The sequence below is a fragment of the Gordonia sp. NPDC003424 genome (assembly GCF_053588655.1).
The window spans coordinates 1-115343 of the sequence record NZ_JBSFQJ010000012.1 but is presented as its reverse complement, the minus strand read 5'-3'; the positions used below and the strand labels follow the sequence as shown (position 1 = coordinate 115343).

Sequence of the window (115343 nt, the reverse complement as noted above, 5' to 3'; positions counted from 1 at the left end):
GCGATCGGTTCACGGTCGCCGTCATCGGCCCGCCCGACCCGTCGCGGGTGCGTCGGCCCTCACCCGGGCATCGATCAGCGGGCCGATAGTGTCCATGGCGGTGTACGAGCACATCTCCCAGTGCGTGCACCCCACGCTGTGTTCGGCGATGTGCCCACGGACGTGTCGGCGCCAGCTGTCGGCGGCCGCCGTGCTCCGGGTCGTGTTCGGATCGGCGGCGATCATCACCACATCCCCGCCGAAGGTCGGTGGGCGGTGGCGGCGCAGGAGCTCGGCGGTGTGTTCGGCCGCGTCGAGGAGATAGTGGACGGTCGCGGTGTCCAGGCCCGGTGGCATGTCCTCGACCTCGGCGAGCACGTCGTCGATCGACGATCGGGTCACCGGTCGGTCGCCCGCGCCCGGGTTCGCCATCGGATGGTGTTCGAGTCCGAGCGCGCTCACGAGGTCGGTGAACCGGAGCGAGTCGGCGGGGGCCGGTGTCTCGGTCGACGACGGCGCGAAGCTGTCGAGCAGGGTCAGTGAGCCCACCTGCCCGCCCGTCTGTTCGAGTCGTGCGGCAACGGCGTGCGCGATCACGCCGCCGAGCGACCATCCGACGAGGTGGATCGGTCCGGTGGGCGCCACGTCGCGGATCTCGCGCAGATATCGGTCGGCCAGATCGTCGAGGGTCGCAATCGACAAGACCGAATCGTCGGGGTCCGTGATGCCGGGGATCTGCAGACCGTGGACGGGGTGATCGGGAGCGAGATGTCGCAGCAGGCCGGCATACCCCCAGGACAGCCCGATTGCCGGGTGGATACAGAACACCGGCTCGGCGCTGCCATGGGCGCGGATCGGCAGCAGGACACCGAGTGCCGCACTGTCCGCGACCGGATCGGGGTCGTCGAGGAGCCGGGCCACGGTGCGTGGTGTCGCGTACCCCAACAGCGCGGTCATCGGTACGTCGGCTCCGATGTGGTCACGTAGCCGCCTCGCGACGGCGTACGCCGTCAGCGAGGTGCCGCCGAGCGCGAAAAAGTCGTCGTGGGCACCGACCCGGTCGATGCCGAGGTGTTGCGCGAACGCGTCGGCGACCAGCTGCTCGGTCGGTGTCGACGGTGCCTCGTACTCGGCGCCGGATGTGAAATCTGGTGTGGGGAGAGCACGTTCGTCGACCTTGCCGGACGGTGTGATCGGCATCGAGTCGAGCACCACGACCGTCGACGGGACCATGTGCCGGGGGAGGGCGCGTGCGACCTGGGCGACGACGGCGCGTGCCTCGGGCACGGGCCGCGACCGGTCGGCCACGATGTAGCCGACCAGCAGCGTCTGGCCGCGCGGGCCGGTGCGGCCGACGGTCACCGCCTCGCGTATCCCGGGGGCCGTCAGGAGCGCGGCCTCGATCTCACCCAGCTCGATCCGATGGCCGCGCACCTTCACCTGTCGATCGGACCGGCCGAGGTAGCGCAGCGAATCGTCGTCCGAGAGCGTCACGAGATCACCGGTGCGGTACATGCGGTCGCCGGGTTCACCGAACGGGTTGGCGACGAACCCGGCCGCGGTGAGGCCGTGGCGACCGTGATAGCCGCGCGCGAGTGCCGGACCGGCCAGATAGAGCTCGCCCGGCACGCCACGGGCGACCGGGCGTAAAGCGTTGTCCAGCACCAGTAGTTCGAAACCGCGGACCGGGCGGCCGATCGGGACGGGCCCACCGGCGTCGACGGTCCCCGCGCGCAGGTCGGCCACGGTCGCGATGTCCGTCGCCTCCGTCGGGCCATAACCGTTGCGCATGACCCGGCCGGGCGACCATCGGCGGACGAGGTCGCGTCCGACCGCCTCGCCGCCGACGCCCAGAACCCTCAGCCCGGGCACGGATTCGGGGGTGAACCCGGCCAGCGCCGTCGGGGTGAGCAGTGCATGGGTGACACCCTCGCGCACGATCAGCTCCGGAATCGAGGCCGGATCGTCGTCGGGATCGCTGATCACCAGCGTGGCCGATGCGGACAGAGCGGCGAGTTGCTCACCCACCGACATGTCGAAACTGGGTGAGGTGTTGTGCAGGAAGCGTGATTCGGTGTGCACCAGATACGTTTCGCGACGCTCCCGCACGAGGTTGGCGAGTCCCCGATGCGTGACGACCACGCCTTTCGGTGTGCCGGTGGATCCCGACGTGTAGATCACGTACGCGGGATGCGCCCCGCGGTCCGACGCCTGGTCGAGAGAGGGCCCGGCCGCCGAGTCGGCGGGGTCGGCCGGGGCGTCGGGGTCGTCGGCGGACTCGTCGTGCACCAGCCAGTCGACCGAATCCGGCAGCGAGGGACGGCAACGACGGTCGGTCACCCCGAGCCGCGCACCGGAATCGTTCAGCATGAACGCGATTCGGTCAGGCGGGTACGTCGGGTCCACCGGCACGAACGCCGCGCCGGTCTTGGCTACCGCCCACACCGCACGCACCGAGTCCAGGGACCGTCGCACCGCGACGGCCACGAACGCCTCCGGGCGGGCACCGGACCGGGCCAGGCGGACGGCCAGACGATCCGACGACCGGTCGAGCTCCCGATAGGTGATGGCCCGGCTACGCCAGCGAACCGCGATCCCGTCCGGCCGTGCGTCGACCGCGTCCCGGATGATCTGTCGCAGAGACAGTTCGGCGGCCGGGTCATTCCCGCGCACCGGCACGATCTGTTGCTGTTCGGATCGCGTGAGCGCCGGCAGCGCGCCGATCGCGATACCGGGTTCGGCGAGAACGGCTTTCAGCATCGTGGCGAAACGGTCGGCGAGCGCCGCGACGGTGGCCGCCGACAGTGACTGCGGCCGGTACCCGAAGGTCACCCGCGGGTGGGGTCGGGTCTCGATCGTGAGTGTCAGGGGGTAGTGCGTTGCCTCGGTGGTGCGTATGTCGGTGACCCGCATGCCGTCGATGTCGCCGGCCGCGGCGATGACATCGGAGTCCACCGGGTAGGACTCGAAGACGACGAGCGTGTCGAACTCGGCGCCGGGTCCTGCGGCCCCGACGATGTCGGCGAGACCGAGGTGCTGATGGTCGAGCAGTGCCGCCTGCTCGCCTTGTACGCGCAGCATCAGTTCGGTGAAGGTGTCCGAGGCGTCGGCGCGAACCCGTACCGGGACGGTGTTGATGAACAGGCCGACGGTCTCGTCGACGCGATCGATGTCGGCGGGCCGGCCCGAAACCGTTGTCCCGAACGTGACGTCGACCCCGCCCCGGGCCACCGCATCGGGGGTCATGCGGGCGAGCAGTGCGCCCCACAGGGTTTGCACCACCGTGTTCACGGTCACCCCGCGCGCGGCCGCGGCTGCCGTGCACGCCTGCCACACGTCGGGTTCGAGGTCCAGGATGAGTCGATCGGTGGTGGCCTCGCCGCCGTCGGTCCCGGTGGCCGCGGCGATGAGCGTCGGCTCGGTGCGGCCCGTGAAGGCGTCGGCCCAGGCCTGCCGCGCCGCGTCGATGTCGCGGCCGGCCAGCCAGCCGAGGAAGTCGCGGTAGCTGGGTGCCGGCGGCAGCGCGGTGGCCGCCCCGTGGGCGGCGTACACCATGATCAAGTCGCGCAACAGGATCGGCATCGACCATCCGTCGACGATGATGTGATGCATCGTGACGATGAGTTCGAATCGCTCCGGGGCCAGCTGGATCAGGGCGAATCGCATGAGGGGAGCGGTGTCCAGTGCGAACGGCCGAGCGCGCTCCGTGCGTGTGATCTCCGCGAGACGGGCGTTCCGGTCGCTCTCGGGTAACCGGTAGATGGACTCGAAAAGCCAGTCGGGGCAGCAATTCTCGGCCACGATCGCGACGAGTTCGCCGTCGCCGCCGGTGGTGAACGCGGACCGTAGGGCGGGGTGTCGCGCGATCAGGGCGTGCGTGGCGGTGTGCAGCCGCTCGACATCGACCCGCCCCTGGAGGGAGACTCCGACCTGCGAGACATAGGCATCCGGGTGGGCGATGCGGTCATCCCTCGACAGCGCGGCGTGGTAGGCGAAACCGCGCTGCAACGGTGCGGTGGGCCAGATGTCGGTGATGGACGGGTACTGCGAGACCCAGGTGTCGAGGTCGGCCTGCGACACGCGTGCCGGGGACACGTCCGACGGGGTCCACCCGTGTGCGCCGTCGCCGACGGCGGTCGCGAGCGTCTGCAGGATGCGCCGCCAGTTGTCGACGAGCATGCCGGCGGTGTCGCCGTCGACGAGCCTGGCCACGTGATCCACGGTCGCCGTCAGGCGCAGACCCTCGCCGGCGCCGGTGACGATGGCGTTGATGTCGATCGGTGCGACCGCCGGGAAGTCGGTGTCGGGCGAAGCGGTCAGTTCGCCGAGTTCGGCGGTGGGTAACCAGCCGAGCGCGGCCATCGCCGGCGGCACCGATTCCGCGGAGATCTGACCGAGATAGTTGAAGCTCGCGGTCGGTGCGGCCGCGGCCGGGTCGAGTGAGGCAGGGTCGAGCGTGGTCGGCGCCGCGCCGGGGGAATGGCGGAGCCCGAAGCCCGCACCGCGGTGGGGGATGGCCCGGATACGCTCCTTGACCAGTTTGACCGCATGGATAACCGATTGTGCGGCAACGGTTTCCGACCCGGCGGCGCACAGCGACGACCGGTCGAGCGGCAGTGGGAAGGTCGTGGTGAACCAGCCGAGGGTCCGGGTCAGGTCGGCGCCCGGCACGAGTGACTCCTCGCGTCCGTGCCCCTCGAGTTGCAGCACGATCCACTCGGGTGAGGCCCCCGGGGTGGCGGCCAGCGCGACAGCCAGGGTGGCCACCAGGACGTCTTCCGCCGCCGCGCGAAACGCCTTGGGGACCATGTCGACGACGGCTCGGGTGTCCTCGGCGCCGAGTTCGAGATGGCAACGGCCCACGCGGGCGGCCGTGTCCCGGGTGGGGTCGATCAGCCATCGTGGATCGGGTTCGACCGCGTCGAGGGCGGTCGTCCAGAATTCGGATTCCGCGGCCACGATGTCCGCGGATCGCTCGAGAAGCCCGTGTGCCCAGCGTCGCAACGACGTACCGACCGGGGCAAGGGCCGGCGGGTGACCGGCGGCGACCGCGGCCCAGGCGGTCATCAGATCGGGAACCAGAATCCGCCACGACACACCGTCGATCGCGAGGTGATGGATCGCGACGACGAGCAGGTCCTCACGGCCGCGGCGGTGCAACCACACGAACTGCGCCATGACACCCGCACGCGGGGCCAGACGGCCGACGGCACCGTCGAGGGCGTCCTGGGCGACGGCCGTGATCTGCGCGTCGCCGTCGAGGTCGATCCGAGTGAGCAGGGCATCGACATCGAAGCGAGGCTCGTCGTCGACCCACAGCGTGTCGTCGCCCACGAGGCGCGCGCGCAGGGCGTCGTGATGGGCGATCACCGCGGTCAGGGTGTCGACGATGCCGCGATGCCCGATGCCGTCGGGCAGGGCGAGTACGAGATGTTGGGCGTAGCGGTCGACATGGTCGGTCCTGGTGACGAGCCACCGCATGATCGGGGTGAGCGGCAGGGAGCCGGTGCCGCCCCCGGGCAGTTCGGGCAGGTGCACGGCCTGCGCCGCACCGGTGGCGGCGCGGGCCAAGGCGGACACGGTCTTCCGCTCGAACACGTCACGCGGGGTGAAGTGCAGCCCGGCCGCCCGCGCCCGGGTGACGAGGGTGATCGCGGCGATGCTGTCGCCGCCGAGCGTGAAGAACGAGTCGTCGGCGCCCACCGAGTCGTGGCCGAGGACCTCGCCGAATACGGCGGCCAAGGTCTCCTCGTCGGGGGTGGACGGGGCGCGGAAGGGTTCGTCGGCCGCGAACGTGGGCTCCGGGAGCTGCGCGAGGTCGAGTTTTCCGTTGGGGGTCACCGGGATTCGAGGGAGGACGACAACCGCGTCGGGAACCAGACCGGTCGGCAGGTGCCGCTCGCACCACGCCCGCAGATCGGCGGGGATGATCCGGGTGCCCGGATCGGCGGCGACGACGTATCCGACGAGCCGCTGCCCGACGCGGGTGTCGCGGACCACGACGACCGCGTGCGCGACGCCGTCGGCCCTCGCGAGGGTCGTCTCGATCTCGCCGAGTTCGATGCGCCGTCCGCGGATCTTGACCTGCGCATCGGACCGGCCGTGGTAGCGCAGGCGAGGCCGGTCGAGGTCGCCGGGGAGCCACGAGACGACGTCGCCGGTGCGGTACATGCGGGTGCCCGGGCGAAGCGGATTGGCGACGAATCGGGTGGAGGTCAGTGGTGGCAGGCCGTGGTAGCCGCGGGCCAGACCTGGCCCGGCGACGTACAGCTCGCCGCGCATCCCGGGTGCGACCGGCCTCAGCCGGGAGTCGAGTACGACGATCTCGAACCCGTGGACCGGGCCACCGATGGTCACCGGTTCCGCAGTCTCGAGGGCCGCGACGGTGGCGATGTCGGTGGCCTCGGTGGGACCGTAGCCATTGCGCATCGCACGTCCGGGTGCCCAGCGGCGCACGAGGTCCGGGGTGACCGCTTCACCGCCCACCCCGAGGACCGTGACGCTCGTCAGCGTTTCCGGCGAGAGCGTGGCGAGCACCGTCGGGGTCAGCAACGCATGGGTGACACCGGCTTCGGTGATGAGGTCCGACAGTTCGTCCGGCGTACGCCCGGCGGGTGCCACGACCAGGGTGGCCGACGACGACAACGCCGAGATCTGTTCTCCCACAGCCATGTCGAAGCTGGGAGAGGTGTTGTGCAGGAAGCGTGAATCGGCCGTGACCCGGTAGTTCAACCGGCGCTCGGCGGCCAGCGCCGACAGACCGCGGTGGGTGACCACGACGCCCTTGGGCACCCCCGTCGAGCCGGAGGTGTAGATCATGTACGCGGCGTCGTCCAGGACGGCCCGCCGCATCGGTCGACGATCACCGGGATCGGTGCCGTGAACCGTCGTGTCCTCGGTCAGATCGTCGAGCAGCAGCCAGTCGACGTCGTCGGGCAGCCGGCCTCGAAGCGCGCGGGACGTGATGCCGATTCGGCTCCCGCTGTCGGTCAGGATGTGCCGGATCCGCTCGGCCGGATAGTCGGGGTCGACCGGCACGAACGCGGCGCCGGAGAGCGCCGTCGCCCAGACCGATCGCACCGAGTCGAGGGAGCGGGGCAGCGCGATGGCGACGTATTCGCCGGGTGCCGCGCCGCGGTCGGCCAGCTCGCCGGCCACCCCGACGGCCCACCGGAGGACCTCTCGATAGGTGACGCACGCGTGCCCGCCCTCGGCGTCGTACGCCAGGATGGCGAGTCGCTCCGGATCCCGCGCGGTCGCGTCCTCGACGATGTCGGCGAGGGTGCCGGGTTCATCGGTGCCGGGGCCGCGCGCGGGTACCAGGGCTTGTTTCTCGGCGTCGGTCAGCACGTCGATGGAGAGCACCGGGCGCTCGGCGCGGCCGTCGGCGAACGCATCGAGCACCCGGATCAATCGCCGGTGGTGCTCTGCGATCCAATCATATTGGTAGACATGGTGATTTGCGTGCAGTTCGATGGTCGTGCCGTCGGCGCCCGGATAAAGGCTGATGGACAGGTCCGACACCGGGCCGGAGGTGAGGATGTGGAACCGCCCGTCCACCGGCCCGAGACGCAGAGCGGTCGGGAAGTTCATCACGTTGATCGTCGGGCCGTAGAGTCCGCCGAGTTCGACCGTCTCGCCGGCGAGGTCCTCGGCGGCGAGATCGGCCCGCAGGTCCTCGCTGCGGTACCGCTGGTGGCGTAGCGCCCCGGTCAGTTCGAGACCGGTCGCGGTGACGAGATCGCCGATGGTCGTGGTGTGGTCGACGTTCACCCGGATCGGCACGACATTGGACACCATGCCCGCCGCGCGCCGGAGCACGGCGTTGGTCCGGGCGGTGACCGGCAGACTCAGCACCACATCCGAGGTGTCGGTGACGATCGCGAAGTACGCCGCCACCGCGGCAACGGTGACGGCGGCGTCGATGCTCCCGTACGCGGCCGCCGCGTCGGTCAACCGCGCCTCGAGGTCGGGCGACAGCGAGCCGGCGCACCGGACCGGGGTGATGTCGGGGGCCGCCGGCGTGCCCGACAGCGACACCGGCGACGGCAGCCCGCGGGCCTTCTCGATCCAGTGCGCGCGATCGAGCTGAAATCGGCGTGATCCCCGATAGTCCGCGTCCGCGGCGACGACGTCGGCGAGGCTCGACGCGGAGTAGGCGTCGGTGGGCGCGTCGGCGCCGGACAATTCGGCGCTGTAGAGCTCGGCGGCGCGGTTCATGAATCGGATCGCGCCATAGCCGTCGACGACGATGTGGTGGATGCACGAGTACCAGTAGTGGTGCCTGTCGCCGAGGCGGATGACCGCGCCCCGGATCAACCGGTCGCCGGTGAGGTCGAATCCGGCCGTGTAGTCGTCGGTCATCCACGCTGCGGCCGCGGCCTCGGGATCCGCGGTGTCACTGACGTCGATGACCGGAAAATCGTCGTCGGCCGAGCGGTCGACGAGTTGATGCGGCACGCCCTCGACGTCGATGATGCGGACGAGGCACTCGACCTCCGCGAGTCCTCGTCGGCAGACCCGGTCGAGCAGGTCGATGTCGAGGTCGCCGTGCAGCTCTACGTAGTTGGCCGTGACGATCGGGATGTCGGGGATGAGTTGCTGGGCGAACCAGATCCCGCGTTGCGCGGCGGTCAGCGGCAGCGCGGCCGTGTGTGTGGTCTGACTGCTCACGGCTGTACCCCATCGAGATCTAGTGCTGACGAGCGAGCAACTCCGCCGAGGGTGCCCTCACATCATTCAGGTTATGCTTACCTCACTTATTAGAATGAAGCAGGCGCACGCTGTCAAAACTTCACCGTCGACGCGGGGGTGGGCGAACAGCGTGCGACGCCGAAGAGGAAAGGAGTGCGGCGTGCGCGTCGTGACGTTCGGATACCAGACCTGGGGGCACAAGACGCTCGAGTCCCTCATCGACTCGCGCCACGAGGTCGTGCTCTCGGTGACCCACCCTCCGAGTGAGCACGCCTACGAGATGATCTGGTCGGATTCCGTCGAAGAGTTGGCACGCGCCAATGGAATTCCCGTCCATCTCGCCCAGCGTCCCGACGGTGACCTCATCGAGCGGGTGAAACTCGCCGAGCCCGACATCATCGTCGCGAACAACTGGCGGACCTGGCTCCCGCGGGAACTGTTCGATCTGCCCGTCCACGGCACCCTGAACCTGCACGATTCGCTGCTGCCCAAGTTCACCGGGTTCTCCCCGGTCATCTGGGCGTTGATCAGCGGTGAAAGTGAGGTTGGCCTAACTGCGCACCGGATGGACGACGATCTCGACACGGGAGACATCGTGCTGCAGCGCTCGGTGCCCATCACCGCGACGTCGACGGCCACCGAACTCGTCGCGGCCACGATCGACCTGATCCCGGGCGTCCTGATCGAGGCGCTCGACCAGATCGAGTCCGGTACCGCGGTCTGGACGCCGCAGCAACTTTCCGAACGCACCTTCTTCCACAAGCGCTCGGAAATCGACTCCCGGATCGACTGGCGGTGGCCGGCCGGCCAGATCGAGCGACTGATCCGCGCGCAATCCGATCCCTATCCGAACGCCTACACGCACTTCCGTGGTCAACGTCTCCGCATCACCAAGGCCTCGGTCTCGCAGTGTGTCTATGGCGGAACGCCGGGCCGCGTGTTCATCCACGAGGGCGACGGCATGGTGATCGTCGCGGGGGCGGATGCGCACCTCGGCGCGAACCGTGGACTGGTGATCGAACGGCTGCGCACCGACGACGGCGTCGAGCACGCCGGGCGCGACTTCTTCCCGCGTGGTGGTGGCTACCTCGAGTGAGCACGTCGTCGACCGCGCGCGCCGGGCGTCGCCCGCCGGCGGGCATACGGCCGTTCGGGTGGTGCGTGGGTCCCGCATCGACATCCGCTCGACGATCGCGACCGTAGGCGGTGCTCATGTCCTCCGACGGTGCCCGGCGTGCGACAGTCGCAGATGGTTGTCGCCGGCCCCACACCTCGCCGCCCTGCATCTCCGTCGTGATCCCGGTCTACCGCAGTGAGCGATTCATCGGCGCGTGCATGAATTCGATTCTGGCGCAACGTCGGCCGGTTGACCAGGTGGTGCTCGTCGACGACGGTGGCGACGACGCGTCCATCGACATCGCGCTGCATGCGCTGCGAGGGGCGGACGTCGAATGCGTCGTCGTCCGTCAACCACGCAACGGCGGCGTCGGCCGTGCCCGTAACGCGGGGGTCGCCGCGGTCCGGGGTGACCTCGTGTGGTTCCTGGACAGCGACGATCTGGCCCACCCGCTGTTCACCACGGTCATGAGCGCAGCGTTCGCGGATCCCAGTATCGATCTGGCCGCCTGTCGCACGGAATACGTCGACCTCCACGGGCAGCGACTGCGGGCACCGGCGCCGCGTTCTACCGATTCCCGTGTCTCGGGCGAGGATTTCGTCCGAATGCTCGCCGCAGGAGACATCAAGGCCTATCCCGGCAAACACATGTTCCGCCGCGAGGTACTCGGAGACCATCCCTTCGACGACCGACGGGCGTATGAAGACATGGTCGCGACCGCACGAATTGCCCTGCGGTCGCGGCGTGTGGCGATGATCGACACCCCGCTGTACCGCTATCGACTGCGTGCGGGTTCGTTGTCGCACAGCGTGAACACCAACACCGCGGCCCTGTTCGAGATGGGCGACGAGATGACGACGGTGATCTCCGAGGTCGCCGACGGGCCCCGGCGACAGCGCCTCATTCGCCGATTCGTCTACCGCGAGGTGCTGATTCCCGCTGCCCATCTGGCGATGCGCGCCACCCATGCCGGCGACACCGGCAACCCCGTGGTCGACGGACTGCTGGTCGATGCGCGGCGCCGCACGTCGCTACGAGATTGTGTCCCGTTGCTGATGGATCGCCAGATCCGATCCGCGGTATTCGCTTTTGCGATGAGTGCTGCTCCCGCAGTGTATTCGGGTATTCTGCGTCGACGCCCCGAGCAGGTCGGATTGGGCTGAGCCGACCGCTGCGCGGGAAATCCGTTGTGGTCAAACCTGATTCAACACCGACACGAGATCGTCGACAAGCCGGCCGACGTGCGGCGCGCGCAGAATCGAGTTGTGGTCACAGTCGAGCCGTGTGACGGCGAGCTCTCCCGGTGTCAGCCACTCGCTCCACAGCCGCGGATCGTCGTCGTTCGCGGTGATCGTGAACCGCATGACCGCGCCGGGATACGGCTTCGGACGGTGGAACATCGCGACTCGCCGGCCCACTTCCTCCAGCGTGGCCGCCCGTTCGCCATGCGACACCGGGGCGAGCCCGGCCAGCGGAAGATGCACGCGACGACGCCACAGCTCTGCCCGTGGCAACGGCGGCTGTTCGGTGGCCATCGACAGGCCGGGAACCGCTGCCCGTACCGTCCGCGCCGTCGCGCGCGGGACGACGGTGTCGAGGACGACCACCATCTCGACGTCCTCGCCGTCGGCGCGCAGCCGATGCGCGGCCTCGAGAGCGAGGAGTCCGCCGAGCGAATGCCCCACGAGAATGTATGGGCCCGTCGGCTGAATGCGGCGGAGGTCGCGGAGATGGCGCCGGACGGCGGCCCCCACGGTCCAATCGGGAACACCGACGTTGTCCAAACCGTTGGGCGCGAAGGCGTACACCGATCCCATCCCGTCGACCCGGGACAGGCAATCGGCGAACGGAACGAATCCCAGGGCTGAACCGCCGGCTCCGGTGAAGCAGAAGACGGTGCGTCCCTGGCCCTTCCGTAGCTCGACCGTCGTCGGCGCCAGATCATCGGACGCTCTGCGGTGGGGCAACCACGCCCGGCGGCGTGCACCCGACCGTCGTGCGGCGACCCGTTCGGCCATCAGGGCGACCGTCGGCGCCGCTGCCGCATCTCCCAGCGTGAGGGTGACTCCGGCCTGTTCGGCGAGGACCACGAGGATCTTCTGCACGGTCAGCGAATCGGCGCCCAGCGAATAGATGTTCTCGTGGCGGCCGACCGTGTCGAGCCGTAGCTCGCGTGCCCAGATGTGGGCGATCGCGGCCTCCACGTGCCCGACGGGCGGTTCGATCGATCGTCGCGGCGCGGGCAGCGCCGTGCGATCGATCTTGCCCCGTGCGGTGCGGGGAAGCGTGCTGAGCACGACGATGTGCGCCGGGACCATCCAGCCGGGCAATCGCCCGGTCAGCCTGTCCCGCAACAGCGCAACCGGCGGAGTGCGCCGTCGACCGTTGGGCACGACGTAGGCGACCAGCGTGGTACCGGACGGATCGGCCGGTGTGGTGGATTCCTCCGGTGCGACCGCGACGACCACCGCCTCCGTGATGTCGTCGTCGACCAGCAACGCCTGTTCGATCTCCGACGGGTCCACCAGGTAGCCGCGGATCTTGACGGCGGCATCTGATCGGCCCCGCAGGTATAACACGTCGCCGATCCACTCACCACGGTCCGCCATTCGAAAAGTCCTCTGCCCCAGAGGGGTTGTGGTGAACCGGCCGGCGTCGAGCGTCCGATCCAGGTAGCCGAGCGCAAGGTAGGGGGACGCCACGACGACCCGACCGTCGCCGTCGACGGTGATGGATTTGCCCGGGGCCGGGTGGCCGGCCGGGAGGTTCCCCGGTCCGAGGACGTCTCCCCGGCGGACGTCGAAATACGCCAGCGCGGAGGTCTCCGACGATCCCACCCAGTTGGTCACCGTGGCGTGTGGGGCCCGAGCGAGGGCCCAGCGGGCCACCTCACCGGTGAGGGGCTCACCAGTGGTGATGATGCGCCGCACCGTCCTCCAGGCATGATCGGGTGCGCCGTCTGCACCTGGGTGCGCGACGAGTGAACGCAGCAACGAGGGTGTCATGAAGGCCACGTCGGCGCCGGTGCGTGCGATCGTGGCGAGCAGGCGATCGGGTGTGTCGGCCCGCGGGTCGACGGCGAGTACCTCGGCACCGTTGAGCAGCGAGCCGATCAGCACGTTGAGGCCGGCGCCGAAGCTGATCGGCATGCCGAGGGCGACGCGGCTCGAGCTCCGGATGCCGAAACCGTCGCGCATCAGCTCTGCATCGCACAACCACATCGCGTTCGGATGCAGCACCCCTTTGGGTGTGCCGGTCGAGCCCGACGTGAACTGAATACTGGTGAGGGCGGTGGCGGGGTCGTCGGCGACCGCAACGGTGTCCGCGGTCGTGTCCGGCGCGGACGACCCGTCGATCTCCGCCAAGGCGATGACGGGGAGTCTCGGGGCGGCAATCGATCTGGCTGCGACAAGGTGCTCGGCGTCGGCGACGTACAGCGCGGGGGACCGACCGTGCCGATCCAGTTCGTCGAGAATCGCGGTGACCCGGGCAGCGGGCAGTGCCGGATCGAGTGCGACGAGCGGGCGCCGCGACAGGAAGACGCCGAGCACGAGTGCGATCGCCGCAACGGATACATTGACCTGAACCACCACGGGTAGGCCCGGATCGACGGCGTGGTGCGCGATGGCCTGTCGCATCAGGTGGGCACGATCGACCAGCTCGCGGAATGTTGTGCTTCCGGCATCGGTACGAAGTGCCACCGCGTCGCCGAACTCGTCACGGCTGCGGAGTACCCGATCGGCGACGCTCGCCGACGACGTGGTCGACCCGGCACGGTTCGGTCCGGAGATTTGGGTGGTCATCATTGCCTCGGCGGAGTCGACGCGGGACTGTGTCGCAGCGCTCGCCGGATCATCCGGATACCGGGAACCAATACGACCGATACGACGGCGACGTCGGCGGTGAGGTACACGTACGCGACTCCGTCGATGCCCCAGCGACCAGCGGCAAACGCGATGCCCGTGACCACCACCGTGCCGAATACGATCTGGACGACGACGGCGAGCCGTAACCGCCGCTCGACCCGCGCGAGGGCGGTGTAGATGGTGACGAAGGAGACCGTCGGGAGCGTCAATGCCATCAACCGGATGAGATCGGTGCCTTCGGCCGCGTACTGCGGCCCCATGATGGCGAGAATCCATGGTGCGGTGATGATCAACAAGATGCATCCGATGAGGCCGGCTCCGCCGCACAGTGCGATGAACCGCGACGTGGCCTGCCGCAGATCGGATCCGGGCTCGGATGCGGTGGCGACGAAGGGTGCGCTGGTGGCGTTCAACAGGATTGCCGCCGTGTTGATCACCAGCCAGCACATGGTGAAGTAGGCGTTCATCTCCGTGCCCAGTGTCGCCACGATGACGAGCGGAACGACCAGGGGAACCACCACGCCGACTGCGGTCATGGCGAAGGAGCCGGCGTAGAAGTGCGCAATCTCGGTGCGCCGCGGCAGGATCGGAGGTCCGGTCATCGCGCGCGCGGAGGGCCTGATCGCCGCCCAGCCGATCCACAGTGCGATCACGAGAGCGGGCACGACCCAGGCCCAGACGACCGCCGAAGCGGTCCCGAGGGGGATCAGTGCGGCAACCAGTACGAGTTTCACGGTCGACTGGGTGACGTTCTTCGTGGCCACCGTGCGAGATCGGCCGAGTCCGATCAGCACGGAATCCTGGATTGCGAAGACGCCGAGGATCGCAACCGCGATCGGGTACAGCCACATTTCGCCCGGCTGCGTGAACAGGGCCCGCGGTCCCAGGGCAACAAATCCCACACCGAGCAGGACGGCCATCACGATCACCACCCAACGCCCGAGCACGACCATGCGCTGTGCTTGTGCCCCGGCAACGGGGAGGAACCGCTCATAGAGGCTGTTGATGCTGAGATTGGACAGCGTGGCCATCAGCGTCGCGGACGAAATGATCGCCGACGCGCGGCCGACTTCGGCCGCGGTGTAACCACGGGCGGCGATCGTCCAGAACACGAAACCGAGCGCGCCGGTGGCCAGGCTCGACGTCATGATGGCGACGATGTCGACGCCGAGGCCACCGGTCCGGCCGCGCAGCAGCGACCGCCCGCGGTGTCGGAGACCGCCCGCGATGATGGTCGTCTTGTCGGTGGTGGTCACGTGCCGGCGACGCCGCGCTTCGTGTGCTGCTGACCCAACAGTGGCAACAGCAGTTCGGCGGCGATTTCCGCCTCCGCGGCCAGCGGCCAGCCGGACAGGATCCAGACATCGATGCCCGCTTGCTCGGCAACCCGCGACATCGCGGCCGCCACGTTCACCGCACTGCCCACGAAATAGGTGCCCGTACCCTTGCCGGCGATGTCGAAAGGCGGTTCGGCCGCCGTCCACGTGGTCAGCCCGGCCGCCATGTTCGGTGCGAACTCGAGGGCGGCACGATCCGGGAGCCGGCCGGCGCGCAGAGCGTCGATCCGGTTCTGGACCAGGGGATTCCCGCTGCGTATGTCGTCGAGGCCCGGGAAGCCGAAGCTCCGGAGATTGCGGTCGGCGGTGGCCAGCACGGTTTCCGGACGTGTCCGGGAGAGCTGCCATTCGAAACGTTCCCAGGCCTGCTCGTCGGTTTCGCGCACGATCACGCTGGCGAGGACACCGAACCGCAAGGATCGGCCGCGCGCGGCGGCAGCACCTCGCACCCGGTGGAAAAGCCTTGCGAGTGAGGCGGGTTCGGACATGAACGACAAATAGACGTCGAGTACCTCGGCGGCATGGGCGATTCCCTCGGGGGACGCCCCGGTGCCCCACACCTCGATGCCGCCCGGCTGTCGCGGACCGGGGATGGCCGGCTTGTATCGCGGACCGTACGAGAAGAACTCGCCGTCGAACGGTTCGGTGTCGTCGAGGTACAGCTTCTTGACCTGTTTCCAGTACTCGGCGGAGAGGCGGTAGCGCTCGGCTTTCGTACCGAACCGTCCGTAGCGGTGCAGCACCGGGTCCGCACCGTTGACCTGGTTGTAGATCAGCCGGCCACCGGAATACTGGTCGAAGACCTGAGCCTCTTCGGCCAGCAGGACAGGCGGTTTCACGCCGGGGTACTCGGGGACGAGGAACCGTAGGCGTTCGGTGTCGCCGACCAGCGAGATAGCCTCACGCGCCGTCGTGAGCGCTCCGTAGAAGCCCAGGCGGTCCAGTGTGCGTGCCTGGTGGCGGATGACGTCGAAGGTGGGCGTGACCCGCCCGGCGGGTTCCCACGGGACCTCGCCGTCGGTCGGATTGATGTACCAGAGAACCTGCGGCGTGCAGCGGTCGAAATGCTCGTCGCATCGCGGTGCGAGTGCGGTGATGCTCACGTCGGTTATCGCTCGTCGCAGAACTCGGTGATCGGCAGTCCGACGTGGCGGGATTCGACGGGCGCGTAGCCGAGCAGTGTGTCGCCGGGCCGCAGGTCGGTCACATTGTTCACCGAGCCGCCGGGCCCGAGAAGGCGCACGTGCCAGTCGTCTTGGGCGATGACGTTGACCTTGCGGCCGTCGGGTGCGGTGGCACTGATCGAGATCAGGGGTCGGCGCTCGATCTTGACGCGACCGATCCGGACCTCGCGGACCTCTCCGGTGGATCGAATCGCAAGGATGGGCTGCCCGACCTGCAGTTCGCTGACATAGCGGGTTCGGTTGTCCGGCACCAGAACGTAGGAGTGCACGGCGCCGGCGTTCCAGCGGAACGGCCGCGTCGGCATGTAAGGCAGGGGATGGGTTTCGCTGCACGACAGGAACATTCCGGTCGAGAACGAACCGATCAGGCACCCCTCGTCCTTCTCCAGGAGAGAGCACGTGTCGATGCAGGCGCGTTCGCCCATGCCGATGTGCTCGACGCCGGTGACGGTGAGTTCGGTGAGCTCGATGCGATCTGCGCTGGGGCGGATCACGTCGGCGAGCGTCGCGACGTCGTCGGCGTGTCGTGGTGTCAGCAACAAGCCGTCGGACCCGTGCTCCAGAACGAGTTTCACGATCTCGGCGTCTTCGATGTCGTTCACCACGGTCACCGTGCGGCCACCGGAGTTCTCGGCCGCGGCGATGACGATCTCGAGCGGGATCTTGGTCGGATCGGTGAAGGTGAGTACCGTCCATGGGGCACGGCGGACGAATTCGCATGCGTGCCGAAGGGTCTCGGCGTCCGACACGATCACGTGGGCGCCGGCCTCGGCGGCCGGACCCGCGTCGACGATCGTGTGATCGTCGCCGGAGTGCTCGGTGAGGACGATGTCGACAGATGCCGATCTCGGATCGTCCGCCTGGTCATCGGTCACGAGCACGCGCCGGATGGTGGGTGGCAGCTGGGCCAGAAGGTCTGCGTCGTCACTTAAGATGCCGTCGATGCGATGGTGAATCGCCGCCTGCAGCACGGCATCCCGAGTACCGGGGGCCACCGCGCGGATGTCGATCCAGGCGAAATGATGGGCACGGTGCTCGGCGCCCGGGGCCTGGCTGTCGACCGCCGACAAAGGGGTGATGTCGTCGGTGACGATGTCGGTCGTGGTGCTCACGGTGATGCTTCCTTGCTGTCGTCGAGTGGTTCGGTCGTGCTGCGAGTCAGGCCAGTTCGAGCGCGGGGCTGCGGGACTGACCGGCCTGCTCGGTCAGATGCAAGGTGTCGGCAAGAGACTTGGCGACACGATGCGGATTCTCGGCGCCGAAGATGAGGCGCCCGAAACTCAGTCCGGCGACCCGTGATTGCGCCACCTGCTGCCCGAAGGAGATCGCCCCGTCGTCGGTCGCGGTGGACGGGCCGCCGGCCACCAGGATGGGAAGCGGACACGTCTCGACGACTTCGTCCATGCGTTCCGGGGCTCCAGCGTAGTCGAGCTTGACGATGTCGGCTCCGAGATCGGTGGCGATGGCTCCGAGATGGGCGAGTGTCGCGACCGAGGTGTTGCCCGCGTCGGCGACACCGCCCCGCGCGTACATCATCGCCAGCAGCGGAACCCCGAGCCGGTCGCATTCGGCCGCGACCACTCCGAGGTCGGTCAGCTGCTCGGATTCGGTTGGGGCGCCCACATTCACGTGCACGCTCACCGCGTCGGCACCCAGCGCGAGGCACTCCTCGACCGAGCCGACGAGTACTTTCCGGGTCTGGTCGACCGCGAGGTTGGTGCCCGCCGAGAGATGCACGATCAACCCCATCGACGTGAAGCGCGACGGTGAGATCGTGCGGGCACGCCCCTTGTGCACGATGAGCGCGTCGGCGCCGGCGCGTCCGAGGATCCCCGCTGTGTGATCCGCATGTCCCGATGCGCCGAGCGGGCCGATCGTCACCGAATGATCCATCGGTACGACGAGCGCGCGGCGCGACGGTGTCGCGAAGATGCGGGACAGCCTGATCTGCTTCCCGGACGAGAGCGGCCGGATGTCGGTGGCGGCGGTGATCAAGCGAGTCTCCGATCATGGGTAGGGGTGTCGGCTGCGCAACCCGCTTGCCGCGGGTATCCCGAAACTGATGTCGGCAGCTGGACGTCGGAGGCAGGCCGGGCGGGTGGGCGGAACGGACTCACGGCGGTGGCGGACGTCATGCCGGGACCAATCCGGGATGCCAGGGGGCCGGGAACGGGAGGCCGAGGTAGACCTCGCCCAGCGCCTTCTGTTCGTCGACGGACTGTGTCCACCGCGCCAACCGTGCACGGCGCAGCTGCCAGTCGAAGGCGCCGTCGTCGAGTCGGTGCAGGGTGGTCGTGAGGTTCCACGAAAATGCCTGCGCCTGCCAGATTCTGGGCAGCGCGGCGCGCGAGTAGGCGTCCAGTCCCGACCGGCCGGCACCGGTGTAGTAGGTGCCGATGGCGTTGGAGAACACACATGCGTCGGAGATCGCGAGGTTGAGTCCCTTCGCCCCGGTCGGCGGCACGATATGCGCCGCGTCGCCGAGCAGGAACAGCGAACCCTGTTGCATGGGATCGGTCACGACGCTGCGCAAGGGCGCGAGTGAGCGCTCGATGATCTCCCCGGTCTCGAGTTCGGGGCTGTCGTCGGCCGCACTGCGGTGTCGCAGTTCCGCCCAGATCTGCTCATCGGTCCAGTCGGACAGATCCGTCTGCGCGGGCACCTGCAGGTACTGCCGGGTGAGGTGCGGCCCGCGCATGCTGTGCACCGAGAGGCCATCGGGGTGGGCACAGTACATCCCCTCGTCGGTGGCCGGGGTCGTCCGGGCCATGATGCCCAGCCACGCAAAGGGATACGAACGATCCATGACCGCGATCCGGGAGGCGTCGACGGTCTGCCGACAAACCCCGTGAAAGCCGTCGCAACCGGCGACGAAGTCCGCGTGAATGCGTCGCCGTCGCCCGTCGTGGGTGAACTCGACGACCGGACGGTCGGTGTCGATGTCCTCGACGGTCACGTCGGTCGCGTCGAAGTACAGCGGGCGGGCGGTGTCACGCCGTGCGTCGATGAGGTCTGCCACGATCTCCGCCTGGCCGTAGACGAATGCGTGACGGCCGGTGTGCCGATGGAAATCGAGGTGATGGGTCTGCCGGTCGAAGCGGAGGTAGAAACCGTCGTGCACAAGGGCTTCGGCGTGTAGCCGGTCGGCTATACCGAGCTGGGTGAGCACGTCCACGGTCGACTGCTCGATGACGCCGGCACGGATTCGGGCGCGAACATGAGCTTCGGATTGCCGCTCGAGCACGACGGTCTCGATGCCCTGCAGGTGGAGCATGTGTGCCAGGGCGAGACCGGCGGGTCCGGCGCCGATGATGGCCACCTGACAGCGGATATCGGTGCAGATCATGACTTCTCGATCCTCTGTGCGCGGTCAGTTCGCGGTGCGAACCGGATCGGCCGATGTACGGCCGGCAGATGACGAGTACACGGCGCCTGCTCGGCGTGATCGCCGTTCGAAGTTGATGGTGCGCAACACGCGCATCCCGTCGGTGAAGGCGTTGAGGTTGCTGCGCCCGTGAATCCGCATGCTTTCGTGGCTGCCGACCTCTCGGATGGTGACCCCGGCGCGCGCCATCCGGACATTGATGATCGTCTCGACCTCGAAGCCGTCGCCCCACTGTGAATCGGTCGCGTGGATGTCGGGCAGGTCGATGATCTCGAGATGGCGCCGCCAGAAGGCGTTGTAGCCGTAGCACAAATCGGCGAACTCGGTCGCGAAGATGCGATTCACCAGCCAGTTCAGCCCCTTGTTGCCGAACCGTCGGAGCGTGGTGATGTCGTCGCTGCCTCCACCGAGGGAGAAACGGCTGCCCTTCGCGAGGTCGGCGCCGTCGACCAGGGTTTGGACGAAATCCGGGATCTCGGCCGGGTCGGTGGACCCGTCCGCATCGATCATGACGATGATGTCACTCGTCGCCGCCGCGAACCCGCACGCAAGGGCGTTCCCCTTGCCGTCACGCGTCTGGTGGACGACGATCGCCTGCGGCCAGAGTCGTTGTGCGACAGCGACAGTGTCATCGACTGAAGCCCCGTCGACGACGACGATCTCGTCGACCTCGGGCATCCGCTCGGCGACGTGGGGTAGGTTCAGTGCCTCGTTGCGAGCCGGGATCACGACGGTGACAGTCGGGGCCTGCGACCCCGGGTCGTGGTTGCTGCCGACCGGTTCGGACGGGTTGTCGTTGAAATCCTCCTCGAACTCGTGCATGTCACCGATAGGAGCGGGCGAGGCCTGTGCGGCACCCAGGTCATCAGCGGTGTTGGTCAAGGAGTCCTCCAGATCGGGCGCATACATCCGATGGCATAACCGCTGTGCAGCAACGACTCTGGCGGTGCACAGCATGGTGGGGTGTTGTTTCGATCCTAATCTCTTAGGTAATGCTTACCTAATTCTTACTGCGCTTTGTGACCTATCTCACGGGGCTCTTCTGCCCAATGGATCGCCGAGTGTCAGTGGCCTCGATGCGCGGCCACGCAGGCTCGGTCGCTCACTCGACCAGCGAGGGGTTGCGACTGTTCCTGGCAGCCTTACGTCGGCGACTGAGGCGGCCCGGGTTTCGTGCTCATCTTGATTCGCATCGTCGCCCCGCTGATCGAGCAAGTAACCCTTGCTGCCCTGCGGCACAGACGGTCACCCCTGGCCGGGGTCGTGGCGGAAGATGACCGTGTCGCCCCGGTGATAGATCCTTGTCCATCCGGGCGAGGACTGCAGCGCCTCCTTGAAGAGATCGGCTGCGCCCGGCCGGTATTCACCGTAGTAGGTCATCGCGCGTTGCGACTGCTTGCTGAACGCGACGATCGTCGGCTGCTTCTGTTGGTCGGCCTTCCAGTCGAGAAACCCGAGTTGCTCGGCCGTCGGGAAGTCGGCGCGGGTGTCGGAGAGGTCGAAGCCCAAGGGGTAGTCGAAATAGGGATTGGCCAACGTCAGGGCGACGTAATCGGAGGTCGCACGGCTTGGCATCCCGCCCAGGGTCATCATGATCACGCGGGTGCCGGGTTCGGCCTGCGCGATCACCGCGTTCATGGTCTCTACCTGCGATCGCGTCTCGACGACCAAAGGCCACAGTGCCACATAGGAATACAGCCCGGCGAGCGATGCGGCACAGACGGCGGTACCGGCGACGAGCGCGCCGGTGGTGCGCCGCGGTCCGTGTCGCCATCCGTCGAGGAGTGCCACCAGTGCCGGAGCGATCAACAGCGCACACCCGAGGATGCTGTACAGGTAGACGCGGAAGATCGCCTCGCCGCCGTAGCTCTGTCCGAGGAGGAGACACAGCGCGGAGAATGCGAGAATCGTCCGGGTGAGCACATGTCGACGCTTGGTCCGCCACGCCCAGAGCACCGACAGACCCGCCGCGAGGAACACCCCGACCGACAGGCCTCGGCAGACCAGCGACGTGAACTCTTTGGCCGGAACGCCGACCGCGGTGATGTTACTGGTCGCGTTCTGCACCGGGTTACCGCCGGACAGGATGCCGTAGGGCGCCACGGCATCGTAGTTGAGCAGGAGATAGGCGCCGGCGATGCCGATCATCGCCGCGACCGCCCACCAGGGGCGGGCCCGGCGGAAGAGCACCAGCAGGGTGGCCGCGCCGAGGACCCAGAATGGTGTCAGCTGGTGCGTGGGAACGGTTGCGGTGAAAGGAATGATCGCGAGAACCCCGGCGTGCGGCGAACTGGTGGACGCGACCAGGAGTGTGAGGACGCCGAACGCCAGGACCAGGGTCCAAGCCTGCGGCGAGAAGTAGTCCTGGCCCACCCAGTTCGTCACCTCCGCGATGAAGGCGGCCACAATGGCGGTTCGCGGCGGCTGCCTCAGCACCCGTGCCGCGGAGTAGACGGTCACGGCGATCAGGCCGTGGACGAGGGGCGCGAACAGATGTGCAACTGCGATGGGACTGAGCCCGGTGACGGCCGAGAACCACGCCGATGTCACGAAGAAGGCGGGCCACTGAGCGTAGATGTCCGTGCCGTCCGGCTGGATGAGATCGTGGACGAGGATGTAATCCACAACGCCGACATGCTTGTATGTCCAGTCATACAAAGGCATCTCGGTGCCGACCCAGGTGGTCACCCGCGCGATGACGATGGCCGCGGCGACGCTGCACACCGCGGCGGCGAACCGGCGGGTGACGACCGCGCACACCAGCGCGAGGGCGGTCAGCACGATCGCGGGACCCAGCAGGCGCCCGGTTCCCGAAGCCAACAGTCCGTAGAAGCTCGCATCCCCGGCGGGCAGGTTCGGCAACGCGCACAGCCAGAGGACGAGGCCGGCCATGATCATGATCGTCGGTGGATTGACGCCGGGTGCGGTGACCGCCGCGCGTGCGGTCCGTGCCACGGTGCGTGGCCATCGCCTGACGTCGGGCCACGACCGTTCGCGGAGGTAGAAGCAGATGCTGCTCCCGCCGGTCGCAAGACAGAGCGCAACCAGGAGTCCTGTCGTGTTCCATCGGTAGGACCACATCGCCGTGATCGACGCGATGGTCACCACGGACATCCCGAGGGTGGATACCGCCGAAAGGCGTACGGCGCGAGGCACTTTGACCCACGTCAACAGCGCCGAACCCGGGCCCGAGAAGATGAACGCCCCGATGAGGAGGGCCTTGACCGGTGCCCCGATCGGCAGCAGTCCCGCCAGTCCCACGACGGCGGCCACGATCGCGACGTCTGCCGGCCGCGCCGTCGAGCGGATCGATGTCGGTGTGCGGTCGGCGATCTGCGGCGCCGAGATGTCGTCGTCGACGAGGGTGGCGGTCATGCTCATTGCTGCTCTCCGGAAGGTGTCCGATGCGGTGCCGGGGAAGGGGACCTACGCGTTCGCCGTGCGAGGCCGCGTCCTTCACGCCACAGCGCATAGGGGCCGGCCAGGACGGAGAACACCTCGACCCGGCCGACGGATTTCGGGACGTTGCGAAGGAACGCGGGGGGCGGTGCCGCGATCGCGCCATAGGCGGCCCCGGCGCGCGCGACCGCTCGCGACCGACGGCGTAACACCGACAGCGCCAGTCTGCGATGGTCGCGGGTGACGGCGACCTTGGCCAGCCATGCACCAAGGCCGACGCCGTAGCCGCGGGCCTGGGACATGAGGGCGGCGTTGTCGGCGCGATGGCGATGCCAGACGATCGATGACGGTTCGGTCGCGAGGCTGTGGCCGGCGGCCAGCACGCGGAAGAACATGTCGAGGTCTTCTCCACCGCGAGTCCGGGTTCCGGCTCCGAGACGTTCGTCGAACGCGCCGAGGGCGATGATCGCGTCGCGACGGACAGCGAAGTTCGCGCCGGTACCGTAGACGCCCACCTGAAACGGGAACAGCGGCACGTCCGCGGGTGGCCGGGCCATCGAATAGACCCGTGACTCGACGTTGTCGGCCCAGGACACGCGCCAATCGAAGTAGGCCTGCGGCATGGTCCGCAGTTCCCCGCTGGGCACCAGGCCACAGACGCAGGCGACGTCATCGGAACGTGAAAAGCCAAGCGCCAGACCACGCAACCACGCGGGATCGGCCACCACGTCGTCATCGGTGAACGCCACGAGGTGGTGACGTGCCACGCGCAGGCCCGCGTTACGGGCGCCGGCCAATCCGGCGACGGGCTCGACGATCCGCCGGACGCGTCCGTCGCCGATCTCGGTGATCACCCGCGCCGTGGCGTCGGTGGTGGGCGCATTGTCGACGACGATGATCTCGAAGTCGGGATAGTCGATCGCCAACAATGACGACAGCGACCCGCGCAGGTCCTCCGGACGGTCCCGTGTGCACAACACCACCGACATCGGCGGCAGCGGGACATCGGCCGACGCGCATCTGGCCGACCGGGGAAGTGGCACTCGGACCAACCCGTTGTCGACGGCGGCGTCCACGAAATGCATCGGGGTGAGGCCGTCGCGGATCAACACCCGCGCGTTACGGTAGCCATCGGACGACGGTGCGACGCAGAGCGCCTCGTCGGGCAGGGCCGCACCGTCGAGGCGCGTCAGGTCGAGGACACCGACCCAGGTGGCCCCCGGCCACTCGGGTTCGCCATCGCTGGTCATCGGCGGCTGCAAGGTGATGTCGGTGCTCACAGTCCGGTCACCCGAATCCAGTCGACGAGCATCGTGGCGGGATTGGGTGTCGAGTCATCCGGTGCGCCCGGCCAGTCACCGCCCACGGCGAGCGTGAGCAGCAGGTGGAACGGGGCGTCGAACACCCACTGTGCGTCTGAGGCGAGATCCCTGGGGGTGACGACGAACAACGACCGTCCGTCGATTCCGGTCTCGATCCGGCCGGGTGTCTTGTTCATCCAGTAGGTGTGGAAGGTATCGGCGAGCCGGAAAGGTGCCGGGCCGCCGGCCGACACCGTCTGTCCCCGAGCCGAGGACCGCTGCGGCGCATGGATGCTGCTGTGGTACTCGGACGCGTCGTTGACGGTCTCGATCACGTCGATCTCACCGGCGCGCGGCCACCCCACCCGCTGCAGGTTGTCGCCGAGCAACCAGAACGCCGGATGGAGACCTCGTCCGGCAGGCAACGCGATGCGTGCCTCGACCCGCCCGTAGGTGACCGACGCCCGTCCGCGTGTCGTCAGGCGAGCGCTGGTGATCGTCGTGCCGTCGTAGCGCGCGGAGATGGCCAGATGTCCGCTGCCGTCGATACGCACATTCGACCGATCGGCGGTATAGACCTGGGCTTCGTTGTTGCCCCATCCACCGCCTCCGGTCTCGGCCTGCCACCGGCCACCGACCGAGCCTGCGGCACCGTCGAATTCGTCGGCGAAGATCGTCCGCGACACAGCATGATCGGGTGCGGCATTCCCGAAGGGCACCGTGCACGCGCACAGTCCGATGGCCGCGACGAGCGTTGCGCCGGCGATGACCGGGCGGTGGGGGCGAAGGCTCACGACACCGTCCTGTCCGTGCGGGACTCGGTGTGGTCGATCGCCGGCCCGGTGGGTTCCGAGGCGATGTGGGTGTCGTCCGGGTTCCTCCGGTGCTCGGGTGACGCCGGATTCGGATCCGTCACGCCGGCAACGAACAACGCGACGAGGATGCCGTAGATGATCGCGCGTTCGGTTCCGCCGCTGCCCAGCCACCCGGTCAGTCCACCGGCGAAGCAGAAGAAGGCGACCGTCGAGATGGCGCCGCCGATGACCAGTGCGCCGCGTGCGCGGGCGGCGAGCCGACCGGCGGTCGAGACCCCGGCGAGCAGCGTGCCGAGCGCTCCGAAGACGTAGAACACCGTCATCGCGGTGGTATGCACGGGGTAGTCGGTCTGTTCGGTGATGACGCCGGCGACCGCCAGTGCCGCTCCGCCGATGATCAGCGCCACGCATGCCGGGGTTTCCACCACTCGACGGGCCAGCCAGGTGGCACCGATGACCGCGATGGAGAGGCCGGTGAGTACGAAGGACACGTTCATGGCCGGATACAGTGCGTTGCACGGCCAGCCGCCTTGCGGACCACAGAACGGAATGCCCAGCGTGCCGGTGATATCGGTGCGATACGTGTATTGGCCGCGCCATGACGCGGAGACCACCCACTCGACGGCGAAGTATTGCAGTAGGCCGATCGCGGCGATGCGCGCGATCCTCGGGTCACGGAGAAACGGAGCTCTCGTCATGGTGGTCATTCCTCCCTGTGCCGGATACGCCGGAGCGTGACCCCGGAAACGAAACCTGCTGTGGTGAAAACGAATCCGAACATCAGTGCAAGCGCGCGAGTTGGCCGTCGCCGATGGTGCCAGATGGCCGATGTCAATATCGTTGCTGCGTAGTACTTTTCGGTGGACAATGCCAGTCCGGTTGAGGTCAGGGTGGCGAGCACGGCCTTGGATCGGCCCTCTTGGAAACATCGATGCAGGAAATAGCGCACGGTGGCGCGCTCTGCGCCGACTCGGTGCCGGACGCGGAAGGTTGTGTCGCGGACGATTGTCGCGTCCGGAAAGCTTTGGTGCAGAGCGATTCCCATCAGGGTTTCCTCGCATCCCGCCGGGAAGGTGCCACGTCGGCCGAGGCGTGGTGAGAATCCGCCGATGCTCACCAGTGCCTGGCGGCGGACCGCCATCGCGGCGCCGATCGGATTGCGGATCGCGGCGCCGTCGCCGGGCAGACCCCGATAGTCGCAGCCGATCACCCAGCCGAACTCCGGTGGGAACCAACGCGGCCCACGCCCCCCGTGCCAGTCCGGCGAAACCGCACCGCCGACGGCGATGATCCCCGGGTCGACGAATCGTGTGCGCACTCCCCGAAGAGACCCGGGATCCGGGATCGCGTCGTCGTCGAGGAACACGACGACGTCTCCGATCGAGGTACGCAACCCGCTGTTCCGGGCGCCGGACAGACCCCGATCGTCGGTGTTGCGAACGAGGCGCATGGTGCCGATGGCCGGTTCGAGGGCTTCGAACAACGCGTCGTTGTGGTCGACGACGACGACGAGTTCGTCGCCTGCCTCGAGTTGGGTTGTCGTGCCGGCGATCGCGGCCTGCACCTGCTCGATGCGGTCAGTGGTGTAGCAACAGATGATCACCGACAGACGGAGCGATTGCGCCGCCGGCGATGTGGTCAGCGATGGTATCGACACGGGAGGGGACCTTCGGCACGCGGAAACGGGGGCCGGGCCAGCGTAACCTCTGTTGTAAGGAAAGCCTAACCTTGGATAGGTTTGCCTGACCAAATGTGCTCTGCATCACCCTGTGCGAGCTCTCGCGCCACCTCGGGCACGGATTCGAGCGCGTGCTGGACGAGCCCGGCGTCGAAGACGGAGTCGTAGAACGCAGCCGTCATACAGATCGCGTTCGCACCGACCACCGCGGTCGTGACGGTGATACCGGCCGGCGACACCGGATCGCTCGCGGTGAAGTTGACTGCCCGACTTGGCTCGCTGAAGGACGTGTGCGCGGTGCGCGGCAGTCGCCCGACAAAGGAATGCAGGAGTTCGGCACTGACATCCGGGGTGTCGGGGACCGCAAGATGCTCTGCCCTCGGCATGGAACGGCGAGCGAATCGGGACTTCCACGTGCTCACCAGCAGATTCGCGACCGGCCGTCCCATGGCCGCCGACTCGGTGACCATGGACTGGAGGTCGACGGGTGAGGTATGCGCGTCGAGGTCGAAGGCCAACCCCGCAGAGAAGGACGCAAGGGTGGCGAACCGCTTCGGGAGGTAGGGGCGTGCGTCGAACGGGAGGGTGACATCGGGGTTCACCGGAATGCCGGCACGATCGAGCGATCGCAATAGGGCACATGTGTAGATGACGAACATGCTGACGCCGGGCAGGTTCCGGTCGCGGAGTGCGCGGAGTGCGTTGATGTCGGCGTCGGGAATCCGGATCGCCCGCGCGCTCGGGGCGGCATGGTCGATGGTGCGCAGCGCGACGGGCGTAACGGACGCACCAGGGGTGGCGGCGACGCGTCGACGGTGGAACCGCAGCAGGCCCACCAGTCGCCTCGGGTCGCTGCCGAACGTTCGGACGGACGCCGCGGCGAGCGGGGACACCCGGCGGCGATGCGGCCTCCACTGCGTGCCGGTGACCGGGAGGTCTGCGGTGACCACGTCGACGATCGCCTGGGAGAGCGCCACGTCGCCGAGTCCGTGGCTGAAATCGATTGCCATGTGGTCGTCGGCCAGGACGACGCGAAGACCGGTTTCCGGCAGCCCGCGGAGGAACTCGAGCAGGACAAGCGGATCGTCACCCGGGCCGTCAACCACGGCCACCGAGTCGGCGATGTCGGATGATGCTCTTCGCCAGCGGACCTCAGACGTCGAGGGTTCGAGGCCGACGCGGAGTTCCGGGCCTGCCGAGGCCATGGCGCGCAGTCGGCGGACAACCACATCGCGCTCGGGCAGAGCAATCGGCCCGAAGACGGACGCCGATCGTCGTCGACTGTGCTGCAGATCCAATCTGGCCACACGAACCGAATTGGGGAGCGACTGTCTCGTCTGGTGCGGCCACATGCTGATCGCGTCGAATATAACAAAGGCTCACCTAACAAGTCGTGACGCCCCAGGTGACGCCGATCATGTCGGCGACAAGCCCCTGTTCATTCTCCGTTCACCTTGCTATCGCGGACCGTCCATCAGCGGTGTCTAGTGTCGTTTCGACCGGATACGCCGCTGGCGCGACGTGTCGTTATCTGAACGTGGAGGGAAACACCTGTGAAGCTGAGCCGTTCCGGAGTTGTGGTTGCGTCGATGGCGGCCGCATCCACGCTTGTCCTCGGGGCCTGTAGCAGCAACGCCGACAAGGGGACGCAGAGTGCGGCTCCGGCATCCGCGGTGGCCAACGTGCAGTGCGAGGGCAAGCAATCGCTGAAGTCCAGCGGTTCGACCGCCCAGGCCAACGCGATGACGATCTTCTCCACCTCGTTCGCCAAGACCTGCCCGGGCTTCGAGCTCGCCTACGGCGGCGGTGGCTCCGGCCAGGGCATCTCCGACTTCACCCAAGGGCTCACCGACTTCGGCGGGTCCGACTCCCCGCTGAAGGACAACGAGATCCCCGCCGCGGCCCAGCGATGCGGCTCCGAAGCGTGGCAGTTGCCCCTGGTGTTCGGTCCGATCGCCGTGGCCTACAACGTCCCGGGTGTTTCCGACGTCGCGCTCTCCGGCCCGACCATCGCGAAGATCTTCAGCGGCCAGATCACGAACTGGAATGCCCCGGAGATCGCCGCGGAGAACCCCGGCAAGACCTTCCCCGATCTGGCCATCTCGGTCATCTACCGTGCCGATCAGTCGGGCACCACCGACAACTTCCAGAAGTATCTGACCGCTGCGGGCGGTTGGACCAAGGGCACCGGCAAGGCCTTCAACGGCGGTATCGGCGAGGGCAAGCAGGGCAACCCGGGCGTCGGCGGAGCGGTGAAGCCGACCAACGGTTCGATCGCCTACGTCGAGTGGGCCTACGCCCAGTCCAACAGTCTGACCATGGCCAAGATCATCACCGACCAGGACAAGCAAGGCGTGGCGCTGACCGCCGAATCCGGCGGCAAGACCATCGAGTCGGCCACCCTGAAGAACGGCCCCGACAACCACAACATGGTCATCGACACCGAGTCGTTCTACAAGCCCACGCAGCCGGGCGCATACCCGATCATCCTGGCAACATATTCCATCGTGTGCTCCAAGTACGCGGACACCCCGACCGCGCAGGGTGTGAAGTCGTTCCTGAATGTCGCGACGAGCCCGCAGAACCAGGGACAGGAACTGCAGAACGCCGGATACATCCCGGTTCCCGCGGACTTCCTGACCAAGCTGCAAGCGTCCATCTCTGCGATGCAGTGATCGGCAACGCCGTGAGCAGCAATTCCGTCTAGTGAGTGAGTGAGAAATGTCAGTGGATGACACCACGGGCGTCAATCGGAAACCGGCGGCACCCCCGCCGGGCTCCGGTGGCGACGACGAACCGCCACAGCTGAGTCCCGAGGACGAGCGCGAGATCGAGGAACAGATCCATCCGGGACTGCGCAGTCACAAGGGCGCAGGCGCCGACCGGATCTTCTCCTACCTCGCGCAGGGCACGGGCGTCTTCGTCATCGTCCTGATCGCGGCGATCGGCGTCTCGCTGGTGATCGACGCGATCCCGTCGATCACCGCCAACCACGCCAGCTTCTTCTTCTCGTCACAGTGGAATGTCGGCGCGCAGAACTTCGCCGACGACACGGTGGCGTTCGGTGTCTGGGAACTCTTCCGCGCGACGATGCTCACGTCGTTCTTTGCGCTGTTCCTCGCGACGCCGATCGCCATCGGCATCGCGGTCTTCCTGGTGGAATACGCGCCGCCCGCCGTCTCGCGTCCGCTGGCCGCGGTCGTCGACCTGCTTGCGGCGGTGCCGTCGATCATCTTCGGCCTGTGGGGTATCTACGTCCTGGCGCCGGTCATCGCACCGTTCGCCGAGTGGCTGAACCGGACGTTCGGCTGGTTCTTCCTCTTCGCCACCGGCAAGGCGTCGATCAGCGGCGGTGGCACCATCTTCACCGCCGGCATCGTGCTCGCCATCATGATGTTGCCGATCATCACCTCGATCACGCGAGAGGTGCTGCGGCAGACCCCGAGCGGCCAGAAAGAGGCGGCGCTCGCGCTCGGTGCCACCAAATGGGAGGTCATCCGCATGACCTCCTTCCCGTACAGCCGGTCGGGCATCATCGCCGCGTCGATGCTGGCGCTCGGGCGCGCGCTCGGCGAGACGATCGCGGTGATGATCATCTTGAGCGCCGCGGTGGGCCGCCTCAAATGGTCGTTGTTCGAGGGTGGCGACACCTTTGCGTCGAAGATCGCCCGGGACGTCGGCGAGTTCGTCGGCAGTCAAGACGTGCAGAGCGCCTACATCGCGGCCGGCCTGGTGCTGTTCGTCCTGACATTCGTCGTGAATGCGATCGCCCGATCGGTCGCCGGTGGAAAGGTGAACGGATGACGGTCACAGTCGAGGAGGCTGCCGGCGGCGGACCCGTCAAAGAAAGCCCGACGACCTTCCGTGAGGCGTCGATCGGACGCAAGTTCCGTAACAAGGCGGCGCTTGTCGTCTTCGTCGGGTGCTTCGTGCTCGGTGTCATCCCGCTGGTGTGGCTGCTGTGGACGGTGATCTCGCAGGGGTTCCAGGCGATCACCGACCCCAATTGGTGGTTCGGCAACGCCTACGGCATCGACACGACGACGCAATACGGGGCGGGCATATCGCAGGCGATCATCGGTTCGATCATCCAGGTGGCGATCGCGACGGTGATCTCCGTGCCGATCGCGGTGATGACCGCGATCATGCTGGTGGAGTACCCGACCAGCAAGCTGGTCAAGCCGGTGAGCTTCATGGTCGACATCCTCGCGGGTGTGCCGTCGATCGTCGCCACACTGTTCATCTTCACCGTGTTCGTCATCGGGCTCTCGATGGGGCAGAGCGCGTTCATGGTGAGTCTGGCGTTGATCCTGCTGATGGTGCCGATCGTCACGAGATCGACCGAGGAGATGCTCAAGCTCGTCCCGGACGAGCTCCGCGAGGCCTCCTACGCGCTGGGCATCCCCAAGTGGAAGACCATCGTCCGCATCGTCGTGCCGACGGCGATGTCGGGCATGCTCTCCGGCATCTTCCTGGCCATCGCACGTGTGATGGGTGAGACCGCCCCGGTCCTGATTCTCGCCGGGCCGGCGAGCTCGCAGGTCCAGGTGGACCCGTTCGAGGGCGGGATGAGCTCGCTGCCGCTGTTCATCAAGGACATGTGGGCGGCCAGCCAGCCGGCGTCCTCCTTCTACTACTGGGGTGCCGCCCTCACGCTCATCATCATCATCGCGGTGCTCAACATCATCGCCGCACTTCTGTCGAAGTACTTGGCGCCCAAGACCAAGTAAGAACCGCCCCACCCAAGCCAGCAAAGGTACTTCCCATGGCCAAACGCCTCGACGTCAAAGACCTGAACATCTATTACGGCAAGTTCCATGCCGTCAAGGACGTCACCCTGTCGGTGCCGCCGCACAGCATCACCGCCTTCATCGGCCCGTCGGGCTGCGGCAAGTCCACCGTGCTGCGCACGCTCAACCGGATGCACGAGGAGGTGCCCGGCGCCTATGCGGTCGGCAGCGTCCTCCTCGACGGCGAGGACATCTACGCGAAGGGCATCAGCCCGACGGCGGTGCGCTCCACCATCGGCATGGTGTTCCAGCGTCCCAACCCGTTCCCGACGATGTCGATCCGCGACAACGTCGTCGCGGGTCTCAAGCTCGCCGGGGTGCGCAACAAGACCCAGCTCAACGAGGTGTGTGAACGTAGCCTGCGGGGTGCGAACCTGTGGAACGAGGTCAAGGACCGCCTGGACAAGCCCGGTGGCGGGCTTTCGGGCGGCCAGCAGCAGCGTCTGTGCATCGCCCGCGCCATCGCCGTGTCCCCGGACGTGTTGCTCATGGACGAACCGTGCTCGGCGCTCGATCCGATCTCGACGCTCGCGATCGAGGATCTGATGGGCGAGCTCAAGCAGGAGTACACCATCGTGATCGTCACGCACAACATGCAACAGGCCGCGCGTGTGAGCGACCAGACCGCGTTCTTCAACCTTCCCGGTGTGGGCAAACCCGGTGAACTCGTCGAGATCAGCGATACCGAGACGATGTTCACCAACCCGACCAAGCAGCAGACCGAGGACTACATCTCGGGCCGCTTCGGCTGAGCCGGCCCCGAAGGGTCCGTCACCGGACTGTCAACAACCAAACGCCGTGAGTCCCACCAGGACTCGCGGCGTTTTCACATCTCCAGGACGAGGATCAAGAGCATCGCGATCAATGACACGGTGATCACGGCATAGGTCATTATCTGGCGGCGGTGCGCCGCTTCCGCGGCCGGATCCGACACGACGTCGACGCCCGGTTCCGTGGAGTGATGACCCATTCGGTCACCCTAACCCGACTGCGGCCGGGTGAGAAAATCGTCACCCGGCCAGGTGAGCACTATCTCATCGGTTCGACGAACCGATGAGGATCGCACTGCGACACAGATGTGTCAGGAGACCTCGAGGTACTGCTCCGGGGTCTGTCCGGTCGCCTGAAATACCACGCGTCGGCCGATCAGCACTGCGTGATCGGCGAACCGCTCGTAGTAGCGACCGAGCAGCGTGACGTCGACCGCCGCGGCCACACCGTGGCTCCAGTCGCGATCCATCAGCACGGTGAACAGATGCCGGTGCAGATCGTCCATGGCGTCGTCGTCTTCCTGCAGACGAATGGCGTCATCCGGACTCTGGGACTCGAGGACCTCGCGAGCGGTGTGTGCGAGCTTGACGGCCAGCCGGCCCATCTCCGCGAAGTAGCCGTTGACCTCTTCCGGCAGGGCCTTGGCGGGATGCCGTCGTCGAGCGACCTTTGCGACGTGCAGGGCCAGTGCGCCCATGCGGTCGACGTCGGCGACGATCTGGAATCCGCTCACGATGCCGCGCAGGTCGCCGGCGACGGGGGCCTGCAACGCCAGCAGCGCGAAAGCCTGCTCCTCGGCGCGCGCGGACAGTTCGTTCATCCGGTCGTTACTGGTGATGACTGCTTCGGCCACGGCGAGGTCGGCCTGCAACAACGACTGTGTTGCCTGTTCCATCGCATCGCCCGCAAGTTCGCACATCTCACCGAGCGTCGTGTTCAACGCCTCAAGCTGCTCGTGGTACGCGTTACGCATACGCTCAAGGGTACTTTGTGTCGCCCCTGTTCCCCCTCCGGCGGGGGTGAACTCCCCATGAACGGCGCGTGCCCAGTGGGTCACCCGACCCAGATGTCCGGGTCAGGAGCAATCTGTGTTGGCGGCGTTGGTGACGGCCAGGTCGTTCGGCAGGCCGGACGTGTTGGTGGCCGGCGGCAGCTGCTCCACCGAAATGGTCGTGCCCGCGGCGGGCACCGAACCCACCGACCCGGTGAAGCTGGATCCGAGGATCACCTCGACACCCGACTTGACGGTCCGGTCGAGCTGAATGGACGCGCCCGGGAACACCTCGGCGAGGGTGGCTGCGGCGTCCTGCTCACCGGTGCCATACCGGATGACGGTGTCGGTGCGGTTCTCCGACGCGTCGGCGACGCCACGCACGTCGAAGCCCAGCGGTGCCAGCTGATCGGAGACATCCGTGGCGGCTCCGGAGCGGCCGGTGCCGTTGAGCACCCGCACGCCGACGTTGCCGGGGCTCTGGGCGGTCGCCGAGATTCGGGTGGGTGCGCTCGAGGTCGTCGGCGACGATGCGCCCGCTGCCTTCGCACTGGTCGAACTCGACGTCGACGTGTCCTTCTTGGCCTGCTCACCGGGCAGCGGATCGTCGTCGATGATCGCGTTGAAGATCGCGTTGATGTCGTCGGTTCGCGGGATCTCGTTGTTCTGGCCGTCGGTGGACGTGCCCGAGGTGGGGATGGTGAGGAATGTGACGCGACCGGCCTCGATGCCCTGCATCGAGTCGGCGAGGTCGAGCAGCGACTGTGTGTCGACACCGTCGACGTAGCTGTACTGGATGAAGGTGTTGACGATGCTGTTGAGCTTGCTCGGGTTGCTCAACACATTGCCCGAGAGTGTCGACCGCAGGAGCGACGACATGAACAGTTGCTGGCGCTTGATACGGCCGTAGTCGCCGTTGCCCTCGGATGCGATGCTGCGGGCACGAACGTAGTTGAGGGCCCGTTTGCCGGTGAGTTTCTGCCTGCCCGGCTTGCGCAGGATCTGCCCGAGTTCGTAGTCGTAGAGAGGGGTCGGAGAACACACCTCGACTCCGCCCACCGACCGCACGACCTTCTCGAAGCCGTAGAAGTCCATTGCGATGAAGTGGTTGATGTTGAGGCCACTCATCGCGGTGATGACACTGACCAGGCACTTCGGGCCGCCGTCGGCGTAGACGCTGTTGATCTTGACCGAGGACTCGGCGGGCAGGTCCTCCCCATAGGTGCCGCTGTCGTTGTCCCACTGCTGGCAGTCGGGGCGATCGACCTGCAGGTCACGCGGGAAGGACACCGCGACGACCCGTTCCCGGTTGGCCGGGATGTTGACGAGGATGATCGTGTCCGACCGGGCGCCCTCGGCGTCGGCGGTGGTTCCGGCGCCGACGTTGGAGTTCTGTCCGCTTCGGGTGTCGGTGCCGACGATCAGGTAGTTCTCGTCACCGTACTGCGCGTCCTTCTTGCGGATGTTCGAGTCCTCGGGGTTGACCGCGTTGATGGTCTTCCAGTTGCCGTTCCAGGACTTCAGGTAGCCCCAGACGAAGCCGGTGCCGACGAGCGCCATCACGCAGGCGATCGCCACGATGATGCGGCCGGTGACGGTGACGCTGCGGGTCAGGTTTCGGCGCGGTCGGTCGCCCGCGGACGAGGGGTGGCGCCGTGGCCGCGACCGAGGCGGAATGGTGTCCGACAGGTCAGGGGTCGGTTGCAGCGGCCGTCGCGGTACTCGGCTACTCCGCGAGGGGGCGCTCGGCGGCGGGGTGCTCGACGACCCAGCGCTCGGCGACCCCGTGCTCGGCGACGGGGTGCTCGATGCGGTACCTGAGGGCGAGATGTCGGGCGATGGGGTGCCCGAATACGCCCGGACGGGCTCCTGCCCCGTGGATGGCGTGCCGGTGGTCGGCGCGCTCGCCGACGGCGTGCCTGCGGACGGCGTGCCTGCGGACGGCGTGCCTGCGGACGGCGTGCCCGCGGACGGCGTGCCTGCGGACGGTGCGGGCGCGGAGGGCGTGTCCGTGGACGGCGTGCTCGAAGACGCGGCGACTGCGGCTGCAGCAGCGGCCGCGCCACCGGCCGCGTTGCCCGCGGCGGGCCCACCCTGACCGCGCGACTCCTCCGTGACCCGTTTGCGGGTCGCGTCGTCGGAGAGGTCGACGTCGTCGAACGTGGCCTGCGCCTTGATCGGCGCGATCTTCTGCGTGACGTCGTTTTCTTGGGAGGACCCCGGGGCCGCGGCCAGCTCATCGAGGCGATGGACCTCGGTCGGATCGTCGGCCCGAGGCTGCGGTCGGGCGGTGCGTGGCGGCGTGCCGCCGGGTCGAGTGGTGTCGCCTGGTGTGGCGGTGGGCGGCGTCGGGTCGCCGGGGGTGCCCTCCGCATTCATCTGCTCCATCAGCTCACGCACGGTGAGCCGGGTGCGGCCGCGCACATACCGGTCGGCGGAGGTCGGCTCGTGCAGCGAACCGTGGGCCGGGACATCGTTGGTCGGTGCGTTTCCGAACATCTCGGTGAAGTCGTTGGCACCGCCGGAGCGTCCGGCGCGCCGACTCCGACGGGGCTTCGGCCCCTCGTTGTCCGGCCCCGGCTGATCCGGTCCCGATGTCCTACGACTCACTCACGTTCCCCTTGACCCAACATCCGGTGCGCTCGCGAATCTCGCGGGAAATCGCGCACCCTTACGTCGCCTCGCGCTCACGAGACTTCGGGTCATAGTACTGAGTGCACCTGAGAACACATCTCAGCCAAGTCGGAGCGCCGTGCCATTTGATGGCGTGAACTGGAGATATCGGGCGCTCAGCCGCCCGAGTGCATGATCTCGGCGCCCTCGGGGACGATGTCCTCGTCGGGATCGTCGAGCCAGCCGTCGGGCAGCGCCACCTTCGCCGGTGACCCCTGGCGACCGCGCGGTCCGTGCCCGTCGTCGGGGAACACGGCGTCGGCGGGCAGTGTCCCGACCAGTTCGGTGAGCTCGTCGAGCGTGCTGACCAGGGCCAACCGGTTGCGCAGGTCGGAGCCGGCCGGGAATCCGCGCAGGTACCAGGCGACGTGCTTGCGGATCTCCCGCATGCCCTTGTTCTCGCCGTGGTGATCGGCGAGGAGCTGTCCGTGCCGGATGATGATCTTCGCCACATCGCCCAGGTTCGGCGGCGGGGGAGCGTCGAGGCCGTTGAGGTGGGCGGACAGCTCGGCGAACAGCCACGGTCGTCCGAGGCAGCCGCGTCCGATGACCACTCCGTCGCAGCCGGTTCGCTGCATCATCGTAACCGCGTCCGCGGGTTCGAAGATGTCGCCGTTGCCGAGGACCGGGACGTCGGTGACGTGCTCCTTGAGTCGCGCGATCTCGTCCCAGTCCGCCGTGCCCGAGTACCGCTGCGAAGCCGTACGGGCATGCAGCGCAACCGCTTTGGCGCCTTCCTCGGCGGCTATCCGGCCGGCGTCGAGGTGGGTGTGGTGCGCGTCGTCGATGCCGATACGGAACTTGACGGTCACCGGGATGTCGGTGCCTTCGGTCGCTTTCACCGCTGCCGCGACGATCCGGCGAAACAGCTTGCGCTTGAACGGAATTGCCGAGCCGCCACCCTTGCGGGTCACCTTGGGCACCGGGCAGCCGAAGTTCATGTCGATGTGGTCGGCGAGATTCTCGTCGACGATCATCTTCGCCGCCGCGTAGGTGTTCTCCGGATCGACGGTGTAGAGCTGCATCGACCGTGGGTTCTCGTCGGGCCCGAAGGTGGTCATGTGCATGGTCACCGGGTGACGTTCGACGAGCGCGCGGGCGGTCACCATCTCGCAGACATAGAGGCCTGAGACGGTGCCGGTGCGTTCGAGCTCGAGTTCACGGCACAGCGTCCGGAATGCGACATTGGTCACGCCGGCCATCGGGGCCAGGACGACCGGGCTGGCGAGTTCGATCGAGCCGATGCGCAACGCCGAACCGGCGCCGTCGGTCAGAACCGAGGGCGCCGGTGACGGAAGCATGGTGGTGCTCAGGATGCCTGCTGCTCCCGCTTCTTGGCCTCACGGGCGAGCGACCGGTCGCGCATCTCCTCGAAGCGAACCGTGTCCTTCTCGAGCTGTTCGAGGAACGCGGCAAGCTCCTCGCGGGTCTGCTCGCCCGCGCTGGAGAAGTCGTCGCGTTCGAAGACATTCCACTTGCGCAGCACCGGCATGATGACCTCTTCGAGGTGCTGGCGCAGGTCGTAGATGCCGTGCTTGGCCATCAGGACACCGTTGCGGCGGAAGTTCGGCATGCCGGCGCCGGGCATCTGGAAGTTGGTGACGATGTCGGTGACCGCGCGCAGCGTCTGGTCGGGCGAGATGTCCATGCCCGCACCACAGATGTTGCGGTAGAAGATCATGTGCAGGTTCTCGTCCGCGGCGATGCGCTGCAGCATCTTGTCGGCGATCGGATCGTTGCAGGCCTTGCCGGTGTTGCGGTGGCTCACGCGAGTGGCCAGCTCCTGGAAGGTGACGTAGGCGACCGAGTGCAGGATGCCGAGCTCGTCGGCGTGCTCCTCGAGTTCCTCGGTGCGTCCGGCGGCGGCCAGCATGGGGTCGTAGCCGTTGGTCATGTGGATCATCCGGGCCTCTTCGAGGGCGACCGGATCGACACCGCGGGTGACCACGAGATAATCGCGCATCACGATGCCGTGGCGGTTTTCCTCGGCGGTCCACCGGCCGACCCAGTGGCCCCACGCCGAGTCCATGGAGAAGTTGTCGGCGATGACCCGGTGATACGACGGGAGATTGTCCTCGGTCAGCAGGTTGGTGACCATGGCCGCCTTGGCGACCTCGTCGAGCTGCGACTGCTCCGGGTCGTAGTCGACGCCGCCGAGGGCGGCATAGTTCTTGCCCTCGTCCCACGGGATGTAGTCGTGGGGATTCCAGTCGCGAGCGGTCTTGAGGTGTCGGTTGACGTTGTCCTCGGCGACCGTTTCCAGCTCCTGCAGAAGTTCCAGTTGAGTCAGGTCGCGTGCCATTGATGTCCTCCGAACGCCGGTCCGTGTTGTATCGATGTCGTCGTGAATGTCGTGGTGAGCGCCGTCACGGGCGCTGCCTCATGGTTCCGGGTTCCCGGCCGCCGGCACCACTGGTCAAACGCCTAGCGTACGGCACGGGGCCAGGTCGGCCCAAGTTCCTGGCTACGGTGTCGTAACCCACTTTGGCGACGTTACGTCACTTCGGGGTGTCTCGCGGTGGCATCGGTCACGATCTCGGTGACTCACAGGAGACCGACAGGATCTCCGGCAATTCAGGCACGTCGCGCGAACATCGCGCCCGAGGTCTCCATCCAGCGTGCCGCCGCGTCGTCGAGGGTTCCGAGCTGGGCAGATCGTTCGCACCATCGCATGGCGGCCTGGCCGAACTCGAGGGGGTTGTAGACGTCCTCTTCGCGACACCACAATCCGTCACCCGCATAGGTGAGGATGGTGAGATTGGTCGCGGAGATCACCGAGCCGTCACCTGGGTCACGCATCGGGTTGTCGACCTCGCAGATCACCCGTCCCGTCGGGGCGTCGACGACATGCCACAGCGACGGATACCCGGTCATGTGGCTGCCGGGGAAGGCGGACATCGTCTTCCAGATCCAGGCGCGGATCTCCTCGCGGCCCGTCATGGTGCCGAAGGCGTGCTCGACATACACCGCGTCGACGGTGAACATGTCGGCGAACCGGTCCCAATCGCGGCTGACCGCGATCTCGGCGACGGTGCGTTGGAAGGCGCCGAAGGCCGCATCGAGTTCGGCGTGGGTGAAGGTGCTCATCGAGACCTGAGCTTACTAGAACGTGTTCTAGTAAGCTCAGGTCTGCTCGGGTCAGTGGCTGAAGCCCTGCTTGACTCGTGGCGCCGGCATGGGGGCGTCGAGGCTGTCGAGGTAGTCGACCGACTCGTGGAGATCGCGCATCAGGGTGTCGGCCAGATCGTGCGAGAGACCGTTACGCACGACGATGCGCACCACGGTCTGATCCCCGAGGTTGTCGGGCATCGGATACGCGGGCACCAGCCAGCCGCGTTCCCGCAACTGCGCCGACAGGTGATGCAGATCCCAGTTCTTCGTGTAGCCGTCGGCCAGCTGCCAGGCGAACACCGGGATGTCGGTCCCATCGCTGCGCAGCGTGAACGCGTCCATCGCGCCGATCTGTGACGACAGGAACGTAGCCACGTCCTGACAGTTCTGCTGCACTTCGCGGTAGCCCTCGAAGCCGAGGCGCAGGAATTGGTAGTACTGCAACAGCACCTGGGCGCCGGGACGGGAGAAGTTGAGAGCGAAGGTCGGCATGTTGCCGCCGAGGTAACTGACGCGGAACACCAGGCTCTCCGGCAGTAGCGACTCGTCGCGCCACACCACCCAGCCGATGCCGGGGTAGACGAGGCCGTACTTGTGGCCGGACATGTTGATCGACGCGACGCGCGGTACCCGGAAGTCCCACTCGAGGTCGGGTTGCAGGAATGGGGCGATGGAGGCGCCGGAGGCCCCGTCGATGTGGATCGGGATGTCGAGGCCGGTCTGCTTCTGGATCTCGTCGAGCGCCGCGGCGATCTTCGTGACCGGCTCGTAGGCGCCGGTGTAGGTCTGGCCCATGATCGCCACCACACCGATGGTGTTCTCGTCCACGTAGGACGCGAGGTCGTGGCCGTCGAGCACCAGATGTTCCTCGGAGACAGGCACATACCGCACCTCGACCTCGAAATAGTTGCAGAACTTCTCCCAGCACACCTGAACCGCCGAGGACATGATCAGATTCGGCACGCCGACGGGCTTGCCCTCGGCCTTACGCCTCTCCGACCAACGTCGTTTGAGGGCGAGGCCGCCGAGCATCGCCGCCTCCGACGACCCGATCGTCGAGGTGCCGATCGCCTTTGTCGGCTCGGGTGCATTCCACAGATCGGCAAGCATTGTCCAGCAACGGGTTTCGATCGCCGCGGTCTGCGGGTACTCGTCCTTGTCGATCATGTTCTTGTCGGCGGCCTGCAGATAGAGGCGGTTGGCGTAGTCGTCCATCCACGTGCCGACGAAGGTCGCCAGATTCTGCCGTGCGTTGCCGTCGAGCATCATCTCGTCGTGCACCACCTGATAGGCGGTGGCGGGATCGGACGGCTCGTCGGGGAGGGAGAACCGGGGGAAGTCGGTGGCCTCGCCGGGCCGGGTGAACAGGGGGTTGGCATTGACCGGAATGTCGGATACTTCTTTGCGATCCACGTTCAGGTGATGGTGCATGAGGGTGAGCGTACGGCGAAATGCGGGGCACGACCTCATACTTCCGGCATGATGGTGGAGCAACAGTGCCGACGGGGGAGCGGTGCTGATAGGGCGACGTCGGGAAGACGTCGATAGAGCGAGGTGGTGGCGCCATGCAGCGGCTCAGTGGACTCGACGCATCCTTCCTGTACCTGGAGACCAGGTCGCAGTTGATGCATGTCATCGGGTTGATCGAGATCGACCCCAGCACCATGCCCGGCGGGTACAGCTTCACCAAGTTGCGCACCGAACTCGAACGCCGGATCGAGGCGCTGCCGACCTTCCGTCGCAAGCTCGACAATTCGATCCTCAACATCGACCACCCGGTGTGGATCGAGGACGAGGATTTCGACATCGAACGGCACGTGCACCGGATCGCGGTGCCCGCGCCCGGCGGCGAACGTGAGGTCGCCGACTTGTGCGGACATCTCGCGGGCCAGACGCTGGACCGCGGTAAACCGTTGTGGGAGTTGTGGGTCATCGAGGGGATGGCCGGTGGCAAGGTGGCGGCGATGCTGCGGATGCACCATGCCGGCGTCGACGGCGTCACCAGCGCCGATCTGCTTTCCCAGTTGTGCACCATCACCCCGGACGCGCCCGAACTCGACGTGGAGAAGCTGAAGGAGACCGCCGGACCGGCGTCGCGGACCACCATGGCGGTGACCGGCGCGGTGAATTACTTTGTGCAGCGGCCGATCTCGATGGCCAAGCTCATCCCGAACACCGTCTCGGTGCCGTTCGGCTGGCTGCGGCGGTCGCGGTCGGACAGCGCCATGCCGGCACCGTTCCAGGCACCGCGGACCCGGTTCAACGCGCCGATCACCCCGCACCGCACGATCGCACTCAGCCAACTCTCGCTTGACGACATCAAGCGGGTGAAGAACCGGTTCGGTGTGAAGATCAACGACGTGGTGCTGGCGATGACCGGCGGTGCCCTGCGCAGTTATCTCGACGAGCACGGCGAGCTCCCCGAGCAGCCGCTGGTCGGGATGGTGCCGGTGTCCGTTCACGGTGCCGACGAGAGTGACCTCGTCGAGGAGGGCACCAACAAGGTGACGGGCATGTTCACGTTGCTGCCGTCGGACACGGCCGATCCGGTCGAACGGCTCGAGCGCGCCGCAGAGCAGTCCCGCAAGTCGAAGGAACACCACGCCGACATCGACGCCAACATCCTGCGCGCCTGGGCGCAGTTCGTGCCCGGCACCACGATGTCGACCGCGATGAAGGTGTACGGCGAGCGCAAGCTGTCGCTGCGGCACCCACCGGTCTTCAATGTGCTCGTGTCGAATGTCGCCGGACCGGACTTCCCGCTGTACTTCCTCGGTTCCCGGGTCAGCGCCATCTATCCGTTGGGCCCGATCTTCCACGGTCTGGGACTCAACATCACCGTGTTCTCCGCCGACGGTCGGCTCAACATCGGCATCGTCGCGTGCACCGATCACGCACCCGACGTCTGGGAGATCGCGCACGCCTTCGACGAGGAGCTCAAGCAGTTGCTCGAGCAGTGTGACTAGCGGCGTCTCCCGTGAGCCGCTCAGAGCGCGTCGAGCCACACCCGACTCGACGCGTCGCTGGGGGAGCGCCAGTCGCCGCGCGGGGAAAGTGAACCGCCCGAACCGATCTTGGGGCCGTTGGGCATCGCGGTGCGCTTGAACTGATTGCTCATGAACCGCTTCAGGAACACGCTCAGCCACCGTTCGATGGTGGCCGCGTCGTACTGATTGCGGCTCTCGTCGGCGATCATGTCCGACCAGGGGCCGCGGCTGCGGTCACCCCACGCCTGCGACGCCAGATACGCGATCTTGGCGGGCCGATAGCCGAATCGGGTGTGGTAGTAGAGGAAGAAGTCGTGCAGCTCGTACGGTCCGACGGTGTCCTCGGTGCTCTGGATCGCGCCGTCGGCGCCGGGCGGCACCAGTTCCGGCGTGATCACGTCGCCGAGTATCTCGGTCAGCGCGCCGGTGGTCTCCGCGGAATAGGCGCCGGTGGTGATCATCCATCGGATCAGGTGCTGGATAAGGGTTTTGGGCACCGACGAGTTCACGTTGTAGTGCGACATCTGGTCCCCGACACCGTAGGTGCACCAGCCGAGCGCCAGTTCGGAGAGGTCCCCGGTGCCGAGCACGATGCCGCCGTGGTGGTTGGCGAGGCGGAAGAGATGCGAGGTGCGTTCGCCGGCCTGCACGTTCTCGAAAGTGACGTCGTAGACCTCGACGCCGTCGGCGTAGGGGTGTCCGATGTCGGCCATCATCTGGATGCACGACGGCCGGATGTCGAGTTCGGTGCCGGACACGCCGAGGGAGTCCATCAGCACGTGCGCGCGCGCCAATGTGGCTGAGCCGGTGGCGAATCCGGGCATGGTGTAGGCCAGGATGTTCTTCCGGTCCAGGCCCAGTCGGTCGAAGGTGTCGACGGCGACGAGGAGCGCGAGCGTCGAGTCGAGGCCACCGGAGACGCCGATGACGATCTTGTCGATGCCGGTCGACCGTAGCCGCGCAGCCAAGCCCTGCACCTGGATGTTGCCGACCTCGCGACACCGCTCGTCGCGATCGGCGGTGCCGGCGGGGACGAACGGGAACCGCGGGACGACGCGTCGCAGCGTGTCGTCGACGTCGTCGGTGGACCCGAGTCGGAAACGGATGCGGCGCAACGGTTTCAAATCCGAGGCGAAATCGCCCACCTGGTCGCGCAGGCTGATCATGCGCATCCGCTCCTGCCGGAGGCGGTCGAGATCGATGTCGGCTGTGATCATCTGATGGTCCATCGCGAACTGTTCGCTGCGTGCGAGCAGCGTGCCGTTCTCCGAGATCAGGGCGTCACCATCCCAGGCGAGATCGGTGGTGGATTCCCCGAACCCTGCCGCGACATAGATGTGTGCGGCGACGCATCGTGCAGAGTGGCTGGTGCACAACGACTTCCGATAGGCCTCTTTGCCGACGGTGACCGGGCTGCCGGACAGATTGGCCAGCACGGTCGCACCGGCGAGGGCGGCCCATGTGCTCGGCGGGATCGGCACCCAACCGTCTTCGCAGATCTCGACGTGCACGGCGAGGCCTTCCACGTCGGTGGCCTCGAAGATGAGGTCCGGACCGAACGGCACCTCGGTGCCGAGCACCGTCGCGGTGGTGACCGCGGCATCGCGGGCGGCCGAGAAGTACCGCTGTTCGTAGAACTCGCGGTAGTTCGGCAGATACGACTTGGGCACCACGCCGAGGATCGCGCCGCCGTGCACCACCGCCGCGCAGTTGTAGAGACCGTCACCGACCACGAGCGGCAGTCCGACGGCGATCAACGGACGCAGTTCGCGGCTGGCCTCGACGATGGTCGCGAGCCCGGTCAGGCAGGCGTCGAGGACGGCATCCTGCTGGACGAGGTCGTCGATCGAGTAGCCACACAGCCCGAGCTCCGGGAACACCACGAGCGCCGCCCCCTCGGCCGCGGCGGCGCGCAGCAGTTCGAGAGTGCGGTCGGTGTTGGTGGCCGGGTCGGCGATGGACACCACCGGCACCGCGCCGGTGACCCGTGCGAAACCATGCTGGTAGACAGACACCTCCCAACCCTAGCCGGGCGGGCTCCGGCGTCGGTTGTGGCCGCAGTATCGTGTTCCGGCTTTGGGTGATTGCAGCGGCCTGGACACGCACGTGCGGCCAGAACGGATTTGCTGGGGCTACAGGCCGAGGTCTTTGGCGATGATGGTCTTCATCACCTCATTGGTGCCGCCGTAGATCCGGGACACGCGAGTGTCGGCGTAGAGACGCGCGATCGGGTACTCGAGGATGTAGCCGTAGCCGCCGTGCAACTGCAGGCACTTGTCGATGACCTTGCCGGCGGTCTCGGTCGCGAACAGCTTCACGCGGGCGGCGTCGGGCACACTCAATTCGCCGGCATTGTGCAGATCCAACGCGCGGTCGACCAGATGGCGGATCGCCTCGACATCGGCCGAGCATTCGGCCAGAACGAACTTCGTGTTCTGGAACGACGCGACCGGTTTGCCGAACACGTCGCGTTCCTTGGTGTAGGCCAAGGCATGTTGCACGGCTGCGGCGGCGGTCGCCGACGCGCCGATCGCGATGGTCAGGCGCTCCTGCGCCAGGTTGTGGGTGAGGTAGGAGAAGCCGGCGCCCTCGTCGCCGAGTCGATCCTCCACGGGGACCTTCACCGAGCTGAACGATAGCTCGGCGGTGTCGGAGGCCTTCAGGCCGATCTTCTCCAGCTTGCGGCCGACGGCGAATCCCTCCGACGTCGTGTCGACGACGAGGATGGACAGCCCGGCGCGGCGGTTCGCCGTGTCGAACGGGGAGGTGCGGCACACGACGAGCACCCGGTCGGCCAGGGCCCCACCGGTGATGAATGTCTTCGACCCGTCGAGAACGTAGTGGCTGCCGTCCTCCGAGAGTTTCGCGGTGGTGGCGATGTTCGCGAGGTCCGAGCCGGTGCCGGGTTCGGTCATCGCGATCGCGAACATGATGTCGCCGGAACAGAATCCGGGCAGCCACCGCTGCTTCTGCTCCTCGGTCGCATACTCCATCAGGTACGGCAGGATCAGGTTGGAGTGCACCGAATAGCTGCCGAAGGTGACACCGGCCGCCGACGTCTCCTCGGCGATCACCATCGAGTACGTGAAATCCGTTGCGCCGCCACCGCCGTACTCTTCGGGCGCCTCGATGCCCAGGACGCCGAGTTCGCCCAGTCGACGGTAGGAATCGCGATGCGGGTGTCCCTGCTTCTCCCATTCGGGATACTGCGGCACGACCTCTTTGGCGATGAAGTCGCGGATGGTCTTGCGGAAGGCCTCGTGGTCGTCGGTGAACACGGTGCGCTGCATGGATTTTTCCCCCTCGATCAGTGGTGCAGGTCAGTTCTCGCGATACTCGCGCAGGATGCCTTTGCTGATGATCTGTTTCTGGATTTCGCTGGTGCCTTCGCCGATGAGGAGGAAGGGCGCTTCGCGCATGAGGCGTTCTATCTCGAACTCCTTGGAGTATCCGTAGCCGCCGTGGATGCGGAAGGCGGCCTGGGTGACCTCGGAGCAGTATTCGCTGCACAGGTATTTGCTCATGCCGGCGGCGACGTCGTTACGTTCGCCGGTGTCCTTGAGGCGGGCGGCGTTGACCATCATCAGATGTGCGGCTTCGACTTTGGTGGCCATCTCGGCGAGGCTGAACGCCACGGCCTGGTGCTCGGCGATCGGCTTGCCGAAGGTGGTGCGCTGCTGGGCATACTTGATCGCGAGTTCGAAGGCGCGTTGCGCGACGCCGCAGGCGCGGGCCGAGACGTTGACGCGGCCGACCTCGACGCCGTCCATCATGTGCCCGAACCCCTTACCGGGTGTGCCGCCGAGGATGTCGGTGGCCGGGGCGCGGTAGTTGTCGAAGATGAGCTCGGTGGTGTCGATGCCCTTGTAGCCCATCTTGTCGATCTTGCCGGGGATGGTGAGCCCGGGCAGTACCTTGCCGAACCCGGCAGGCTTCTCGATCAGGAACGTCGTCAGGTTCTGGTGCGGTTTCGCCGCGCCTTCCTCGGTGCGGACGAGTGCCGCGACGAGGGTGGAGGTGCCGCCGTTGGTCAGCCACATCTTCGCGCCGTTGATGAGGTAGCCGGCGTCGCCGTCTTTCTTGGCGGTGGTCTTGATGGCGGCGACATCCGAGCCGAGTTCGGGTTCGGACATCGAGAAGGCGCCGCGGACCTCACCGGTGGCCATCCGCGGCAGGAACCGTTGCTTCTGCTCGACGGTGCCGTGCTGGCGGATCATGTAGGCGACGATGAAGTGGGTGTTGATGACGCCGGACACGCTCATCCAGCCGCGGGCCAACTCTTCGACGCACAGCGCGTAGGTGAGCAGCGATTCGCCCAGACCGCCGTATTCCTCGGGGATCATCAGACCGAAGAGCCCCATCTCGCGCATACCGTCGACGATCTCGGTGGGGTACTCGTCGGCATGCTCGAGTTCCTGGGCGTACGGGATGATCTGCTTGTCGACGAATCGCCGGACGTTGTCGACGATCTCGGTCTGGATGTCGGTCAGACCCAAGGTCTGGGCGAGGCGCGTCATCCGTTCAGCATGCACCGCGCGCGATCCGATCGGAACGATCCGATCGACTATCGGTGCGATAGCGCGAGCCAATGACACCTTTTGCGGGAGTACTGAGCTCTCTGTTGCTTCGTATAGGCGTCGCCTCATCGATCGTGAGCGTGAATCTCATTGCGGCGATGTCCCGCCGCGTGGTCAAGTCGAATACATCGTCATCGAGAGGAAGGTCAGCCATGCGTGATGCAGTGATCGTCGACGCCGTCCGCACACCGATCGGGCGGCGTCGTGGAGCATTGTCGGGCATCCATCCGGCCGAGTTGTCGGCCCACATACTGGAATCGCTCGCCGAGCGGACCGGAATCGCCCCGGAGCAGATCGACGACGTCGTCTGGGGCTGCGTGAGTCAGAGTGGAGAGCAGGCAGGCAACGTCGCGCGGACGGCAGTGCTCGCCGCCGGCTGGCCCGAGTCCGTTCCAGGAACCACGGTCACCCGAGCCTGCGGGTCGAGCCAGCAGGCACTCAGCATGGCGGCCGCCGCGGTGATCGCCGGTCAACAGGACATCGTGGTGGCCGGTGGAGTCGAGTCGATGAGCCGGGTGCCGATGGGCAGCGCCGCACCGGACGGCGAGAATCAGCCTGCCGCGGTGCTCGACCGGTACGGCATCGACCGGTTCAGTCAGGGAGTCGGTGCCGAGATGATGGCCGAGAAGTGGGGGCTGAGTCGCCGCGCACTCGACGAATTCTCGCTGCGCTCACATGAACTCGCTGCTGCCGCCACCGATGCCGGCGCCTTCGACGGCCAACTCGCACCTCTTCCCGGCGTGCTCGAGGGCGACGAGGGTATCCGCCGCGGCGGAACGCTGGAGAAGATGGCCACACTCAAGCCGGCGTTCGGGGAGGACGGCGTCATCCACGCGGGCAACGCCTCACAGATCTCCGATGGGGCCGGCGCGTTGCTCGTCATGAGTAGCGACACGGCCGCCGAGCACGGGCTCACGCCGATCGCCCGCATCCACACCGCCGTCGTGGCCGGCGACGACCCGGTCATCATGCTCACCGCGCCGATCGCGGCCACGGCCAAAGCGCTCAAACGTGCCGGGCTGTCCATCGACGACATCGGTGCCTTCGAGATCAACGAGGCCTTCGCACCCGTCCCGATGGCCTGGCAGATCGAGACAGGTGCCGACCCCGCGCGGGTCAATCCGCTCGGCGGCGCGATCGCCGTCGGACACCCGCTGGGCGGATCGGGGGCCATCCTGATGACGCGACTGGTGCATCACATGCGCGACAACGGAATTCGCTACGGCCTGCAGTCGATGTGTGAGGCTGGTGGGATGGCCAACGCCACCATCGTCGAGCTCATCTGATCCGCCGGTGCCGCGATGAATCCGGACACCGGTGTCATCGCGGACCGTGGGGCCGATGGCTACCTGTTCATCTGCGACCGAGCCAAGGACGTGCTGATCTCAAGGGCTACAACGTGTATCGCCGCGAGCTCGAGGAGACTGCTTGAAGCAGCCGACGTCGCCACCGTGGTGGTCGGTCGCGACGCCGCCGGCGTAGGACAAGAACCGGTCGCCCTCCTCGTGGCAGGAAAGGCACGGGTCCACACCGTTGCGGAAGCTGCTTGCGGACGTGTCTGATCGCCCGCGGCGTGCCTGCCGGGACCATGATGGTCCCGGCAGGCTGCTTGCCCGGCCTCAATTCACACTATGGAGTTCTCAAGGTGCGTGCGCGGTCCCGACGGGTCGGGTGCGCGGGAAATGTTCTTCGCTGGAATGTGCTGCGCGTCAGAGGGTTACACAGGTATTGGTGGCTGACTCTGCTTCATCGGCTGACATTGTTGTATCACCGGGCACCGACAGGTTCGGGCGGGCCGCGGGTGTGCGCTGGGTGAGCCGTGTCTGCAGGGCCGGGCCTGCCGCTGGTTGAGCCGCCCGAGCCGTTAGGCGTCGTTCGGCGCGCTCGCACGCTCGTGTGCTCAGGGCCCGGGTGTGGCGCAACGTCTCGCCCGGCCCGCGTTTCGGTCATGCGGCGATGCGGTCGTCGAGGGTCAGCGTGCGTCGGTTGTAGGCCGGTAGTGGTGTGCGTGTCGGGTCGATCGAGGCTGGTGGGATGAGCCAGGGGTGGCGGTCGGCGCCCATGATGATCTGCCAGTCGCCGTGGTGGATCTGGGTGTGACAGGACGGGCACAGCAAACATCCGTTGTCCAAGTCTGTTGCGCCACCCTCAGCCCAGAAGTTGATGTGGTGTACGTGGGTGTAGCCGGCACGGGCCCCACATTTGATGCAGCAGGTGTCGCGGATGATGATCGCCTTACGCAGGTGCGACGGGAACAGCCGTTTGTCGCGGCCCATCTGCAAGGGCACGGTGTCTCCGTTGATGATGACCGCGCCGATCGCCGCGTCACAGGCCAGCAGCGCGGCGGTCGCGGCGGTGACCGGCCCGGTCCATCCCAGCACGGCCTGCTCGGGTGTGTCGGCGGGAACCAGCAGGCTGACGTGGGTTTTCGGTGGGGTGAGCAGGGTGGTGTCGGCGACCGCGGCCGCCTCGAGGATCGCTTCGAGGGCATCGGCGTGGCGTTGCCCGGTCGAGCGGGTATCGGGGGAGCCGTCGGGTTCGGGGCGTGTGCCTGACAGTGAGGTGATCGCCGAGAGCAGTTTTTCCCCGGTGATGATGTCGACATCCCCGCGGATCTGGATGCGGCCGTCGGCGGTTTGGCTGATGGTCAGTTCGTTGATCGAGCGGTCCTCGGCCGCGGGTAGGCCGCCGGTGTCGGCGGCGTACTGGTTGCCCAGGGCGCGGGCTTTCTCGCTGATCTGGGTGGGGGTGGCCCCGGACATGGCCTGGGCGATCAACACCTGCTCCACCTCATACTTCTCGACATCGCAGAGCCCGTCTGGGGCGCGGCGGCACACGTGGGCGACCCCGCTGATGATGGCGTCGAGGTGCTCGGCAGCAAACACGCCGTCTTCGGCGTAGCCGCCCAGCAGTGCCATCCGCGCCAGCCCGGTGCCGATGCGCAACAGTCGGTCGGCCACCGCGGGGGCGAGTCCCATGGTGATCAACAGTTTCTTGGTCTTGCCGCCGGTGGCCGCGGCCACGCCGAGTCGGTCCATCTCCGTGATCGCCACCGCCAGGCGGTGGGTGACGGTGTTGGACAGGCAGATCAGGCCTGTGGTGGTGTCGTAGGCGTCGCGACCGGAGGTCAGGTCGGTGATGGTGAGGTCGCGGGCGGCGGTGAGCAGGGGTGTGGTGTCGGGCATGCCCCCAATTCTACTCGCACAGGTGTTCGAGTCAAGGGGTTGGATTGGTGAATTGCGCTGTATTCCAACGTGATTGCGTGCAGATCGCGTGCCGGATCTGTCATCGTATCGGGCGGGTGTGACAGTTCGTGAGGGGTTGTCGGAGCGGCTATTGCTGCTCCCTCGGGTGTGTGGTGATGGCCCAGCCGTGAACGGTCGTTTGCGGTTGGGCGGCCCTTCGACACGCCCGCTCGTTCCTCGCGGGCTGCTCAGGGATCGGGGTGGCGGGACCGCCCACCAGCGATGTGCGGTCGACCGGAATCATCACCAAAAGGCTTGTCGAACAACCATTCTTGTCAGTTTGTTGGCTGTTCGGCGCGTGGTGCCCCGGCAATTCAAGCCGCAAGCGCACCGGACGCTGGGAAGGATTCGGTACCAACGTCCCAACTGGTCTCGGTGTCGTCTTGCGGACCGGGTTCATCCCGCCGTCGGCCTCGCCTCTCCGATCAGCGCGACCAGGGCTTGTCCCACCGGCGACAGCGCCGCCGGGTCGTAGGCCAGTGCGTACGGTCGGACGAAGCGGGGCTCGATCGGGCGGATGACCGTCCGGTCGGCGAACGACTCGGCCACACTGCGTTCCAGAATGGTTCCGCCGATCCCGGCCAGCACCATCGGCAGACGCTCCTCCCGGTGTTCGGTGAGCACCGCCAGTGGGGGGCGCTCGCCCGCCACGCGGATCGTCTCTTCCATCTCATCGGCCACCGACTGGCCTCGCGGGACAAACACCATCGGATGAAATGGCAACTCCTGCAACCGGATAGGTCCGTCGGGTACGTCGGTGCCGGGTGGATAGATCAGCACGTACTCCTGCTCGCCGAGGATGACCACCTCGAGTTCGTCGCCGGCGATCGGCAGGTGCGCCATGGCGAACTCGCACTGCCCGTCCTCGATCATCGCCGCGGCCTGTGTCTCGTCGCGGAGTTCGCCTAGCCGCACACTGACTCGAGGGTAGCGTCGCCGGAACTCGGCGATCAGGCCCACGACGGCGCCGCCGGCGGTGGCGGGGAACGCGAGAATGTCGAGCCGACCGGTCAGTTCGCCCTCGGACGCCGACAGTAGGTCGCCGACGGCGTCGACGTCGCGCATCATCTGCCGGGCGGGACCGACCATGGTGCGGCCGGCCGAACTGAGGACCATCCCGCGTCCGATGCGATGGAACAGCTGTATTCCGAGTTCTCGTTCCAGAGCCCGAAGTGCCTGTGACACAGTCGGTTGCGCCACGCCGAGGGCCGAGGCCGCGCCGCCGATGCCGGAATGCTCGACGACGGCCAGGAAGTACTCGATCTGCCGTAGTTCCATGCTCTACCAGTCTTCGAGTTCCGCGGGTGGCGCGTCGGATCCGCTGTGGGCTCGGGCGGTCGCGATGAATGCCATCGCGGCCGGTGACGGGTGCGACGATCGCAGCACCAGCCCATACTTCCGGGTCAGCGGCGGGTCCAGCGTGCGCAGCGTCGCGTCGGGCAGCTGCTGCTGCGCCACCGCGCGGGGCAGGATCGTCGCGCCGACGCCGGCGGCCACGAGGTCCCACGTCGCCGCCGGATGTGCGCAGTCGACGACGACGTTGCCGGCCTCGTCGTCGAGAACATCGGCGAGCTGGGAAGTGCGGCCGGGTGTGCCGACGTCGACGACCAGCGGGATGCCGCGGACGACGTCTCGCGGCATCGGGTCGGCCCATCCGGCCGCGAGCGCGGCGGACGCCGCGAGCACGAGTTCCTGATCGCCGAGCGGAACCGAGGTGAAGGTCGCGTGATCGGCGGAGGTGTCGATGACCCCGATCTCGGCGTCGCCGCGGCGTAGCGCCGTGAGCACACCGGTGGGTCCGTCTGCGGCGATCACACGGGCCGCGAGCCGCGGGAACCGTCGCCTAAACGCGGCGATGAGGTCGACGACCGGGTCGATGCCGAAGGCCGCGTAGGTGACGATGTCGACCCGCCCGGACTGCAGCTCCCGGACGGCCTCCACCTTCGATTTCACCCGGTCCACATCGGACAGGATGCGTCGGGCGGCGACGTCGAACTTCCGGCCGGCGTCGGTCAGCTCGAGCCGTCGGCCGGTGCGATCGAACAGGGTCACGCCGAGTCGCCGCTCCAGCGTTCGGATGGCCTGCGAGAGGGACGGCTGCGAGATGTACAGCGACTGCGCTGCCTTGGTGATCCCGCCGTGATCGACCACCGCGACGAAGTAGGAGGCGAGGTGCAGGTCCACGGAGTGATCGTAGGACGCCGGGTCAGATCACTTCCCGGTCCAGCGCGGTGCGCGCTTCTCGGCGAAGGCCCGCGCGCCCTCCTGGGCATCGGAGGAGCCGAAGACCGGACCGAGATGGGTCCACTGCTGCTTGAACGCGTCGGCATCGGTGTAGTCGATCGACATCGCGATCACCTGCTTGGTGGCGCGCACGGCGAGCGGACCATTCGTGGCGATCGTCGCTGCCAGCTCACGGGCACCGTCAAGCGCCGCGCCCGGCTCGGTCAGGCGATTGACCATGCCGAACTCGTGCGCACGCTCGGCGGTGATGGGATCGCCGGTCAGCGCCATCTCCATGGCCAGTTGGTACGGCAGGATCTTGGGCAGCCGGAGCAGACCGCCCGCGGCCGCGGCGAGGCCGCGCTTGACCTCGGGGATACCGAACTTGGCCTCGCGGGAGGCGACGATGAGGTCGCAGCTCAACGCCAACTCGCAGCCACCGGCCAGCGCCCAGCCCTCGACGGCGGCGATGAGCGGTTTGCTCGGCGGCGCCTCGGTGAGGCCGCCGAAGCCCTTGCCCTCGATGTTCGGCTTCTCGCCCCGGGTGAACGCCTTGAGGTCCATGCCGGAGCAGAAGGTGCCGCCGGCGCCGGTCAGGATGCCGACGGTCAGGTCGTCGCGAGCGTCGAGTTCGGCGACTGCGGCCGCGATGCCCTCGGCGACATCGCCGTTGACGGCGTTGCGGGCCTCGGGCCGGTTGATCGTGATGACGGCGACGCCGTCGGCGAACTCGGTGAGCACTGCGCTCATCGGGCACTCTCCTCGGTTGGGGTTGCAGTGGTGGTCGCCGGCTGGGGAGCGGGTGACCAGCGGTTCGGCACGTCATCGGTCGAGACGAGGATTCCCCGCTGTGCCAGCACGACGAGGTGTGCGTGGGTTTCGCGCAGCGCCATCCGGCTCAGATCGACCGACAGTTGCTCGAACGGACGCGACCACGTCACCGACCGGGTGACATCCCATGCGGTGCATCCCGGGTCGGCGGCCACCGCGGCGGTGATCTCGGCGAGTCGCTCCTCGTGGTGATCGAGCAGGCCGGTGACGCGGTCGGCGAGGCCCCGGAATCGGTACTCGTGCGACGGGAGCGCCTCGATGTCGGGCAACCGTTCGGTGTTGGCCAGGGAGATAAGGTAGTCGGCGAGGGGATTGGCGAGCTGCAGCGCGTTGGTGGAGATGTTCGGGCTGATGCGGGGCAGCAGATGATCGCCGGTGAAGATCACCCCGGCGTCCTCGTCGATGAAGCAGAGGTGGCCGGCGGTGTGCCCGGGCGTCCACAGCGCACGCACGTTCCAGCCCGGCAAGTTCAGTGGGTCGCCGTCGTTCAGTTCCACGTCCATCGTCCGCCCGGCGGGCAGCCGGGCGAACCCGACGAAGCCGGTCTCGGCGATCTCGGCGGGGGCACCCATGACGTCGAGTTCGGCCTGCATGTCCGCGAGTTGCCGCGCGAGTTCCTCGTCGTCGTGAAAACGGAGGTGACGTGCGTCGTTGCGATGCATCGCGAGCACCGGATCGGCGTGCTCGAGGAGACGCGGGACGAGTCCGAAGTGGTCGGGATGCAGATGGGTGACGGAGACGTGCCGGACGTCGGACACGTCGTGGCCCGTCGCGTGAATGCCGTCGACGAGCGCCTGCCAGGATTCGTCCGCGGTCCAGCCGGTGTCGATGAGGGCGATACCGTCGGGCAGGACCAGCGCGTAGACGAGGACGTACCGCAGCGGGTTACCCGGCATCGGAACCGGGATCGACCAGAGACCCGGCCGCACCTCCTCCACCGGGGGCAGCACCTTCTGCGCCCAGGACTCCCGTTGCCGATGTCCCGTGATCTCGATCGTGGTCACGTTCACCTCCTGCCGGCAGTTACTGCCGCCACCTCGCGCCCGAAAAGTTGCGGGCCACAACTTCCACTTGATCATGCCGGGTGGTCCCCCGACAATGCGGGTCCCGCTCACAGACGATGAGGTATTGCCTATGGCCGATGCGTGACGGATTGCGGTGACTCTGCGCCTCGCGCAGTGATCCTCTGCCGTCAAAGGGAAGTAGCCTCGATGCGCGGCCTCGCAAGCTCGGTCGCTTACTCGACCAGCGAATAGATGACTCTTCCCAGCCCACGCCGGGCGCGCCCACCGCTACGGCGTATCCGCACCCAACTCGGGTGCGGGCCCCGTGCGGTAGTGCTCTCCGTCGAACGCGGCCGGCAGACCCGCGGCGAGGTAGGTGCCGATGCGCGGCTGGTCGAGTTCGGCGAACAGCGGGTTGCGGTGCAGCAGACCACTCGCGACGACCTCGTCGAAGGTTCGGTACTGGTCGGAGAGCACGGCGGACTTCGACAGCGCTGCAGCAACTTCCGCCGTGGTGTGCCGGGCGAACCAGGGCTCGAACAGTGCCGTCAGCACCGCGCGGTGCGTGAATCGGTCGGCTTCCTGACGGAAGTCGGCGCCGAGTGCTTTCTCCACCGCGTCGACGGCGTCGCCCACACCGGTCAGCTCCACGAGTTCGCGGAAGTGGCGGGGAGTGAGCGCGACGATCATGAACCGCCCGCCGTCCGATGCGGCGAAATCCGTTCCGTAGGTGCCGTAGACGTCGTTACCGGTGCCCTCGCGGCCGTGTCCGTTGACCTGTGGCTCGGTCAGGTAGCCGAGCGTGCCGGCGATGGCGAGCGCGGTGTCCTCGAGCGGCAGCGTGATGTGTGCCCCCGCCCCGGTGCTCGTCCGGCGCTGCACCGCCGACGAGATGGCCAGTGCCGCATAGAGTCCGCACACCACATCCCATGCGGGCAGGACATGGTTGACGGCGCCGGCATGATCTGTCGGGCCGGTGATCGACGGGAAGCCGAGGGCGGCGTTGACCGTGTAGTCGACACCGGGGGTCCCGTCGGTGCGGCCGAGGATCTCGCAGGTGATGACATCGGGCCGGAGCTCGGCGAGGCTGTCGTGCGACATCCACGACCGCCCGGCCTGATTGGTGAGCAGGATGCCGCCACCTTCGCCCGGCTCGGTCACCAATCGTCGCACCAGATCCTGGCCGGCATCGCTGCGCAGGTCGGCGGTGATCGACCGCTTCCCCCGGTTCAGGCCGGTCCAGTAGATGGAGGCCCCGTCGGCTGTCACGGGCCACCGATTGACGTCGGCGGCACCGCCGACGGGATCGATGCGGGTGACGTCAGCGCCGAGCTGGGCCAGCGTCAGCCCGGCCAGCGGGGAGGCGACGAAGCTGGACACCTCGATGATGCGGAGTCCGGCAAGGGGTTTCGCGTTCCCCGGTTTCAGTTCGTGGTTGGTCACGATGCACTTCCTCGGATCAGGCCATCAGGGCGCGATAACGCCAGTCGAGCACCGGTCGTTCGGTACCGTCGGATTCGTGTGCGACGACCAGCGACCGCAGGGTGAGCACCCCGCCGCGTTCGGCGGCCACAGCCTCCTCGACATGAAGCTCACTGGTGAGGGTGTCTCCTTCGTGGACGGGTCCGGTGTGATCGCAGGACTCCCAGCCGAGCACCGTCACCAGATTCGGGAGTGCGCGATTCGCCTGTGCCAGAGCCAGTCCGATCGTGTGTCCGCCATAGACCAGGCGGCCGGCCTGGCCCACCCGGGAATCATGGTGGGTCGCCGCGATGTTCAGCGTCAGGCGAGCCAATTCGGGTGCGCTGGAGACGACGTCCCCGCTCGAGCGGTATACGTTTCCGGCCAGGTCGGGTGAGAAATGCTGTCCGCGGACATTGTCGCGGTAGCTGTCGAGCTTCCAGTCCGGGAGAACCGGTTCCACCGATCCGCCCGGCCCGATGGCCGAGAGGTCGTCGGCGTGCGGCGTGCGATCGGGATCGGCGGAGCCCGACAGCGGCAGCATCGCGCATCGGTAGAAGTCCAGGACCACCGAGCCGTGCTGATCGACGGTGACCATGTGCAGCGCCGCGAGACCGGTGGCGGCGCGGCCCGGTTTCGGCTTGTTCTCTCGAAGTCCGACGACTTCAGTTGTGGTGGTGAGGGTGTCGCCGATGTGGGGGTAGCTCAGAAAGCGCAGGCCACGATAGAAGAGGTTCGCCTTGACGTGGTGGGTGGCGAGTGTCGACTGCCCGATCGCCAGGTCCGTCACCAGCCCCGGATGCGCCAGTGGCGCATCGCGTCCGGTCACCTCGCCGGCGAGAGTGCCGTCGAGTGCCAGGCGCAGTCGGTCACCGAGGATGGCCTGATGTGTCGCCGCGAGGCCGGCGGTCAACGTCACCGACGGCGCGTCGTCGAAGATCTGCCCGACGGACAGGTCGTCGAAGTAGGGTCCGCCGACCGCGATGATGTTGTCGCTCATGACCGTCCCGCTTTCGCCAGCACCCGTCGTGCCGACACGGCGAGCGCCTCGTCCAGCATCCGTCCGTCGAGTTTCGCTGCACCGTCGCCGCGAGCGGCGGCTTCGTCGAGTGCCTCGATGACACGTCGCGCATCCTCGACGGCTTCGGCATCCGGCGTGAAAATCTCTGCCGCCGTGCCGATCTGGGCCGGATGAATCACCCAGGTGCCGTCGAATCCGAGATCGCGCACCCACTGCTTGGCGGACCGGAAACCCTCGTCGTCGGCAATCGTCAGGTGAGGTCCGTCGACCACCGACACGTCGGCGGCGCGGGCGGCGACGAGCACCGCGTCCTGGATGGGGTGCCACACCGATTGCGGTGCGGTGGTCGGACGGCCGAGGGCCGCACCGAGATCCGCATAACCGATGATCACCGCGACGAGGCGCGGCGACGCGGCGCAGATCGCGCCGACGTCGCGGATGCCGACCGGTGTCTCGACGAGCGCCTGGATGCGGGCGGGCGCATCGCCGAGACGACGCGACACCTCGGTGATCTGTTCGGCGGATTCGGCCTTGGGCAAGATCACCGACGTCAACGAACCCATGGCGGCACACGCGGCAAGATCGTCGTCGATCCAGTCGGTGCCGAATGCGTTGATGCGGATCGACACCCGGCGCGCGGCGCCGAACTCCGCGACGAGAGCGGCGGCAGCCGTGCGTGCGCTGTCCTTGTTGGCGGGAGTGACCGCGTCCTCGAGGTCGAGCACGACCTCGTCGGCGGCCGACGCCAGGGCCTTGCGGGCCTTGCGGTCGTCGGATGCGGGCGCCACCAACACCGCGCGGCGGGGGAGTATAGACACGCTCTACCTCGATCCAGTCATGTGGCCAAATGTGCGGCCAAATACGTCCTAGAAACTCCTACCAGACTCTCGGCCTGGATGGAAGCCTTGACATCGGCAGCATACATTTGTCAAAATGGCCGTACAAATTGTCGGTTCGGAGGTTGTTGTGCGTAGCGCGGACGTGGTCGGATGGGCCCGATAGGATCTGTCGGGATGACTCAACGCGACCTCGCTGAACCCGCCTACCGGGCGCTCGCCGCCACGCTGCGCGCTCAGATCGCCGATGGCCGTTTCAGCGGAGGGGTGCGGCTCCCCACCGAATCCGAGCTCTCCGACGAGTTCGGGCTCAGCCGGCAAACCGTGCGCCGCGCGTTCCAGGACCTCGTTGCCGAGGGTGCCGTCTATCGGGTACCGGGCCGTGGGACGTTCGCCAACGAGAACGGCGGCGGTGGCCGCTATCTACGGCAGCTGGGTTCGATCGAAGATCTGATGAATCTGTCCGCGGACACCACCATGGAGGTGGTGTCCGCACCGGCGCGACGTGTCGACCTCGAGGCCTCCGGGCGTCTCCGACTCGACACGGACCTGGTGTACCGCATGGTCTTCCGTCGTTTTCACGACGACATCCCGTTCGTGGTGACCACCGCGTCGTGGCCGGAACCGGTGGCGCGGCTGGTACTCGACCGGCCCGAGGTGGCTCAAGGCGCCACCAGCACGTACACGATGATCGGGCTGCTCGAGCCGCACCTGGCGAAACCCATCACGGAAGCGGCACAATCGATCACCGTCGCCGCCGCCGACGCGTCGGTGGCCGAGCTCGTCCGGTGCCCCGAGGGGCATTCGATGCTGCGCGTAGACCGCTTGTACAGCGACTCCGACGGCAACGCGGTCGAACTCGCGGTCAGCTACTTCCTGCCCGAGCACTACACGTACCGGGTCACGTTGCGGCGCAACGCGAACTGACCCTCACGGGCCGACGATCCAGTCGCTCCAGGTGGTCAGCTCGTCGAGCGCGTCGTCGAGTGGCACCACCCCGATCCCAGGACCGGTGGGCACCGTCATCATGCCGTCGGTCACCGTGAACGGCGGCGTCACGTCGCGGTGAAAGTACCGCTCGGACGCGGAGATGTCGCCGGGCAGGGTGAATCCCGGCATCGCGGCCAGCGCGAGATTGGCCGCGCGCCCGACGCCGGTCTCCAACATGCCGCCGCACCACACCGGAATGCCGTGCGCGACACAGACATCGTGCACCCGCGCCGCCTCCAGGTAGCCGCCCACCCGCCCGGGCTTGATGTTGACGATGTCGCAGGCGCCGAGACGGATCGCGTCGGCCGCCGCCCGCGCCGAGACGATGGATTCGTCGAGACAGACGGGTGTCGTCGAGATATCGCGCAGCCGTACGTGACTCATCAGATCCTCCTCGTCGAACGGTTGCTCGATGAGCAACAGGTCGAACGGATCGAGGCGGGCGAGATGCGCCAGATCGGCCGGTCCGTAGGCAGTGTTCGCATCGACCTGCAGCAGCAGATCGTCGCCGAAATGTTCGCGGACCGCCCGCGTCGGCGCCACGTCCCATCCGGGACGGATCTTCAATTTGATTCGGCGGTAACCGGATTCGAGATGGCCGGTGATCTCGTCGAGCATCGCGGGGATGCCGGCGGCGATGCCGACCGACACCCCGACCGGTACGGATGTCGCGACCCCGCCCAGTCGCGCCGCCAATGACATTCCGGAACTCCGCAATTCGGCGTCGAGGAGCGCGGCCTCGAGCGCCGCCTTGGCCATTCGGTGTCCCTTGATGTGTGCGGTGCGGCTCGCGACATCGATTGCCCGGACCTCACCGGTGGCCACCGGCGGAGCGAGGAAGCGGCGGAGAACATCGATCGCACCGTCGGTGTACTCGGAGGAATAGATCGGATCGTCGATCGACACACATTCGCCCCATCCCTGGCCGGCGGGCGTGACGACCCGCACGAGCAGCGCGTTGCGGGAGGTCTCGATGCCGAAGGACGTCTGGAACGGTGCGACCAGGGGCAATTCGACGCGCCGTAACTCGATTCCGTCGATGTGCACGGCTATCCGGACGCGACGACGTAATGACCAGACCGCAGGAACCGCACTGGCGGCGGCGGGCCATCGGATTCGAATGCCGGACGGAGTGCCGCGCGCAGCGCACGGCGCCAGCGGGCCGCGGCCACCGGATTCGACCGGCGCAACGCCTCGATGTCCCTCGGCACCGGGATGACGATCGTGCCGCCGACGCCGTCGACCGGCTTGGGGTCATCGGGCGGCCCCTCGATCGCCAGGCGCGCGCCCGCGGCCACGAGCGATTCGGCCGATTCGGTCGGCGTGGCCGGTTCCGGTGCGGCGAGGTCCCAGGATACGAACAGCCGGTCGCTTTCGTCGCCGCTGTTGATCTCGTCGTGGATGTCGCCGTAGAAATCCTGCAGATAGCCGGTGGGTGTGGCGCCGAGTTTGGCGATGTTGAAGTAAGCGTTGCGCGCGACCAGCGGATCGAAGGTCCATGTGATGGCCGACAGCCCACGATCGAGAGCCCATTGTTTCTGATGGGTCTTGAGCGCACCGCCGACGTTGTGTCCGCGTCCCCGTCGGGAGACGCCGGTGATGTGGCTGTGCAGAACCTGCCCGACGGGCGTCGCGAAGAAGCCGACGCTGCCGCCGGCGAGTCGATCGCCGAGATACGCGCCGGTCACGTAGTTGCCGGCGTGGGCCAGCGCGCGGAGCATGTCGGTGCTCACCGGGCGATCGGCCGGATCGGGGTGCCAGACGTCGTCGAACACCCGGGTGAGGGCGTCGAGATCGGCGGGGGAGGACAGCTCACGGACCTCGACGTCCGTCGATGCGTGCGGCATGTGCGTCATTGTTTCATCGCCACCGGTGAGCTGTGTCGATTCGGGCGAGGATTGCCCCATCGTCCGCGGTGGTGGCGGGTCGGCCTAGGATTTGCGGCATGTGCATCGGTGCCCGAGCCGTCGTCCGGAGAAGGATCACCACATGAATCGCATGGCCGCCCGATGTCTCGGCATGACGGCATCGACCCTCGTCGTCGCAACCGCATCCCTGGTCGGTGCCGGCGGTGCGTCCGCGCACGTCTCCGCCAACGCCCCGTCGCTCACCCAGGGCGGATACGGTGTCGTCACCCTGGTGGTGCCCAACGAATCGGACACGGCGGCGACCACCGCCCTCACGGTGACCCTGCCCGCATTGAAATCGGCCCGGCCCGAGGCGATGACGGGGTGGAAGTCCGTGGTGGTCAAGAATCCGAGCACCGACGAGGCAACCGCCGTCACCTGGACCGCACTGCCTGGCGCACCGGGTGTGCCAGTGGGCGAGTTCGCGCAGTTCCGGATCTCCGGTGGCCCGTTCCCGAACCAGGAGAACGTCTCCCTGCCGACCGTGCAGACCTACGCCGACGGGGAGAAGGTCGACTGGTCGCAGCCGATGGGGTCCGACGGCACCGAACCCGAACACCCCGTGCCGACGCTGACGCTCCCGGCGGGCAGTGGGGAATCCGATCACCACGGCGCCGCTGCCTCGACCACGACGTCGGAAGCCTCTGCAACCCAAGATGATTCGTCGAGCAACGACAGCGCGGCCCGATGGCTCGGCGGGATCGGCCTGCTCATCGGAGCGGTCGGCGCGGTCGTCAGCATCGCCGCGTTGACCCGGTCCCGGGGTGATCGGCACGACGGTGCATAGACGGCGCCGCACGGGAGTGCTCGTCGTGCTCGCCGCGAGCATCATCGGGATCCTCGCGACGATCGCCGCCCCGGCCGCATGGGCGCATTCGCGATTGGAATCGTCGGATCCCGACGACGGCGCGCGGCTGACCACCGCGCCGACACAGGTCACCCTGACCTTCAACGAGGCGCTCGGGAACTCGTTCGACGTGCTCACCGTGGTCGGGCCCGACAATCACTACTGGCAGGACGGTGAGCCGACGGTCACCGGGCCGACGGTTACCGTCAAGCTGCGGGAACTCGGTCCGGCCGGTACCTACCACGTCAACTATCGCGTCACGTCCGCCGACGGACATCCGGTGCAGGGGCAGCGGTCGTTCGACTTGATCACCGCCGGCGGTGGCACGCCCGGGCCGGCGGTGGCGGCGCAGCCGTCGTCGGGTGACGACGGACCGCCGTGGTGGCCGTTCGTCGTCGCCGCACTGGCCGTGCTGGTCGGTGGGATCGGCGTCGTGCTGTGGCGCAATCGGCGCCCGCGAGCACACTAGCTCACAGCCGTCTCGGCTGATCCCAGATCGCGATGAGCTCGGTGATGATGTCGACCGACATGCCGAGCGCGCCGAGATGGCTTTCGCCGTGCATGGTGAACAGCTTCGCGTCCGGCAGCAACGACACCATGTGCTCACCGTGGGCGTAGGGGATGATGTGGTCCCGGTCGCCGTGCCACCACCGCACCGGGACGGTGACGTCGGAGACCCGGAATCCCCAGTCGCGGGAGAAGGCGACGATGTCGGCGAAAGGTGCATCCATCCGCCGCGAACCCCCGTGGAGCAGGTCGTCAAGGAACATCGCGCGGAACTCGGGGCGTGCCAACAACTCTCGATCTCCCTGTGGGGAGAATCGACCGTAGATCGAGATCGCCGGATCGGCGATCGGCCGGGCCACGCTGAGGACCGAGCTGAGCACCTTGCCGATCGGCGCGCCCGCGTACCGCAGGATCGGCGCCGTTGCATGACCGAGTCGCATCGCGCCACCGGGCATCGCATCGGGGCCCTCCGTGGGTGCGACGCCGCCGAGGACGCCGGCGGCCACCACACGATCCGGGAGCGCGTGGGCCACACCGAGCGCATAGGGGCCGCCGCCACTCAGCCCGATCACGGCGAACTCGTCGATGCCCAGGGCGTCGGCCACGACCTCGAAATCCTGCGCGAACTCCGACACCGACCCATAGCGATGTTTGGTGGAGGACCCGACTCCGGGCCGGTCCAATCCGACGATCCGCAGATTGTTCTCGCCGGCGAAGGCGCGGGCTTCGGTGGGGATCTGGCGGCGCGCTCCCGGCGTGCCGTGCAGCCAGAAGATGGCGCGGCCGGTGGCCACACCGAACTCGGCGAATCCGATCAGGCGGCCGTCGTCCATGGCGACGACCCCCTCGACCTTGGGACGGGCGATGTCCATCATGCATCGAGCATGACACGTCCGGGGTGTTTTGTGTCACGGGGTGGCGGTTCGGCATGAATTGCCGACGAAACGCGCCACAGATGTCGGCAGACGCATAAGACTTGGGTGCGGAAGCATTCCCGTTCACGACCTCAGGAGTCGACGATGACAACCGAGTCCTTCACCGCAGCGGTGGTCACCGCCTTCGGTGAGCCCTTGACCATCTCCGAACTCGACATGCCGACACCCGGCCACGGCCAGGCGCTGGTCAAGCGCGAGACCTCCGGGGTGTGTCACACGGATCTTCATGCTGCGCACGGTGATTGGCCGGTCAAACCGACTCCTCCGTTCGTGCCCGGGCATGAGGGTTACGGGACCGTCGTCGCGGTCGGTGCCGGCGTCACCGAACTCGCCGTCGGCGACAAGGTGGGCAACGCCTGGCTGTGGTCGGCGTGCGGGCACTGTGAGTACTGCCGAACCGGCTGGGAAACACTCTGCGAGCGTCAGCAGAACGGCGGGTACTCGGTCAACGGTTCGTTCGGCAGCTACATGCTGGTCGACGAGCGATTCGCCGCGCGCATCCCCGACGGCTGCGACCCGGTCGAGGTGGCGCCGATCCTGTGCGCCGGTGTCACCGTCTACAAGGGGTTGAAGGTGTCGGGCACCAAGCCCGGGCAGTGGATGGTGATCTCCGGCATCGGCGGTCTGGGACACGTTGCCGTGCAATACGCCCGGGCGATGGGCATGCGGGTGGCGGCCGTCGACATCGGGGACGACAAACTCGACCTCGCCCGTGAACTCGGGGCCGAGGTGACGGTGAACGCGCTCGAGGGCGATGTTGCGTCCGCGATCGTCGAACAAACCGGCGGGGCGCACGGGGTGCTGGTCACAGCGGTGCATCCGCAGGCCTTCGGTCAGGCGATCGGCATGGCGCGCCGCGGCGGCACGATCGTGTTCGTCGGCCTGCCGCCGGGCGATTTCCCGGCACCGATCTTCGACGTCGTACTCAAGGGACTGACGATTCGCGGGTCGATCGTCGGTACCCGGCAGGACATGGTCGAGGCCCTGGATCTCTACGCCCGCGGGCTGGTGAAACCGACCGTGGCGACCACCCGCCTCGAAGACATCAACGACGTGTTCCGGCGGATGGAGGAGGGCAAGATCGAGGGGCGGATCGTCATCGATTACCGCTGAAGACACAGCCTCCGGGCGCCTGACTCGCGTACCGTGTTGGGCGTGGTTTCAGAGTGGGTCGGCGCGATTCGTCGCGCGTTCGGACATGTGTTGCGCCCGCATCCGGCACAGGATGTGCCGGCCGGTTCCATGGTCGAGTTGCCAGGTCGCGGCGAGACTTTCGTCACCGACTCCGGACCCCGGGATGCACCGGTGGTGATCCTCCTGCACTCGGTGCTCACCACCGGGTTGCTGTGTTGGTACCCGTCGCTCCCCGCACTCACCGAGCGCTATCGCGTGATCACCATGGACCAGCGGTGGCACGGCCGCGGCATCCGGTCTGCCGACTTCGACCTCGATGACTGTGCCGACGACGTCGCCGCGCTCGCGGACGTGCTCGGAATCGAGCGGTTCACCGTGGCCGGCTTCTCGATGGGCGGCGGCATAGCGCAGCTGACGTGGCGGCGGCATCCGCAGCGCGTCGTCGGGTTGGTGCTGTGCTCGACCGGCCCCTACTTCTCGACCCGTGACCCCGACCATCGTGCACGCGCGCAGCAGACCGGGCGATGGTTGACCGTCGCCGACCGCCTGTTGCCGCACCCGAAGGCGGGTCGCCTCGACGACACGGACGTGCACACCACCGTGTGGGCGATGCGCCAGTTCTTCTCCACCCCGCTCACCGAGATGGGACGTTTCGGTGACGGGCTCGGTGAATTCGATTCGCGCCCATGGCTCGCCGAGATCGACGTGCCGACCTCGGTGGTGGTGTCGACGCACGACAAGGTCGTCGAGCCGGCGCGGCAGCAGCTCCTCGTCGACGGAATTCGGGGTGCTCGACGATTCGAGGTCGACGGCGGCCACGCCTGCTGCGTGCTGGGCGCGCAATGGTTCATCCCGCCGTTCATCGAGGCGGTCGACGCGGTGAACGAGGTGTCCGCTCCGTTGTGACGGCGTGCGGTGCACCGCTCACGCGGCGGCGTTGCCGCGCTGCTGTTCGAGCAGCAGGAGCAGCTCCTCATACGGGCCGAACAGGTACGCGCGATCGCCGGCCGCGAAACTCGTGCCCCGTCGCGGCGGATACTCCAGCGTGCCGTCCGCCCGGGCAATGGCCACCACCCGCGTCTGCGAGGAGAGTTCCTGCATCGCAACGCCATCCAGGCCCTTCCCGGGGTGGATCGTCATCCGGCCGACCATGAACGACTCGGATCGCACCGACATCGTGACGAGCACCTCGAGCCCCAGCGCCGCGCCGATGAACCAGGGTGCGGCCAGTTCCGCGGTCGACTGTACGTGCCGGAATCCGAAACGTTCGGTCACCGAGTGTGCGAGCGAGCGATTGAAGATCCGCATCACCACCGGCACCCCCGGATGCGTGGGCGTGTCGGCCCATCGGTCTCCGAGCACACCGCGCACGGTGAGCCCGACCTCGACGTTGACCATGTCGTTGCTCGTGAGGACAGCGACCGCCGAGGCCCGATCCGCTCCGGCGTCGAGCAGGGTCTCGGGCAGGGTGGCATCGCCGAAGACGATCGGGATGCCCAATTCCTGTGCGGTGGAGAGGTACCGGTCCGCTTGGGAGACCTCCACGATCACCACCTCGTGCCCGCGCGCGCGGATCTCGGTGGCGACTCGAATGCCGAAGGCGCCCAAGCCGATCACCACCACGTGTCCGGACATGAACCGGGCGCGGCGGCGACCCATCGTCTGCGAGAGACGTCGCGACACCAACAGTTCGGCGAGGAACGCCATGATCATGGCGGTGGTGGTCAGTCCCGCGAACATGAGCACGATCGACCAGATGCGTAGCCACGTCGGCTGAAACGAGAAGTTGAAATCGCCGTAGCCGACGGTCGCGATCGTCTCGGTACTGAAATAGACGGCGTCGAGCACCGACATACCGGGACGCTGATAGCCGAAGCGCAGCACCATCGTCGAGACCACCAGGAGCGTCGCCAGGGTGGCGACCATCCGGAAGAAGTTCGGGTTGACGTCCTGGATGAACGATGAGACGGCGTGGTGCGCGGTTCGCAGCGACGGCATCTGGCGTGTCGAAGGTCGTCCCTGGGCAGCGGGCTGCGCGAGGGCCACATCGACTCGTTGCCGGGCGAACTGCGCCGGCGTGCCGAACATCGTCGCGACGTCGCCCCCGTGCACGACGAGATCGCGGCCGGGACTCGACAAGACGGATACGTTGTCTTTGTCGTGTTCGGCGGCGACGGCCACCGGGGCGAGATCGCCGTAGAGGTCGCGCAGCGTGGACGTCGCCGGAACCTTCAACTGGGCGACGACGAACTGGACGTTCTCGATTTCGAGGTGATACTCGGGGTGGCCGAGACAGGCCTCGATCACCGACGGCGCCGCGAGGTCCGCGATATCGAGTGTGGCGCCCGGCATCTCGCCCTCGGCGAGCTCGGCGCTGACCGTCGGGTTCGTCATCTGCGTGACGACGCGGATGTCGGGGCGCAGCCGGTTGGCGCTGAGCGCGGTCTCCAGATTCCACAGTTCGTCGTCCTCGACACAGAGCACCGCCTGTGCGGTGTCGATGCCGGCCTCGATCAGGACGTCGCTGATGTTCACGATCGCCGTGTGGAGCTCGATGTCCCAACTGCGCAACGCGGCGTCGAGCTCGGGCGTCATCGAGCGGACGACGAGCGTCACCCGCTCACCCGATCCGACCAGCTGCTCGATGATGCGCACCCCGATGCCCGAGAAGCCGCAGACGATCAGGTGCCCGTGCGCTCTCACGACAGAGACTCTACGAGCAGGGGGGTGGGTTTGCCGGGTATCGGTGTGTCGCAGATCACCGATGTGCATCCGTTCGTATGAATGACATATGTGCCATCGCGAAGTAATCTGATTCTGCTTCTGACACCGGAAGTTTTCTCTTCTTAATTCAAGCGCGGCAGCGGCGACGAGGCCTGGCGGAAGGATGTACGTGAGTCTCGAGGGCGGTAGGCACCGATTGGCGCAGGCGGATTCCAGGTCGGATGTCGCCCGGCATCGATCGTCTGGAACGCGGCGTGCAGTGACCTCCGCGGCGGTCGGCCTCGTCTGTCTCGGCGGTGCTGTTGTGCCGACGGCGGTGGCGTCGACCGACACCGCCGGTGTCATCGAATCCTTGATCGGGGACGGCGTCATCGAGAAGGCGGATCCGAACGAGACGCCGGACCGCGACTACTTCCCGGACCATAAGGATGCGCTCGTCGTCATCACGCCGGGGACCGACGACACGACCTTGATCCCCCGCAGTGTGCTGATGATGGGCGGCCGTACGACGTACGTCGTCAACTATCCCCAGTCCTTCTGGCCGGTGGTCGCCGGAAAGTCCGGGGCGTCGCCGCTGCTGTCGCCGACCTACGACGAGTCCAAGAAGTCGGCCGAGGACGCCAACATCGCGATCATGGCCGCCTTGCATGGCGCCGAAGGAGATCATCCGTTCGTCATCTACACCGGTTACTCGCAGGGTGCCGACGCGCTGGGGAACGCCGCTGAAAAGGTCCCCGACGGAACCCTCGATAACTCGATGATCGTGCTGGTGTCCGATCCTCGCAGCCCCTGGGGCATCAAGGCATGGCTGGAGACGATGCCGCTGCTACCGCAGCTGGCCACGGTCATCGGTGTCGAGTCCGACGGTGCCCGTGACCCGGGTGCCATCGCCGGTGACACCGCCGTGGTGTCGGTGATCATCGTGGGCGATCCGGTCAGCAACTTCCAGTGGGTCTGGTATCGGCCGGTGTCGTCGCTGGTCGTCGATCTCGCCGGCTTCCTGACCATCCACTCCGGAAACGGTGCTCAGACCTACGCCGACCTCGACAACCTCGGCGAAGCGACGATCTATCAGAGCGTCGACGGAAATACGAAGTACGTGGTCTACAACCAGGGCCGTCACCCGCTCGCGCTGCTCACCCAACTCGTCTACGACGAGCTCGGAATCCCGTACACCGACGAGGATCTCGATCGTTGGGAGAAGGAGGCGGACGCCTTCTATCCGCTGCAGGAGCCGACGCCGGGCAATGCCGCGGTGAAGGTGGAGTCGGCGCCATCGCCCTACAGCGTGACGGTCGCAGCCGCCGATGTCACCGGCGCGCCGGCAGGCGAGGGGGCCTCGACGCCCACCACCGACTCCGTCACCGATACCACCGGCTCGGTCGTTGACGTGGACTCGTCGGGAGCCGGACGTCACCGAAGCCCCGAGCCGGCCCCGGTAGCCGTGGAGGAAACCACTGCCACGGGCGGCGACTCCGGCCCTACCGAGGTGTCCACCGAACCGGCCCCGGCCACCGACACCGCCCCCACGGCCCCCGCCGTCGACTCCTCGACGGTCGATAACGGTTCGTCGGGTGGCGATCACTCGGGAGGCGGCGAGACTGTCGGCGGCAGCGGGAACACCGGTGGTGACGGCGGAAATGGCGGCGGGCAGAACGGCTTTGGCGGCGGGGATTCCGGCGACGGCGGCGACGGCGCAGGTGGCAGCGGAACCGGATCGTCTTCGTCGTCCGGTGCCGGCACGTCGAGCTCGTCCGACACGTCGAGCTCGTCCGACACGTCGAGCTCGTCCGACGCGTCGAGTTCGTCCGGCACGTCAAGCTCGTCGGGCACATCAAGCTCGGCAAGCGCGACGAGTTGACTCCGAGCTTCACGGCTGGTCTCCACTGAGGCGACCTCAGCCGCCGAATCGCGAAACACCAACGGCCCGCTCCGAAGAGCGGGCCGTTGGCGTTTGACGATCAGATCAGAGCGACGGATCGAGCAGGATCTTGGCGTCGTGCGGATTGTTGCTGAGGCGCTCGAACGCATCGGCAACTCCTTCGAGGCCGACCGTGCCGGTGAGCAACGGCTCAGCGTTGATCTTTCCGGCGGCCAGGAGGGCGAAGGTCTCCGCGAACTCCTCGGGCGTGTAGTACGCCGAGAACTGGAGGTCGAGCTCCTTCATCATGCACTGGGCAGGCATGAAGGCGTCCGACTCCATGTTCACGCCGACGACCACGATGGCCGATCCGGCCGGTACGCCTTCGATGATCTGCTGGATCAGGCCGGGCACACCGACGCACTCGAACGCGACGGTCCGACGGAACGGCATCTGACCGAGCATGCCGGTCGGTGCAGCCATCCGGGCGGGGTCATCGGTGGCGGCCGCCCCGATGAATGCCTCGTAGGGCGAGCTCTCGCTGGGATCGACAACGATGTCGGCGCCGAGACGCTTGGCCAGTTCACGGCGTTCCGGAGAGAAGTCCGCCGCGACGATCGGCCCGACACCCTTCATCTTCAGGATGGCGATGATGGCAAGCCCGATCGGACCACAGCCGATGACCAGCGGAACGTCATCGGTGCCCATCTCGGCGTGGCCGACCGCGCGGTACGCGACCGCCATCGGCTCGGTCAAAGCCGCCAGCTCCGTGGACATCTCGTCCGGGACCTCGATCATCAGGGGCTCGGACAGCAGCATCTTCTCGGCGTATGCGCCGGGTGCCTCCGGGCCCTGGAAGCCGAGGAACACCGGAGCCTCGCGGACCAGGATCGGCATGGACACGACCCGCCGGCCCACCGGGATCTTCTGCTCGGTGTTCGGTCCGTAGGACGCGACTCGCCCGACGAACTCGTGGCCGAAGACCATTGGGTTGGACAGGTCCATCATCTCGAAGCCGACCACGGCCTTCGTCGTGGCGTTCAGGTCGTCGCCATGGTGCATGGCGTGCAGATCCGAGCCACAGATGCCGCAGGCGAGCACGTCGACGAGCACCTCACCGGGTCCCGGAGTCGGGTCCGGCACCTCCTCGACGCGAAGCTTCTCGTCCTGCATCAACACCGCGCGCATCAGACGGTCTCCACCGTGTGACCGGCGAAGCCGCCGGTGATGTAGTTGATCGGACCCAGGCCCTGCGCCTCGGACAGTGCACCGGTCAGGTGCTCGATCAGTGCGGCGTCGAGAACCGAGTGGAAGGTGCCGTCCTCGTTGAAGTTGACGTTGGCGCCGCTGATGCTGAAGAGCACCACGGTGTCTTCGGTGTTGGACTCGGGGCAGGTCAGGCTGTGGGCGGAGGTGCCGGGCTCGTAGAGGTAGGAGCCGGCGGTCTGCGGCTGATCCGGGTACTCCGAGTAGAGCCAGCAGCCGCTCAGCGTGAGCGCGTCGACAGTGCCGGTGTGGTAGTGCAGCGGGATTGCGGCGCCGGGCGCGAAGGTGGCCAGCACGACCCATTCGCCCTTCTCGAGGTCAAGACGCAGCGGCTTGAAGTGCACGCCGGGGCCGAGCGAGTCGCGGACGAGCGGGGTCTCGTTGGTGTTGATCGTCAGCAGTTCGCCCTGGGGGAGCGCCATCACGGGCAGCGGCGAGCCGGACATGGTCGAAACGGGACCTGGGACCGGACGGCCGGGAAGGGTAGGTGCAGACATTGTGGTGTTCCTTTCACTGCGTTTTGAGCTGTGATCAACAGCATGCCCGGATTCCGGGAGTAATCCTTGACATAAGAAGACATAGTTTTGACTCTGTAAGACACAAACGTGATCCGGCGCACTTTTGTCGCCCGCGGGTCTTGCTCGGCACGTCTGATCCGGTCATCCGGCGTGGGCGAGCGGTCTATCCGCGGATCACGGCGGTATCGCGGTGCGTCGCCCGGAACTCGGTCGGTCCGCTCCCGAACCATCGGCGGCACGATCGGGTCAGCACGCTCTGCTCGGCATAGCCGAGTTCGTGGGTCAACTGGGTCAAGGCTATGTCGGTGTCCCGGAGCAGGTGTTCGGTGAGTTCGCGCCGCACGTCGTCGACGATGTCGGCGAATGTGGTGCCCTCGTCGGCGAGTCGCCGTTGCAGGGTCTTCGGGTGCAGGTGGAACTGCCGGGCCGTCACCGCCAGGGTGGCTGCTCCGGTGGGAAGCAGTTGCCTGACGAGGTCGCGAACCGATCCGACCAGTCGGCGGTCCTGTCGGTCGATCACGCTGTCGAGGTAGTGCACGATCGCCCGATGCGCCATCTCGTCGGCAACGAGCGGACGGGCCAGATCGGCCGCCTTCATCGTGAATCCGGCCCGCGGCTCGGAGAATCTTGGGGTACACGAGAACTCGTGTAGATAGTCGGCGGGCGTGTCCAGTGGCTCATGCGGGATGTGCACAACCAGGGGTGAATAGGTCGAACCCAGCAGGAAACGCAGCACGCGCAGGGCAACGCCCAGTGACAGCTCCATCGCCTGGCGGTGCGGTGGGGCGTCGGGGATGAGGATTTGGAACTCCATGAACGCGGTCGCCGGGTCCGGGAGTGCGACAACCTCGATGGTGACCGCCGGACTGTAGGCGCCCAGATAGTTCTCGAACACGGCGAGTGCGTCGGCCACGGTGCCGGTGGTGCGAGCCGCGACGCCGACCGGGCCGAGGATCTCGATGCCCTGTCGGCGCGCGAGACGTCGGCCGAAGTCCTGGGCGCCGGTGGTCTGCGCGGCCGACTCGAGCACCTGGATCATCGCGACGTAGGCGAAGAATGAATCGAAGTTACCGACGTCCTCCGGCCGGATGCCGGCCGTGCGGAGCAACGGCCGAGGGTCGGCGCCGAGGGACGTGGCTTCCTCGATGAAGCCCGTCAGGCATGTGCCGCGGATCATAGACACGTCCTCAAGTGTCAAGAAGAAGTCCTCGTGAGTCAAGAAGTCGGGATCTGGTCGTCGATCGTCGGTTTCCGCGCCGGCGTCCTCGCTGTCGGTGACGCCGGTGACTTGACCGGCCCGTGCGCGGGTACGGGTGACATCTGCCGCCGCCCGGCGGTGCCGGCTCCTCGACGGCCGGGACACGTCGATATTCACGCGATGCGTCATCTTTGCCACCCGGTGGGAGAGACTTGTGCGCAGAGGTGGCTGGCCATTCCGCTCAGGACCGGAGGTGTGGATGAACCTCGAGAAGGTCGTCTTCGGCTTCTTCGTCCTGCTTGCCTCTACGCTGAACTTCGGGTTCTTTCTCGGTGCCCTTGACGACCCCCGCGTCCACAATGTCTACGAGCTGTATGCCGCGATCGTGGTCAGTCTCATTGCGACAGTGCTCAAGTTCGGCGACCGCACCCAGATCGGGGCCGTGCACCTGGCGACCAGTCTCGTCGCCGACGTGCAGTTGATCGCGGCCGCACTGGTGTGGGGTTTTGCCACTTACGTCTCCACCGACGGCGTGACCCCGGAGGCGATGTCGAGCGTGGTGTCGCTGTCCGGCGGCGCGCTGCTGGCCAATCTCGTCTCGGTGGTGCTGCTCGTCGTCGAGACCACGTCGTTCCGACGACGATAGCGGGTGCGCCGGTGGCCAATCCGTTGCTCGCCTTCTGGCACCACCTGCTGCGCACCGATGATCGAGGTGCCGATCTCCATCCGCGCAGCTTGCCCCGCTCTTCGGCGGCCGAGGCCTCCGAAACGATCTTCCTGGTGCTCCGCCGGATGCGCGCGCCGCTGATCCTGCTCATCTCGATCTTCGCGGTCAGCGTCCTGGGGCTCACACTGATTCCCGGTCAAGACGCGGCGGGCCGGCCGTGGCGGATGGGTTTCTTCGACGCGTTCTACGTCATGAGCTACACCGCCTCGACGATCGGATTCGGTGAGATCCCTTACTCATTCACCTACGGACAGAGGATGTGGGTGACGATCACGATCTATCTCACCGTCCTCGGTTGGGCATACGCGATCGGGTCGCTGTTCGCGATGGTGCAGGACCATGCCTTCCGGCAGGCGTTGGCCCTGCAGCGGTTCCGGCGCAAGGTCTCTCGGCTCGGGGAGCCGTTCATGCTGATCGTCGGATACGGCCAGACGGGGGAGTTGGTCGGTCACGCCTTGGACGCGCTGGGTCGGCGCGTGGTGGTCATCGACATATCGAGCGACCGGATCGACGACCTCCAGCTCGGTTCCTATCACGCCGATGTTCCCGGCATCGTCGCGGATGCACGCGATCCGGGTCACCTCGTCATCGGCGGGCTCGGGCATCCCTCGTGCGAGGCCGTGCTCGCCCTGACCGACGATGACGAGGCCAACCTGTCGGTCACGATGGCCGCGGGACTCTTGCGTCCCGACCTGGCGATGGTGGCACGGACCACCTCGCCGAGAATCGCCGAGCGGATGCGGTCCTTCGGGTCGCCGTCAGTCATCAACCCGTTCGACGTGTTCGGCGACCACCTGCGACTCGCGTTGCGTGCACCCTCCTCGTATCGCCTGCTGACGTGGCTGGAGAGTGGGCCGGGCGCGGATTTGCCGACACGCCGGCAACCGCCGCGGTCTGGTCGCTGGGTCGTCTGCGGCTCCGGCCCCTTCGTGCGCGAACTGACCCTCGATCTGCGGGCAGAGGGGTTGGACGTCGATGTCGTCGAGCCGGTTTCCGACGCACATCGCGCGGGTCAGGACGATGGTGCCTCCGGCGACACCTCCGAACAGGTTGCAGTAGGGGACGTGGATCTGCTGCAGGCCGTCGGCCTCATCGCCGGCACGGACAACGACACCACCAACCTCTCACTCGTGGCCGCGGGGCGGCAGGCCAATCCGGAGTTGTTCATCGCCGCGCGACAGAATCGCCCCGCAAGCAACCCGCTGTTCAGTGCGATGGCGCTCGATGCCTTGATGGTTCCCACTGACGTTGTGGCCCATGAGGCTTACGCGATGCTCAGCACTCCGCTGTTGCGCCGGTTCCTCTCGGAGATGCCCGACCGTGGCGACGCGTGGGCGGCGGACATGATCGACCGGCTGACCTCGTTGTGCGGCCACCAACTCGAAATGCTGTGGAAAGTCACGCTCACCGCGCAGGAGGCGCCGGGCGTCCAATCCTGGCTGAGGTCGGGTCGTGCCCGGATCGGCGACCTGATTCGCAACCCGACCGAGCGGAGCGAGCAGTTGCCCGTGGTACCTCTGCTGGTGTTGCGCGGGGACGTGTCCGCACTCGCTCCCGATGACGACTTCGTTCTCGCCGCCGATGACGAGATCCTGTTCGCCGGCGGCTCTTCCGCCCACCGGGCGCTGGACAGCACGCTGCTCTTGGACACTGTGGTCGAGTACGTCGTCTCGGGCAGACAGGTACCGTCGAGCTGGATTTGGCGACGGTTCTCACGTGCGAACTCAGCCGATGTCACCCTGCAGGGTTGACGGTTGTTCTCGGTGCCCCCACCAGGGCTCGAACCTGGGACCTGCGGATTAAAAGTCCGTAGCTCTACCAACTGAGCTATAGGGGCAGGCCGCCCCGCAGCAGCAGGGCGACGATGAGTTTACATGCCGGCGCCGACAGGGCGGAGGTGACCCGCGCGCTGGGTTGGCGTTCTTTCGGGCTGTGTCCGAAATGGGTCGCTGACCACCTGATTTGTGCTTTCTTCGACGTGTGTCCTAAGCTGAGTCGGCTCCCAACGGAGAACTCCTTACGGAGAACCGGCCCCCTTCGTCTAGCGGCCTAGGACGCCGCCCTTTCAAGGCGGTAGCGCGGGTTCGAATCCCGTAGGGGGTACGCTTGCCCAACCTTCGGGTCGGGTGGCACACAACAGAACATGGCCCTGTGGCGCAGTTGGTTAGCGCGCCGCCCTGTCACGGCGGAGGTCGCGGGTTCGAGTCCCGTCAGGGTCGCCAAAGGTTTCGGTTTCCTGCCGGCGCCTTCCGGCCAGGTAGCTCAGTTGGTACGAGCGTCCGCCTGAAAAGCGGAAGGTCGCCGGTTCGATCCCGGCCCTGGCCACATCAAACTCCCGCGGACATCGCGTCCGGCGGGAGTTTTTTGTCGGACCCGTTGCGCTGAGCAGCCTGGGTCAAAGCAACCGATGTCATCCAAATGACTCACCCTCGTGCGCCTCGTTGTCGGGTGTCGGTGTGCCCGCGGGTAGTCTGACCACGCAACGCCGGGGGAGCGGCGGACTCGGGGGGTGATGGGATGAGCGGCGTTTCGGCAGTGGTGCCATTGGACGGGACGACGATCTACCCGACCGGCATCTATGCCAGCCGTGACGGTCGGTGGTTCCCCACCGACACCACGACGGCGTGGCCGTCGGACAGCGTGGTCCTCGTAGTGTTCCCCGGCGACCCGATACCGCCCGGATTTGTCGAGACGCCCGGCAACCGCGCCTTCACCGCGTCCCTCACTGTGCCCGAGGACGAGATCGACGCGATGTGCGCGGTCGAGTCGACCTGCGTGTGGAAGAACCTCACGTGGATCATCGACAGCGTCGACCCGGTGAACCGTGAGGCGTGGTTGACGCTGCCGTCCACTCCGCTCGACGCCGCCGGGCTCATCGGACCCGCGCCGCAACAGGCTGAGCTCCGCTGGTGGCCGGGAGTCCGGGTCGACGCGTCAGGCTCCGCGACCACGCGTGTCCGTCCCGACGAGATGGCGAGCGTGGCCCTGCAGGTCACGCCGTACGAGATGGCACCGTCGCTGCGTCGTCGGGATGCGCTGAAAATGACCGGGATTCGGGTGTCATCGATTCCGGTGTCGCCGTGGATGCCCGCGGCGGACGCCTTGCGGACGGCTCGGGTCGCGATCGCAACCGAACCGATGGGCACCTATCCCGTCGCTCGGTTACGTGCCGACCGGATGCGTGACGGATGGCGGGTGTGGGCGCCCCCGCCGCCCACCGACGACCCCCTCGGATTCCGCCTGGGATGGGCGATCTGGTACGTCGCCGACGACGGCGTGATGTGGCGGTCATCGACGTCGACGGAGTTCCGTGCCGCGGCGCAACGCATGAGCAACCAGCTGTATCAGCGGTTGCAGATGAGCCGGCTGGGAACTTTGTGACGGCGACGATGTGTGCGCCGCTCGGGACGGAGCGAGGCACGCGATGACCCTGGGGTTTCCGAGTGAGCTCGCCTGGGTCGGTGTCCTTATCGGTGTGGAATGGCCTGAGGCCGACGAGGATTCGCTCCGCCGTATCGCGCTCGCATGGCGTGAGGCCGGCGATGACGTCAAGTCGCTGGCGCCGGAACTGGAAAGTGCTGCGCGGGAAGTGCAGAAGGACATGCAAGGCGCCACCTCCGAGGCGCTGGATCGGCTGTTCCGCGACCTGCTGACCGGTGACCTCTCACCGGACAAGATCTCGGAGGCGGCGCACAAGGCCGCCGAGATGTCGGATACTTCGGCGACCGCAGTCGAGTTCACGAAGCTCTCGTTCTACGCGACTCTTGCCGTGACGGCGGCCCAGATCCTGCTGGCGTGGGCGGAGGCCCCGGAAACCTTCGGCGCATCGTTGGCTCAGATCCCGATCATCGAGGCGATCGGACAATTCGCCGTCAGGACTGGTCTCAAGGAGCTCATCGAGAAGATCGAGAAGAACGTCGCCGGAAAGATTCTGTTGGAGGCGGTCAAGGGTGCTGCGACGAATGCCGCGATCTCTGCCGCCCAGAACGCCGGCATCCAAGAGATCCAGATTGCGACCGGCGGTCGCACGGACTTCGACCTCGGAAAGTTCGTCAAGGATGTATCAACCGGCGCGATCACTGGCGGTGTCGGTGATGCCGCCGGCGCTGCGGCGAGCAAAGGGCTCGCGAAACTCGCCAAGGTGGAGAAGCTCGAACACATCCCCGACTTCGCGAAACGTGTCCCGCTCATGGCGGGGGCGGGCGCTGTCGGCGGCACCGTGGGTTCGGCTGCATCCGGCCTTTACGCGCAACGGGTCTACGGTGACAAGTTCGATCCGAAGACCTTGATCGGCGGCGCAGTCACCGGAGCTGCGGGCGCGGGTGGACGTAAGGCCGAATCGCCCGAAGGCGGATCTCACGACGGTGGCGCCGGAAACCGTGGTGACGCAGGTGGATCCGGAGCCCCCAGCGGTGCGCAGCCCGGGCATTCGCGGGGTGGTGAGCATCCTGGTGCGACGCCGGGTGATGGTCCGTCGGCGACGCAGCAGGGTGGGCCGGGTGGTGAGCATTCGGGTACGACGCCCGGTGATGGTCCGTCGGCGACGCCGCCGGATAGCCCTGGATCAGGCGCTACTCCGTCGCATAGCCCTGGCGGAGAACCCGGCGGACCCCAAGTGGGTCAACATGATTCAACGCCACCGTCGCCGCCCACCCCACCGTCGACGAGTCCAGCCCCGCCCGAGGGGAATGACGGCGCCGGGCCGACCGATGGTCATCAGACGGTGCCGTCCGGTCAACAACCGGGCAATCCGACCGACAGCGCGCCGTCCGATGGCGCGCCCGCACCCGCGGACCCGCCGTCCGGTGACGTTGGCATCAGCGAGAACTCGGGGTCGCCCCAGCCCTCACCCGCTCCGACGAACCCAGCGCCGGCCCCGACGCCGGCCCCAGCGCCGGCCCCGACGCCGTCGTCGCCCACCGGCGAACCTCATGAACCCATCCCGCACGGTGAACCGACCACGCACGACGAGCCGGCTCCGCCGAGCGGACCCGCACCGACCGGACATGGACCGGACTCCGGGCATGTCCCGCAGAGCGAGCCACCATCGTCGGGCGCTTCGGCGGACAACTCGACTCCCTCTGCCCAACCGGACAGCCTGCCCGGCGGTGACGTCGGGCACGGAGAACCGACTGCACCGCAACATGATCCGAGTTCGACGACACCGCAGTCGGCCGGCGAGACGGGACAGCCGGCGCATGTGCCGGCGTCCACTGCACCCATGTCTGCGGGACAACCGGCGCACGCGCCGACTGGCCCGGCGGCTTCCGCGGCGGCCACGCCGTCGGCCGCTCACTCCGGACCTGCCGTCGATGGACCAACGCCGCCGTCCAGTCTGGCCCAGTCGAACCCCGCACCGAACATGTCGGCACCGAACACCTCCGCACCGAGCACCTCCGCACCGAGCACAGTCCCGACTACGTCGGCCCCGAACACGTTGGCACCGAACACGTTGGCACCGAGCCCCGCAGCGAACACCGTCCCGAATACGTCGGCCCCGAACACGTTGGCCCCGAACACGTTGGCACCGAGCCCCGCACCGAACACCGTCCCGAGCACGTCGGCACCGAACACCTCCGCATCGACCCACGCCGCACGCCCGGATGGCCCGAGCAGCGATGCCGCCCGACCGCCGGCACGAACTCCCGATGCGGACCCGCGAACCACCCCCCGCGCCGATGTGACGCCTCGGGCAGAATCTCCCCGTCCCGACGCCCCACGCGACGGCACGACGCGACCCGATTCCGCACCGCGACATGAGAACTCGTCCCCGCGAGGTGAGGGTGCGGTCAAACGAACCTCAGCCCCGGATCACGCAGTGTCGACACCGGGCGAACACTCCATGGATCGGTCGGCCCCGGGCGAACGACCGTCGGCAGACCAACCGAACTCGCGCACTGGCGATCGGTCCGATGCCGGTAACCCGCCGTACGCTCCGCGTCCCGCGGAGTTGCCGAATCACGCTGCGACGCCGCGACTTCCCGACGTCGCGGATCCGCCGGTCGCCGATCCGTCCCCTCATGGCCCCGCGACGACACCCGATGCATCGGTTACGCACGACCCGCAGGCACCGGGCCAGGCAGGTGATGGTGCAACGCAAGAAGATTCGGGCATCGGGCAGAACGCCGCCGAATCCGGAGCCGGGGACTCCAAGCAGGGATCGGTTGCAGCAGAAGCGGCGACAACCGAACCGCAGCCGGACGCCGCGGTCGAGAGCCCGCCGGCAGATCAGACCGATGACACTGCACCGGGAACCGTCGGCGAACCCGAACACGTCACGAGCGAGCGCGATCCGGGCGCCGTCGACGACATGGTGGCCGACGCCGATGCGGCCGCCTTACTCCTCGTTGGAGCAGACTCCGTTCATGCCGCGCCGGGAGGTGTTCGTGACACCACCCAGACGAGGGCACGTCTAGACGCTGCGCGCGCTGCAGCGCAGGGCGATCGCCAGAATGATTCGGGCACAGTCGTTCATCGCGGCGGCGACGGTCCCGGCGACGGGTCGGGGCCTGCTCACGAGCACACCGAATCCGACCCATCACGCGATGACGACGACGTATCCCAGAGTGCGGCTGCTCCCGATCTGCCCTCGGAGGAGTCGTCGACGGATCACCTCGGAAACGACGACGCGAACCATTCGGTCGACGACGCGCTCTTGGCCCTCGACGAACACTTCGGCCGATCGGTCGATGATGTTGCAAATCAACACCATTCCGGCCCGGAAGGGCTCAGCTGCCGAGGGCTGGAGATACTCGGCGGCGGCGAACTGAAGCCTACCGATTCTGCCGCACTGCGCGAGCATCTCAACGAGTTGGGGCACGGGTCTGCTGCCGTGGTGGTCGTCGAACATGCGTTGGTCGACCACAGGGTCGGCGACGAAACCGCGCCCGGCGCATATGCGTTCGCCGCCCTCAACCGTGACGGCGAAATCGTCCGCGTCGACGGGCCGGCCGATGCGCGTGTCGAGACGCCACTGACCGACGACTTCGGCGGCCGGTCGCGGGCGATGGCGTTTGATCCGGACGGGAATCCGGTGGATCCGCTGGGCCTTGCGCCCGGGGGCCGGTGGCGGTGAAAGTGTTGAAAGCGGTGCCGGCACGCGAGACCGACCGGACGCTGACTGAGCCGACGGTGGTGAGGCCGAAGCGAATTACGAGCCTGGAGTCGCCGCCGGCGACCTCACCGCATCCGACGACGAGCCGTTCATACCCTGGACAACCGACAAGCAGGCGACACTTGCCAGGATTCGTCACGAACCGGCACAGCTGCCCCAGCTCCCGGACTCCGGCGAGATCTGCCGGTTCACCATCATGTGACCGGCCGACATCGGCTCAGGCCTTCTTGCCCTCCAGAACGCGTGAATCGGTGTACCGGAGATGTGGGGCCCACCGCAGGATCGTCGGCATCAGCTGTTCGATCGGAGGCGTGTAGTCGGGTTTCAGGTCGGGCCGTAGCCTGGGCGGAGTTCCTTTGCCCGCTTGGCTTTTCAGAGTCACGAACTCGAGACCGTAATTGAGGTTGGGCAGTTTCGAGTTCGTCAGTTCGTCGAAGTTGCACGCATTCATTTCGACGAGGTCGTTCCAACCGAGTCGCGATCCGTTCTTCAGGACGACGCCCCGGGGGTCGAAGGCAAACTTCGGGTTGCCCTCGGGGTCGCGGACGGCCACCATCCCGGTGGTGGCGATCTCCCGCGCAATGGCGTCCTGCGTGGCCGGATTCACGACGTAGACCGACGCGTCCATGATCTTCCAGAACTCCACGTGCGGGGCGAATGCTCTTACAGCGGAATAAAACTCGTCGAAGTTGGTGGAGTGGTTGATCGGTAACGTGAAGCCGTACTGCTGAGGACGACCGTTCACGTCGGCGGTCCGTGTCGTCACCACGAAGGAGCGACGCATGAGGTCGGTGGGCCTGACTTGCTGAGGACCCGTCAGAACGGTGTAGAGGTAATACCGACGGACGAACTCGCAGGCGATCACCTCGTCCCACCGGAACTCCCAAAACCTGGTCCACACGCCCTCCGGCGAGGCGGTCACCTGAGGTTTCCCGACCGGCACTCGCGCCCCGTAGAACGCCAACGCGCCGGGTAGACCGATGATGAGGAGGACCAGGCCGCAGACGAATGCGCCGCCCCGATTGCCGGTCACCAGGAAGAACACAAGTCCCACGACCGCGGCGGCGTCGATGACTCCGACCAGGATCGTGCCGAACCTGATCGGTGGGGGCATGCCGACGATGCTGACCGACAACCCGGCGGGATTCGTTCCGCGCAGACCGTCTTGTGGGTCCGGACCCATCGGGCCGTGCGGATTGTCCTGCATGTGGATGATGGTATCGATGCGGCCCCGACCACGACATCACTGGCATTCGCTACTCTCGCTGCCATCGACGCCGCTGGAAGGGTCGCACACGGGAGGGATCGATGGCCAACGCGCGTGAGCCGGTCGATGGACGACCGTCGCCATGGACGTGCCTGTCGTGGCGTCGGCGGCCGTCGTCGCGGAAGGTGAAAGCCGTCCTGGGGTGGGCGATCGGTGCGGCCGTGGCATTCGTGTTGCTGTCGGTGTGGGCGGCACAGCCTCGAATGGGGTGCTCGACCGATCCGAACGTCGAGATAACGCTCGGTACCAAAGCGTGCGTGACCGCCAAGCCACAGCGTGTCGGTTGGGAGGTCCCGATCCCGGCCCGGCCCTACCTGGTGACGTGGGCGATTGTCATCGGGCTTGCCGTGGTTGCGGTCGCGATCGTCTACCTGTGGTGGCCACGCAGGGCGACACCACTGGCCTGGATGGAGTTCGAGCGCCGGTCGTCGTCGTTGCGGGCTCCGCTGGCCGAGCACGTCACCCGCACCAACGACCCGGCGGCGGGCCGACAACTCGAGGAGTTCGACGCCGATTACGCCGAGATCCAGCACAAATACGCGCCCCGGAGCCGGCGACCATTCGGATGACGTCACGTTGCCCGGGCCGCTGCGGTTCTCCTATGGTGGCCGCATGAGCTTGTCATCGGGGGCGGGGGGCCCGACGGATGCGTCACCCGACGTGCCGTTCAGCCTGGGCGGGGCATTCGGCTCGACTGCCACTCCGGGCGCGTCTACCGTCGCGGCGACGCCGCTGACCGGCGACGTCGTCCCCCGACTCGTCGAGGCCCTGCTCGCCGACGCGCCGCCGGAGTGGGTCGGGATGGCCGCGACCTTCTCGCTCACCGTCGAGCGCGCGGGCGCCATCGTGGTCTTCGCCACCCCGAACGGCAACCTGCAGAGGACGGCTTCGCCGGAGGCATTCGCCCTGGCGCGTGCTCAGCGGGACCGCGACGCGGCCGGTGGCCGCCTGTGGTGGCGGCTGACGGTCGGCACACAGCCCGGCGGTCGGCCGATGGTGGACGTCGACTTCGGCGACGACCCGTTCGCGGGCGAGTTCCTGTTCACACCTGAGGACTATCGCGCCGACTTCGTCGCGTATCCGGGCCGCCGCATCCCGGTGTGGTTGGCGGCGTATGCATTTCATGCCGATCGCCAGCATCGGGCCCCGCAAATGGCGGTGAGTGGGGGATCTCGCGTTGCCGCCGACGACCAGTGGCCGGAACTCGACGTCCTGTGGGCTCGGTGGTCCGCGATGGCGGCGGTGGTCGCGGCCACGTCAGCCGGATCGGGTCCGAGCATCGCCCCGGGTATCGGGATCTTCGAGTCGCCGTCGCACAGTGGGTCCACGCTGGTCCGGCTGCCGGGCGGCCGAGCGGTGCTCTCCGGCGGTGTCTTCGACGCACCGGAGTTGCGCGCTGCCTACCTCGGTGGGGCGCAGCTGCCGGAGCTGTACGCGGGAGCGCCGCTGTGGGTGGGGGATTCGACGTTGAACGTCCGGCTCGAATCCGGGATGCTCTCGTTCTGCTGGTGGTATGCCGACGGTCACTGGTATCGGGCGCAGTCGCCGGATGCCGCCTCGTGCGCTGCGGCGGTGCCCGCGGTGTGGCACACCGACGAGACCGCCCGGGCGATCGCCGGCTTGCTCAGTGACCGCCCGACGGGTGACCTCGTGCACATCGCCGAGGCATTTGTCGGAGCGGTCGAAACCGGCACGCTGACAAGAACTTTGGTCGAGACACTACTGCCGGCGGTGCGTGGATGCGATACTGCCGCCGCACTCGTGTCGCTGTCGCTGGCCGGACACTGCGCCAATCGAGACGGGAGGTGACAGACGGTGCCGAATGAAGAGATGAAGGACATGCTGCACGACCTGCTGGCCGACTTGGAGAAGCAGAAGGCCGACATGTCGACGCTGCAGCAGCGTCTGGCGGCGGTCACCGCGAGCGCGTCGTCGTCGGAGGACCTGGTGACCGCTTGGGTGAACACCAAAGGTGTCCTCATCCAGCTGAAGTTCCATCCCGATGCCGTCGAACGTGCGGGCGGTCTGAGCAATTTGGGCCGCTACATCACCGAGGCGACGCAGAAGGCGGCGCAGGAGGCGCAGAAGCAGGTCGACGGGATCATGGGGCCGATCAAGGAGCGGGTGGGCAATCTGCCGAAGATGTCGGAGATGTTCGCGGGTCTGCCGGATCTCGACGACTTCGTGCCCGAACCGGTTGACCCGTCCATAGAGTCGCCGGACTCACCGGTCCGGCCGTCGTCTCCGTATGCTGAGGACGAACATTACGAGGACGTCGATGACGACCCCCGTGCCCGTCGCGGTCCACTGGACCAGGCGTGGTGAGCGTTGGGGCGGACGAGCATGTCGATGGCAAGGGGGAGTGACCGATGACCAGTGGCGGAATCACGCAAGTCGAGGCGCAGCAGTTGTTGGCCGGCGCCCGGCAACTCGACGGCGTGGCCGGCCGGCTCACGACGATCCGGAACACGTTGCAGGGCAAGCTCGGCGCCGAGGGTGAGTCGTGGGGATCGGACAAGCCGGGCACCACGCACTCGTCGGGCTACGAGCCGCAGATGACGAACATCCTGGAGTCGACGGAAACCCACATCGACAACATGATCGAGCACGTCAAGGGTATCGAGGACGCTGCGAAGAACTTTGTGCGGACCGAGACGGAGAACGCGACCAATCTCGGAGGCTGAGCTCGGCGCGTCCCGGGGTTCGTCGTTCTTCTGCGGGGTGTTGATTCGTCGGCGTGAAATATCCAGCGGGGGAATCAAAATGGCGCGGAGGAATAGTCGCTCCGCGACGGCCGGCTTCACGCCGTCGTCAAGACCGTCGGGTAGCCCGACTGTCCGGGCTCACAGCGCCACCGCCGCCGGCACGGTGCCGGAGTTCGACATGTAGATGAGCCGTTCGCCGGCGTCTGTGCGTTCGTAGATCGGGATGTCGTGGCGCCCTGAGAGATTGACTCCCCAGCACAGGCCGTCGATGTCGAACATGTCTCGAGGGACCGTGGTGCGCAACGGTAGGTCGGTCAGTACGTCGCCGCGCAGGTTCATCATGGCTTGGACGGTCACTCCGGGTCGTGGGCGGACACCGATCTCGACGTCGCCGTCGTCGAAACCTCGAGTGACGACGACGCTCTCGATGTTGATCCAGTCGATCTTGCCGGCGGTCAACCATATTCGCGGCGCCTCGACCAGCAGGATGGCGCGGAAGTGGTTGAGGAACTGGATGAGGAATGGAAACGCCACATAGAGGATGAACACGATGACGCTGACCAGCTCCGGTGCGTCCTCCCAAAAGTAGTAGAGCGTCTCCACGATGCAGAACACGAGTAGGTATGCAGCGACGACACCACCGATGAAGGGCCACGCACGTGCCATCCGGACTCTGTAGCTTTCGCGGACGAGGGATCGTCGATGGAGGCCGGCGAAGACGAGACCGAGTGCGCTGGCGCTCAAGGCGAATCGCCAGCCCGGAAAGTCTATGTCCTCGAGGATGTACCCCGCGAAGAACCCGGCGACGGCGTAGCACATGCATCCGCAGAACACGTAACACCGTCGGATGACGGCGTTGCGTCGATATCGGCGGGCCTGCTCAGGGGTTACCGGTGTGAGTGAGTACGGGCGGGAGCGACGGGGCATGTTTCGTTTCTCTGATGGTCTACGGTGTCGTGTCGCCGGGTGTGAAGGGTGGCTTGGGCAGATTCGCCGCCACCTCGTCGGGGCTGGGTATGTCGTCGAGACCCGCGACCGTGGCCAGCTTCTCCCCACCTGCGGTCAACGGGTTCGTGACCTTTCCGGGGAGTGTGTCCTTGCCCCACCAGTTCGCGCCGTTCACCAGATGCGCCCCGGCCCGCGAAAGCGCGGACGGATCACTGACATCCGGCCCGGCACCGAGCTTGTTCACCAGCTTGCTCGCTCCCGCGTCTCCCCGGTTGCCGATGAGCTCTTCGACCTTGTGTCCGATCGGTGCAGTCGCGGCTCCCACCGTGGCGCTCACGACAGTCTTGGAGACAAGGTCCTCTGGGTCAAGTGATTTGTCCCACAACACCTTATCGCGAACTTGATCGACGGAGGTGAACGCGAGCTTCTTGGCGCCCTCAGTGGTTGCGGACTTGGCGGCCTTGAGCACGAGATCCTTGGCGAGATCCCTGCCCAGCAGTTCGACCATCTCTTTGGTCGACGTGGAGGCGAACTCTTCGATGCCCTTCTCGAGCAGCTTGGCCAGGATGCGTCGGACGACCATGTCGACGGCCTCGGTGAGTGTCATCCGGCCCTGGACAATGGCCTGCGCGATCTCGCCCGGAGCAGCCCAGTTGATCTCGGCGGTCGCCATGAGGAAGTACACATACAGGGCGAGCGCGGTCAATTCGACGATGAAGATCGTCTTGAGCACGACGAGCTCATTGGACATCGTGTTGCAGTCGTCGGCGATCGCGTTGGCCTGCTCGATGAGCCTCGCCAACGACTCGTCACCCGACAGGATCGAATTCAGTTGGGCATCAATGGCTTTCTGAGTATCGCCCTCGATCGAATGGCCGATCCCACCCGAGACGGCCTGCAACTGCGCGCGGATGCCGGCGAGTTCATGAGCGAACTGGGTCCAGTCGTCGTGCAGACGATCCATGGCAGTCTCGTCGCCCTGGGGCCACTTCATCCCCACCCAGGACAGCGGCACTTCGATAACGCGCAGCAATTCCATTCCCACCGCGCTACCGCCCGGCTTCGGTGTTGGCGCGGATGTTGTGCGCTTCGGTGTCCTTGGTGTGCTGGAGGGCCTTCTCCATCGCCGCGTGCATCTTGTTCAGATGCGTTGCGACACTGTGCGAGTTGCTGAAAGCGGCCTTCGCCTTCGGAGAGTAGGCGCCCTCGAAGGCGTGGCCTGGGTCGTCGTCACCCCAACATTCGCCTTCGTGGTGCAGGCCCGTGGTCAGCATCAGCGACGCATCTTTGAGCTTGTCGCCGAGCGTGCCGATGAGCTTGGTGTACCGCTCGAACAGTTCCGGTTCGATCAGGAAGTGATCTGACACGGTGTGATCCCCCTCGTGGTCGGTGGCCGGGTCACCAGGCGCGGTCGGTGAAGGTGCTGCGGCGCTCGTCGGGTTCGTGCAGCTCCTCGTAATGAGGTGCACTGTCGTCGTGAGTGGGCTGTTCCTGGATCTCGACGTACACCTCGTCGTCCGCCTCACCGGGAGCAGTCGTGGGCGGTTCGGGCATGGCGGCGAAGAAGCTGCCGAAGTCGGGCAGACCGTCGAGGATGTCGGTGGCGCGGGGGAGCGCCTGCTGCTTCTCGATGGCCGGTGCCCACAGTTCTTGCGACTGTTGGGCGACATCCTGCGCGGCGCGTTGGGTAGCTGCGGTGAACGCCGCGCCCAGGCGGCTCGCCGTGACGGTCGCGAGTGCGTCCTCGTCGACGACGGTGTCGATGACGAGACCCTTCGCGTTGACCGTCACTCGCAAGCGGCCATCAAGTTCGGTGGCGGTCGCGGTCAGCTGTATGGCCTTCTCGCGGATCGTGGCCATCTCGCTCAACAGCGAACTCATCGTGTCGAGCAGCGGCGCGACGTCGTCGGCGGTGCGCGGAATGTCCATATCTGTTCCCCCTGCAGATAGTTGGCAGGGTGAGGGTATCAGTGCAGGTGGGGGGCGGGTCGCGTTGACTTGGCGACTTGTCGGTCGCGTGGATGACGCGTGGAGGCAACCCGGCGCCTGCACGTGTGGCGGTCGATCTCAGTCCTTGATCACGACAGGCACGGCTTTGAGCGGTTCACCCAGAATGGCTTCGCCGTTCTGGGTGGTGCGCAAGTACTTGTTCGCCTTGTGCTCTTTGTGGTGTCAGGGGAGGTTCCGGGCGGACACGCAGCGCGGCTGCGATGTCGGGAAGGCAGTCGATCATGTGCGAGGCACGGGCAGTGATTGCTGTCTGGGGGTGATCGGGGCCCACAGGTCGTGGGCCTTCGCGCCGACCTGCTGGGCCGCTGCTTGCAGGGCGGCAGTGATGGCCGCCGAGTCATTGAGCGTGAAGGTGGTCAGCGCGTCGTCGTCGAGGATTGTCTCGGTGACGACACCGCCCGTTGAGCGACGCTCGGACGCGCCCGTCGAGTTCGGCGGCGGTCGCGGTGAGTGCTGCGGCCCTGGTGCGAGTGGTCGCGATGTCGCTCGGGAGCGAGTTCATCGCCTCGAGTAGCGGCTCGACGTTGGCCGTGCGTGGAGAGTCCGTATCTGTCCCCCGTGCAGATTGCGTGCTATGAACGTGTGTGGCCGACGGCGAGAAAGCGGTTTACGCGGCCGACGTGGTCAGCCGCCCATGTTATTTGGCGTGTAAGACGGCGGTTGCGAGCCCGGATATGTGACCTTGAACTGCTCCTCGGCGTATTGTCTGGGAGTCTCGGGCGGGGTGGAGTCCGGCGCCGGTACTTGCGGCGTCGTCGACTTCGCCTCGGGCAAGCCGCGACCGGCCGCGTTGTTGTTGATCGTGTTCAGATCCTCGGCGGTCAGGTATTGCCTCCCAGCCTTCTCGAGGCCGGCTTTCAAAGCCTGAACGGTCGTGATGTGCTCGTCGATCGCTTGCTTGAACGAACCCCCTTGGTCGCTATCGGCGCGATCAGATAGACCGCTTGCCACTTGGCCGCCGGAGGTGATGGAGTCGAACCCGCTTCTGAACGTGAGGCTATGGACGTAACCCTGGGCGTCGGTGAGAACTTGCAGGAGTTCGGCGCATGCAGTGATTGCTGGCGCGAGTGCTTCTTCTTTGAATTGCAGATTGTTTCCAGCAGCAGTGAAGCTATCGCGAAATGGAGACAAGTCCAATCCTTGTGGCATGTTTGTAGCGTCTGACATTGAGATCCTTTCGCGGACGAATCTACTTCGGGATATATGGATATGCGGCAGCGGAAAATTCATTGAGGAGCTGCTGCGTATTTACCGGGTTGTCGGATGGAACCGGGAAGGCTTGGATTAGTACCGATCCGTAAGACGTACCCCACAGCAGTTGTCGCCCACGATCACCCTCCTGCATATCTGCGATCACTGCGGGGTGGCCGTCTCCGATCGTCGTGGCTTTCGGGTTGTATAAGGATGAATTAGCTCGTGATTCAGCGAAGGGAAAATTGGTGACAATAACATTCACGACATAGCCCGGAGCGCCGAGTTCGAAGGGCGTTCTTGAATAGGTGCAGGTTCGTTGGGGCTCGATATTGTCAACTGAACGTGCCTTCACAAACTTGAACTGTTCCTGAAGTGACTTCGGCAACGAACACGGGTCCCACAACTCCATATACGGTGCCGGGTTCGAGACAGTCGCTGTGCCTTCCGGTCCGGTGATGGGGGCCGCGCTGGAGGTTGTGCTGGCAGCATCGGATGAACTGCCCGAACATCCAACTATGGTGGCAGCGCCGATGACGCCAGCTGCGGCGGTGAGTGCGGTGGCGCGGGCGAGGACGCGGAGTCGTGGTCGCGTGGTCGTCACGGTACTGAGTGTCAGCCTTCTTTGATCACGGCAGAGGTCACCACTGGGGGTGCACCGATGAGGACTTCGCCGTTCAGGGTGGTACGGAGATACTTGTTGGCTTTGTGCTCTTTGTCTTCGCCGCCGGCGCCGCGGGCCCCGCCCGCGCCACCGATCGGTGCAGCACCGCCTGTGCTGCTGGCACCACGTGCCGTGGCGGCAGCAGCCTTTTCGGCGTCCATGGCGCCTCGCACGCCGCGTGACAACGCCAGCTTTTCGGCGTCGGTCAGCGCTTTCGACATGCCACCGAGCTTGCCCAGCGAAGCTCCTCCGCCTCCGCCACTGGCCTTTGCGGCGCCGCCCGCGCCGCCGACCTTGCCGAGTGCCGCAAGCCCGGCAGCCGCTTTCTTCTGCGCAGCGCTCAAGGCATGGAGGCCGGCAGGGGCCGTCAACGGACTCTTGGCCAGACTGCCCAATTTGGAGGCCGCGTTCTGGGCTTGGCCGATTGCTGATTGACCCAGATTTGAGGCTTGTGAGAGCCCCGACGTCAACGCATTTGGGATCGAGGACGAGCTGGCCAGCTTGGTCGACGACGGGGTGGTCGTGTTGGGCGTCTTGCCGGCATCCTTGATCAACCCCGACATGTCCGGCGCTGACGCCGACGGAACGGCGCCGCTACCACCGAGGCTGCCGCCACCCCCTCCACTGCCGAGCCCGGTCGGGACTGAAGCCGGTGCCGGATCTGCACCGGCTGACGTGGTCGGTGCCGCGAACACAGGAGCTGCCGCAGCAGTCTCAGCAATGCGTGGATTGTAGAAGTTGCTCATTTGCTCGCGCGCGTGCTTCAGGAGCTCTTGCCGTGCGGACTCGACCTGTGACTCGTCGGCACCTGCGGCCGCCAATTTCGAATTGACTTCTTGCTCGGAAGGAATCGAGTTCTTGACTGCGTTCACACCGTCCGCGGCATGTTGCACCGCGTGCGCCATTGATGAGACCCGATCGACTAGATCCTGGAGGGCGGTCGCGTAGTCGCGCATCGCACCGTTCGCAGCATCCTTGCCATCTCCCTGCCAGTCCTGGCTGTTGCTGAAGGTGTTTACGAAGCTCTCGTGGGTGCCTTTCGCGCCGGACAGGTATTGGTAAAGAGTCGCCCAGTTCGTCGCCGCGGCACCCGCGACACCCTCGTTCATCTGATGAAGCGGGATCGTGATGTCGTAGAAGTTGTCGTACAGCGACCAGTCTTCTGCATGTACTTTGCCCGGCAGGTCGTTGGCGGGGTCAGCGGTTGGATTCAGGGATGGACCGTCATGGGAGGCAGGCTTCAGATCCTTGAACGGATCTTCATAGTTGCATCCCACAGCTCCCCCTGACTGCTCGACTCGATCCCCGCAGGCGCAGGCCGACCCCACCTGCGTCGCCGCTACAATACCGGTTTCGACAACGAGCTGACGGCGGGGAGTCCGTTCAAATGACAAGTGACACGTCTATTCGAGAGGTGGGCCGCGTCGGTTCCTACGCGGTGCTGGTGTACTGCCAGGGAATCGGCCTGGATGTCCCGCCGTATCCATTTGAAGCCAGTCCGACAGTGTGGACACCTGAAGATGCTCGGCAAGAGCGCGCTGACCTGCTCGAATGGCTGCAGACCGATCCGCCTCGCCACTTAACTCGATGGATCCAGGCGTCAATGCGCCCCGACCTGAGCATGCAACTCTTCGGCGTCTTTCCGCAGACTGACCCAGACTCGGCGTCCGACAAGTCGATCCGAATCAACGCCGTTCGGCAGGGCGACGCGGGATTCGTGGCGGTGCAGGAGCCCTCGGAACGCAGAGGCAGATCCGGCGACATCGTCATTTATCAAACCGACGCAACCGCGCTCGCGGATGTCGTCGTTGGGTTCGCACCGAGACTTGCCGCCGGCAAACTCGGCGACGTGGTGATCCAGCCGCCAGCGGCATCGGCCGCGCAGCGGTCGTCGAGCATTCTGGAACGGAACGCTGATTCCGACTCGACTATCGCTGAGCGCTACGAGTCAACACCGACTGCCTTCTCGGCGTTTGTGCAGGTCAACCCCTTCCGCCTGAAGGACTGGGGGTACATGGATCGGCATGCGCATGTTCACTGGGCCCACAAGAAGGGCGACGGTCAGTACCTCATCGATCGTGATGGCGGCGGTCGAGTTGCACGGCCTGCCGACCGGTCTTCGCTGGTGAGGGAGGTCAACAAAGAGGTTGGCCGAATGTTGCGGATTGTCCGCGAGAAGCGGGCTGTGTTCAGCGGCGACGCCTACGCGGGCGACTGATCACGGTCGGGTCAGATTCGCAACGCAACTTTGGGGCTGTCGTCGCCGAATGGGTCACTGTGCCGTGCGACGGTCGGCGACGGCGATCGCTCGCTGGAACTCGCCATCCCACCCGATGCTGATCTGCTTCTTCCTGGAGCGCTCGTTTCGGCGCTTTCGATCGCCGATCTCAGCGATTGCTGCTGGTCATCGGCGAGGACGCGGGCGTCGTACAGCGCACGCAACGCGCTGATGAACTCGGCCGGGTGGTCATCGGTACCGCACCCGGTGACATAGGACGATAAGACGTAGGCAAGCGGGCCCATCGCACCATCGCTATGCAGAAGCGCAATGAAGCTCTCAACTTCGCGGCACGACCCGGGCATCGAATAACCCGCGGCACGCAGCCCCTCGAAAATCACGCTATTCAGCAGGGCGGCTTGCGGCGCCGCGTCCCCGAGGACACGCAGCGCACTAGCGGCAGCGAGGTAACTTTCGCGCGCGGCATCGCGGTCGCCCATCTCATAGCGTGCGGCGGCGGCGGTCACGTGCAGTGTGGGCAGCAGCGGATAGATGCGCTCGTCGTCGATAACCGTTGCTTGCGCAGCGCTCTCGACACTCACTCGGGCCCAGCTGAGCCGTTCTTCGGCATTCTCGACGATGCGGGTCCGGTAGTGAGCTGCCACGCTGCGGTCGAAGGCCTCGTCTGCGTTTTCCCATGCCCGGACGTAGAGCATGCGGGCCTGCTCGAGGGCGCCGGCGGTTTCGGCGGACAGTCCTTGCTCGCACAGTTCGGTCACTGATTCGGTCGACAATGCGTTACCCCCTTGATCACGCTCGGCGACAGTCGATCGGGTCGTAGCCGACCGACCGCGCTCGTAACTATACGGCCGACAACTCGGTATCCATGGTGGTGGTCTGCGTGCGCGTCCTATCGAAATCGGTCGCGTATCTGCGGATCGTTCTGCCACCAGAGTGTCGCTGGCGCGTCGTCGGCGTTCGGCGTCGGTGTGGCCTCGAGTTCGGCATCCACCTCAACTTCACGCACCCGTTCATCAGCCCGGAACCGTGCAAACACCACCATCAGGAACGGCAGTCCTACGAGGTCGCCGAGAATCCAGAAGACGCCCGCGCCGATGGTTTGATCGGTGCGGATCGACGGGCCCCAATCTCGGCCCAGCGCTTCGTAGTACGACGCGGCGACGAGACTCCCTTGCCAGAGCACGACACCGAGGACGCCGTCGCCGATGGTCTCGACTAGCGACGCGACCAGCGAGACGCCTTGCGGATAGCGGCGGGGGATGGGATCGAGCTGTAGGCGCGCGTAGAAATAGCCGAAACCTATGGCGATCAACAGAGTTCGCGTCAGGAAGTCGACTGCGGCATCGGAGAGCAGTGCGTGATACCAGCCAGTGAGATAGATCAGCCATGGGGTGACCAGCAATGCCGCCGAGCTACTCACCGGGGATGCGAGAACTCGAGCGGCCCTGCTCGACAACGCCTGGTTGAACCGTTGGCGCGCTTGAGAACCCAGGGCGTCGCGGATCACCGTGAACGGCACTCCCAACGCCATCCCGAACGGTGCGACCATAAGGATCAGCACGAACTGCAGCGATCGAACCCAGAACAGGACGTTGCTGTAAACGCCGATGAAGCTGCACGCGCTGAGGAACCACACTCCGCAGCCGAGGAGGATGAACAGCGCTGCGCGGTATTTCGGAACCGATGATCGTCGCCAGGCGGTGAGGTAGCCGATTGCAATCACCAGGATCAGACCGAGCGTGACTGGGTCCGGGCGCCACGAGGTGAGTGCGGTGCTCAGGGTGAGTGGGGTGTCGACGGCGGTCACGGGGTTCAGTATGCGTGCCATTGTGTTCTGTCTATGAGCGTGTCGGGTTTGTCGGAAACTATTCGGGCAAAAGGGAATTGGTGGGGCCAGCGGGGTCTCGATGCGCTCGCTCGCTGGCGCTCGCGGGCTTACTCGACCGGCGAGGGGGTGCGCGGGCGAGGGGCGGGGGTGCGATGCGCTCGCGGGCTTACTCGACCGGCGAGGGGGTGCGCGGGCGAGGGGCGGAGGTCGCGATGCGCTCGCGGGCTTACTCGACCGGCGAGGGGTGCGCGGGGCGAGGGGGCGAGGTCGCGATGCGCTCGCGGGCGTGCTCGGCGAGGGGGTGCGAGGCGCACGGGGCGGCGGAGGTCGCGATGCACTCGCGGGCGTGCTCGACCGGCGAAGGGGTGAGAGGGTGCGCGGGGCGAGGGCGTGGGACGCGAAGGCTATCCGGCCGGCGCGACGCCCAGCAACTCATCGCGCCGCGAATCCACCAGCACCCGGATCGCCTCGATCACCGCGGCCACCTCGGGGCGGCGGAAGGATTCGGTGCGGGCCACAAGCCAGTAGGTGAGCTGAGCGCCGACGTCGGGCAGGACGCGGACGAGGTCGTCGTGGCGGTCGGCCATGTAGCAGGGGAGCAGGCCGATGCCGGCGTGGGCGCGGGTGGCCTCGACGTGGACGAACACGTTCGTCGACGTCACCGACTCGGCCATCTGGGGGACGAGTCGTCGGGCGAGGTCGAGGTCGTCGACCTGCAGCATCGAGTCGACGAAGTAGACGAGTGGGTGCGCCGTCAGCTGGGCGGGTGACGAAGGCGCCGGGTGCTCGGCCAGGTACCTGCGCGACGCATACAAACCGAGGCGGTAATCGGCCAACCGGATCGCCTCGGCGCGGTGGACGTGCGGCTCGCCGACGACGACCTCAATATCGAGCCCGGCCCGGTGGTGTGACGCCAGCCGGGTGGCCGTCACGATCTCCACGCTGACCCCGGGATGGCGTCGGCGCACCGCGACGGCGGCCGGTGACGCCAGGTAGGCCGAGAAGCCGTCGGTCGCGGACAGCCGCACCACCCCGCTGATCGACGGTGACCCCTCCACGTCGGTCGCGAGACCCTGCACGGCCTCCTCGATGCGCTCGGCCGCCGCGAACGACTGCCGCCCCAGTTCGGTGAGTTCCCACCCCGCCGCACCCCGCGACAGCACCCGACCACCCAAGGCTTTCTCCAACGAGTCGATCCGTCGAGCGACGGTGGTGTGGTTGAGCTCCAGAGCGTCGGCGGCGGTGGTGAAACGGCCGGTCCGACCCACCGCGAGCAGCACCAACAGGTCGTCTGAGTTGAGCTTGCCGGCATCCATTTCTGCATTTTTGCAGATATGGGTGGGAAAGTCGGGCATTGCGTGCGCATTTGTGGTTATCCATACTCGACAACAGCCGTGACCTGCCTCACATGAGGCTCGAGAAACAGGAGAGATCATGTCACCGAATGCTGCGAGCCCTCCGCAATCGGACTCCGCAACATACGAACCGTCAGGCCTGAAGAAGATCGTCACCGCGTCGATGGCCGGCACCGTCGTCGAGTGGTACGAGTTCTTCCTCTACGGCACCGCCGCAACACTGGTATTCAGCAAGCTGTTCTTCCCGGCCGGCGGCAACGAATTCGATGCCATCATCGCCGCCTTCATCACCTACGCGGTCGGCTTCATCGCGCGCCCGCTCGGCGGTGTCGTGTTCGGGCACTTCGGCGACAAGCACGGCCGCAAGCAACTGCTGCAGTTCAGCCTGATCCTTGTCGGCGTCTCCACGTTCCTCATGGGCTGTCTGCCGACCTTCGGCGCGATCGGCTACTGGGCGCCCGCACTCCTCGTGGTGTTGCGCTTCCTGCAGGGCTTCGCCGTCGGCGGCGAGTGGGGCGGCGCAGTGCTGCTGGTGGCCGAGCACTCACCCAACAAGTCGCGTGGCTTCTGGGCGTCGTGGCCGCAGGCCGGTGTCCCGGTCGGCAACCTCGTCGCCACCGTCGTGCTGCTCGTCCTGACCACCACGCTGAGCGACGACGCATTCCTCAGCTGGGGCTGGCGTGTCGCGTTCTGGCTGTCGGCGGTGATCGTGCTCGTCGGCTACTACGTGCGCACCAAGGTCACCGACGCGCCGATCTTCGTGAAGGCGACCGAGGAGGCCGAACAGATCAAGTCGTCGTCGTTCTCCGCCATCGAGGTCCTCAAGCTGTACCCGCGGGGCGTGCTCACCGCCATGGGCCTGCGCTTCGCCGAGAACATCATGTATTACCTGGTGGTCACCTTCACCATCACGTACCTGAAAATCGTTGTGCACGCCGACACTTCCGACATCCTGTGGTGGATGCTCGCCGCCCATGCCGTGCACTTCGCGGTGATCCCGTTGATCGGCAGGCTTTCTGACCGCATCGGCCGACGCCCGGTCTACGCGATCGGTGCGGTCACCGCCGGACTGTGGGGCTTCTTCGCCTTCCCGCTCATGCACACCGGCAACTACGCCGCCATCATGGGTGCGATCATCATCGGCCTGGTGTTCCATGCCTTCATGTACGCCGGCCAGCCCGCGATCATGTCCGAGATGTTCCCCACCCGCATGCGGTATTCCGGTGTGTCCCTGGGCTATCAGGTCACCTCGATCGTCGCCGGCTCGCTCGCCCCGATCATCGCCACCGCGCTGTTGAGCAAGTTCGATTCCTCGGTCCCGATCGCCATCTACCTCGCCGCCGCCTCGGTGGTCACGCTGATCGCGGTCATCGCGGCCCGCGAGACCAAGGGCATCTCGCTCGAATCCATCGATGCCGCCGATGCCGCAGCGCATCTCACCGATGCTCGCGCCGACCGTAAGGAGGTGCCGGCATGAGTCGCGAGGTCTCGATGCGCTCGGCTCCTTCGTCGCCGGGCATACTCGACCAGCGGGTGGTGGGTGACGACGGACAGCGGATGGGTGAACACGGCCAGCGGGGAAGCCTGACCGGCCGACGTGCCCTCATCACCGGCGGCGCCACCGGGATCGGCGAGGCCTGTGCCCGCACCCTCGCCGACCGAGGTGCCCACGTGATCATCGCCGACGTCGACGACGTGGCAGCCAAACAGGTTGCCGCAGAATGCAATGGCGAATCCTGGAACGTCGACCTGCTCGACACCACGGAACTCGACGACCTGCACCTCGACGTCGACATCCTGATCAACAACGCCGGCATCCAATCCGTCTCTCCCATTCAGGAATTCGATCCGGGCACCTTCCGCCGGATGCACCGGCTCATGGTGGAAGCGCCATTCCTGTTGATCCGTGCGGCGCTGCCGCACATGTACGCCAACGAGTTTGGCCGCATCGTCAACATCTCCTCGGTACACGGGCTGCGGGCATCGGCATACAAGTCGGCATACGTATCGGCCAAGCATGCGCTGGAAGGGCTCTCGAAAACCGTTGCGCTGGAAAGTGCGTCGAAGGGGGTGACCAGCAACTGCGTGAATCCCGGATATGTCGAGACCGAGTTGGTACGCACCCAGATCGCCGACCAGGCCAAGGTGCACGACATCAGCGAGGACGAGGTGGTGGAGAAGGTCATGCTCACCGAGAGCGCGATCAAGAGACTGGTCCAGCCCGCCGAGGTCGGCTCCCTGGTCGCGTGGCTCGCGTCGGCCGACGCCGGAATGGTGACCGGCTCGTCGTACTCGATGGACGGTGGCTGGAGCGCTCGCTGACATCACCCGGCTGATCCACCCGCGACGTGCGACGTCGCGGGTGGATTGCTGCGAATCCGGGTGGGCGACACGCTCGCCTGACCATACTTCGACCATGACCGAATCCGGGCAGGCCCGCACCACCGCGGTGGTGATCCGCAGCATCTACGGCACCGCGTCCGCCGAGTGGTTCATCGTCTTCGCGATCGGCACCATTCTGGTGACCCGCGGCTACCTCCAGCTCACGGGCTATCCGCAGGTCGGTGGGGGCGACCTCCACATCGCACACGCGCTCTACGGCGGCGCGCTGATGATGCTGGCACTGCTCATCGGGTGGCTGTTCCTCGGCCCGGCTATGCGGGTGGCCGCAGTTGTCATGGGCGGCATCGGTTTCGGCCTGTTCCTCGACGAGGTCGGCAAGTTCGTCACCAAGGACAACGACTACTTCTACGGGCCGTCGGCCGAGATCATGTACATCCTCGTCGTGCTGATCCTGCTGGCCGGCCGGATCGTGCGTGACGTCCGCAGGCCCACAGTCGCCGAGGCGATAGCGAATGCCGCGACGATCGCCGCCGACGGCATCTCGCACGGCCTGCCGCAGCAGCGACGGCAACAAGCCACCCAGCTGCTCGCTCTCGCGCAGGATCTGGATGGCGACCCGGCGACGATCGCGACGATCCAGAGCCTGCTCGATGCGAGCAAGGACCGCCCCGACCGGTTGATGCGACTGCGCCACCGCATCGCCCGGCTCATCCCGGACATGTTCCGCAGTCCCCGTTGGCTCACCGTCATGGGTTGGCTGCTGGTGATCGGCGCCGCGAGCTCGATCACGGTGGTCGTTCTCGGGTGGATCTTCAACAACCGTGACCTCGGTGACGTCGAGTTGTACTTCGAACTGAGCCGTGACCGGACGGCGACCTGGATCCTGTTCGTCAGCAGCATCATCACGCTGGCCCTCGCCCTCCCCGGCATGATCGCGCGTCAACAGACCACCCGCGTCTGGCCGTTGCGCCTCCTCCGCCTGGCCGCACTGGTCAGCACGCTGAGCAATGCGCTCGTCGACTTCGCGCTCGAGGGATTCGGGGCACTGGCCAACCTGGCGGTCGGCCTGTTCGCGCTGGCGATCATCAACTATCACCTGGGTCGGCGGACCGCAGCGCTGAGCTCGCCCGATGACCGTGATCAACTGAGAGTGTGATCGCACTCCAGCGCAGCACCGTCCAGGAACGTCTCGACGCCTTCGATCGACGAGCGATACCCCGAGAATCGTCGATGAGCGCTGCGGCGGTCGCGATCACCATCAGCGAGTGCGACGGCCGTCAGGGCATCTGGCTGTGCAAGCGCCCGGCGACGATGCGCCGCCACGCCGCCCAGTACGCCCTGCCCGGCGGACGACTCGATCCCGGTGAGGACGAACCGACCGCGGCCCTGCGCGAACTCCACGAGGAGATCGGCATCGACCTCGCAGCCGACTCCGTGCTCGGACTCCTCGACGACTACGCGACCCGGTCGGGCTTCGTCATGACGCCGGTCATCTGCTGGTCCGACGACGACCGCCCACCCACCCCGAATCCCGACGAGGTGGCGCAACTGTACTTCGTGACGTTCGACGAACTCGTCGTCGAACCCCGATTCCTGACGATCCCGGAGTCGCCGCGCCCGGTGATCCAACTCCCCATCGTCGGAGCCCTGGTGCATGCGCCGACCGCTGCGGTCATCTATCAGTTCGCCGAGGTCATCCTGCAGGACCGGCAGACGCGCGTCGACGGCCTCGAGCAGCCGGTTTTCGCCTGGAAATAAAAATTCCGAAGTTCGGGAATGGAATCGGACCGTGGTCCGTTTACACTGTCGATGGGTCAAGCAGGCCCACCAGCCAGACCGACAACCCGATCACGTTCACTGGAGGAATCCCGACATGACCACCGCAGTCTCCGCACCCATCGCCGCCGGCACCTGGACCATCGACACCGTCCACTCGGCCGTCAACTTCTCCGTCAAGCACCTCATGGTCTCCAAGGTGCGCGGCACCTTCGACACCTTCAGTGGCACCATCACCGTCGCCGAGGACGGCACCCCGTCGGTGCAGGCCGAGATCGACGTGACCTCGATCAACACCAAGAACGCGCAGCGTGACGGCCACATCAAGTCCGCCGACTTCTTCGACGCCGAGAAGTTCCCGAAGGCGACGTTCGTGTCCACCGGTGTGGCGCCGAAGGGCGACGACTACGTCCTCACCGGCGACTTCACCCTCAAGGGCGTCACCAAGTCGGTCGAGCTCGCCCTCGAGTTCAACGGTGTGAACCCGGGCATGGGCCACGGCCCGGTCGCCGGCTTCGAGGCCACCACCGTCATCAACCGCAAGGACTTCGGCATCGACATCGAGATGCCTCTCGAGGGCGGCGGCGTCGTCGTCGGTGACAAGGTCACCATCACCCTCGAGATCGAGGCGGGCCAGGCAGCGGCCTGATGAACTGATCCGCGATCAGGACATAACCGAGGTCACACGAATCCGTCGTGTGACCTCGGTTTTTCTGGTGTCTGCGGTCTCGTTGAGTAATCTCGGAAGACAACAACGATGGCAGAAAGGCACCAGGTGCGACCGCAACGCCGGTTCGGCGCGGGTGGAATCGCCGACCACGAGCAGTGGTCGCGGGCACGTCGTCGTTTCTCCGCACGGGTGTGGGGGATCGAGCGTCCGCCGACACTCAAGGAATGGGCGGATATCGGCCGCGAGGAGCGGATCCGGCTGGCGCGCCGCGCCACCGTTGTCGCCGGGACGGCGATCTTCAGCAGCAGTGGGCTGGTGGGCGTTGAGACCTTCCTCCTGGTCCAACTCGCCTACAACGGCGGACAGCTCACCCGGGAGACGACGGTAGGGGCGCCGAACTTCCCCGCCATGGTCATCGCCATCGTGTTCGGCCTGATCCTCAATGTCCTCTTCGCCCTGCTCGCGATCCGACCGCAGCTGGAGTGGTTCGTCAGCGGCGCCCCGGCCGATCACGCACGACGACGCTCGGTCCAGCGAATTCCCATGACGCAGGCCGCTGTCACCGTCGGCGCGTGGCTCGCCGCCGTGGTCGGGTACGCGCTGCTCAGCATCATCAGCGTGGCCAGCTTCACGCTGCCGGTGGTGCTGGGTGTCGCCGTGGCCTTCGCCATGGCCGGACTCACCATCGGGTGCATGTCGTATCTGTTCGCCGAACGATTTGCCCGGCCGCTGTCGATCATCGCGCTGCAGGACAACCCGGCCACCCATGTCATGCACGGTGTCCGAGGACGGATGATCGCGGTTTGGGCGGTCAGCACCGCCGTCCCGATGGCCGGACTCCTGATCCTCAACATCGGCCGCTGGTCGGGGTTGCTGCCGCCGGTCGCCGGCGCCATCGACTGGGCCGCGGTGGTCCTCGCGATGGTGGGTCTGGCCACCGGCGCCCGGGTGATCGCGCTGGTCGGGCAAGCCGTGATCGATCCGCTCACCGAGCTGCGGCACGCGGTGCAGAAGGTTCAGCAAGGCGACCTGACCACCCATGTCGACGTCTACGACTCATCGGAACTCGGGGTGCTGCAAAACGGCTTCAACGAGATGGTGACGGGCCTCGACGAGCGGGAACGCATGCGCGAGCTCTTCGCCCGACACGTCGGCGACACCGTCGCCGAACTCGCCCTGAGCCACGGCGTAGGGATGCACGGCACGAACACCGAGGTCGGCGTCCTGTTCGTCGACATCATCGGCTCCACCTCGATCGCCGCGCAGCAGGATCCGCAAGACACCGTGGAGCTGCTCAACGGATTCTTCACCGTCGTCGCCGACGTGGTCGACAGCCACGGAGGCTTCGTCAACAAGTTCGAGGGTGACGCCGCGCTGGCGGTCTTCGGCGCGCCCGTGGCGATCGATCAACCCGCCGGCGCCGCGCTGGCCGCCGCGCGAGAACTCGCTGCTCGCCTCGAGGAGCTGCCTGTCCGCTGGGGCATCGGGGTGTCGTTCGGGATGTCATTTGCCGGGAATGTCGGTGCCGAACAACGATACGAGTACACGGTCATCGGGGACCCGGTCAACGAATGTGCCCGGCTCTCGGAGATGGCCAAGACGGCCAAGGTTCCGGTGCTGGCCAGCGGAAGCGCGATCGCCGAATGCGGCGATGAGTCGCAGAGCTGGCAGTCGGTGGGGTCGCGGGTCCTGCGCGGGCGCAACACGCCCACCGACGTGTACGTGCCCGTCGAGCTCGCCGGACGCCCCGATTCACGGACCACGGTCGGCGACATGGTTGCGGGGCTCCTCCGGCCGGCACGCGCCGGGGTGGCCGGCCTGATCCGGCCGCCATTCCCGGTCTCCGGCACCGACGGCCGTCCCGTTGACGGGTGAGGTGTCCGTCAATAGCGTGACGGCAAGTGACTTCGATGATTGGGGGACAGACGATGGGCTGGTCAACGGGCGACATTCCCGACCAGGCGGGACGCAGGTTCGTCGTGACCGGGGCGAACAGCGGTCTCGGCGCGGAAACCGCCAAGGCGCTGGCACGGGCCGGTGCGCAGGTGACTCTCGCGTGCCGCAACACGGCCAAGGCCGACGCGGTCGCCGGTGAGATCGGGTCGGCGGCCACCGTCGCGCAGCTCGATCTCGCCGACCTCGACTCGGTGCGTCGATTCGCCGACGGATTCTCCGGTGCCGATGTGCTCGTCAACAACGCCGGGGTGATGGCGATCCCGCTGCGCCGCACCGCACAAGGCTTCGAAATGCAGATGGGCACCAATCATCTCGGTCATTTCGCGTTGACGGCACTCGTTCTCGATCGCATCGCCGATCGGGTCGTCACCTTGTCGTCGGGCATGCATCAGCTCGGCCGCATCGACCTCGGCGACCTGAACTGGGAGAAGCGCCGCTATCGGCGGTGGCAGGCCTACGGCGATTCCAAGATGGCCAACCTGATGTTCGGCAAGGAACTTGCCGCACGCCTGACGGAAGCCGGCTCGACGACGACCTCGATGATCGCGCATCCCGGTTATGCCGCGACAGAATTGCAGGGCCGGACCGAGTCGGTCCAGGACGTGTTCATGCGCCTGATGAACAAGCTGCCGGTCGTCCAGTCCGCCGCCTCCGGCGCGCTGCCGACCCTCTACGCGGCGACCTCACCCGACGCGACCAACGGCACGTTCTACGGTCCGACGGAACTCTTCGGCATGCGTGGGGCGCCCGGCGTTTCCGGTTACCACAAGCGGGCCGACGACGTCGCGATCCGCGGCGGGTTGTGGACCGCATCGGAGAAACTCAGCGGCATCCCGTTCGAGGTCTGAAACCTTCCGACGACCTACGCGACGTCGAAGGTGATCGAGTTCGACGCGCCCGAGATGAGGTCCGTGACGCTGATCGCATAGGAGCCGGGTGTGCGCAGCATGTACGACTTGACCGATGTGCAGTCCTCGGTCTTGAAGACCTGCGCCTTGGCCGGGATCTTCGGTCCGCTGATACGGACCTCGATCTTGCATTCGTTGCCGTCGACCACCGGTCCGGAGTCGATAGTCGAGTTCCAGCGCACGCCGAGCTGGGAGTTCTTCGGATAGGTGTTCGTGCTGGTCGGCTGCGCATTGGGTGCGTAGACCCAGGTGTTGATCGACTTCACCCCGTTGGGTGCGTCGGCGCGACCGAGCTTGCCGTAGTGCTTCGGCTTGTCACTCGACGACCCGAGCGCCGCACTGCCCGAATCGAGCAGGTCCGAGCTACCCGAATCGGCGCTGCCCGAACTCCCGAACAGGTCACCGAGCGGGCCGGCGGACGCGGGTGCGGCGACAGCGGCGATGGCCGCCGCGCTCAATAGGACAGCAGCAATGGACGTGCGTTTCATGATTCTCTTTCGTCCTCGACCCCGGGGCTTTGATAACGATTTGATTAAAGCATGGGCCGCGCTGTCGGCCCGAATCACCAAACGCCGAGCGGGCGGAACTGCACGCTGATCCGCGCCCCGACGCCGAGGGTCTTGGGTACCGCGTGCTCCCAGGTGCGTTGACAGCTGCCACCCATCACGAGGAGGTCGCCGGGGCCCACGACGAAACGCAGCGACGGTCCGCCGCCGCGTGGCCGCAGTAGAAGTGGTCGTGGAGACCCGAGCGAGGCGATCGCGACCATCGTGTCCTCGGTGTTCCCGCGCCCGATCCGGTCCCCGTGCCAGGCGACGCTGTCGGCGCCGTCGCGGTAGAGACACAGACCGGCGGTGGCGAACCCGCCCGGCAACTCGTCGCGATAGTGGGCGCTCAGCCGATCACGGGCGGTGGCCAGCGCTTGATCGGGGAAGTCGCACGCCTGGTGATAGATGGCGACGAGTCGCGGCACATCGACGACTCGGTCGTACATCTGCCGGCGCTCGGCCCGCCACGCGACGTCGGTACGGAGTCGGTCGAACAGGGTTTGTGACCCCCGGATCCAGCCCGGCAGGAGGTCGACCCAGGCACCGTCGGAGAGTTCCCGGCGGACCATCTCGTCGAGCGGCCCGATCGTGACGGTGTCCGACTGGTCGAACAGGGACGACTGGATGCCTGCGGACATGACACCAAGCGTACCTCAGAATACGAACAAATGTTCGATAGTGCATACCCGACCAACGGCATCGCGCGAGTTGCGTCACGGTGACCTTGGAGTTCGTGGCGCCCGGACGAGGATTCTGTTATCAAGTAACAAATGGTAGTCACTAACACTTTCTGCGGAGGGTAGATCGCGATGGCGTCGTTTCTGTTTCGAGTGGGAAGGTTCTCCTTCCGCCACAAGTGGTGGGTCATCGCCGTCTGGCTGATCGCCGCGCTGACCGTCGGTGGGCTGGTGGGTGCGCTCAGCCCGAAGTTCGCGAAGGATTTCAGCCTCCCGGGCACCGACTCCGGTATCGCGACCGAGCAGGTCCAGGAGCACTTCCCGGACGTGATGAAGCAGCAGGAGCGGGCGTCGACCAGCGTGCTGGTGGCCGCCGACGACGGTCTCGCCGCACACTCCGCCCAGATCGATGCACTGGTCGAGGACCTCCAGAAGCTGCCCGACGTGAACGATGCCACGACGATCGCCAACCCGGTGGCCGTGGCGCAGGCACGGCCGGCGATGTCGGCTGCGGTGCTCGGTGACGGTGGGCAGGTGGGTCTCATCCAGGTCCGGCAGAACACCGAGATCACGGATCTGACCGTCGACCAGAAAGAGCAGCTCACCGACATTCTCGCCAAGCATCGGGGCGGGGGTCTGCAGGTCGAGGCGACCGGCTCGCTGATGCAAGTCAGGGAGGCCGGTGGCACGGCCGAACTGATCGGCTTCGCGGTCGCGTTCGTGGTGATGATCGTGGCCTTCGGTGCCCTGATCGCGGCCTTCATTCCGCTCATCACCGGAATCGTGGGCGTGATGTTGACCATCATGCTGTTGACCCTGTCGGCGGAATTCCTCAGCATCAACGAAACCGCCACTGGGATCGTCACGATGCTCGGCATCGCCGTGTCGATCGACTACGCGCTGTTCATCGTGTCCCGCTATCGCACCGAAGCCAAGCGAGGCGGCGCCGCCGCCGACGCGGCCGGACGTGCGGTCGGCACTGCCGGTTCGGCCGTCGTGTTCGCCGGTCTGACCGTCGTCATCGCGGTGGTCGCGCTGATGGTGATCGGCATCCCCCTCATCACGCAGATGGGGATGGGTGCCGCGGTGGCGGTCGTGATGGCAGTGCTTGCCGCGCTCACCCTGATACCGGCGCTGCTCGGCGCGGTCGGACGCTTCGCCTTCCGCCCGCGTATCCCGTGGATCAAGCACGCGGAGGAATCCGACACCGCCGACACAGTGGGCGTGAAGGTCGGGCGGACGGTGGTGAAGCGACCGTTGCCGTTCATCATCGGCGGGCTGTTGGTGCTCGTGCTGGCAGCCATTCCCGTGTCGAAGCTCGAACTGGGGATGTCGATGACCGGCGACGACGAGGCGCCGGCCCAGTCGCTGCTGCAGCGAGGCTTCGGCGAGGGTATCAACGGCCCCCTGCTGGTCGTGCTGCACACCGAGAACGGCGATGTCACCGCGGCCGCGGATGCGACCGTGTCGCACATCAAGACGCTTGACGATGTTGCCAACGCCGACACCCTGAACTGGATCGGTAACGGGAAGGCGCAGCCGAACACCGATGCCGACACCGCGCTCATCTCGGTCACCCCGACCAGCGCGCCGTCGGCCCCCGCGACCCACGAGCTGATGGAGCAGATCCGCGGCTTCGCGCCGATCGCACAGCGGTCGGGTGTCGAACTGCACGTCGGCGGTCAGACGGCGATCATGTCGGATCTGTCGGCGAAACTGGACAAGGCCCTCATCCCGTACCTGGTGGTGGTCGTCGGTCTGGCGTTCCTGATCATGATCGCGGTGTTCCGGTCGATCTGGGTGCCGCTGATAGGCACGGTGGGCTTCATCTTCTCGGTGCTCGCGACCTTCGGCATGACCGTGCTGATCTTCCAGGAGGGCGCGCTCGGCCTGATCGACAACACCCAGCCGATCCTGTCGTTCCTGCCGATCTTCCTGATCGGCGTCGTGTTCGGTCTGGCGATGGACTATCAGGTCTTTCTGGTGACCCGCATGCGCGAGGAGTACATCCACGGCATGTCGGCAACAGACGCCATCATCGCCGGCTATCGACACGGTGCGCGGGTGGTGACATCGGCGGCGATCATCATGATCAGTGTGTTCGCGGCGTTCATGCTGTCGCCGGACACCACCTCCAAGATGCTCGGTTTCGCACTCGCGATCGCGGTCTTCTTCGACGCCTTCATCATCCGCATGATGGTGGTGCCGGGCATCATCGCATTGCTCGGAGATCGTGCCTGGGGCCTGCCGAAGTGGTTGGATCGACTGGTGCCGGACTTCGACATCGAAGGCAGCGCGGTCCGCGACCGGGGTCTGGCGCCGTCCGCAGCCGACGGCGGCACGCGCGAGCAGGTGAGTGCCGGCCGTTGACTCACCGGCCGAGCCGGCTTGCCATAGCCGAGAAGGGTTGAGCGCCATGGCGACACCGACGACGTCCCGGACTACGGATCAGGGGCGCCGGATCGGTTTGCGCGAGCGGAACAAGATCCGCACGCGCTCCACGATCCGCGAGGCGGCCATGGCGCTCTTCGCCGACCAGGGCTACACCCACACCACTGTCGAACAGATCGCACGGGCGGCCGAGGTCTCGCACACGACATTCTTCCGTTACTTCACATCCAAGGAACAGGTCGTCCTCGACGACGGACTCGACGACGAGCGGACAGAGATCTTTGCGGCGATCCCGCCGGGCCTGGGTCGCTTCGATCTGCTGCGCCGACTGGTTTCCGACGTGATCGGGCTCGTCGTCGACGATCCGTGGGCGAGTAGTCCGGAACGGTTGCGGCTCATCATGAACGAGCCGGCGCTACGCGTCGCGCATCAGGTCGAGGCGGACGCGGCGATCTCCGAGATGAGCGGTTTCATCGCGGAATACCTCGGACTGGACCCCGCCAGTCCGCGCCTGCGGGTCTTCATGGCGGCGGCCGGCGGCGTGATGTTCCACCTGGCCGCGCAGGCGGTCGACGGCGACGCGGACGAGGAGTTGCTCGACACGCTGCTCGACGCCTTCGACCTCCTGGAGCAAGGGCTGCCACTCTGACGCCACCGCGCCGTGTCGTCGGTCAGTAGTCGTAGAAGCCCTTGCCGGTCTTCTTGCCGAGGTAGCCCGCCTCGACCATGCGCTGCAGCAGCGGCGGCGGCGCGAGGTGCGGCTCGCGGAACTCCTGATAGAGCGACTCGGACACGTCGAGCACGATGTCGAGGCCCACGGTGTCCGACAACGTGAGCGGACCCATCGGGTGTGCGCAGCCGTTGATCATCCCGGCGTCGATGTCTTCCTTCGTCGCGTAACCGCTCTCGTACATGCGGATGGCGCTGACCAGGTACGGGATCAGGAGCGCGTTGACGATGAATCCACCGCGGTCACCCGCCGCGATCGTGCGCTTGCCGAGGTGATCGCGCGCGTATGTGGTGACCTTCTCGATCGCCGCGGGAGAACTCGCAAGGCTGGCGATGATCTCGACGAGCGGCATCACCGGCACGGGATTGAAGAAGTGCACGCCGACCACGCGCGACGGATCGGCGACGTTCTTGGCGATCCGGATGATCGGGATCGACGACGTGTTGGTCGCCAGGATCGCATCCTTGGAGGTCACCCGATCGAGCTCCTCGAAGAACTTCACCTTAAGCGTCTCGATCTCCGGCAGCGCCTCGATGACCAGGGCGCGATCGTGAAAATCGTCGATCGAGGTGGTGGTGCGGACATTCGCGATCGCGTCGGAGGCCTGCTCCTCGGTGATCTTGCCCTTCGCGGCGCCGCGCCCGAGGGACTTCTCGATCCGTGCGCGTGCGGCGTCGGCGGAGGCCTGGTCGCGTTCCAGGATGAGGACGTCGTCGCCCGCTCGCGAGGCAACCTCGGCGATACCGGCACCCATCGTGCCGCCGCCGACCACTCCCAGCAGTGTCATGAAGTTCTTCTCCCGTGTCCAGATTTGAAGTCGATGAAGACAACTTATCGGGCTGCGGGGTCCGGGCGTGTGAGCAGGCCCTTCCGGACACTTTCCCTCGAACTGTTGAGTCAGATGACTGAGTCGTGTTTAGTGGGTGACCGGAGCCGCAGGGGGGCTCCATCGGGGGTCGGGGTCACACAAGGGGGAGTAATGGCTGAATTCGGACGTCGTTCATTTCTGGCCGGGGTGGCTGCGGCCGGTGTCACCGCGCTGACAGCGCCGCGGATCGGCGGCGCACAGGCCGAGCCCGCCACGCGGATTCGACTGACACGCGAGGACCACCGGGTGGTCGTCGTCGGATCGGGCTTCGGCGGTGGGGTGGCCGCACTGCGACTCGCGCAGGCCGGTGTGCCGGTGACACTGCTCGAGCGGGGGCGGCGATGGGCGACCGGACCCGACGCGGAGACCTTCCCGCACGCGATGACACCCGACAAGCGTGTGCTGTGGTATCGGTCGAGTCCGCAATTCTTCGGGCGCCCAGCGGCTTTCGATCCGTATGTCGGTCTGTTCGAGGCGGTCGGTGGGGAGAACATGACCGCGATGTGCGCCGCCGGGCTCGGCGGCGGTTCGCTGGTCTACCAAGGTATGTCGCTGCAGCCGTCAGAGGCGGTGTTCAACTCGCATCTGCCGGAACGGCTTGACTGGGGCCTGATGAACCGGGTCCACTATCCAAGGGTGGCCCGGATGCTCGGATTGCAGACGGCACCCGACGCACTCGTCAGGAGCCCGAACTACCTTGCGGCGCGGACCTTCGCCCGAAACGCGCGCGCTGCCGGACGGCCCGTGTCGAAGATCCCCATGCCGATCGACTGGAACTACGCGCTCGCCGAGCTGCGCGGGGCGATGAAGCCGTCGTACACCAACGGCGACTGCGCGATCGGAGTCAACAACGGCGGCAAGCATTCCGTCGACGTCACCTACATCAGGCAGGCCGAGCGCACCGGACGGGTCGACGTCCGCACCCACCACCAGGTCACCGATGTGGAACGCGGCCGCGATGGGCGGTGGATCGTGCACACCGAGCGGATCGACGACACCGGGCGCGTGCTGGAACACAAACTGCTGCACACCAAGTCGCTGATCATGGCGGCCGGCAGCATCAACACCACGAAGCTGTTGGTGCGCTCGGTGGCGCGCGGCTTCCTCCGCGACATGCCCGACGGCGTCGGGCGCGGGTGGGGGACCAACGCCGACCGGATCTACGTGTGGTCGCACCCCGACGGTGGTTTCGGCGCGACCCAAGGTGGCCCGGTCGTCTATGGCAGCCTGAACTGGTCGGATCCGGCGTTGGCGCACACCGTCATCCAGGCGTCCATCCCGTCGCTGTCCCTCGACCCGCACAGCACGATGATGGTCGGCTACGGGGTCAGCGACTCCCGCGGACACTTCGCCTACGACCCCACCCTCGGCGACGCGAAACTGTTCTGGCCCAAGGGCGGTGACGCGCACATCCAGAGTCGGGGAATCGGGCCGACCGCCCGGGCGATCGCCGGGCCCACGGGCGTGCTGAGCGACTCCAACGCCTTGCTCAACTCCACCTGGCACGGACTCGGCGGCGCGTGCATGGGCACCGTCTGCGATCTCGACGGCCGCGTGCACGACCAGCGCGGCCTGTATGTGCTCGACGGTGCGCTCATCCCCGGCAACACCGCGGCGTGCAATCCGTCGATGACCATCGCGGCCGTCGCGGAACGGGCGCTCGACAACCTCGTCGCCCGCGACGTCGGCACCGTCATCTGAACTCCTCAGCGCAGTGCGGGCATGACCTCGCGGGCGAACAGGTCGAGGCCGCTGCGGTCGTGGGCGATGTCGGGGAAATAGAAGATGCCGTATGACATTCCGGCCGCGGCGAGCGTCGTGAGGTTCTCGATGACCTGCGTGGGTGTCCCGACCGCAGGCATGCCGCGGAAGGCGCCCATCGAGGCTTTCGCGGCGGCCGGGTCGACGAACGACGCCAGCCGCGTCTCGAGCGCGACGAGTTGCCGCTCCACGTCGGCCTCGGTCTCGCCGAGCACGACGTTGTAGTTCGCCGACCGGACAATGGTGTCGAAATCGCGGCCCAGATCTGCGCAATGCTGTTGCAGCACCGACGATTTGTGGGCGAAACCGTCGGGCGTGCCGTCGAAGTTGGTGTAGTCGGCGTATTGCGCCGCGATCCGCAGCGTCTTGCGCTCGCCGCCACCGGCGATCCACAGGGGGATGCGACCGGCCGCCGGCTGCGGTGCGCAGATCGCATCATCGACCTGATAGTGCTTGCCCGCCAATGTCGCTCGCCCGGTTTCCCATGCCTGCTTCATGATCTGCACACCCTCGTCGAGGCGGCCGAGTCGAACACCCGCCGAGGGAAATCCGTAACCGTAGGCACGCCATTCGTGTTCGTACCAGCCACCGCCGATACCCATCTGCACGCGACCGCCGGAGATCAGGTCGGCGGTCGCGGCGACCTTCGCGAGATACATCGGGTTGCGGTAACTCATCGCGGTGCACATCTGGCCGATGTCGACGCGCGAGGTGGTCGCCGCGAATGCCGACACCAGTGTCCAGGCTTCGTGGGTGGCCTCGTCGGTGGGCATCGGCACGGTGTGGAAATGGTCGTAGACCCAGATCGAGTCCCACCCGGTGTCGTCGGCCGCCGAGGCCAGCGACGACATCACCGACCACTGGTCGGCCGGCGCGATACCGGTCAGATCGAGACGCCAGCCCTGCGGAATGAACAGACCGAATCGCATGGGTTCACGCTACGCGAATCGTGGATCAGTACAGTGGACAACGGTCGGCCGGGTTCGGGAGCCGGCATGGAGTAGGAGTGTCGGCGAGGATGGTCAGGGTCCGCAACGAGCAGGTCGTGATGACCCGGGTGCGCATCCTCGACACTGCGGAGCGCCTCTACGCCGAACGCGGGGTGGCGTCGGTGTCGAACCGGCAGATCAGTGAGGCCGCAGGTCAGGGCAACAACTTCGCCGTCGGGTATCACTTCGGTGGGCGACCCGAGGTGATCCGCGCGATTCTTGACCGGCACAACGCGGCCATCGAACCCATCCGCCGGCGGATACTCGACGAACTCGGGCCCGATGCCGGGATCCGCGAATGGATCGGCGCCCTCGTCTATCCGCAGACCGAGTACTTCGCGTCTCTGGGGTCGCCCACCTACTTCGGGCGCTTCTGCGCCCAGATCGTCACCGACCCCGTCCTGCGTGACATCCTGTACGCCGCCGCGGGCGGCTCGGACTCGCTTGTCGCTGTCCTCACCGGTATGTACGCGGCGCTGCCCGAACTACCCGATCCAGTCCGCGAAGCGCGAGATGGCATGACGCGCAGCATCATTGTGCTCACCCTCGCGGACTTCGAGCTCGTCTGCGCGGAGCGTGGGTCCGACCAGGGTGGGCCGTCGTGGCGCGACGTCGGCACCTATCTGGTCGACGCGCTGGTCGGATTGTGGCTGGCCCCGGTGACAGCGCCGTCGGGCGGATCGTAGGGGTACCAGGGCATGTCTCCCAATTCCCTTTGCGGGTCTTGGCGGCTCGTTGTCCCTCTGGCGGCGTTGTCGTCACGATAGCTGCCGCTGTCGCTCCCTCCTCCGCCTTGCCAGAGAAACCACGATTCCGCCAATCCCTCGCAGTGGAATTGAGAGACATGCCCTAGAGACGTCGAAGACGTTGTGCCGCTTCGGCAATCACGTCGTCGTGCTTGGCGAACGCGAAACGCACCAGGTGGCGCCAGGGTTCGCGGTCGTCGACGAATGCGCTGACCGGCACCGCGGCGACCCCGATCTGCTCCGGCAGCATCCGGCAGAATTTCTCGCCGTCGTCGTAGCCCAGCGGTCGTGGGTCCGCGCATATGAAATACGTTGCCTCGCTGCGATGTACGGTGAAACCGGCGTCGGCGAGTGCGGTGGTGAGCAGGTCCCGTTTGGCTTCGAGTCCGGCAGCAGACTCACGCACCCATGGCATCTCGGTGTCGAGGGCATGCGCGACGGCGGGCTGGAACGGCCCGGAACCCACATAGCTCATGAACTGTTTGGCCGCCCGGGCGGCCGCGACGAGTTCGGCCGGACCGCTGATCCAGCCGACCTTCCAGCCGGTGCAGTTGAATGTCTTGGCCGCGCTGGAGATTCGAAGGGTCCGCTCCCGCATGCCGGGGAGGGTGGCCAGCGGATGGTGCTCTCGACCGTCGAAGAGGAGGTGCTCGTAGACCTCGTCGGTCACCGCGATCACGTCGTGCTCGATGCACAGGCGGGCGATCTCGGCGAGATCGTCGTCGGACAGCACGGTTCCGGTCGGGTTGTGCGGCGAGTTGACCAGGATCGCGGTTGTCGACGGCCCGACGACCTCGGCGAGGCGGGTCCGATCAAGGCGGAATCCGTCGCCGTCGGGGATCAACGGAACGGTGCGACGGACACCGCCCGCCATCGCCACCGTTGCCGCGTAGGAGTCGTAGTACGGCTCGATCATCACCACCTCGCGACCCGGCTCCACGAGTCCGACGATCGCCCCCGCGATGGCCTCCGTGGCGCCGACGGTGATCAGGATTTCGGTGTCGGGGTCGTATTCGAGGTCGTAGTGGTCGCGCTGGTGGCGGGCCACGGCGGCACGCAGTTCGGGGACGCCGAGGCCGGGCGGATACTGATTGTGTCCCTGGGCGATCGCCTCCTGGGCGGCGGTCAGCATCGATGCCGGGCCGTCGGCGTCGGGGAAGCCCTGCCCGAGATTGACGGCGTCGTGGGTGACCGCCAGCGCCGACATCTCGGCGAAGATCGTGGTGCCGAATGGCCGGAGTCGGGACACGGTGCGCATGACATCCAGGCTGACACATCGGGTGAGTGACGTCGGAGTCCGGCGTACGATCGGCCACCATGACGACGCCACCGGGTCCGCCTCCGCCGGGTCAGCCGCCGGGTTCGCCGCAGCCTGGTCAGCCGCAGCATGGTCGGCCCGAGCCGGATCAGCCGGAGGCGGGTTCGCCCCAGTACGGTCAGCCGCAGCCCGGTCAGCCGCAGCCCGGTCAGCCGCAGCCCGGTCAGCCGCAGCCCGGTCAGCCGCAGCCCGGTCAGCCGCAGCCCGGTCAGCCGCAGTACGGTTCGCCGCAGTACGGTTCGCCGCAGCCGGGTTCGCCCTCGACTGGTCAGCCGCCGGGTTCGCCCCAGCCTGGTCAGCCGCAGTACGGTCAGCCGCAGCCCGATCCCTGGTATGCCGGGCAACCGAACCCCGAGGCATATCCCTCTCCGGGGGGGCAACCGTATCCGGGCGCCCAGTCATATCCCGGTGCGCAGCCATATTCCGGTGCGCAGCTATATCCAGGTGGGCAGCCAACTCCGGGAGAGCAGCCATATCCCGGAGCGCAGCCGTATCCCGAAGCGCAGCCCACTCCCGGAGCGCAGCCATATCCCGGAGCGCAGCCGTATCCAGGGGCCGCGCCGTACCCACCGCCCAACGGCCCCTACCCGACGGGCGGTTATCCGACGCCGCCGCCGAAGAAGTCGAACCTGCTCTGGCTGTGGATCGCCCTGGGTGCCGTCGTGGTGGTGGCCGGCGTCGCGATCATGGGATTCGTGGTGCTCGCCGTGTTCGCACATCGCGACGACGTCACCGAAACCGGCGACGTCGCGATCGGCGACTGCGTCCGCATCACCTCGACGGGCGACGACGACATCCGCCCGATCAAGACCGACTGCTCGTCGGCGCAGTTCACCTTCTACGTGGCGACGAAGATCGACAACGGCGCGGGTTGCCCGAACGAGGACTACTCACGGCTCTACTGGCTGCGCGACGGTGAACGCACCGGCGAACAGCTGTGTCTGGTGCCGAACATGGTCGCCGACAAGTGCTACTCGGTGCCGGGCGGGACGACTCGACATCTCGCGGACTTCCGAGAAGTGGCGTGCACGTCGACGGCGGACACCGACACCCGAGTGCTCCGCGTCGCAACCCGCACGGCCGGCGAACCGATGTGCGAGAGCGGGCAGTACGAGGTGTACTTCACCCTGCCGCAACCCCTCGGATACTGCCTGACCGAGACCGGCGCCACGTGATGTCGCGGTTCGGCCACTCGGTTCCGGTTGGTCGAACGCCCAAACACTTTTGCGTACCGAACGATTGGGACAAATGTCGCGGCAATGCCCTAATCTAGCTCGCATGACCGGATCAACGTCGCGCGTTCTGTCCCCCGCCGTACTCACGTTGTTCGCCGCCGTGGTCCTGCTGTTGTTCAGCGGATGTCACGCGGAGGTTTCCGTCGGCGGCGACAGCAATGCGATCAAGAGTCCCTCCGATGTCAAGTCCGGGGAATGCCTGCAGATCGGGGACAAGACCGACAAGGACGGCAAGGTCGTCGCGACGAAGACCGAGTGTGATGTCAGCGGGCTGACCTTCACGGTCGTCGGAACCGTGCCGACGGGCGAGCAGTGCACGTCGGAGAACTTCTCGTCCCTGAGCTTCGACGGTGAATCCGAAAAGATCTGTATGGCACCGAATTTCGCCGAGGGCAAGTGCTATCAGGTGCCCGCGGGGGAAGGCGCGACGATCGTCGACTACCGCGAGGTCGACTGCTCGGCGACGCCGACCAAGGGGACCGTCATCTACCGGGTGACGTCGAGCACCGCGGGGTCGGCCACCTGCCCGGAGAAGGAACTCGCCGTGGACCTACCGCTGCCCGAGCCGCACGCATACTGTGTGCAGAAGGTCAGCCAGGGCTGACCGGGCCGTCAGCCCGCCGACTCCTCGCCGATCGCCGGCCCCAACAGATCGTCGGCGTCGGTGATCCGGTAGGCATATCCCTGTTCGGCGAGGAACCGCTGACGATGGGCGGCGTAGTCCGCGTCGAGTGTGTCCCGGGACACCACCGAATAGAAATGAGCCTGTCCGCCATCATGTTTCGGGCGCAGTAGCCGACCGAGACGCTGGGCTTCCTCCTGTCGCGAACCGAAGGTTCCGGACACCTGCACCGCCACCGATGCCTCGGGCAGGTCGATCGAGAAGTTCGCCACTTTCGACACCACCAGGGTCTGGACCTCGCCGGACCGGAACCTGTCGAACAACGCCTCGCGGTCCTTGTTCTTCGTGGCGCCCTGGATCACCGGCGCGTCGAGTTCCCGCCCGAGCTCCTCGAGCTGGTCGATGTAGGCCCCGATGACGAGGGTCGGGGAATCCTTGTGGCGGGCCAAGATCGACTTCACGACGTTGACCTTGGTGTGCGCCGTCGAACACAGCTTGTACTTCTCGTCCGGTTCGGCGACGGCATACTGCAGTCGCTCCTCCTCGGTCAGGGTGACCCGCACCTCGATGCAGTCGGCCGGCGCGATCCAGCCCTGCGCCTCGATGTCCTTCCACGGCGCGTCGTAGCGTTTCGGGCCGATGAGGCTGAACACGTCGCCTTCGCGGCCGTCCTCGCGGACCAGGGTGGCGGTGAGGCCGAGGCGCCGGCGGGACTGCAGGTCCGCGGTCATCCGGAACACCGGCGCCGGCAACAGATGCACCTCGTCGTAGATGATCAGACCCCAGTCGCGGGAGTCGAAGAGATCGAGATTCTTGTACTCGCCCTTCGACTTTCGGGTCATCACCTGATAGGTGGCAATCGTCACCGGGCGAATCTCCTTGCGTTCGCCCGAGTATTCGCCGATCTCCTCCTCGGTCAACGACGTCCGCGCGATTAGTTCGCGCTTCCACTGGCGGCCCGCGACGGTGTTGGTGACCAGGATCAGGGTGGTGGCCCGTGCCTTGGCCATCGCCGCGGCACCCACCATCGTCTTGCCCGCGCCGCATGGCAGCACCACCACGCCGGAGCCGCCCGCCCAGAACGAGTCGGCGGCGAACTGCTGATAGTCGCGCAGGTGCCAGTCGGTCTGGTCCAGGTCGATCGGATGCGCCTCGCCGTCGACGTAGCCGGCGAGGTCCTCGGCGGGCCACCCCACCTTCAGCAGGATCTGCTTGAGCCGTCCCCGTTCCGACGGGTGCACGATCACCGTGTCGTCGTCGATCCGCGCGCCCAGCATCGGCGCGACCTTCTTGTTCCGCAGGATCTCCTCGAGCACCGCGCGGTCGAGACTGATCAGTGTCAGGCCGTGCGCTGGATGCTTCACTAGCTGCAGTCGGCCGAACCGTCCCATGGTGTCGACGATGTCCATCAACAGCGGCTGCGGCACGGCGTACCGCGAGTACGTGACCAGGGCATCGACCACTTGCTCGGCGTCGTGGCCGGCCGCACGGGCATTCCACAGCGCCAGCGGTGTCACCCGGTAGGTGTGCATGTGCTCCGGGGCCCGCTCGAGCTCGGCGAACGGTGCGATCGCCGCGCGCGCGGCCGCCGCATCGGGGTGATCCACCTCGAGCAGCAGTGTCTTGTCCGATTGCACGATCAGGGGTCCATTGGTCACCCGATCCATTGTCCAGATCGGTGCAAGCGGCGTCGAGCGGGGCACGTCACCCGCCACCGCCCACTGGGCGCCGTCCGCCGTCGGCTGGGCGTCCTCCGCCGTCGACTGGGCGTGCTCCGCCGTCGAGTGGGCGCCGCCGGCTGTCGACTGGGCGTCCTCCGCCGTCGGCTGGGCGCCGTCCGCCGTCGGCTGGGCGTCCTCCGCCGTCGACTGGGCGTGCTCCGCCGTCGAGTGGGCGCCGCCGGCTGTCGACAGTGCGCCCTTCGGCGTTGACAGTGCGCCCTTCGGCGTTGACAGTGCGACGCCTACGGACGGGGGAAAGTGCCCACTAGACGGGCACGCCGCCCACCGGACGGGAACAACGCCCACCGAACGGGCACGCCGCCCACTGAATGGGGAATGACGCCCACTGGACGGGGAACGACGCCCACCGAACGGGGAACGACGCGCACTCGACGGCGCAGGGCGCCCACTGGACGGGAAATAGCGCCCACTCGACCGCGCAGCGGTAATTGCCATACTTGGTGTGAGTCACTCCTGATAGAAAATGGAGCACACGAGGATGTCACCGGGATTCACGGTTGAGGAGATGACCGAGTACGTCGAGGAGTACTTGGCGTTGCCGCATGGGCAGAAGGGGCCCTGGGTGGCTGACAAGCCGTTCAGCGGTTATCAGATCAAGAAGTGGCGCAAGGCGTATTTGTCGGGCGATCTGAGCCGGGGCCTGGTCCCGCGCCAGGGTGGCGGTGCGCATGCCGCGCGGCGGGCGATCGCCGCGGAGAAGGACCTGGCCGCAGCCGAGCGTGCTCACGCCGCCGAGGTCGCCACGTTGCGGGAACGGATCGAGCTGCTCGAGGCGGGGAACTCCGCGTTGGGAAAAGCTATCGGGCTCTTGCAGCAGTACCAGCAGGAGCCCGGGACCCAGGCGGGTCGGCC

94 protein-coding genes, 4 tRNA genes and 1 pseudogene (1 of these 99 running past the window's edge) are annotated in these 115343 nt (G+C 66.7%); 41 read left to right on the top strand and 58 right to left on the bottom strand.

Annotated features, from left to right (window positions below):
• Positions 1-25 carry the start of an ABC transporter transmembrane domain-containing protein gene (locus ACWDTI_RS18000; RefSeq protein WP_449739464.1) on the bottom strand. Its footprint begins 1580 nt before the window's first position, so 25 of the gene's 1605 nt are visible here — the first part of the coding sequence; the start codon lies at positions 23-25; the stop codon falls past the left edge of the window.
• Positions 22-8652, bottom strand: coding sequence for an amino acid adenylation domain-containing protein (locus ACWDTI_RS17995; protein ID WP_449739463.1), 8631 nt, complete (start codon positions 8650-8652; stop codon positions 22-24). The genes ACWDTI_RS18000 and ACWDTI_RS17995 overlap by 4 nt, the downstream gene beginning before the upstream one ends.
• A gap of 181 nt (positions 8653-8833) precedes the next feature.
• On the opposite strand from ACWDTI_RS17995, the gene ACWDTI_RS17990 reads away from it, so the two are divergent.
• Positions 8834-9769: a methionyl-tRNA formyltransferase gene (locus ACWDTI_RS17990; protein WP_449739462.1), complete on the top strand. Its 936-nt coding sequence runs from the start codon at positions 8834-8836 to the stop codon at positions 9767-9769.
• Positions 9770-9957: 188 nt separating this feature from the next.
• Positions 9958-10953 carry a glycosyltransferase family 2 protein gene (locus ACWDTI_RS17985; RefSeq protein WP_449739503.1) on the top strand — a complete coding sequence of 332 codons (996 nt, stop codon included), beginning with the start codon at positions 9958-9960 and terminating at the stop codon, positions 10951-10953.
• A 30-nt stretch (positions 10954-10983) separates the two neighbouring features.
• Here the strand turns inward: ACWDTI_RS17985 and ACWDTI_RS17980 are convergent, their stop codons facing one another.
• The 13 genes from ACWDTI_RS17980 to ACWDTI_RS17920 all read right to left on the bottom strand — a co-directional run bounded on the left by ACWDTI_RS17980 (position 10984) and on the right by ACWDTI_RS17920 (position 28062).
• Positions 10984-13596, bottom strand: coding sequence for an AMP-binding protein (locus ACWDTI_RS17980; protein ID WP_449739461.1), 2613 nt, complete (start codon positions 13594-13596; stop codon positions 10984-10986).
• Positions 13593-14912: a lipopolysaccharide biosynthesis protein gene (locus tag ACWDTI_RS17975; protein WP_449739460.1), complete on the bottom strand. Its 1320-nt coding sequence runs from the start codon at positions 14910-14912 to the stop codon at positions 13593-13595. Before ACWDTI_RS17975 ends, ACWDTI_RS17980 begins: the two co-directional genes overlap by 4 nt.
• Entirely contained in the window at positions 14909-16090 is a 1182-nt protein-coding gene (locus tag ACWDTI_RS17970; protein WP_449739502.1) for an LLM class flavin-dependent oxidoreductase, read from the bottom strand. Before ACWDTI_RS17970 ends, ACWDTI_RS17975 begins: the two co-directional genes overlap by 4 nt.
• Positions 16091-16101: 11 nt before the next feature.
• Entirely contained in the window at positions 16102-17289 is a 1188-nt protein-coding gene (locus ACWDTI_RS17965) for a 3-dehydroquinate synthase II family protein (protein ID WP_449739459.1), read from the bottom strand.
• A gap of 46 nt (positions 17290-17335) precedes the next feature.
• Entirely contained in the window at positions 17336-18172 is an 837-nt protein-coding gene (locus ACWDTI_RS17960) for a 2-amino-3,7-dideoxy-D-threo-hept-6-ulosonate synthase (protein WP_449739458.1), read from the bottom strand.
• Between the two features lie 136 nt (positions 18173-18308).
• Positions 18309-19523, bottom strand: coding sequence for a 4-hydroxybenzoate 3-monooxygenase (locus ACWDTI_RS17955; RefSeq protein ID WP_449739457.1), 1215 nt, complete (start codon positions 19521-19523; stop codon positions 18309-18311).
• Positions 19524-19547: 24 nt separating this feature from the next.
• Positions 19548-20384 carry a glycosyltransferase family 2 protein gene (locus tag ACWDTI_RS17950; protein WP_449739501.1) on the bottom strand — a complete coding sequence of 279 codons (837 nt, stop codon included), beginning with the start codon at positions 20382-20384 and terminating at the stop codon, positions 19548-19550.
• 423 nt (positions 20385-20807) lie between these two features.
• Positions 20808-22943 (bottom strand): hypothetical protein, encoded by a 2136-nt coding sequence (locus ACWDTI_RS17945; RefSeq protein ID WP_449739456.1) that lies wholly within the window; start codon positions 22941-22943, stop codon positions 20808-20810.
• A complete protein-coding gene (locus tag ACWDTI_RS17940; protein ID WP_449739500.1) occupies positions 22940-24211 on the bottom strand; it encodes a glycosyltransferase family 2 protein in 1272 nt (423 codons plus the stop codon). The genes ACWDTI_RS17945 and ACWDTI_RS17940 overlap by 4 nt, the downstream gene beginning before the upstream one ends.
• 26 nt (positions 24212-24237) lie before the next feature.
• A complete protein-coding gene (locus ACWDTI_RS17935) occupies positions 24238-25056 on the bottom strand; it encodes a glycoside hydrolase family 16 protein (protein ID WP_449739455.1) in 819 nt (272 codons plus the stop codon).
• Positions 25053-25775: a DUF998 domain-containing protein gene (locus tag ACWDTI_RS17930; RefSeq protein WP_449739454.1), complete on the bottom strand. Its 723-nt coding sequence runs from the start codon at positions 25773-25775 to the stop codon at positions 25053-25055. The genes ACWDTI_RS17935 and ACWDTI_RS17930 overlap by 4 nt, the downstream gene beginning before the upstream one ends.
• 5 nt (positions 25776-25780) lie before the next feature.
• A complete protein-coding gene (locus tag ACWDTI_RS17925; RefSeq protein WP_449739453.1) occupies positions 25781-26734 on the bottom strand; it encodes a glycosyltransferase family 2 protein in 954 nt (317 codons plus the stop codon).
• Between the two features lie 65 nt (positions 26735-26799).
• Positions 26800-28062 carry a hypothetical protein gene (locus ACWDTI_RS17920; protein ID WP_449739452.1) on the bottom strand — a complete coding sequence of 421 codons (1263 nt, stop codon included), beginning with the start codon at positions 28060-28062 and terminating at the stop codon, positions 26800-26802.
• Positions 28063-28308: 246 nt separating this feature from the next.
• Between ACWDTI_RS17920 and pstS the strand changes: the two genes are divergently transcribed.
• The 4 genes from pstS to pstB are packed head-to-tail and all read left to right on the top strand — an operon-like array spanning position 28309 to position 32297.
• Positions 28309-29430: a phosphate ABC transporter substrate-binding protein PstS gene (pstS, locus tag ACWDTI_RS17915; RefSeq protein ID WP_449739451.1), complete on the top strand. Its 1122-nt coding sequence runs from the start codon at positions 28309-28311 to the stop codon at positions 29428-29430.
• 46 nt (positions 29431-29476) lie between these two features.
• Positions 29477-30559 (top strand): phosphate ABC transporter permease subunit PstC, encoded by a 1083-nt coding sequence (gene pstC, locus ACWDTI_RS17910; RefSeq protein ID WP_449739450.1) that lies wholly within the window; start codon positions 29477-29479, stop codon positions 30557-30559.
• On the top strand, positions 30556-31485 hold the full coding sequence (gene pstA, locus ACWDTI_RS17905) for a phosphate ABC transporter permease PstA (RefSeq protein WP_449739449.1): 930 nt from the start codon (positions 30556-30558) through the stop codon (positions 31483-31485). The genes pstC and pstA overlap by 4 nt, the downstream gene beginning before the upstream one ends.
• Positions 31486-31520: 35 nt before the next feature.
• Positions 31521-32297: a phosphate ABC transporter ATP-binding protein PstB gene (gene pstB / locus ACWDTI_RS17900; protein ID WP_449739448.1), complete on the top strand. Its 777-nt coding sequence runs from the start codon at positions 31521-31523 to the stop codon at positions 32295-32297.
• A 74-nt stretch (positions 32298-32371) separates the two neighbouring features.
• Here the strand turns inward: pstB and ACWDTI_RS17895 are convergent, their stop codons facing one another.
• From ACWDTI_RS17895 to ACWDTI_RS17865, 7 genes are all read right to left on the bottom strand, one after another.
• The gene (locus tag ACWDTI_RS17895; RefSeq protein WP_449739447.1) at positions 32372-32515 is read right to left on the bottom strand and encodes a hypothetical protein; all 144 of its coding nucleotides are present in this window, start codon (positions 32513-32515) and stop codon (positions 32372-32374) included.
• Positions 32516-32626: 111 nt separating this feature from the next.
• Complete coding sequence (gene phoU, locus ACWDTI_RS17890) at positions 32627-33289, bottom strand: phosphate signaling complex protein PhoU (protein WP_449739446.1); 663 nt, start codon at positions 33287-33289, stop codon at positions 32627-32629.
• 102 nt (positions 33290-33391) lie between these two features.
• Positions 33392-35806, bottom strand: a complete 2415-nt coding sequence (locus ACWDTI_RS17885; protein ID WP_449739499.1) for an LCP family glycopolymer transferase — start codon at positions 35804-35806, stop codon at positions 33392-33394.
• Positions 35807-36096: 290 nt separating this feature from the next.
• The gene (gene dusB, locus ACWDTI_RS17880; protein ID WP_449739445.1) at positions 36097-37281 is read right to left on the bottom strand and encodes a tRNA dihydrouridine synthase DusB; all 1185 of its coding nucleotides are present in this window, start codon (positions 37279-37281) and stop codon (positions 36097-36099) included.
• Positions 37282-37289: 8 nt separating this feature from the next.
• Positions 37290-38282 (bottom strand): acyl-ACP desaturase, encoded by a 993-nt coding sequence (locus ACWDTI_RS17875; protein ID WP_449739444.1) that lies wholly within the window; start codon positions 38280-38282, stop codon positions 37290-37292.
• A 272-nt stretch (positions 38283-38554) separates the two neighbouring features.
• Positions 38555-39067: a nuclear transport factor 2 family protein gene (locus tag ACWDTI_RS17870; RefSeq protein WP_449739443.1), complete on the bottom strand. Its 513-nt coding sequence runs from the start codon at positions 39065-39067 to the stop codon at positions 38555-38557.
• A gap of 51 nt (positions 39068-39118) precedes the next feature.
• Positions 39119-40522 carry a glutamate decarboxylase gene (locus ACWDTI_RS17865; protein WP_449739442.1) on the bottom strand — a complete coding sequence of 468 codons (1404 nt, stop codon included), beginning with the start codon at positions 40520-40522 and terminating at the stop codon, positions 39119-39121.
• A gap of 134 nt (positions 40523-40656) precedes the next feature.
• On the opposite strand from ACWDTI_RS17865, the gene ACWDTI_RS17860 reads away from it, so the two are divergent.
• Positions 40657-42057, top strand: a complete 1401-nt coding sequence (locus ACWDTI_RS17860; protein ID WP_449739441.1) for a WS/DGAT/MGAT family O-acyltransferase — start codon at positions 40657-40659, stop codon at positions 42055-42057.
• A 20-nt stretch (positions 42058-42077) separates the two neighbouring features.
• Here the strand turns inward: ACWDTI_RS17860 and ACWDTI_RS17855 are convergent, their stop codons facing one another.
• The 3 genes from ACWDTI_RS17855 to ACWDTI_RS17845 form a co-directional block, all read right to left on the bottom strand.
• Positions 42078-44093 carry an NAD(+) synthase gene (locus ACWDTI_RS17855; protein ID WP_449739440.1) on the bottom strand — a complete coding sequence of 672 codons (2016 nt, stop codon included), beginning with the start codon at positions 44091-44093 and terminating at the stop codon, positions 42078-42080.
• A 117-nt stretch (positions 44094-44210) separates the two neighbouring features.
• Entirely contained in the window at positions 44211-45368 is a 1158-nt protein-coding gene (locus ACWDTI_RS17850) for an acyl-CoA dehydrogenase family protein (protein WP_449739439.1), read from the bottom strand.
• A gap of 30 nt (positions 45369-45398) precedes the next feature.
• Positions 45399-46595 (bottom strand): acyl-CoA dehydrogenase family protein, encoded by a 1197-nt coding sequence (locus ACWDTI_RS17845; protein ID WP_449739438.1) that lies wholly within the window; start codon positions 46593-46595, stop codon positions 45399-45401.
• Between the two features lie 212 nt (positions 46596-46807).
• On the opposite strand from ACWDTI_RS17845, the gene ACWDTI_RS17840 reads away from it, so the two are divergent.
• Both ACWDTI_RS17840 and ACWDTI_RS17835 read left to right on the top strand, forming a co-directional pair.
• Complete coding sequence (locus tag ACWDTI_RS17840; protein ID WP_449739437.1) at positions 46808-47941, top strand: thiolase family protein; 1134 nt, start codon at positions 46808-46810, stop codon at positions 47939-47941.
• A 24-nt stretch (positions 47942-47965) separates the two neighbouring features.
• A pseudogene (locus ACWDTI_RS17835) lies at positions 47966-48163 on the top strand (long-chain fatty acid--CoA ligase); the annotation flags it as partial.
• A gap of 438 nt (positions 48164-48601) precedes the next feature.
• Here ACWDTI_RS17835 and ACWDTI_RS17830 read toward each other — a convergent pair.
• The 8 genes from ACWDTI_RS17830 to ACWDTI_RS17795 all read right to left on the bottom strand — a co-directional run bounded on the left by ACWDTI_RS17830 (position 48602) and on the right by ACWDTI_RS17795 (position 57228).
• Positions 48602-49840, bottom strand: coding sequence for a DUF222 domain-containing protein (locus ACWDTI_RS17830; RefSeq protein ID WP_449739436.1), 1239 nt, complete (start codon positions 49838-49840; stop codon positions 48602-48604).
• A 456-nt stretch (positions 49841-50296) separates the two neighbouring features.
• Positions 50297-51178, bottom strand: coding sequence for a LysR family transcriptional regulator (locus ACWDTI_RS17825; protein WP_449739435.1), 882 nt, complete (start codon positions 51176-51178; stop codon positions 50297-50299).
• Positions 51179-51181: 3 nt separating this feature from the next.
• A complete protein-coding gene (locus ACWDTI_RS17820; RefSeq protein ID WP_449739434.1) occupies positions 51182-52084 on the bottom strand; it encodes a LysR family transcriptional regulator in 903 nt (300 codons plus the stop codon).
• A gap of 27 nt (positions 52085-52111) precedes the next feature.
• Positions 52112-52873 (bottom strand): crotonase/enoyl-CoA hydratase family protein, encoded by a 762-nt coding sequence (locus ACWDTI_RS17815; RefSeq protein ID WP_449739433.1) that lies wholly within the window; start codon positions 52871-52873, stop codon positions 52112-52114.
• The gene (locus ACWDTI_RS17810) at positions 52870-53958 is read right to left on the bottom strand and encodes an MBL fold metallo-hydrolase (protein ID WP_449739432.1); all 1089 of its coding nucleotides are present in this window, start codon (positions 53956-53958) and stop codon (positions 52870-52872) included. The genes ACWDTI_RS17815 and ACWDTI_RS17810 overlap by 4 nt, the downstream gene beginning before the upstream one ends.
• A 288-nt stretch (positions 53959-54246) precedes the next feature.
• Entirely contained in the window at positions 54247-55401 is a 1155-nt protein-coding gene (locus ACWDTI_RS17805; RefSeq protein WP_449739431.1) for a CoA transferase, read from the bottom strand.
• Between the two features lie 16 nt (positions 55402-55417).
• Positions 55418-56419, bottom strand: a complete 1002-nt coding sequence (locus ACWDTI_RS17800; RefSeq protein ID WP_449739430.1) for a MaoC family dehydratase — start codon at positions 56417-56419, stop codon at positions 55418-55420.
• Entirely contained in the window at positions 56416-57228 is an 813-nt protein-coding gene (locus tag ACWDTI_RS17795) for an HpcH/HpaI aldolase/citrate lyase family protein (protein WP_449739498.1), read from the bottom strand. Before ACWDTI_RS17795 ends, ACWDTI_RS17800 begins: the two co-directional genes overlap by 4 nt.
• Before the next feature lie 225 nt (positions 57229-57453).
• On the opposite strand from ACWDTI_RS17795, the gene ACWDTI_RS17790 reads away from it, so the two are divergent.
• Positions 57454-58203, top strand: coding sequence for a GntR family transcriptional regulator (locus ACWDTI_RS17790; protein WP_449739429.1), 750 nt, complete (start codon positions 57454-57456; stop codon positions 58201-58203).
• Between the two features lie 3 nt (positions 58204-58206).
• Here ACWDTI_RS17790 and menC read toward each other — a convergent pair whose 3' ends face one another.
• Together menC and ACWDTI_RS17780 are read right to left on the bottom strand one after the other, a co-directional pair.
• Complete coding sequence (gene menC / locus ACWDTI_RS17785) at positions 58207-59313, bottom strand: o-succinylbenzoate synthase (RefSeq protein WP_449739428.1); 1107 nt, start codon at positions 59311-59313, stop codon at positions 58207-58209.
• Between the two features lie 2 nt (positions 59314-59315).
• Positions 59316-60113, bottom strand: a complete 798-nt coding sequence (locus ACWDTI_RS17780) for a GNAT family N-acetyltransferase (RefSeq protein ID WP_449739427.1) — start codon at positions 60111-60113, stop codon at positions 59316-59318.
• Between the two features lie 142 nt (positions 60114-60255).
• Here ACWDTI_RS17780 and ACWDTI_RS17775 point away from each other — a divergent pair, with 142 nt between their 5' ends.
• The gene (locus tag ACWDTI_RS17775; protein ID WP_449739426.1) at positions 60256-60960 is read left to right on the top strand and encodes a DUF1775 domain-containing protein; all 705 of its coding nucleotides are present in this window, start codon (positions 60256-60258) and stop codon (positions 60958-60960) included.
• Positions 60953-61489, top strand: coding sequence for a copper resistance protein CopC (locus ACWDTI_RS17770; RefSeq protein ID WP_449739425.1), 537 nt, complete (start codon positions 60953-60955; stop codon positions 61487-61489). The genes ACWDTI_RS17775 and ACWDTI_RS17770 overlap by 8 nt, the downstream gene beginning before the upstream one ends.
• Position 61490: 1 nt before the next feature.
• On the opposite strand, the gene ACWDTI_RS17765 is transcribed toward ACWDTI_RS17770, so the two are convergent.
• Entirely contained in the window at positions 61491-62402 is a 912-nt protein-coding gene (locus ACWDTI_RS17765; RefSeq protein ID WP_449739424.1) for an alpha/beta fold hydrolase, read from the bottom strand.
• Between the two features lie 144 nt (positions 62403-62546).
• On the opposite strand from ACWDTI_RS17765, the gene adhP reads away from it, so the two are divergent.
• Together adhP and ACWDTI_RS17755 are read left to right on the top strand one after the other, a co-directional pair.
• The gene (gene adhP, locus ACWDTI_RS17760; protein ID WP_449739423.1) at positions 62547-63575 is read left to right on the top strand and encodes an alcohol dehydrogenase AdhP; all 1029 of its coding nucleotides are present in this window, start codon (positions 62547-62549) and stop codon (positions 63573-63575) included.
• Between the two features lie 129 nt (positions 63576-63704).
• Positions 63705-64502, top strand: coding sequence for an alpha/beta fold hydrolase (locus ACWDTI_RS17755; protein WP_449739497.1), 798 nt, complete (start codon positions 63705-63707; stop codon positions 64500-64502).
• An 18-nt stretch (positions 64503-64520) separates the two neighbouring features.
• Here ACWDTI_RS17755 and ACWDTI_RS17750 read toward each other — a convergent pair whose 3' ends face one another.
• Entirely contained in the window at positions 64521-66299 is a 1779-nt protein-coding gene (locus ACWDTI_RS17750) for an NAD-binding protein (RefSeq protein WP_449739422.1), read from the bottom strand.
• Between the two features lie 280 nt (positions 66300-66579).
• Between ACWDTI_RS17750 and ACWDTI_RS17745 the strand changes: the two genes are divergently transcribed.
• Positions 66580-68181, top strand: coding sequence for a hypothetical protein (locus ACWDTI_RS17745; protein ID WP_449739421.1), 1602 nt, complete (start codon positions 66580-66582; stop codon positions 68179-68181).
• Between the two features lie 105 nt (positions 68182-68286).
• Here ACWDTI_RS17745 and ACWDTI_RS17740 read toward each other — a convergent pair whose 3' ends face one another.
• From ACWDTI_RS17740 to ACWDTI_RS17730, 3 genes are all read right to left on the bottom strand, one after another.
• Positions 68287-69369 carry a zinc-binding dehydrogenase gene (locus ACWDTI_RS17740; RefSeq protein WP_449739420.1) on the bottom strand — a complete coding sequence of 361 codons (1083 nt, stop codon included), beginning with the start codon at positions 69367-69369 and terminating at the stop codon, positions 68287-68289.
• Entirely contained in the window at positions 69369-69944 is a 576-nt protein-coding gene (locus tag ACWDTI_RS17735; protein ID WP_449739419.1) for a 2,4'-dihydroxyacetophenone dioxygenase family protein, read from the bottom strand. Before ACWDTI_RS17735 ends, ACWDTI_RS17740 begins: the two co-directional genes overlap by 1 nt.
• A 184-nt stretch (positions 69945-70128) precedes the next feature.
• Positions 70129-71352, bottom strand: coding sequence for an AraC family transcriptional regulator (locus ACWDTI_RS17730; RefSeq protein WP_449739418.1), 1224 nt, complete (start codon positions 71350-71352; stop codon positions 70129-70131).
• A gap of 70 nt (positions 71353-71422) precedes the next feature.
• Here ACWDTI_RS17730 and ACWDTI_RS17725 point away from each other — a divergent pair, with 70 nt between their 5' ends.
• Both ACWDTI_RS17725 and ACWDTI_RS17720 read left to right on the top strand, forming a co-directional pair.
• The gene (locus ACWDTI_RS17725) at positions 71423-71809 is read left to right on the top strand and encodes a DUF6394 family protein (protein ID WP_449739417.1); all 387 of its coding nucleotides are present in this window, start codon (positions 71423-71425) and stop codon (positions 71807-71809) included.
• An 11-nt stretch (positions 71810-71820) separates the two neighbouring features.
• Positions 71821-73641 (top strand): NAD-binding protein, encoded by a 1821-nt coding sequence (locus ACWDTI_RS17720; RefSeq protein ID WP_449739416.1) that lies wholly within the window; start codon positions 71821-71823, stop codon positions 73639-73641.
• Between the two features lie 13 nt (positions 73642-73654).
• On the opposite strand, the gene ACWDTI_RS17715 is transcribed toward ACWDTI_RS17720, so the two are convergent.
• Positions 73655-73727, bottom strand: a tRNA-Lys gene (locus ACWDTI_RS17715).
• A 193-nt stretch (positions 73728-73920) separates the two neighbouring features.
• On the opposite strand from ACWDTI_RS17715, the gene ACWDTI_RS17710 reads away from it, so the two are divergent.
• The 5 genes from ACWDTI_RS17710 (at position 73921) to ACWDTI_RS17690 (ending at position 78965) form a co-directional block, all read left to right on the top strand.
• A tRNA-Glu gene (locus tag ACWDTI_RS17710) sits at positions 73921-73993 on the top strand.
• Positions 73994-74035: 42 nt separating this feature from the next.
• Positions 74036-74112: transfer RNA gene (locus ACWDTI_RS17705), tRNA-Asp, on the top strand.
• A 29-nt stretch (positions 74113-74141) separates the two neighbouring features.
• Positions 74142-74215 (top strand) — tRNA-Phe (locus ACWDTI_RS17700).
• A 192-nt stretch (positions 74216-74407) separates the two neighbouring features.
• Positions 74408-75271 (top strand): hypothetical protein, encoded by an 864-nt coding sequence (locus ACWDTI_RS17695; RefSeq protein ID WP_449739415.1) that lies wholly within the window; start codon positions 74408-74410, stop codon positions 75269-75271.
• Positions 75272-75314: 43 nt separating this feature from the next.
• Positions 75315-78965: a WXG100-like domain-containing protein gene (locus ACWDTI_RS17690; RefSeq protein ID WP_449739414.1), complete on the top strand. Its 3651-nt coding sequence runs from the start codon at positions 75315-75317 to the stop codon at positions 78963-78965.
• Positions 78966-79221: 256 nt separating this feature from the next.
• Here the strand turns inward: ACWDTI_RS17690 and ACWDTI_RS17685 are convergent, their stop codons facing one another.
• Positions 79222-80211 carry a hypothetical protein gene (locus ACWDTI_RS17685; RefSeq protein ID WP_449739413.1) on the bottom strand — a complete coding sequence of 330 codons (990 nt, stop codon included), beginning with the start codon at positions 80209-80211 and terminating at the stop codon, positions 79222-79224.
• A 101-nt stretch (positions 80212-80312) separates the two neighbouring features.
• Between ACWDTI_RS17685 and ACWDTI_RS17680 the strand changes: the two genes are divergently transcribed.
• The 4 genes from ACWDTI_RS17680 to ACWDTI_RS17665 are packed head-to-tail and all read left to right on the top strand — an operon-like array spanning position 80313 to position 82955.
• Positions 80313-80840 (top strand): hypothetical protein, encoded by a 528-nt coding sequence (locus ACWDTI_RS17680; RefSeq protein WP_449739412.1) that lies wholly within the window; start codon positions 80313-80315, stop codon positions 80838-80840.
• Between the two features lie 43 nt (positions 80841-80883).
• Complete coding sequence (locus ACWDTI_RS17675; RefSeq protein WP_449739411.1) at positions 80884-82080, top strand: hypothetical protein; 1197 nt, start codon at positions 80884-80886, stop codon at positions 82078-82080.
• 6 nt (positions 82081-82086) lie between these two features.
• On the top strand, positions 82087-82596 hold the full coding sequence (locus tag ACWDTI_RS17670) for a YbaB/EbfC family nucleoid-associated protein (RefSeq protein ID WP_449739410.1): 510 nt from the start codon (positions 82087-82089) through the stop codon (positions 82594-82596).
• A gap of 44 nt (positions 82597-82640) precedes the next feature.
• A complete protein-coding gene (locus tag ACWDTI_RS17665) occupies positions 82641-82955 on the top strand; it encodes a WXG100 family type VII secretion target (RefSeq protein ID WP_449739409.1) in 315 nt (104 codons plus the stop codon).
• 159 nt (positions 82956-83114) lie between these two features.
• Here ACWDTI_RS17665 and ACWDTI_RS17660 read toward each other — a convergent pair whose 3' ends face one another.
• The 7 genes from ACWDTI_RS17660 to ACWDTI_RS17630 form a co-directional block, all read right to left on the bottom strand.
• Positions 83115-83642 (bottom strand): hypothetical protein, encoded by a 528-nt coding sequence (locus ACWDTI_RS17660; RefSeq protein WP_449739408.1) that lies wholly within the window; start codon positions 83640-83642, stop codon positions 83115-83117.
• Between the two features lie 280 nt (positions 83643-83922).
• Positions 83923-84918, bottom strand: coding sequence for a WXG100-like domain-containing protein (locus ACWDTI_RS17655; protein ID WP_449739407.1), 996 nt, complete (start codon positions 84916-84918; stop codon positions 83923-83925).
• A 55-nt stretch (positions 84919-84973) separates the two neighbouring features.
• Complete coding sequence (locus ACWDTI_RS17650; RefSeq protein WP_449739406.1) at positions 84974-85291, bottom strand: hypothetical protein; 318 nt, start codon at positions 85289-85291, stop codon at positions 84974-84976.
• A 31-nt stretch (positions 85292-85322) separates the two neighbouring features.
• Positions 85323-85853, bottom strand: coding sequence for a YbaB/EbfC family nucleoid-associated protein (locus ACWDTI_RS17645; RefSeq protein ID WP_449739405.1), 531 nt, complete (start codon positions 85851-85853; stop codon positions 85323-85325).
• A 705-nt stretch (positions 85854-86558) separates the two neighbouring features.
• Positions 86559-87083 (bottom strand): hypothetical protein, encoded by a 525-nt coding sequence (locus tag ACWDTI_RS17640; protein WP_449739404.1) that lies wholly within the window; start codon positions 87081-87083, stop codon positions 86559-86561.
• Between the two features lie 40 nt (positions 87084-87123).
• Positions 87124-87729, bottom strand: a complete 606-nt coding sequence (locus tag ACWDTI_RS17635) for a DUF3558 family protein (protein ID WP_449739403.1) — start codon at positions 87727-87729, stop codon at positions 87124-87126.
• A gap of 11 nt (positions 87730-87740) precedes the next feature.
• Positions 87741-89066: a WXG100 family type VII secretion target gene (locus ACWDTI_RS17630; RefSeq protein WP_449739402.1), complete on the bottom strand. Its 1326-nt coding sequence runs from the start codon at positions 89064-89066 to the stop codon at positions 87741-87743.
• Positions 89067-89176: 110 nt separating this feature from the next.
• Between ACWDTI_RS17630 and ACWDTI_RS17625 the strand changes: the two genes are divergently transcribed.
• Positions 89177-90007, top strand: a complete 831-nt coding sequence (locus ACWDTI_RS17625; RefSeq protein ID WP_449739401.1) for an ESX secretion-associated protein EspG — start codon at positions 89177-89179, stop codon at positions 90005-90007.
• An 11-nt stretch (positions 90008-90018) separates the two neighbouring features.
• Here ACWDTI_RS17625 and ACWDTI_RS17620 read toward each other — a convergent pair whose 3' ends face one another.
• The 3 genes from ACWDTI_RS17620 to ACWDTI_RS17610 all read right to left on the bottom strand — a co-directional run bounded on the left by ACWDTI_RS17620 (position 90019) and on the right by ACWDTI_RS17610 (position 93172).
• A complete protein-coding gene (locus ACWDTI_RS17620) occupies positions 90019-90801 on the bottom strand; it encodes a hypothetical protein (RefSeq protein WP_449739400.1) in 783 nt (260 codons plus the stop codon).
• Between the two features lie 116 nt (positions 90802-90917).
• Positions 90918-91856 (bottom strand): cytochrome c oxidase assembly protein, encoded by a 939-nt coding sequence (locus tag ACWDTI_RS17615; protein ID WP_449739399.1) that lies wholly within the window; start codon positions 91854-91856, stop codon positions 90918-90920.
• Between the two features lie 404 nt (positions 91857-92260).
• Entirely contained in the window at positions 92261-93172 is a 912-nt protein-coding gene (locus ACWDTI_RS17610) for a LysR family transcriptional regulator (RefSeq protein WP_449739398.1), read from the bottom strand.
• 118 nt (positions 93173-93290) lie between these two features.
• Here ACWDTI_RS17610 and ACWDTI_RS17605 point away from each other — a divergent pair, with 118 nt between their 5' ends.
• From ACWDTI_RS17605 to ACWDTI_RS17575, 7 genes are all read left to right on the top strand, one after another.
• A complete protein-coding gene (locus ACWDTI_RS17605; protein WP_449739397.1) occupies positions 93291-94688 on the top strand; it encodes an MFS transporter in 1398 nt (465 codons plus the stop codon).
• An 80-nt stretch (positions 94689-94768) separates the two neighbouring features.
• Positions 94769-95533, top strand: a complete 765-nt coding sequence (locus ACWDTI_RS17600; protein WP_449739496.1) for a 3-hydroxybutyrate dehydrogenase — start codon at positions 94769-94771, stop codon at positions 95531-95533.
• Between the two features lie 127 nt (positions 95534-95660).
• On the top strand, positions 95661-96710 hold the full coding sequence (locus tag ACWDTI_RS17595; RefSeq protein WP_449739495.1) for a hypothetical protein: 1050 nt from the start codon (positions 95661-95663) through the stop codon (positions 96708-96710).
• Positions 96711-96784: 74 nt separating this feature from the next.
• Positions 96785-97312, top strand: a complete 528-nt coding sequence (locus ACWDTI_RS17590) for an NUDIX hydrolase (protein WP_449739494.1) — start codon at positions 96785-96787, stop codon at positions 97310-97312.
• A gap of 115 nt (positions 97313-97427) precedes the next feature.
• Positions 97428-97979, top strand: coding sequence for a YceI family protein (locus ACWDTI_RS17585; RefSeq protein WP_449739396.1), 552 nt, complete (start codon positions 97428-97430; stop codon positions 97977-97979).
• A 108-nt stretch (positions 97980-98087) separates the two neighbouring features.
• Positions 98088-99875 (top strand): adenylate/guanylate cyclase domain-containing protein, encoded by a 1788-nt coding sequence (locus tag ACWDTI_RS17580; protein ID WP_449739395.1) that lies wholly within the window; start codon positions 98088-98090, stop codon positions 99873-99875.
• Positions 99876-99910: 35 nt separating this feature from the next.
• Positions 99911-100804, top strand: a complete 894-nt coding sequence (locus tag ACWDTI_RS17575; RefSeq protein ID WP_449739493.1) for an oxidoreductase — start codon at positions 99911-99913, stop codon at positions 100802-100804.
• A 14-nt stretch (positions 100805-100818) separates the two neighbouring features.
• On the opposite strand, the gene ACWDTI_RS17570 is transcribed toward ACWDTI_RS17575, so the two are convergent.
• Both ACWDTI_RS17570 and ACWDTI_RS17565 read right to left on the bottom strand, forming a co-directional pair.
• Positions 100819-101352 carry a hypothetical protein gene (locus tag ACWDTI_RS17570; RefSeq protein ID WP_449739394.1) on the bottom strand — a complete coding sequence of 178 codons (534 nt, stop codon included), beginning with the start codon at positions 101350-101352 and terminating at the stop codon, positions 100819-100821.
• Between the two features lie 74 nt (positions 101353-101426).
• Positions 101427-102050: an alpha-ketoglutarate-dependent dioxygenase AlkB gene (locus tag ACWDTI_RS17565; protein WP_449739393.1), complete on the bottom strand. Its 624-nt coding sequence runs from the start codon at positions 102048-102050 to the stop codon at positions 101427-101429.
• 171 nt (positions 102051-102221) lie between these two features.
• Here ACWDTI_RS17565 and ACWDTI_RS17560 point away from each other — a divergent pair, with 171 nt between their 5' ends.
• Complete coding sequence (locus ACWDTI_RS17560; protein WP_449739392.1) at positions 102222-104459, top strand: MMPL family transporter; 2238 nt, start codon at positions 102222-102224, stop codon at positions 104457-104459.
• Between the two features lie 46 nt (positions 104460-104505).
• Positions 104506-105129: a TetR family transcriptional regulator gene (locus ACWDTI_RS17555; protein WP_449739391.1), complete on the top strand. Its 624-nt coding sequence runs from the start codon at positions 104506-104508 to the stop codon at positions 105127-105129.
• 22 nt (positions 105130-105151) lie between these two features.
• On the opposite strand, the gene ACWDTI_RS17550 is transcribed toward ACWDTI_RS17555, so the two are convergent.
• Positions 105152-105997: a 3-hydroxybutyryl-CoA dehydrogenase gene (locus ACWDTI_RS17550; RefSeq protein WP_449739390.1), complete on the bottom strand. Its 846-nt coding sequence runs from the start codon at positions 105995-105997 to the stop codon at positions 105152-105154.
• 192 nt (positions 105998-106189) lie between these two features.
• Between ACWDTI_RS17550 and ACWDTI_RS17545 the strand changes: the two genes are divergently transcribed.
• Positions 106190-107779, top strand: a complete 1590-nt coding sequence (locus tag ACWDTI_RS17545; protein WP_449739389.1) for a GMC oxidoreductase — start codon at positions 106190-106192, stop codon at positions 107777-107779.
• A 5-nt stretch (positions 107780-107784) separates the two neighbouring features.
• Here the strand turns inward: ACWDTI_RS17545 and ACWDTI_RS17540 are convergent, their stop codons facing one another.
• Entirely contained in the window at positions 107785-108768 is a 984-nt protein-coding gene (locus ACWDTI_RS17540; RefSeq protein ID WP_449739388.1) for an LLM class F420-dependent oxidoreductase, read from the bottom strand.
• Between the two features lie 89 nt (positions 108769-108857).
• Between ACWDTI_RS17540 and ACWDTI_RS17535 the strand changes: the two genes are divergently transcribed.
• Positions 108858-109514: a TetR/AcrR family transcriptional regulator gene (locus ACWDTI_RS17535; protein ID WP_449739387.1), complete on the top strand. Its 657-nt coding sequence runs from the start codon at positions 108858-108860 to the stop codon at positions 109512-109514.
• 163 nt (positions 109515-109677) lie between these two features.
• Here the strand turns inward: ACWDTI_RS17535 and ACWDTI_RS17530 are convergent, their stop codons facing one another.
• On the bottom strand, positions 109678-110832 hold the full coding sequence (locus ACWDTI_RS17530; protein ID WP_449739386.1) for a pyridoxal phosphate-dependent aminotransferase: 1155 nt from the start codon (positions 110830-110832) through the stop codon (positions 109678-109680).
• A gap of 59 nt (positions 110833-110891) precedes the next feature.
• Here ACWDTI_RS17530 and ACWDTI_RS17525 point away from each other — a divergent pair, with 59 nt between their 5' ends.
• The gene (locus ACWDTI_RS17525) at positions 110892-112067 is read left to right on the top strand and encodes an LppU/SCO3897 family protein (protein WP_449739385.1); all 1176 of its coding nucleotides are present in this window, start codon (positions 110892-110894) and stop codon (positions 112065-112067) included.
• 103 nt (positions 112068-112170) lie between these two features.
• Positions 112171-112731, top strand: a complete 561-nt coding sequence (locus ACWDTI_RS17520) for a hypothetical protein (RefSeq protein ID WP_449739384.1) — start codon at positions 112171-112173, stop codon at positions 112729-112731.
• A gap of 8 nt (positions 112732-112739) precedes the next feature.
• Here the strand turns inward: ACWDTI_RS17520 and ACWDTI_RS17515 are convergent, their stop codons facing one another.
• A complete protein-coding gene (locus ACWDTI_RS17515) occupies positions 112740-114407 on the bottom strand; it encodes a DNA repair helicase XPB (RefSeq protein WP_449739492.1) in 1668 nt (555 codons plus the stop codon).
• Between the two features lie 562 nt (positions 114408-114969).
• Here ACWDTI_RS17515 and ACWDTI_RS17510 point away from each other — a divergent pair.
• The coding region (locus tag ACWDTI_RS17510) for a hypothetical protein (protein WP_449739383.1) at positions 114970-115343 on the top strand (374 nt) is incomplete at its 3' end.

Bases quoted from the DNA above. Each gene is read 5' to 3' on its own strand.
- ACWDTI_RS17980 (WP_449739461.1), bottom strand. From the start codon at position 13,596: ATGATGACCACCCAAATCTCCGGACCGAACCGTGCCGGGTCGACCACG.
- ACWDTI_RS17955 (WP_449739457.1), bottom strand. From the start codon at position 19,523: ATGATCTGCACCGATATCCGCTGTCAGGTGGCCATCATCGGCGCCGGA.
- ACWDTI_RS17950 (WP_449739501.1), bottom strand. From the start codon at position 20,384: ATGCACGAGTTCGAGGAGGATTTCAACGACAACCCGTCCGAACCGGTC.
- ACWDTI_RS17945 (WP_449739456.1), bottom strand. From the start codon at position 22,943: ATGAGCATGACCGCCACCCTCGTCGACGACGACATCTCGGCGCCGCAG.
- ACWDTI_RS17940 (WP_449739500.1), bottom strand. From the start codon at position 24,211: ATGACCAGCGATGGCGAACCCGAGTGGCCGGGGGCCACCTGGGTCGGT.
- ACWDTI_RS17930 (WP_449739454.1), bottom strand. From the start codon at position 25,775: ATGACGAGAGCTCCGTTTCTCCGTGACCCGAGGATCGCGCGCATCGCC.
- pstC (WP_449739450.1), top strand. From the start codon at position 29,477: ATGTCAGTGGATGACACCACGGGCGTCAATCGGAAACCGGCGGCACCC.
- pstA (WP_449739449.1), top strand. From the start codon at position 30,556: ATGACGGTCACAGTCGAGGAGGCTGCCGGCGGCGGACCCGTCAAAGAA.
- pstB (WP_449739448.1), top strand. From the start codon at position 31,521: ATGGCCAAACGCCTCGACGTCAAAGACCTGAACATCTATTACGGCAAG.
- ACWDTI_RS17895 (WP_449739447.1), bottom strand. From the start codon at position 32,515: ATGGGTCATCACTCCACGGAACCGGGCGTCGACGTCGTGTCGGATCCG.
- phoU (WP_449739446.1), bottom strand. From the start codon at position 33,289: ATGCGTAACGCGTACCACGAGCAGCTTGAGGCGTTGAACACGACGCTC.
- ACWDTI_RS17885 (WP_449739499.1), bottom strand. From the start codon at position 35,806: ATGTTCGGAAACGCACCGACCAACGATGTCCCGGCCCACGGTTCGCTG.
- dusB (WP_449739445.1), bottom strand. From the start codon at position 37,281: ATGCTTCCGTCACCGGCGCCCTCGGTTCTGACCGACGGCGCCGGTTCG.
- ACWDTI_RS17875 (WP_449739444.1), bottom strand. From the start codon at position 38,282: ATGGCACGCGACCTGACTCAACTGGAACTTCTGCAGGAGCTGGAAACG.
- ACWDTI_RS17870 (WP_449739443.1), bottom strand. From the start codon at position 39,067: ATGAGCACCTTCACCCACGCCGAACTCGATGCGGCCTTCGGCGCCTTC.
- ACWDTI_RS17865 (WP_449739442.1), bottom strand. From the start codon at position 40,522: ATGCACCATCACCTGAACGTGGATCGCAAAGAAGTATCCGACATTCCG.
- ACWDTI_RS17860 (WP_449739441.1), top strand. From the start codon at position 40,657: ATGCAGCGGCTCAGTGGACTCGACGCATCCTTCCTGTACCTGGAGACC.
- ACWDTI_RS17850 (WP_449739439.1), bottom strand. From the start codon at position 45,368: ATGCAGCGCACCGTGTTCACCGACGACCACGAGGCCTTCCGCAAGACC.
- ACWDTI_RS17845 (WP_449739438.1), bottom strand. From the start codon at position 46,595: ATGACGCGCCTCGCCCAGACCTTGGGTCTGACCGACATCCAGACCGAG.
- ACWDTI_RS17840 (WP_449739437.1), top strand. From the start codon at position 46,808: ATGCGTGATGCAGTGATCGTCGACGCCGTCCGCACACCGATCGGGCGG.
- ACWDTI_RS17830 (WP_449739436.1), bottom strand. From the start codon at position 49,840: ATGCCCGACACCACACCCCTGCTCACCGCCGCCCGCGACCTCACCATC.
- ACWDTI_RS17825 (WP_449739435.1), bottom strand. From the start codon at position 51,178: ATGGAACTACGGCAGATCGAGTACTTCCTGGCCGTCGTCGAGCATTCC.
- ACWDTI_RS17815 (WP_449739433.1), bottom strand. From the start codon at position 52,873: ATGAGCGCAGTGCTCACCGAGTTCGCCGACGGCGTCGCCGTCATCACG.
- ACWDTI_RS17800 (WP_449739430.1), bottom strand. From the start codon at position 56,419: ATGAGCGACAACATCATCGCGGTCGGCGGACCCTACTTCGACGACCTG.
- ACWDTI_RS17790 (WP_449739429.1), top strand. From the start codon at position 57,454: ATGACTCAACGCGACCTCGCTGAACCCGCCTACCGGGCGCTCGCCGCC.
- ACWDTI_RS17780 (WP_449739427.1), bottom strand. From the start codon at position 60,113: ATGCCGCACGCATCGACGGACGTCGAGGTCCGTGAGCTGTCCTCCCCC.
- ACWDTI_RS17775 (WP_449739426.1), top strand. From the start codon at position 60,256: ATGAATCGCATGGCCGCCCGATGTCTCGGCATGACGGCATCGACCCTC.
- ACWDTI_RS17765 (WP_449739424.1), bottom strand. From the start codon at position 62,402: ATGATGGACATCGCCCGTCCCAAGGTCGAGGGGGTCGTCGCCATGGAC.
- adhP (WP_449739423.1), top strand. From the start codon at position 62,547: ATGACAACCGAGTCCTTCACCGCAGCGGTGGTCACCGCCTTCGGTGAG.
- ACWDTI_RS17755 (WP_449739497.1), top strand. From the start codon at position 63,705: ATGGTCGAGTTGCCAGGTCGCGGCGAGACTTTCGTCACCGACTCCGGA.
- ACWDTI_RS17740 (WP_449739420.1), bottom strand. From the start codon at position 69,369: ATGCGCGCGGTGTTGATGCAGGACGAGAAGCTTCGCGTCGAGGAGGTG.
- ACWDTI_RS17735 (WP_449739419.1), bottom strand. From the start codon at position 69,944: ATGTCTGCACCTACCCTTCCCGGCCGTCCGGTCCCAGGTCCCGTTTCG.
- ACWDTI_RS17730 (WP_449739418.1), bottom strand. From the start codon at position 71,352: ATGACGCATCGCGTGAATATCGACGTGTCCCGGCCGTCGAGGAGCCGG.
- ACWDTI_RS17725 (WP_449739417.1), top strand. From the start codon at position 71,423: ATGAACCTCGAGAAGGTCGTCTTCGGCTTCTTCGTCCTGCTTGCCTCT.
- ACWDTI_RS17695 (WP_449739415.1), top strand. From the start codon at position 74,408: ATGAGCGGCGTTTCGGCAGTGGTGCCATTGGACGGGACGACGATCTAC.
- ACWDTI_RS17690 (WP_449739414.1), top strand. From the start codon at position 75,315: ATGACCCTGGGGTTTCCGAGTGAGCTCGCCTGGGTCGGTGTCCTTATC.
- ACWDTI_RS17685 (WP_449739413.1), bottom strand. From the start codon at position 80,211: ATGCAGGACAATCCGCACGGCCCGATGGGTCCGGACCCACAAGACGGT.
- ACWDTI_RS17680 (WP_449739412.1), top strand. From the start codon at position 80,313: ATGGCCAACGCGCGTGAGCCGGTCGATGGACGACCGTCGCCATGGACG.
- ACWDTI_RS17675 (WP_449739411.1), top strand. From the start codon at position 80,884: ATGAGCTTGTCATCGGGGGCGGGGGGCCCGACGGATGCGTCACCCGAC.
- ACWDTI_RS17665 (WP_449739409.1), top strand. From the start codon at position 82,641: ATGACCAGTGGCGGAATCACGCAAGTCGAGGCGCAGCAGTTGTTGGCC.
- ACWDTI_RS17660 (WP_449739408.1), bottom strand. From the start codon at position 83,642: ATGGCACGTGCGTGGCCCTTCATCGGTGGTGTCGTCGCTGCATACCTA.
- ACWDTI_RS17655 (WP_449739407.1), bottom strand. From the start codon at position 84,918: ATGAAGTGGCCCCAGGGCGACGAGACTGCCATGGATCGTCTGCACGAC.
- ACWDTI_RS17645 (WP_449739405.1), bottom strand. From the start codon at position 85,853: ATGGACATTCCGCGCACCGCCGACGACGTCGCGCCGCTGCTCGACACG.
- ACWDTI_RS17640 (WP_449739404.1), bottom strand. From the start codon at position 87,083: ATGCCACAAGGATTGGACTTGTCTCCATTTCGCGATAGCTTCACTGCT.
- ACWDTI_RS17625 (WP_449739401.1), top strand. From the start codon at position 89,177: ATGACAAGTGACACGTCTATTCGAGAGGTGGGCCGCGTCGGTTCCTAC.
- ACWDTI_RS17615 (WP_449739399.1), bottom strand. From the start codon at position 91,856: ATGGCACGCATACTGAACCCCGTGACCGCCGTCGACACCCCACTCACC.
- ACWDTI_RS17610 (WP_449739398.1), bottom strand. From the start codon at position 93,172: ATGGATGCCGGCAAGCTCAACTCAGACGACCTGTTGGTGCTGCTCGCG.
- ACWDTI_RS17605 (WP_449739397.1), top strand. From the start codon at position 93,291: ATGTCACCGAATGCTGCGAGCCCTCCGCAATCGGACTCCGCAACATAC.
- ACWDTI_RS17600 (WP_449739496.1), top strand. From the start codon at position 94,769: ATGGGTGAACACGGCCAGCGGGGAAGCCTGACCGGCCGACGTGCCCTC.
- ACWDTI_RS17590 (WP_449739494.1), top strand. From the start codon at position 96,785: ATGAGCGCTGCGGCGGTCGCGATCACCATCAGCGAGTGCGACGGCCGT.
- ACWDTI_RS17585 (WP_449739396.1), top strand. From the start codon at position 97,428: ATGACCACCGCAGTCTCCGCACCCATCGCCGCCGGCACCTGGACCATC.
- ACWDTI_RS17580 (WP_449739395.1), top strand. From the start codon at position 98,088: ATGGCAGAAAGGCACCAGGTGCGACCGCAACGCCGGTTCGGCGCGGGT.
- ACWDTI_RS17575 (WP_449739493.1), top strand. From the start codon at position 99,911: ATGATTGGGGGACAGACGATGGGCTGGTCAACGGGCGACATTCCCGAC.
- ACWDTI_RS17570 (WP_449739394.1), bottom strand. From the start codon at position 101,352: ATGAAACGCACGTCCATTGCTGCTGTCCTATTGAGCGCGGCGGCCATC.
- ACWDTI_RS17565 (WP_449739393.1), bottom strand. From the start codon at position 102,050: ATGTCCGCAGGCATCCAGTCGTCCCTGTTCGACCAGTCGGACACCGTC.
- ACWDTI_RS17560 (WP_449739392.1), top strand. From the start codon at position 102,222: ATGGCGTCGTTTCTGTTTCGAGTGGGAAGGTTCTCCTTCCGCCACAAG.
- ACWDTI_RS17555 (WP_449739391.1), top strand. From the start codon at position 104,506: ATGGCGACACCGACGACGTCCCGGACTACGGATCAGGGGCGCCGGATC.
- ACWDTI_RS17550 (WP_449739390.1), bottom strand. From the start codon at position 105,997: ATGACACTGCTGGGAGTGGTCGGCGGCGGCACGATGGGTGCCGGTATC.
- ACWDTI_RS17545 (WP_449739389.1), top strand. From the start codon at position 106,190: ATGGCTGAATTCGGACGTCGTTCATTTCTGGCCGGGGTGGCTGCGGCC.
- ACWDTI_RS17540 (WP_449739388.1), bottom strand. From the start codon at position 108,768: ATGCGATTCGGTCTGTTCATTCCGCAGGGCTGGCGTCTCGATCTGACC.
- ACWDTI_RS17535 (WP_449739387.1), top strand. From the start codon at position 108,858: ATGGTCAGGGTCCGCAACGAGCAGGTCGTGATGACCCGGGTGCGCATC.
- ACWDTI_RS17530 (WP_449739386.1), bottom strand. From the start codon at position 110,832: ATGCGCACCGTGTCCCGACTCCGGCCATTCGGCACCACGATCTTCGCC.
- ACWDTI_RS17525 (WP_449739385.1), top strand. From the start codon at position 110,892: ATGACGACGCCACCGGGTCCGCCTCCGCCGGGTCAGCCGCCGGGTTCG.
- ACWDTI_RS17520 (WP_449739384.1), top strand. From the start codon at position 112,171: ATGACCGGATCAACGTCGCGCGTTCTGTCCCCCGCCGTACTCACGTTG.